Here is a 115,343-nt window from a genome sequence, read left to right on the forward strand (position 1 = left end):
TCGTCGAGGAGATGGTGTCGGTCCGAATGGATCGCTCCCACATCTTCAAGCGCGCGACGACGCCCGCGTACTGGGTCATCCTGCACGAGGCTGCCCTCCGCATCCCGGTCGGCGGGCCGGACACCATGGCGGATCAGCTGGACCACGTGGCGCGCTTCGCGCACGAGCGGCGGATCGTGGTGCAGGTGATCCCGTACGCGGCCGGGCCGCCTGCGGCCGTGCGGCCGCTGCGGCTCATGGAGTTCGAGGACGCGCCGCCAACTGCCTATACGGAAGGCCAGTTTTCGGGTGAACTGCTGGACGATCCGGCCACGGTCACACGCTCGCGGGAGGTCTACGATCACCTCAGGGCCCTGGCTCTGTCGCCGGACGCGTCCCTGCACCTGATCGATACGGCAGCGGAGGGCTGGAGACAATGCGCGCACAGGACCTGAGTACCGTGGAATGGCGCAAGAGCAGTTACAGCGGTGGCGTCGGCGACAACTGCGTCGAGATAGCCGACCTCGTTCGCATGCGAGCTGTCCGGGACAGCAAGAATCCCGACGGTCCGGCGATCGTCTTCACCGCCGATGCCTGGACGGCGTTCCTCGCGACCCTCAAGCCGTAAGCCTCAGGACGGCGTACGCGCCGCGGCGAGCAGCCGCTCCGTGTCGGCCTCGTCCAGGAACAGCGCCGTGCCGACCGTCGTCAGGACCTCGCGTTCCGGGGCCGTGTAGGGGCCGTCCGCGAGGGCGATGCGCGCACCCTGCAGCAGCAGGGATTCCCGCCCCGCGGGGGCAAGGTGCGGGGCGAGCGGCTCCAGCGCTTCGTGGAGCTCTATGGCCAGCGCGGTCCCGCAGGGGTCGAGCCCGTCGCGGCCGTCGTGGTACGTGCCGGGGAGCCGGCCCGTGTCCGCGGCCAGCGCGGCCAGCAGAGAGAGCAGCTGGTCCTCCGTGCACTCGGTGAAGCCGGAGGCGCGTACCACCGAGACCGCCTGCTCGCGGACCGGGCGGGCGGCCGTGCCGCCGGCTGCCAGGACCGCGAGCGCCACCGTGTGCACGGCGTCGCGGAGCATCGCGGAGAAGCGGGTGGTGGTCGGGTGGTCGAGGGCGTCGAGGCCGAAGTGGCCGCCGCAGGAGGAGCATTCCAGTACGGGACCGGCCTCGCCGCGCGGGAGGACGGGGAGTCCGAGCAGGGTCAGCCGGCGTTTGCCCGTGCGGCGGCGGTAGTTGCGATCACCACCGCACTCGGTACAGAAGAACTCGCCGTCGGCGATCGTGCGCCAAGACGTGCGCACGCCCACCAGACCCAGCTTGTGCATCACGTCGAACCTCCGTAACGCCCCCGTAGCCCATGGCGGGCACAGGCGGTGCCCACACGGCAACGCTGCCGCGCTGACGTGATGTTAGCCACATGAAGTCCGCCGCGTCAGCATGTCGTACGGGGAGATGCGGACGGCCCCGCCCCTCGTCCATTCGAGGGGCGGGGCCTTCCGTGGGGCCTCACTGAGGGCCGGAAATCCGGCCCGGCGGTACGGTCCGGGACCCGGCCAGCGGGTTTGCCGGACCCACCCGTACGGGCGTCAGCGGCTCGCGCGGTTGACGGCGGAGACGACGGCCTTGATCGAGGCGCGGACGATGTTCGCGTCGATGCCGACGCCCCACAGGACCTTGTCGCCGATCGCGCACTCGATGTACGCGGCGGCCTGGGCGCCGGCGCCCTCGCTCATCGTGTGCTCGACGTAGTCCAGCAGCCGGACGTCGACGTCGATGGCGTGCAGCGCGTCGAAGAACGCGGCCAGCGGGCCGTTGCCGGTACCGGTCAGCACCGTGTCCTGGCCGTCGACGACCGCCTCGACGGTCAGCGCGTCGGTGCCCTCGGTGGTCGTGGAGGTCTGCGCGGAGCGCAGCGAGATGCGGCCCCAGGCGTTGTCCGGGGTGGGCAGGTACTCGTCCTGGAAGGTGGTCCAGATGGCCGCCGGGGTGACCTCGCCGCCCTCGGAGTCGGTCTTCTCCTGGATGGTCCGGGAGAACTCGATCTGCATGCGGCGGGGCAGGTCCAGCTTGTGGTCGTTCTTCAGGACGTAGGAGATGCCGCCCTTGCCGGACTGGGAGTTGACGCGGATGACGGCCTCGTAGGAGCGGCCGACGTCCATGGGGTCGATGGGCAGGTACGGGACCGCCCACTCGAACTCGTCCACGCTCTTGCCCGCGGCGGCCGCCTCGGCCTCCCGCGCGTCGAAGCCCTTCTTGATGGCGTCCTGGTGGGAGCCGGAGAAGGCGGTGTAGACCAGATCGCCCGCGTAGGGGTGGCGCGGGTGGATCTCCATCTGATTGCAGTACTCGCTCGTGCGACGGATCTCGTCGATCTGCGAGAAGTCGATCATCGGGTCGACGCCCTGCGAGAACAGGTTCATGCCCAGGGTGACCAGGTCGACGTTGCCGGTGCGCTCGCCCTGGCCGAACAGGCAGCCCTCGACGCGGTCGGCGCCGGCCATCACGGCCAGCTCGGCGGCGGCGACGGCGGTGCCGCGGTCGTTGTGCGGGTGGGTCGACAGGCAGACGTACTCACGGCGGGACAGCTTGCGGGACATCCACTCGAAGCGGTCCGCGTGGGTGGAGGGCGTGGAGCGCTCGACCGTGGCGGGCAGGTTCAGGATGATCTCGCGGCCCTCCTCGGGCTGCCAGACGTCCATGACCGCCTCGCAGACCTCCAGGGCGAAGTCCAGCTCGGTGTCGGTGAAGATCTCGGGGCTGTACTGGTAGCCGAAGATCGTCTCGTCGCCCAGGATCTTCTCGGCGTACTCCATGACCAGCCGCGTGCCGTCCACGGCGATCTGCTTGACCTCTTCCTTGGAGCCGCGGAAGACGACCCGGCGGAAGGTGGGCGCCGTGGCGTTGTACAGGTGCACCGTCGCGCGGTGGGCGCCGCGCAGCGACTCGACGGTCTTCTCGATCAGCTCTTCGCGGGCCTGCGTCAGGACGGAGATCGTCACGTCCTCGGGGATCGCGCCCTCTTCGATGATGGAGCGAACGAAATTGAAGTCGGTCTCGCCGGAGGAGGGGAAGCCGACCTCGATCTCCTTGTAGCCCATCTTGACCAGCAGGTCGAACATCTCGCGCTTGCGGGCGGGCGACATGGGGTCGATCAGCGCCTGGTTGCCGTCGCGCAGGTCGGTCGACAGCCAGCGCGGAGCCTTGGTGATGCGCTGGTCCGGCCACGTACGGTCAGGAATCTCCACCGCTTCGTAGCGGCCGTACTTGTGCACCGGCATGCCGGACGGCTTCTGCTGGATGGCAGCGGCGGTGATGGGGGTCGGGCGACCGATGGCGTTCTCGGGCTTCGACATGATGCGTAGGGCTCCTCTAAGTCCGCTTGGGACGGCCGACGGGCTGGCAAACCGCAACACCGAACTCCGCGGGGAGGGGGTCGGCCTACGACTACAGGCCCTCGCCGCGGCAGCTAAGGAGAAGCAGCCCGAAACGCATGATGCTCAGCACCTTAGCCGAGACCCAAGGCGAATGGACGTCCCGTATCAGTATGCGGGACTGAAGATCCGTTGTGGCCGTTTGGCGACCAAGCACACATTCCAGGGAATCTCGGCAATGGGGAGTGACACAGCTCACACGGAGTGTCACGCTCACCGCATGGACGCCACTTCCTCGAACACCAGCCATCCGTTCTGCGGGATCGTCCCCCCGCACCTCCTCGATCACCTCTCCCGCCTGGAGAACTCCACGATCGCCGGCCGCGCCCGCCGGACCCTGGAGCACGACGCCCTGCAGCGCACCCGCCGCCGCCTCACCACCGTCCGCGGCATGGCGGCGCCGGCCGAGGCCCGGGCCGGCAGCGACAAGCCGCAGCGCACGATCTACGACGCGGAAGGCCGGGAGACGCTGCCCGGCAAGAAAGTGCGCGGCGAGTCCGACGAGGCCGGTTCCGACTCCTCGGTGAACCGCGCCTTCGCCGGCCTCGGCGCCACGTTCGAGCTGTTCTTCAAGGGGTACGAGCGGCACTCCATCGACGGCGCCGGACTGCCGCTGGACGCCACGGTCCATTACGGCAAGGAGTACAACAACGCCTTCTGGGACGGCGAGCGGATGGTCTTCGGGGACGGCGACGGCGAGCTGTTCCTGGACTTCACCACCGCCGTGGACGTGATCGGCCACGAGCTGACCCACGGCGTCACGCAGTACACCGCCAACCTGGAGTACCTCGGCCAGTCCGGCGCGCTGAACGAGTCGGTCTCGGACGTCTTCGGCTCGCTGATCAAGCAGTACTCCCTCGAGCAGACCGCCGAACAGGCGGACTGGCTCATCGGCGACGGACTGCTCGGCCCGGAGGTCGACAAGGGGAAGGCGCTGCGCTCGATGAAGGCGCCGGGTACCGCGTACGACGACGACGTCCTCGGCAAGGACCCGCAGCCCGCCACGATGGACGGGTACGTGGAGACCTCGCAGGACAACGGCGGGGTGCACATCAACTCCGGCATCCCCAACCACGCCTTCTACCTCACGGCGATGTCGCTCGGCGGCAACGCCTGGGAGCGCGCGGGCCGGATCTGGTATGACGTGCTGACCGGCGGCGAGCTCTCGAAGGACGCCCAGTTCACGGATTTCGCCAAGTTGACGATCGACGCGGCCAAGGCGCGCTACGGCGACCAGGGTGCGGAGCACGAAGCGCTGGTCAAGGCCTGGTCGCAGGTGGGCGTCACCAACAGCCGGGGTCATTGACCCGGGGCGTCCTGAGGAGAAGGCTGCCGTCATGCGGATTCGTGTGAGGCGCACCGGCGGCTTCGCCGGCATCGAGAAGCACGCCCAGATCAACACCGCCGGCCGGGCCGACGCAGAGCAGTGGGCCGACCTGGCCGAGCGGGCCCTTGCCGAGGGCCGCAGTGAGCCGCCGGTGGGAGTGCCGGACGGCTTCGCGTACCAGATCACGGTCGACGACCGGACGGTGTACTGCGCCGATCCCCGGCTGACCGATCCCCAGCGCAAGCTGATCACCCGGGTGCTGAAGGAAGGCGCGTGACGACGCGTGCCAGGGGTGCGGGCCGGCGGCTCCGCCCGCGCCCTTGACACGTTACTGAAGGGTCAAGAAGATCCCGCCCATGACGCCGCCGCCCCCGCACCACCCGTCGCCCGGCCCCCTCCCCTCCCTCCCCCGCTTCCCCGCGGACTTCCTGTGGGGCGTGTCCACCTCGGCGCAGCAGATCGAGGGCGCGGTGGACGAGGACGGGCGCGGCCGGTCGTCCTGGGACGCGTTCACGGCCGTGCCCGGCCGGGTGAAGGACGGCTCCGACTCCGCCGTCGCCACCGGTCACTACCACCGCTACCGCGAGGACGTCGGCCTGCTCGCGGACCTCGGCGCCGGCGCGTACCGCTTCTCGGTCTCCTGGCCCCGCGTCCTCCCCGGCGGCACGGGCCCGGTCAACGCGGCGGGCCTGGACTTCTACGACCGGCTGGTCGACGAGCTGCTGACCGCCGGGGTGCAGCCGCTCCCCACCCTCTACCACTGGGACACCCCGCAGCCGCTGGAGGAGGCGGGCGGCTGGCTCGCACGGGACACGGCGCACGCCTTCGCCGCGTACGCGGACGTGGTCGCGGCCCGCCTCGGGGACCGGGTACCGCAATGGATCACCCTGAACGAGCCGGCCGAGGTCACCCTGCTGGGCTACGGCCTGGGCGTGCACGCGCCGGGCAGGAAGCTGCTCTTCGACGCGCTGCCCGCCGCCCACCACCAGCTCCTCGGGCACGGCCTCGCGCTCCAGGCGCTCCGGGCCCGCGGCGCCGACAGCGTCGGCATCGCCAACTCCCACGGCCCGACCTGGCCGGCCTCGGAGGCACAGGCCGACCGGGACGCGGCAGACCTCTACGACCTCCTCCTCAACCGCCTCTTCGCCGACCCGCTGCTGCTCGGCCGCTACCCCGACGAGGAGCTGGCCGCGCTGCTCCCGGGCCCGGTGGCGGAGGACCTGAAGGTCATCTCCCAGCCGTTGGACTGGTACGGCATCAACTACTACCAGCCGACGCGCGTGGGAGCGCCCGACCCGGCGGCCCCGACCACCGACCTCGGCGGCATCCCGCTGCCGCCCGAGCTGCCCTTCGCGCCCCGCGAGATCACGGACCGCCCCCGTACCGCCTTCGGCTGGCCGGTCGTCCCCGAGGCGCTGACCGAGCTGCTCACCACCTTCCACGACCGCTACGCCGCCGCCCTGCCGCCCGTCGTCATCACCGAGAACGGCTGCTCGTACGACGGCATCGAGGACCACGAGCGGATCGCCTTCCTCGACGGCCACCTGCGGGCGCTGCACGAGGCGATGACCGCCGGGGTGGATGTCCGGGGCTACTTCGTCTGGTCACTCCTCGACAACTTCGAATGGGCCGAGGGCTACGCGCAGCGCTTCGGCCTGGTCCACGTCGACTACGCCACCCTGGCCCGCACCCCGAAGGCGTCCTTCCACTGGCTGCGGGACGCGCTGCGGGCCCAGCGGTGAGACCGGCGGCGGGCCCGGCGGCGACTGCGGACGCCCTGGCCGAGCCCGCCGAACGGGTCGGCGGCGGCTGGACGGGCGCCCTCTCCCTCGCCAACGGGGCGCTGTGGGTCGGCTGGTTCGGCCCTCTGCAGATCCTCCTGGCACTCCAGGCCGCCGAGCTGGCGCCGCCGGGCACCGCCAAGGAATCCGTACTGGCCTGGGTGACGGGCGCGGGCGCCGCCGTCGCGCTGGCCGCCACGCCCGTCTTCGGCGCGGTCTCGGACCGTACGGCGTCCCGCTTCGGCCGCCGGCGGCCCTGGATCGTGGGCGGCGTCGCCGGGGGCGCGGGCGGACTGGTACTGCTGTCGGCGGCCGGCACCTGGCCCGTCATGCTGCTGGGCTGGTGCCTGGTGCAGCTCGCGCTGAGCGCCGCGTTCGCCGCCCTCACCGCCGCGGTGCCGGACCGGGTGCCGCGCCGGCAGCGCGGCGCGGTCGGCGGCTGGCTGGGCGTCGCCCAGATCCTCGGCATCCTCGCCGGTACCGGACTCGCCACCGCGGCCGGCGGCATCTCCGCCGGCTACCTCGCCTGCGCCGCCTTCACGCTGCTCGCGCCGCTCCCGTACGTCCTGCTCCACCGCGACCCGGTACTGCCGGCCGACCACCGCCCGCCCTTCGTATGGCGCGCCTTCCTGCACGGCTTCCGGCTCAGCCCGCGCCGCCACCCGGACCTGGCCTGGGCCTGGCTGACCCGCTTCCTGATCAACCTCGGCAACTCACTGGTGCTGCTCTACCTGCTGTACTACCTGCGCGACGCGCTCCACCACCCGGACCCGGAGAGCGGCGTCCTGCTCCTGACCGCCGTCAACGGCGCCCTGCTGCTGGCCACGGTCGTGGTGGCCGGTCACTGGTCGGACCGCGTGGGCCGCCGCAAGCCGTTCGTGCTGTGGGCCGGGGTGCTGATGGCCGTGGCCACCGTGCTGCTCGCGAGCTGGCAGACCTGGCCCGGCGCGCTGGTCGCCGCCGCGACGCTGGGCATCGGCTTCGGCGTGTTCACCTCGGTCGACTTCGCCCTCATGACGGACGTCCTGCCGGCCGCCGCCGACCGCGGCAAGGACCTGGGCATCATCAACATCGCCAATTCACTGCCCCAGGTGATCGCCCCGGCGCTGGCGGCCCCGGTGGTCCGCCACCTGGGCGGCTACCCCGCGCTGTACCTGACGGCCGCGGTCGTCGGCCTGGCCGGCGCACTTTTCGTACGCCGCATCCGGGGCGTGGCGTGACGCGCCTCAGCGGCCTGACTCAGTGGCCTGCCTCAGTGGCCTGCCTCAATGGCCTGGCGCGCCTCAGAAGCCGAGCTTGCGCAGCTGCTTCGGGTCCCGCTGCCAGTCCTTGGCGACCTTCACGTGCAGATCCAGATAGACCGGGGTACCGAGCAGCGCCTCGATGTGCTTCCGCGACTTCATCCCGACCTCCTTCAGGCGCTTGCCCTTGGGGCCGATGATGATGCCCTTCTGGCTGGGCCGCTCGATGTAGACGAAGGCGTGAATGTCCAGCAGCGGCTTGTCCGCGGGCCGGTCCTCGCGCGGCAGCATCTCCTCGACGACGACCGCGATGGAGTGCGGCAGCTCGTCCCGTACGCCCTCGAGCGCGGCCTCGCGGATCAGCTCCGCGACCATGACCTGCTCGGGCTCGTCGGTGAGGTCGCCCTCCGGGTACAGCGGCGGGCTCTCGGGCAGCATCGGCACCAGCAGATCGGCCAGCAGCCCCACCTGGCTGTCGCCCACCGCCGACACCGGAATGATCTCGGCCCACTCGATCCCGAGCTCCTGCCCGAGCCTGTCGATGGCGAGCAGCTGCTCGGCGAGCGTCTTGGAGTCCACGAGGTCGCTCTTGGTCACGATGGCGACCTTCGGCGTCTTCCTGACCTCCGCCAGCTCACCGGCGATGTACCGGTCACCAGGACCGATCTTCTGGTCGGCGGGCAGACAGAACCCGATCACGTCGACCTCGGCCCAGGTGGTCCGCACGACGTCGTTCAGCCGCTCGCCCAGCAGCGTGCGCGGCTTGTGCAGCCCCGGGGTGTCGACGAGGACGAGCTGCGCGTCCGGGCGGTGCACGATGCCGCGGACGGTGTGCCGGGTGGTCTGCGGCCGGTTGGAGGTGATGGCCACCTTCGTACCGACGAGAGCGTTCGTCAGCGTCGACTTGCCCGCGTTCGGGCGGCCGACGAAGCACGCGAAGCCGGCGCGGTACGGGGCGGAGGAGTCTGTACGAACGCTCATGGCGCCCATTCTCCCCGATCGCGGGCATGACACCGACCACCGGGCCGGTCGGACCGGTCCGGTGGTCACCACGGGCGGCGGGTCGGCCGGGCCGGTGGTCCGAGCGGGCTGCGGTGGTCAGCCCGCCTTGACGGTCTCGCGCACCGCGCCGTCGGGGCCCGCGACCAGCACGGGCGTCTCCGCGCCGCCCAGGTCCCGGACGGCGGCCCGGTCCGCGTCGGCGACGGTCGCCGCCTCGGTGACCACGGCGGCGGCCTCCAGGGACTGCGCACCGCTGGCGACGGCCATCGCGACGGCCGTCTGCAGGGCGGACAGCTTCAGGGAGTCCAGGGCCACGGTGCCCGCGACGTACGTACGTCCGGTCTCGTCCCGCACGGCCGCACCCTCGGCGACACCGTTCCTGGCACGGGCCGAACGGGCGAGGGTGACGATCTTGCGGTCTTCGCTTTCGCTCATGTGGCCGACCTTATCGCTGCGCGGGGCGACTGTGATTTGCCGGGTGCGGCGCGGTTCGCCTGCGGCGGGGGGCCTGAACACTGCCGGGTGCGGCGCCGTTGCGCCTGCGGCGGGCGTTGCCGCTGCGCGGGGCTTGGCGTTACGGGGGTGGGTGGTGGAAAGACGGGGTGCGTGCGTCAGCCGGCTACCGAGTACATTCCCCCGCGGCGTCCCGCTGGGGAGAGGAGGCGGAGGAGCTTCGCCTCTGTCTCGTCGTCGGGCTGGGCGTTGTGCATCACCACGGTCAGGTCTTGCCGGGACGGCACTCGCAGTTGTGTGGACTCGAAGCGGAGGGTGCCCACCAGGGGGTGTTCCATTTCCTTCGGGAGTTGGCCGCCGACCGTGACGTCCTGTTGGGCCCATAGGCGGGCGAAGTCCTCGCTGGCCGCCGACGCCTCCCGCACGACCTCCGCGAAGCCCTCGTCGCCGGGGCGTTCCGAGCAGGCCGCGCGGTACTGGGCGACTACCTGGGGCGCGATGCGCTCCCAGCTCTTCGCGCGGGAGCGGTAGACCGGATCGGTGAAGTAGGCGATCACGCAGTTCGGCGAGACGCCCGGCTGTCCGTGGCCCATCACCAGCCGCGACGCCTCGTTGTACGCGACGGTGTTCCAGTACGGGTCCATGATGTGCGCCGGGAACGGCAGCCACGCGTCGATCATCCGCTGGAGGCCCTCGCAGATCGGATCGCCGTCGTACTCGGAGCGCGGCAGCGGCGGGTTGAGCCCGGCCAGTACGTAGAGATGGCGCCGCTCGGCGTCGCGCAGCTTCAGCACCCGCGCCACCGCGTCCAGTACCTGCGGCGAGACGCTGATGTCGCGGCCCTGCTCCAGCCACTGGTACCAGGAGGCGCCGACCCCGGCGAGTACCGCGACCTCCTCGCGGCGCAGCCCCGGCGTGCGGCGGCGGCCACCGTCGGGCAGCCCCGCCTCGGCCGGGCTGACCCTTGCCCTGCGCGCCCGCAGGAAGTCGCGCAGTTCCTCGCGCCGCCGCGGTTTGTCCTCCCGCATGGCACGCACACTCGTACCGGGCTCCGACACGCCGTTCCCCCTGGTCCCTGGCTGGTGGTGCGAACACCACGATAAGTCGCCGCTCCCCACGGGCTATTCCGTACGGCGAGGCTCGGTCCATGCCAACCGAGACCATCGCCCCGCCGTCCCCCGCGGCCGTGTCCGCTCCCGCCGCCGGCATGTCCGGCCGGGACCGGCTCACCCTCCTCATCCTCTGCGCCGCGCAGTTCATCGTCGCCCTGGACTTCTCGATCCTGAACGTCGCGCTCCCGGTGCTGGGCAGGGACCTCGGCATGGGCCAGGCCGACCTCCAGTGGGCGGTCACCGCCTTCGCCCTGCCGTCCGGCGGCTTCCTCCTGCTCTCCGGCCGGATCGCCGACCTCTACGGCCGCCGCCGGCTCTTCCTCACCGGCCTCGGGCTCTTCGCCGCGGCCTCCGTCCTGGCCACCGTGGCCTGGTCGCCCGCCGTGTTCCTGGCCGGGCGCGCACTGCAGGGCGTCGGTGCTGCCGTCATCGTGCCGACCGGCATGGCCCTGCTCACCACCACCTTTGCCGAGGGCCCGCAGCGCGAACGCGCCCTGGGCATCAGCGGCACCCTGCTCTCCCTGGGCTTCACCGTCGGCATGGTCCTCGGCGGCGTCCTCACCGACTCCCTCGGCTGGCGCTCGACGATGGGCCTGCTGGCCGTGGCCGGCGCGGGCATCCTCGCCCTGGCGCCCACGCTCCTGACCGAGAGCCGCCGCCCGGACCGCCCCCGGATCGACGTACCGGGCGCGGTCACCGTCACCGGCGGCCTCCTCGCCCTGATCTACGCCCTCTCCACAGCCGCAACAAACGGCTTCGCCCACGCGGATGTCCTGCTCACTCTCGTAGCGGGCTTCGCGCTCCTCATCGCCTTCGTCCTCATCGAGGCCCGCTCCCCCGAACCGCTGGTCTCCCTGCCCATGCTCCGCCGCCCGACGGTGGCCTTCGGCAACCTCGCAGGCCTCACGACGGTCTCGATGATGAGCACCGTCGTCTTCCTCCTGACCCTCTACCTCCAGGAGGTACTGCACCTCTCACCGTTCCGCACCGGCCTGATCTTCGGCGTCCAGGGCATCGTCTCCGCACTCGCCGGCATCATGGCCCCCCGCCTGATAGCCCGCTACGGCGCCCGCCCCACCCTCGTGACCGGCCTACTCGTCCAGGCAGCCCTGACGGCCTCCCTCCTGGGCCTGGGCACGGGCGCGTCCTCGGCATGGCTCGCCATGGCAGGCGTCACCTTCGCCTCCCTGGGCCACCTCTGGGTAATCGTCTCCTACGGAGTAACGGCCACCTCGGGCCTCCGAGACGAGGAACAAGGCCTGGCCACGGGCTTGGTCACCAGCGCCCAGCAGATCGGCATGACGGTAGGGATCCCCCTGCTGAGCGCCCTGGCCTCCGCACGCGTGACTTCGGCGCAGGCGAACGGGGCCGACTTCTCTGCGGCCACCCTCAGCGGCGTCCGACTGGGCCTGGCGGCCGACGCGGCCATCGTGCTGACGGTAGCCGTCCTGGTCACCTTCGGGCTCCGCAGGCGCACCCGCACGGTATGAGCCGGAGGGACGTGCTGTCTTTCCACCACCCACCGGCGGGAGGGGGCGGGTCGTAGCGGTAGGGGGTCCGGACGTAAAGCGAAGCAGTCCGGACCCCCTACCGCGGAGGCCCGACCCCGTAACGCCAAGCCCCGCGCAGCGGCAACGCCCGCCGCAGGCGCAACGGCGCCGCACCCGGCAACGTACGGGCGGGCTACTCCGCGCCCCCCGGCGCGCCAGGCGCCCCCGCGCCGACCGGTTCGACGAGCACCGTAACGATCTTGTTCCGCCGCCCCGCCGGCGACTCCGCCGTGAGCCGAAGCGCCTTGAGCACAGGATCGACGGCATTCTCCGTCAGATCCACCTCCGCCTGCGCGCCGGCGATCGGTACGCGCCCCAGCCGCTTAGCCAGCAGCCCGCCGACCGTTTCCACGTCCTCGTCGTCCAGCTCCAGGCCGTACAGCTCGCCGAGGTCGCCGATGTCCAGCCGGGCGGTGACCCGGTAGCGGCCGTCGCCCAGCTCCTGCACGGGCGGCAGTTCGCGGTCGTACTCGTCGGTGATCTCGCCGACGATCTCTTCGAGGATGTCCTCGATCGTGACGATCCCGGCCGTGCCCCCGTACTCGTCGATGACGACCGCAACGTGGTTGCGGTCGCGCTGCATCTCCCGCAGCAGGTCACCCGCGTTCTTCGTGTCCGGCACGAACACCGCGGGCCGCATCGCCGTCGACACCAGCTCCGTCTCCGCGTCGCGGCTGATGTGCACCTTGCGGGCGAGGTCCTTGACGTAGACGACGCCCACGACGTCGTCCTCGCTCTCGCCCGTCACGGGAATGCGCGAGAAGCCGGAGCGCAGCGCCAGCGTCAGCGCCTGGCGGATCGTCTTGAACCGCTCGACGGACACCAGGTCCGTACGCGGCACCATGACCTCGCGCACGAGCGTGTCGCCGAGCTGGAAGACGGAGTGCACCATGCGGCGCTCGTCGTCCTCGATCAGCGATTCCTGCTCCGCGAGGTCGACCATGGCGCGCAGCTCGGCCTCGGAGGCGAAGGGGCCCTTGCGGAAGCCCTTGCCCGGGGTGAGCGCGTTGCCCAGCAGGATCAGCAGTTGCGGGATCGGCCCCATGATCCGGGCGAGCGGCAGCAGGACGTACGCGGCGGCCGTCGCCGTGTTCAAGGGGTGCTGCCGGCCGATCGTACGCGGCGAGACGCCGACCGCGACGTACGAGACGAGCACCATCACCGCGATGGCGACGGTCACCGCCTCCCATGTCTCGTCGAACCGCCGCACGCACCAGAAGGTGACGACCACGGCGGCGGCCATCTCGCAGCCGACCCGCACCAGCAAGGCGACATTGAGGTAACGCGTCGGATCCGCGGCGACAGCCGCAAGCTTCGTGGCGCCGCGCCGGTTCGACCGTACGGCCTCGTCGGCGCGGAAGCTGGTCGTACGGGCGAGGCCCGCCTCCGCACAGGCGGCGAGCCACGCGACCACGACCAGGAGGACCGCGACGGCGATCAGTTGGGCGGACACCGCGTCACCGGGTGGTGGGCGCCGGGGACGGGCCCTCGATGCCGCGCTCGGCCCGCCAGCCGTCGACGATCGCCGCCTGGAGGCCGAACATCTCGGCCTTCTCGTCCGGCTCCTCGTGGTCGTACCCGAGGAGGTGGAGGACGCCGTGGACGGTGAGCAGCTGCAGCTCCTCGTCCATGGAGTGCCCGGTAGGCGCGTCCTCGCCCTGCTTCTTGGCGACCTCGGGGCAGAGGACGATGTCGCCGAGGAGCCCCTGCGGGGGCTCCTCCTCGTCCTTGGCCGGCGGCCGCAGCTCGTCCATCGGGAAGGACATCACGTCGGTCGGGCCCGGGAGGTCCATCCACTGGATGTGGAGCTGCTCCATGGCCTCGGCGTCGACGACGATCACCGACAGCTCGGACAGCGGGTGGATGCGCATCCGGGCGAGGGCGTAGCGGGCGACGTCCAGGACCGCCTGCTCGTCGATGTCCGTACCGGACTCATTGTTGACGTCGATTGCCATCGTTGCTCTGCTCAGTGCTTTCCGTTGCGGCTGTCGTACTGCTCGTACGCGTCGACAATACGGCCCACGAGCTTGTGCCGGACGACGTCGGTGCTGGTGAGGCGCGAGAAATGGACGTCCTCGACGCCTTCGAGGATCTCCTGCACCTGGCGCAGACCGCTCTTCGTCCCGCCGGGCAGGTCGATCTGCGTCACGTCACCCGTGATCACGATCTTCGAATCGAAGCCGAGCCGGGTGAGGAACATCTTCATCTGCTCGGGGCTGGTGTTCTGCGCCTCGTCGAGGATGATGAACGCGTCGTTCAGCGTCCGGCCGCGCATGTACGCCAGCGGCGCGACCTCGATCGTCCCGGCGGCCATCAGGCGCGGGATGGAGTCGGGGTCGAGCATGTCGTGCAGCGCGTCGTAGAGCGGGCGCAGATACGGGTCGATCTTCTCGTAGAGCGTGCCGGGCAGGAAGCCCAGGCGCTCGCCCGCCTCGACCGCGGGCCGGGTCAGGATGATGCGGTTGACCTGCTTGGACTGCAGGGCCTGCACCGCCTTGGCCATGGCGAGGTAGGTCTTGCCCGTACCGGCGGGACCGATACCGAAGACGACGGTGTGCTTGTCGATGGCGTCGACGTACCGCTTCTGGTTCAGCGTCTTCGGGCGGATCGTACGGCCCCGGTTGGAGAGGATGTTCTGCGTGAGCACCTCTGCCGGGGTCTCGCTCGTCCCGCTCTCGCCGTCCTCCGCCGAACGCAGCATGGCGATCGAGCGTTCCACTGCGTCCTCCGTCATCGGCTGTCCGGTGCGGAGCACCAGCATCATCTCGTCGAACAGGCGCTGGATCAGCGCGACGTCCGCGGGATCTCCGACCGCGCTGACCTCGTTGCCACGGACGTGGATGTCGACCGCCGGAAAGGCGTTCTCGATCACGCGCAGCAACGAGTCCCCCGACCCCAGGACCGTGACCATGGGGTGCTTGGGCGGGACGGTGAACTGGGCGCGCGCCTGCTGATTGGTGGGTGTCTGCGTCATGGGCCGGCTCTGTGGCCTGCTGATCCCCATTTCTACGTAGCGATGCCTGCGGCTCTCCTGAGCACGTCCAGGGTACGACGCGGCACCGACATCGACGGAGAACTTTTGGCGGCGCCCCGATGACGGCCCCGTGGGGAGGGCGCGGGCCGCTCGCTCTCGGGGCGAATCGAACGGACGTCGCCCCCTTGCTCAGGGGTTACCCAGAAGGCCCGGCGGGCATCCGCCGTCGCTGTCGCGGTCCCGTCGCATCCGTCGTCGGTGCCGTCACCTCGTACGGCGAAAGCCGATCGTCGGGAGGGCTCGGGCCAGGGGCCACTGGCGGTAGGCGGCCGGGAGGACGCCCTCCAGGAACGCGTACCGCTCGCGCAGCGGGAGGACGCCGCGGTCGCCGTTCCCCGTGCCCTCCAGCGCGTCCGTGTGGTGATCGCGGACCTGCTGCCACCACGTGGCGATCTCCGACCAGCCGGGCGCCGAGAGGGACCCGCCGAACTCCTGTACCGACAGCGCGGCCGTCAGCCCCGCGAACGCCAGCCGGTCGGCCAGCGGCCACCCCGCGAGCGTGCCCGTCACGAAGCCCGCCACGAAGACGTCGCCGGCGCCTGTCGGGTCCAGCGCCTCCACCGCGATCGCCGGCACCTCGGCGCTCTCCCCTGTCCGCGCGTCCACCGCGCAGGCGCCCCGCGCGCCCATCGTGACCACCGCGACCGGCACCAGGTCGGCGAGCTTACGGGCGGCGGCCTGCGGCGAGTCCGTACGCGTGTACCGCATCGCCTCCTCGGCGTTCGGCAGGAACGCCTCGCAGTGTTCGAGGTCGGCGAGGTCGGCCGGATCCCAGCGTCCGGTGTCGTCCCAGCCCACGTCCGCGAAGATGCGGGCACCGCGCCCCGCCGCGCACCCCAGCCAGCCCTCGCGGCGCCCCGGCACCAGCGAGGCCACGCAGGCGCGGGACGGGGGCGGGCAGCCGGGCGCGTGCTCGCCGTCGAAAGCGGACTCCGGGGGCGGCGCCTCGTGCCCGTGCGAGACCATCGTGCGCTCGCCCTCGTACGCCATCGAGACGGTCACCGGCGAGTGCCACCCGGGCACCTTCCGCGACATCGACAGGTCGATGCCCTCGCCCTGGCGCAGCGCGTCCCAGCAGTACTCGCCGTACATGTCGTCCCCGAAGGCCGCCGCCAGCGAGGTGTGCAGGCCCAGCCGGGCCAGCGCCGTCGCCATGTTGGCGACCCCGCCGGGGCTCGAACCCATGCCGCGCGCCCAGGACTCGGTGCCGCGGACGGGCGCCGAGTCCAGCCCGGTGAAGATGACGTCGAGGAACACCGTGCCCGTGAGGTAGACGTCCGTGGCCGGGTCCTGCGGCCCGCGGACGGCGGCGAGCGGGTCGAGCACCGTCGGCACGGGACTCGTGGGAGCGAACCGTTCTCCGTCTTGAGCGCTCACCTTGCCTGCCCCTTTCGTCCGTGCGCGTCACGCCAGTGTGCCGGATGACGGGGCCGCGCGGCCGCCGGCGGGGCGGGTTCGGGTCCACGTTCGTGCGGTGGGCCGGTCCTGCTCCCGCGTGCGGTACGTTCCGGCCCATGAGGCTCACGATTCTCGGTGGCGGCGGTTTCCGGGTACCGCTGGTCCACCGCGCGCTGCTCGACGATCCCACGCGCGCCGTGACGGAGGTGACGCTGTACGACACCGACGCCAACCGGCTGCGGGTGATCGCGGCCGTCCTGGAGCAGCAGGCGGCGGGGCGCGAGAAGCCGGTGAAGGTACGGCTCGCCACGGACCTCGACGACGCCCTGCGCGGCGCGGACTTCGTGTTCTCCGCGATCCGCGTCGGCGGTACGGCGGGCCGCGTCGCCGACGAGCGGATCCCGCTCTCCGAGGGCGTGCTCGGCCAGGAGACGGTGGGCGCGGGCGGCGTGCTCTACGGGCTGCGCACCATCCCCGTGGCGCTGCGGATCGCCGAGCGCGCCGCGGCGCTGGCGCCGGACGCCTGGGTCATCAACTTCACCAACCCTGCGGGCATGGTCACCGAGGCGATGGCGGAGGTGCTGGGCGACCGGGTCATCGGCATCTGCGACTCGCCGGTCGGCCTGGTGCGGCGCGCCGCACGCGCGGCGGGCGCCGACCCGGACGCGGTGCGGTACGACTACGTGGGGCTCAACCATCTCGGCTGGCTCCGCTCGTTGACCGCCGGCGACGGCCGCGATCTGCTTCCGGGGCTGCTCGCCGACCCCGAAGCGCTCGGATCGTTCGAGGAGGGGCGGCTCTTCGGGGCGGAGTGGCTGCACGCCCTCGGGGCGCTGCCCAACGAGTACCTGCATTACTACTACTTCCGCCGCGAGACGCTCGCCTCCGTGGCGGAGAGCGACGAGCCCCGCGGTGCCTTCCTCGACCGGCAGCAGGGCGGCTTCTTCGAGGCGGCGGCGCAGCGCCCGGAGGACGCGTACGGGCTGTGGGAGCGCACGCGCCTGGAGCGCGAGGAGACGTACATGGCCGAGAGCCGGGAGGCCAGCGGCGGCTGGCAGCGCGACAGCTGCGACCTGGAGGGCGGCGGGTACGACCGGGTGGCGCTGGCCCTGATGCACGCGATCGCCGACGACCGGCGGACCCGGCTGATCCTGAACGTGCGCAACGGTACGACCGTTCCGGCGCTCGCCCCCGAGGCGATCATCGAGACCGTGTGCGAGGTGGGGTCGGACGGCGCCACCCCGCTGCCGTGCGCGCCGCTCCGCGAGGACCAGCTGGGGCTGATGCTCCAGCTGAAGGCGGTGGAGCGGGCGGCCGTGGAGGCGGCCGTCTTCAAGGACCGTGAGGCGGCGCTACGGGCCCTCGCGCTGCACCCGCTGGTCGACTCCCCCGCCGTGGCCGCCCGCATCCTGGAGCGGGCCACGGGCTGAGCGACCGACGGGCCGAGCGGCTGGGCGGGCGCTAGCGGTGGACGGTCTCGGTCAGCTGGGCGAGGCGGCGCTGCACGTCGTCGAGGGCGCCGCTCTTGCCCGGCACCCGGCCGCGCAGGTTCGCCAGTTCCACGCCCAGGTCCCGGATGCCGTCCCGGTCGCTGACCTGGTGCCAGCAGTGGTGGGCGCGGTCCACGGCCGCCGTGACCTCGGGGTCCGTGGCGTTCTGCCCGCCGGCCAGCCGGACGTGCGCGGACCGCATCCACAGCCCGCTCGCCCGCGCCGGCTCCTCGGCCTGGCGCGCCAGCTCGGCCTGTACCTCGATCCAGTGCACCGCCTCGGGCGACACCGGCCCGTGACTACGAAGCGCCGCCTGCTCCCAGGCCGCGGCCATCGCGGCGGCCTCGCCGTGCCGCCCGGCGGCGGCCGCGGCGAACACCGCATGGTGCGGCTCCTCGACGGGCGCCGCGCCCGGCACCGGGGGTATCGCCGCCACCACGGGAATCGGCGGCCGCGCGGGCATGGGCGGCAGGGGCACGGGGGTGGCGGCGGGAGCGGTGCCCTCCGGGGACTCGGAACGCTGTGCCTCGGGGGCCTCGTGAGGCGCCGCCTCGGGGGCCTTGGAGAGCTGCACCTCGGGGGTCTCGGAGGACGCCGCCTCGGGCAGCTCGGACGCCTCGGGAGGCGTCGCCCCCGGGGAGGCCGGTGGGGCCGCGGGGGCCAGCTCATAGTCGTCCGGCTCCGACGCGGACGCCGGCTCCGGCGCGGCGGCCGTGGTCTCCGCCGCCTCGTGAGCCACGTCAGCGGCCACGTCGGCCTCGTACACGGCCTCCGGCGTCGGCTCCGGCTCAGCCGCAGCGCCAGCCGCAGGTCCCGGCTCGGGCGCGGCCGCGCCGTACGCCAGCACCGGCGCGCTGTACTCCAGCCCAGGTGCGTCGTACTCCGGCACCGGCCCGCCGTACTCGGCCCGAGGCGCCCCGTGCTGTGCCCCGTACTCGGCAACGGGCGCGTCGTACTGGGCAGCCGACGGCGCCCCGTACCCGGCAACAGGCGCGTCGTACCGGGCAGCCGCCGGCCACCCGCCCGGCGCCCCGTCGGCGGCCGGCACCCCGCCCAGCCAGAGCGTCGCCGCCCCGTCCAGTGCGGCGGTGCGCGCCACGTGGGCGTGCAGTTCCTCCGTGCCGGGCCGCTGGTGTGCCGCGCGCAGGGCCTGCGCGAGGGCCTGGGTGTACGCCGGCTGCGGCCGGCTCCGCTTGTCGGTCCGCTGCACCGTGCCGTACAGCAGGAACGGTCCGCCCAGCGACAGCTGCCCCGCGCCCAGTTGCTGCCAGACCTCCGGCGCCGCCGCCAGGTCGGCCACGACCGTGGTGCTGCCCGGCGCCCGGTGCTGGAGCTCCGCGGCGAGCCAGTGCCACGGCAGCGCCGTGTACCGGACCGTGCGCGGCGCCGTACGGGCCAGCGCCAGGTGCGGTCTGCTCTGCCGCGCGTCCACCTGGAGGTGCCCCGCCAGATAGATGAACAGCGGGCCCTCGACGCCGGCCGCGGTGCGGATGTGGGTCAGCACCGTGTTCGGGTCGTCGGGGTTGGCCAACTGCACGGCACTGGCGTACGCGGCACCCACGAGGTGCGCCGGCGGAACGGCGGCCAGCTGCGGCAACACGGTGGTCGCCGGCAGTGCCCGCCGTACCGGCGGATCGGCGGCAATCAGCAATGCGTATCCGTGCGCGGTCGATGCTGTGCTGGTTGCCATACCGAGCACGGTAACCGGCCCGCCTGACAGAGTGCAGGGGATAGCGGCGCAAAGGTTCGAAAACCGGCAGCAAGTGACACCGCTACGGCCCCGTCTCAGTGGCCCCGCGCGATCCACTCCTCCACGTGCGGCGCCTCGTCCCCGATGGTGGTGCTGTCGCCGTGACCGGTCAGCACCTTGGTCCCGGGCGGCAGGGTCAGCAGCCGTTCGCGGATGGACTCGACGATGGTCGGGAAGTCCGAGAACGATCGCCCGGTCGCGCCCGGCCCGCCCTGGAAGAGCGTGTCACCGCTGAACACGACCCCCAGGTCGGGCGCGTGGAAGCAGACCGCGCCCGGCGCGTGTCCCGGCGTGTGCAGCACCGTGAGGTCCGTACCGGCGATGGTCAGCACCTGTCCGTGCGCCAGCTCCCGGTCCGGCGCCCCGCTCGGATAGGTCTGCTTCCACAGCGGCAGGTCGTCGGGGTGCAGATGGATCGTCGCGCCGGTACGGGCCGCCAGCGCCGGCGCGGCGTCGATGTGGTCGTCGTGCGCGTGCGTGCAGAGGATCGCCCGCAGCCGCCGTCCGCCGAGCGCGGCGAGGATCGCGTCGGCGTCGTGCGCCGCGTCGATGACGACCGCTTCCTCGTCGTCGCCGACGATCCAGACGTTGTTGTCGACGTCCCAGGTCCCGCCGTCCAGCGAGAACGTCCCCGACGTCACCAGGTGTTCGATACGCGCCGCCATCACAGCACCACCACCGAGCGGAGAACGTCACCCTCATGCATCCGCGCGAACGCCTTCTCCACGTCCTCGATACCGATCGTCTCCGTCACGAACGCCCCCAGATCCAGGCGACCCTGCTGATGCAGATCCACCAGCATCGGGAAATCCCGGGAGGGCAGACAGTCCCCGTACCAGGACGACTTCAGCGCCCCACCCCGCCCGAAAACGTCCAGCAGCGGCAGCTCCAACGTCATCTCCGGCGTCGGCACACCCACCAAAACCACCGTCCCGGCCAGATCACGGGCATAGAACGCCTGCTTGTACGTCTCCGGGCGGCCTACCGCCTCGATGACGACATCCGCGCCGAAGCCACCGGTCAGCTCCCGGATCGCCTCCACCGGATCCGCGGCCTTGGAGTTGACCGTGTGGGTGGCGCCGATCGACTCCGCCTTCGCCAACTTCCGATCATCAATATCCACCGCAATGATCTTCGCCGCACCCGCCAGACGCGCCCCGGCGATCGCCGCGTCGCCGACGCCACCACAGCCGATCACGGCCACCGAATCGCCCCGGCCGACGTTGCCGGTGTTGATGGCCGCACCAATACCCGCCATCACCCCACACCCCAGCAGCCCCGCCACCGCCGGCGACACCGCCGGATCCACCTTCGTGCACTGCCCCGCCGCCACCAGCGTCTTCTCCGCAAACGCGCCGATACCCAGCGCGGGCGACAACTCCGTACCGTCCCGGAGCGTCATCTTCTGCTCCGCGTTGTGCGTCGCAAAGCAGTACTGCGGACGCCCCCGCAGACACGCACGGCACTGACCACACACCGCACGCCAATTCAACACCACGAAATCCCCGGGCCCGACCTCGGTGACACCCTCGCCCACCGACTCCACCACGCCCGCCGCCTCATGCCCCAGCAGGAACGGAAACTCGTCATTGATCCCGCCCTGCTTGTAATGCAGGTCCGTATGACACACCCCGCACGCCTGCACCCGCACCACGGCCTCACCCGGACCCGGATCCGGCACCACGATCGTCTCCACCCGCACCGGCACACCCTTCCCCGGTGCGATGACTCCGCGTACTTCCTGCGCCATGGGAGCAGCCCCTTTCGATGATCACGTGCGGGACCCATACCGTACGCGCCCGGCGCATTCCCGCCCAGAGGCCTCGCCCCTGGACGAGCATGCATACCCGGCCGAAAACGGTTCCTCCCGCTCCGGCACCCGCCGGGAGCGGCCGATGAGGCCGCCGCGAGTGGCCCCGATCCGGGCGTCCGGACAGCTCTGCGGGATGGTCCGGAAGACGGGGGAAGACGTCTTGAAACCCATGGCGGCCAGGCAGAGCGCGACGAGCAGCCCCACCTCGAGCTCCGGCAGACCGCCGACAGCAGGGGCATTACCAGCGGGGCACGGCCGGTGTCGTCCACTCCGGGTCGGCGGTCCGCATGGCGGCCGCGTCGTCCCGGTCGCGCTGGCTGCCGTCGTCGTCCAGCCAGCGCCGGTGCAGCGCGGCGAGCCGGTCGCGGTCCAGCTCGACGCCCAGTCCCGGGGTGTCGGTGACCGCGACGGCGCCGCCCTCGAAGGTGAGGCGCTCGGTGAGTACGTCCTCGGTCTGCCAGGGGTAGTGGCTGTCGCAGGCGTGGTGGAGGTTGGGCACGGTGGCCGCGACGTGCGTCATGGCGGCGAGGCTGATGCCGAGGTGGGTGTTGGAGTGCATGGAGACGCCGACGCCGAAGGTGCGGCAGATCGCGGCCAGTTCGCGGGTGTTGCGCAGGCCGCCCCAGTAGTGGTGGTCGGAGAGGACGACCTGGACGGCGCCCCGGGTGAACGCCTCGGCGATCTCGTCGAAGGTCGTCACGCACATATTGGTGGCGAGCGGGACCTCCGTACGGGCCGCGACCTGCGCCATGCGGTCGGTGGTGCTGGTGGGGTCCTCCAGGTACTCCAGGACGTCCTTCAGCTCCTCGGCGACCATCAGGGACGTCTCCACCGACCAGGCGCCGTTCGGGTCCAGCCGCAGCGGCTTGCCGGGGAACTCCTCGGCGAGCGCCCGGATGGCGGCGATCTCCTCCTTCGGCTCGAAGACCCCGCCCTTGAGCTTGAACGAGCCGAAGCCGTAGGTGTCGGCGAGCCTCCGTGCCTGGGCGACGACGCCCGCCGGGTCGACGGCGGCGTCCCAGTCGTCGGCCTCGCCGCGGCCGCCGGGGTGCTCGGCCCAGCGGTAGAAGAGGTAGGCGCTGTAGTCGACGCGGTCACGGACCTTGCCGCCGAGCAGGGCGTGCACCGGGAGCCCGGCGGCCTTGCCCCACGCGTCCAGGCAGGCGACCTCGAAGCCGGACAGGACGGAGAGGCGCAGCTTGTCGGCGGTCTGGACGCCGCGCAGGCCGCCGACGTCCACCGCGCCGGCGGCGGTCGCGTCCGGTGAGTCGCCGCAGACCTCGGCGGCCAGCGCCGGCAGCGCGTTCAGGTCCGTGACCGAGCGCCCGGTGAGGGCCCCGGCCAGCGGACGGGCGAGGTCGAGGTACTTGGTGTCGCCGTAGGTCTCGCCGAGGCCGGTGACACCGTCCGCGGTGACCACCTCGATGATCAGCCGTGGTGTGTAGGGCTGGTGCACACCCTGGGTGTTGAGCAGCGGCGGGTCGGCGACCAGGATCGGGGTGAGCCGTACCTCGGCGACGGCCAGGTCCGCGGCGGGCTGCGGGTGCGTCGTCGGGCTGCCGGTCATCGGGTGGCCCCTACCAGATCGAGGCCGCGCTCCAGGAGCGCGGCGAGGTCGGTGAGATCGGTGGACGAGGGGTCGGTGAGCGGGGCGCGTACCGGGCCGACGGGCAGGCCGCGCAGCCGGGCCGCCGCCTTGACGAGCGACACGGCGTACCCGGGCACCCGGTCCCGCAGCTCTACAAAGGGGATGTAGAAACCGGTCAGCAGCTTCTCGACGGTGGCGTCGTCCCGCTCGCCGAGCGCCGTGAAGAAGGTGCGGGAGATCTCGGGCGCGAAGGCGTGCACGGCGGAGGAGTACGCGATGACGCCCAGGCTCGCGTACTGGCGGGCCTGGAGTTCGGCGGTGGCCGCGCCGTTGAAGAACAGGAAGCCGTCGGGCGCGGCGAGCTTGAGGCGCTGGAGCCGGTCCAGGTCGCTGTGGCCGTCCTTGAGGCCGATGACGCCGGGGATCTCCGCGATCCGGCGGACGGCGGCGGCGGAGAAGGCGACGTGGTCACGCTGGTACGCGATCAGCGGCAGCCGGCTGCGGGAGGCGACCTCGCGCACCTGCGCGACCAGGCCGTCCTGCGGGGCCTTCACGAGGTAGTGCGGCATCAGCAGCGCGGCGTCGGCCCCGGCCTCCTCGGCGATCCGGGCGAACCGGACGGCCTGCGGCCACCCGTAGCCGACGCCCGCGACGACGGGGAGCCGTCCGTCCGCCGCCTCGACCGCGGCGCTGATCACCTGGCCGTACTCGGTCTCGTCCAGGGAGAAGAACTCGCCGGTGCCGCAGGCCGGGAAGAGCGCTCCGGGCCCGGCCGCGATCCGGCTCGCGAGGTAGTCGCGGTAGGCGGGCAGGTCCAGCGCGCCGTCGTCGGTGAAGGAGGTGAGCGGGAAGGACAGCACGCCGCGGGCCATGCCCGTGCGCAGCCGTTCGGTGACCGTCGGGTCCGACATGAGGACTGTCTCCATATGTAGATGGCGTCCATGGATGAGAATGGAGGCTAGAGATGCGCACGATCGGCGTCAATAGGCCCCGCAGCCGTACGGGGCTGCCGCCGCCGGAAGGCATCGCACCCGTACGGGGCTGCCGCCGCCGAAGGGTCCCGCACCCGTACAAAGCTGCCGCCGCCCGCCGCGGCTACCATCGGCCCATGTCGGAGAGGGGCGGCGGGGTCCGCGAAGTGAAGTCGGCGGCCCGCACCGTCGAGCTGCTGGAGGTGCTCGCGGCCCGCGGCGACCGCCCGGCCCGGCTCCGTGAGCTGGCCGAGGAGCTGGGCGTACCGCGCAGCAGCATGTACGCGCTGCTCCAGACCCTCATCGACCGCGGCTGGGTGCGCACCGACACCACCGGTTCGCTGTACGGCATCGGCATCCACGCCCTGCTCGCGGGCACCAGCTACCTCGACACCGACCCCCGGGTGCGGGCCGCGCGCCCGTACCTCGACGAGGCGTCCGAGGCGCTGGGCGAGACCGTGCACCTGGCCCGGCTGGACGGCCCGGACGTGGTCTACCTCGCCACCCGCGAATCGCACGCGTACCTCCGGACGATCAGCCGGGTCGGGCGGCGGCTGCCGGCCCACGCGAGCGCGCTCGGCAAGTCGCTGCTCGCCGAGCGCCCGGATGACGAACTGCCGCTTCCGGACGGCCCGTTGGAGGCGCTGACGGAGCGGACGCTCACCGACCGGGCGGCCCTGGTCGCCGATCTGGCCCGGATCCGCGCACGCGGTTACGCGATCGAGCGCGAGGAGGGCGTGGCGGGCATCGCGGGCTTCGGCTTCGCGCTGCGGTACGACCGGTACGAGCGGTACGACTCCCCCGCGACCGACGCGATCAGCGCCTCCGTCCCGGTCGTCCGGCTCGGCGAGGAGCACGAGCGGCGGATCGTCGCCGTCATGACCGAGGCGCGCGCGAAGATCGAGGCCGCCGTGCCGCGCGCACCGGGCGCGGGCGCGCCCGAGTGGCGCTGACCGCTCCCCGACTCCCCTCACGCCCCCTTGCCATGCTTTGCCAAGCATTTAATCTCCGCGCGTAGATACGCAGAAGCAACGCCTGCTAGATCTACCGGGGTCCCCCTTTCCGCCCCACCCCGCAGGAGAAGTACATGCGTTTCCGCGCGCGCCTGGGCGCCCTCGCCGCCGCCACGGCCGTCGCCGCCACCACGGCGTTCGGCGTCGGCCAGGCCACCGCCGAGCACTCCGTCCCGCACTCGGACAAGGAAATACCGAACCTCACCCAGGTGCAGGACCGGATCAAGGCGTACTACGGCGACACCGTGACCGCCGACGGGGAGCACTACGCCTCCCCCAAGAGCAACTACGCCCGCCAGGTCCGCGGCATCGAGGCGAAGGCGCAGCGGTACCTGGACTCGGCCGCGCGCCACCACAGCGGCTCCGGCAAGCCCGCCATCGTGCTCGACATGGACGACACCACCCTGCTGACCTACAACTTCGAGCTGGAGATCGGCTTCGCCTTCGACGAGAAGGCCCAGGACGCGTACCTGAAGAGCCACGACATGGAGCCGGTCTTCGGGATGGACGCGCTGGTGAACCGTGCCCGCGCCAAGGGGTACGAGGTCTTCTTCGTCACCGGCCGCAAGGAGGCCCAGCGCGACTGGAGCGTCCGCAACCTCAAGAACGTCGGCTACGACGTCCCGCTGGACCGCGGCCACGTCTACCTCAAGGACAAGAAGAACCCGCCGGCCTACCTGCCCTGCGGGAGCACCTGCTCGACGATCGAGTACAAGGCGGGCACCCGCAAGCACATCGAGTCGCAGGGCTACGACATCGTGGCCAACTTCGGCGACCAGCACTCGGACCTGAAGGGCGGCTACGCGAACCGCACCTTCAAGCTGCCGAACCCGATGTACTACCTGCCCTGACCGGGGCCCGCGCCCGGGGCGCTGCCGGTGTCCGAGGCTTGGCCGGTGTCCGAGGCTCTGCCGGTGCCCGCGCCCGGGGCCGGGCGGCGCTTGGGCAGCGGCACCCGCATCAGGTCCCGGGCGACGGTCAGTTCGCCGTCGTAACCGGCCGCGCGGGCCTCGCGCTCGAATTCCGCGGGGTCCGCGTAGCGCTGTGAGAAGTGCGTGAGCACCAGGTGCCGGACGCCGGCGTTGCGCGCGACCTTGGCCGCCTGGCCCGCCGTCAGGTGGCCGTGCTCCTCGGCCAGCTGCCGGTCGCCGTCCAGGAACGTGGACTCGATGACGAGCATGTCGCAGCCCGCCGCCAGCTCGTGCGCGCCGGCGCACAGCCGGGTGTCCATCACGAACGCGAACGACTGGCCCGGCCGTACCTCGCTGACCTCCTCCAGGGTGACCGTACGGCCGTCCTCGCGGACGACCGAGCCCTCCCGGTTCAGCCGGCCGACCTGCGGTCCCGCGATGCCGTGCGCGGCCAGCCGCTCGGGCAGCATCCGCCGCCCGTCCGGCTCCTGGAGGCGGTAGCCGTAGGACTCGACGGGGTGCGAGAGGCGGCGCGCGGTGAGCGTGAAGGCCGGCGTCTCGGCGAGCGTGCCGCCGTCACCGGACACCGGCTCCTGGTGCAGCCGCACGGTCTCCCGGTACGCCGTCGAATAGCGCAGCCGCTCGAAGAAGTGCGCCCCGCTCGCGGGGTAGTGCGCGGTGACCGGATGCGGCACGCGGTCGAGGTTGATGCGCTGGATCACCCCGGCCAGGCCGAGGCTGTGGTCACCGTGGAAGTGCGTGACGCACAGCCGGTTCAGGTCGTGCGCGGCGACCCCGGCCCGCAGCATCTGGCGCTGCGTGCCCTCACCGGGGTCGAAGAGCAGCCCGGCACCGTCCCAGCGCAGCAGGTAGCCGTTGTGGTTGCGGTGCCGGGTGGGCACCTGGCTGGCGGTGCCGAGGACGACCAGTTCGCGTACGGACAAGGTGCTGATCCTGCTCCGAGGGGCGGGGGCGGGGGGCGAGGGGCTGCCGAGCAGTAACGGTTCGGCATGTGGCCCCCCTTACGACCGGGGATTTTATGCGGCCGGGAGGGGCGCCCCGGAGTTGTCCACAGGGCCGATTTGTCCTCAGGGCAGCCCCCAGTGGTTAGCCGGGGGGCCAGTTGAGGCCGCGTCCGCCGAGTACGTGGGCGTGCGCGTGGAAGACGGTCTGGCCGGCGCCGGAGCCGGTGTTGAAGACGATGCGGAAGCCGGTGCCGTCGATCTTCTCCTCGGCCGCGACCTCGCCCGCCTCGCGCAGCACGTCGGCGGCGATCTGCGGCTCGGCGGCGGCCAGCGACGCGGCGTCCGGGTGGTGGACCTTGGGGATCACCAGGACGTGGGTCGGCGCCTGGGGGTTGATGTCGCGGAAGGCGACGGTCGTCTCGGTCTCTCGGACGATCGTGGCGGGCACGTCGCCCGCCACGATCTTGCAGAACAGGCAGTCGGCCTGCGGTTCTCCCGCCACCGGAGCGCTCCTCACGGGTCGTCGGCTCGTACGACCCGCATCGTACCGACCGGGGGCCGGGAGACCGTCACTACCGTGCCACCCACGTGCCGGAACGGTCCTTCGCGCCGTCGCCCCCGTCGTCCTTGCCGTCCTTGCCCTCGTCCCACTCGCCGTCGTCTTCCTTGCCGTCACCGTTCTTGCCGTCGTCCCACTTGCCGTCACCGTTCTTACCGTCGTCCCACTTGCCCTCGTCGTGGTCGCCCTGGTCGTCGTGGTGTCCGTTGTCGTGGTCGCCGTCGGGGCAGTCCTCGTGACCGTCACCGTGGTCGCCGTTGCCGTCGCCGTTGCCGTCGTCGTGGCCGTCGCCGTTCCAGCCGTCGTCGTTCTGGCCGCCCCCGCCGTTGTCGTTCCCGTTGCCGTTGTCGTCCCCGTTGTCGCCGCCACCACCGCTGTTGCCGCCGCTGTTGCCGCCGCTGTTGCCGGGCTCGCTGCCGCCACCGCCGCCGGTGTTGCCGTCCTCGCCGCCGCCCCCGCTGTCGTCGTCGCGTGCGGGACGGGAGGTGGACCCCTCGTTCGGCCGGTCCGTGCTGCCGGAGGCCGGGGCGTTGCAGTTGCCGATGGTGTTCGTACGGAAGATCACCCGGTCATCGACCCTGGCGACCAGGCCGCTGCCCTCCACGCACCGGCCGCTGACCTCCCGGGTCACATTGCCGGTGAGGGTGATCCGCTCCCCGCTGACGGTCTGGCCCTGGCAGCTGACCCGGGCGCGGCCCGTCGTGACGGGGGCGGAGCCGTCGGTCGCCCTGGGCGCCGGTTCGCCGCCGTTGGGCGCCGACGCCGTACAGCTCAGCCAGCTCACATTGACGCTCTCCCACTCCAGCGCCCGGGTCCCCTGACGGTCCGTCGTCACCGCTATCGCCGATGTGTTGGAGTAGCCGTTGGGCTCGCACGCCGCTGTTCCTGCGGCCACCGCACCCGCGGCCCCCGCCGCTGCCAACGCCCGTAACCAACGGCCCCGCACGCGTCCCTTCATGCCCCGCAGCGTGCCATCGGGGCCGCGCGGCCCGACAGGCCCGCTCCGGCCAACTCCGCGCGGCGCTGCCCGGGCCACGCCGATCATCACTAACCTGGGGCGCGAAGAGTCAAGTTCCGCCACCTACGGGAGCGACCCACCATGGCAACGACGCGCACGGCCAAGACCCACTGGGAAGGCAACCTGATGGAGGGCAAGGGCCAGGTGGCCCTGGACTCCTCCAAGGTCGGTACGTACGACGTGAGCTGGCCGGCCCGCGCCGAGGAGCCGGGCGGGAAGACCAGCCCCGAGGAGCTGATCGCGGCGGCCCACTCGTCCTGCTACTCCATGGCGTTCTCGCACGGCCTGGCGGGCAAGGGGTACACCGTCGAATCGGTCGACACCCAGGCGGATGTCACCTTCCAGCCGGGCGAGGGCATCACCGCCATCGCGCTGACCGTGCAGGCCAAGGTGCCCGGCCTGTCCCAGGACGACTTCCAGGCCGCGGCCGAGGACGCCAAGAAGAACTGCCCGGTCAGCCAGGCGCTGGCGGGCGTCAAGAACATCACGCTCAACGCCACGCTGATCTGAGGCCGCGGGGCCGTACGGGCCCCGCTGCGCTCAGTCCCAGCGGCCCGTACGGCCCAGCAGCAGCGCCGTGGCGGCCGTGCCGGCGGTGGAGGTGCGCAGCACGCTCGCGCCGAGCCGGTACGGCTTCGCCCCGGCCGCCGCGAACAGCTCCAACTCCTCGGGGGACACCCCGCCCTCGGGCCCGACGACCAGCACGATGGAGCCGTCGGCGGGGAGTTCGGCGCGGGCCAGCGGCTCGCTGCCCTCCTCGTGGAGCACGGCGGCGAAGGCGGCGCCGCTCAGCAGCTCCGCCACGTCCTTCGTCGAGGCCGCCGCCGCGACCTCCGGGAACGTCAGCCTGCGGGCCTGCTTTCCGGCTTCCCTCGCCGTATTGCGCCACTTCGTCAGCGACTTGGTGCCCCGCTCGCCCTTCCACTGCGTCACACAACGGGACGCCTGCCACGGCACGATCGCGTCCACGCCGGTCTCGGTCATGGTCTCCACGGCCAGTTCGCCGCGGTCGCCCTTGGGCAGCGCCTGCACGACCGTGATGCGGGGCAGCGGCGCCTCCTCGGTCCGTACGTCCGTCACCGCGACGTCGAGGCGGTCCTTGCCCTCGACCGCGGCGACCGTCCCGTACGCGCCGCGTCCCGAGCCGTCCGTCAGCACGATCTCCTCGCCTACGCGCAGCCGCCGTACGGACACCGCATGGCGTCCCTCGGGGCCGTCCAGGGTGAGGGCCGCGCCCGGCGCGGCGCCGGCCAGCGAGTCGACGAGGAAGACCGGGGCGGTCACGAGGCACTCCCAAGAGGTCCGGATCCGGCGGGGCCGGCGGGGTTCGATACGGCGCGCGCCGCGGCCAGTTCGGCCGCCAGCACCTCCATCAGCTCGGCGGCGGGCAGCCGCCGGGCCAGCCGGTGGCCCTGGCCCGCCCACAGGCTCATGGCCTGCGGATCGCCGGCCTTGGCCGCGGCCTTGCGTACCGGGGAGGTGAGGAGGTGGACGGCCGGATAGGCGGCCGGCGCGTACGGGCCGTGCTCGCGCAGGAAACGGTTGGCCAGCCCGCGGGCCGGGCGCCCGGAGAACGCTCGGGTCAGCTCGGTGCGCGTGTACAGGGGGTCGGTCAGCGCCTGCTTGTGCAGCGGGTGGGCGCCGGACTCGGGGCAGGCCAGGAAGGCCGTACCGAGCTGCGCGGACGCCGCGCCGGCCGCCAGTACGGCGGCGATCTGCGCGCCGCGCATCAGGCCGCCCGCCGCGATGAGCGGCAGTCGCACCGCCTCGCGGACCTCGGCGATCAGCGCCAGCAGGCCGACGCCCGCGCCGGTGCCGTCGCTCTGCGGGTCGTCGCGGTGGGTGCCCTGGTGGCCGCCCGCTTCTATGCCCTGCACGCACACGGCGTCGGCGCCGGCCGCCTGCGCGGCGCGCGCCTCGGCGGCGGTGGTGACGGTCACGACGGTGTACGTGCCCACCCTGGCCAGGGACTCGACGGTCTCGGCGGTGGGGCAGCCGAAGGTGAACGAGACGACCGGTACCGGGTCCTCGCGGAGGATGGCGAGCTTGGCCTCGTACCCGTCGTCGGCGGCGCCCCGGGGGTCGCCGAGCGCGGTCCGGTACCAGTCGGCCTCGCCCGCGAGCTGGTCGCGGTAGACGTCGACGGCCGCGTCGTCGGCGAGCTCCGGGTGCGGCATGAAGAGGTTCACGCCGAAGGGCCGGCCGGTCAATCCGCGCAGCCGCTCGATCTCCTGGTACATGCCGTCGGCCGTCTTGTAGCCCGCGGCGAGGAAGCCCAGGCCGCCGGCCCCGCTGACGGCCGCGGCCAGCTCGGGGCACGAGGCGCCGCCGGCCATGGGAGCCTGCACGATCGGGTGAGCGCTCAGCTCGGTCAGCGCGGTGGGCATGCCCATATCGTGTCACGCGTCACGGCCGCCCCCGAATCGGGGGCGGCCGTGATCCGTACACACCAACGGCTTCTACCGGCCGTTGAAGGCGTCCTTCAGCCGCGAGAACAGCCCCTGCTGACCAGGCTGACTGTGCCTGCCCGGGGGACGCCCCCCGGACCCCCGGCCCGGCGCCTACCGTCCGTTGAAGGCATCCTTGAGCCGCGAGAACAGCCCCTGCTGTCCCGGCTGGAACTGCCCGGTCGGGCGCTCTTCGCCGCGGAGCTTGGCGAGCCGGGTCAGCAGCTCCTCCTGCTCGGCGTCGAGCTTGCCGGGGGTCTGCACCTCGACGTGGACGACCAGGTCACCGCGGCCGCCGCCGCGCAGGTGCGTGATGCCGCAGCCGTGCAGCGGGATGGACTGGCCGGACTGGGTGCCGGGCCGGATGTCGACGTCGCGTACCCCGTCCAGCGTCTCCAGTGGACACTTCGTGCCCAGCGCCGCCGCGGTCATCGGGATCGTGACCGTGCAGTGCAGGTCGTCGCCGCGCCGCTGGAAGACCGGGTGCGCGACCTCGTGGATCTCGACGTACAGGTCACCGGCCGGACCGCCGCCGGGGCCGACCTCGCCCTCGCCCGCGAGCTGGATGCGGGTGCCGTTGTCGACACCGGCCGGGATCTTGACCGTGAGCGTCCGGCGGGACCGGATGCGGCCGTCGCCCGCGCACTCGGGGCACGGGGTCGGTACGACCGTGCCGAACCCCTGGCACTGTGGGCAGGGCCGCGAGGTCATGACCTGGCCCAGGAAGGACCGGGTGACCTGCGAGACCTCGCCGCGGCCGCGGCACATGTCACAGGTCTGCGCGGAGGTGCCGGGCGCGGCGCCCTCGCCGGAGCAGGTCGTGCACACCACGGCGGTGTCGACCTGGATGTCCTTGGTCGTGCCGAACGCGGCCTCGTGCAGCTCCACGTCCAGCCGGATCATGGCGTCCTGGCCGCGGCGGGTGCGCGAGCGCGGCCCGCGCTGCGACGCCGTGCCGAAGAACGCGTCCATGATGTCGGAGAAGTTGCCGAAGCCCGCGCCGAAGCCGCCGGCACCGGCGCCGCCGCCCTGGGAGTTCGGGTCCCCGCCGAGGTCGTAGACCTGCTTCTTCTGCGGGTCCGACAGCACCTCGTAAGCGGCGTTGATCTCCTTGAACCGCTCCTGGGTCTTGGGATCCGGGTTCACATCCGGGTGCAGCTCGCGCGCCAGCCGCCGGAAAGCCTTCTTGATCTGGTCCTGCGAGGCGTCGCGACTGACACCGAGGACCGTGTAGTAGTCCGTGGCCACTTACGACTCCGCGAGGATCTGTCCGACGTAACGTGCCACTGCGCGTACCGCTCCCATCGTTCCGGGGTAGTCCATGCGGGTCGGTCCGACCACGCCGAGTTTGGCGACTGCCTCGTCGCCCGAACCGTAGCCGACGGCGACGACCGATGTGGAAGTGAGGCCCTCGTGAGCGTTCTCGTGCCCGATGCGCACGGTCATGCTCGAGTCCTTGGCCTCTCCCAGCAGCTTGAGGAGCACGACCTGCTCCTCCAGCGCCTCCAGCACCGGCCGGATCGTCAGCGGGAAATCATGACCGAAGCGCGTGAGATTGGCGGTACCGCCGATCATCAGTCGCTCCTCGGTCTCCTCCACCAGAGTCTCCAGCAACACCGACAGCACTGTCGAGACCGTGCCCCGGTCCTCCGTCTCGAAGGACTCGGGCAGGTCCTGCACCAGTTGCGGCACGTCCGTGAACCGGCGTCCCACGACACGGCTGTTGAGCCGCGCCCGCAGGTCCGCCAGGGACGTTTCGCCGAACGGCGCGGGGCAGTCGATCATGCGCTGCTCGACCCGCCCGGTATCGGTGATCAGGACGAGCATGAGCCGCGCGGGCGCCAGCGACAGCAGTTCCACGTGCCGGACGGTGGACCGGGTCAGCGAGGGGTACTGCACCACCGCGACCTGCCGGGTCAGCTGCGCGAGCAGCCGGACCGTACGGGCCACGACGTCGTCGAGGTCCACCGCGCTGTCGAGGAAGCTGTGGATCGCCTTGCGCTCGGGACCCGACAGCGGCTTGACGGCCGCCAGCTTGTCGACGAACAGGCGGTAGCCCTTGTCGGTGGGGATTCGGCCGGCGCTCGTGTGAGGCTGGGCGATGAAGCCCTCGTCCTCCAGCGCGGCCATGTCGTTGCGGACGGTGGCGGGCGAGACGCCGAGCTGGTGGCGCTCCGTGAGCGCCTTGGAGCCGACGGGCTCCTCGGTGCCGACGTAGTCCTGGACGATGGCACGCAGCACTTCGAGTCTGCGTTCGCTGAGCATCGCGCACACCTCCAGTCCCGCGCTCTCGCCAGGCCGCTCGCGGCCGTCCCGTCCGGGGCGGCCCGGCCGGCCGTCCCTGGCACTCGACCTGTCCGAGTGCCAAACCCCGTCCAGTGTACGGCCGGGTAGCACGGCCGGGGCAAGGCCGGGCGACACGGCTCGCGGCCCGGCGGGCCACCGTATCGCGCCGAGGCCGGTCCATGTCCCCGGGATCGGCCCAGGTCAGCCGGGCGGCCGCGCGCGATTTCCCGGTATACGGGCTAGCGTCGCGGTATGCGCACGACTTGGGAAGAGGCCGGCTGGGAGCGGCTCGCGGACGGCGTCGCGCGGCGCCGGCTGCCGACCTGGGACGCCACCGTCGGGGTCGTGGCCGGCACCACCGGCGTTCTGCTGATCGACACCGGGTCCGGGCTGCGCGAGGGCGCCGAGCTGCGCCGCCAGGTGCGCGACGTCCTGGGTCGTGAGGTGACGCACATCGTCCTCACCCATCCGCACTTCGATCATGTGCTGGGCACCGCGGCGTTCGCGGGAGTGACGGTTTTCGGGCCGACCGGGCTGGGCGAGCTGCTGCGCCGCGAGCCGGAGGCGCTGGCCGGCGACGCGGTACGGAACGGGGCCGACCCGGAGGCGACGGCGGTGGCCGTGGACACCCTCGTCGTCCCCGATCACCCGATCTGCGGGGAGCGCACCCTCGACCTGGGCGACCGCCGCGTCCTGCTGGCGAACGTCGGACCCGGGCACACCGCCCACGACCTGGCGGTCTGCGTGCGGTGCGGGCCGGGCGAGCCGGAGATCGTCTTCTGCGGCGACCTCGTCGAGGAGTCGGGGGAACCGCAGGCCGGGCCGGACGCGCTCCCCGCCTGCTGGCCGGGCGCGCTGGACCGGCTGCTCTCCCTCGGCGGCGAGGACGCGCGGTACGTGCCCGGCCACGGAGCCGTCGTGGATGCCCGCTTCGTCCGCGCCCAGCGCAAGGAGCTGGCCCGCCGCTTCGGCGTGTCGCCCGGCTAGCCCACCCGGGGGACGCCCGGCCCGCATATCGTCTGTCGAATGCGCAGCAGAGAATACGGCCCCGACCTGACCCCTCCCTGGAAGAAGCAGCGCCCCGCGCCCGAGGTACCGGCCGGGCCCGACCTCGTCGTGGAGGAGGTCACCACGGGTTTCTGCGGTGCCGTCATCCGCTGCGAGAAGACCGCCGAGGGCCCGACCGTCACCCTGGAGGACCGCTTCGGCAAGCACCGGGTCTTCCCGATGACGCCCCGAGGCTTTCTGCTGGAGGGCAAGGTCGTCACGCTCGTACGCCCCTCCGCCGCGTCCGCGCGCCCCCAGGGGCCGCGGCGCACCGCCTCCGGCTCCCTCGCCGTCCCCGGCGCCCGCGCCCGTGTCGCCCGGGCCGGCCGCATCTACGTCGAGGGCCGCCACGACGCGGAGCTGGTGGAACGCGTCTGGGGCGACGACCTGCGCATCGAGGGCGTCGTCGTGGAGTACCTGGAAGGCGTCGACGACCTTCCCGCGATCGTCGGTTCCTTCTCCCCCGGCCCGGACGCCCGGCTCGGTGTCCTCGTCGACCACCTGGTGCCCGGCTCCAAGGAGTCCCGTATCGCCGCCTCGGTCACGGACGCGAACGTCCTGATCGTCGGCCATCCCTACATCGACATCTGGGAGGCCGTGAAGCCCGCCTCCGTCGGTATCCCCGCCTGGCCGTCGGTCCCCCGCGGCCAGGACTGGAAGACGGGCGTCTGCCGGGCACTCGGCTGGCCGGAGAACACGGGCGCCGCCTGGCAGCGCATCCTCGCCTCGGTCCACTCGTACAAGGACCTGGAGCCGGCGCTGCTGGGGCGGGTCGAGGAGCTGATCGACTTCGTCACGGCGCCGGCGGACTGATCCCGGCCGGGGTCAGTCGACCAGGTCCCGCACCACCGCGTCCGCGAGGAGCCGGCCGCGCAGGGTCAGGACGGCCCGGCCGGCCTCGTACGGGACCGGGTCCAGGAGGCCGTCGGCCAGGGCCTTCTCCGCCGCGGCGAGGCCGTCGGGGCGGAGCAGGGACAGCGGGCACCCGGCCGCCAGCCGGAGTTCCAGGAGGATGCGTTCGACGCGGCGGTCCTCGGCCGACAGGACCTCGCGGCCCGCGCCCGGGGTGCGGCCCTCGGAGAGCGCCTGGGCGTACGCACCGGGGTGCTTCACGTTCCACCAGCGGACGCCGCCGACGTGGCTGTGCGCGCCGGGGCCCGCGCCCCACCAGTCGGCGCCGGTCCAGTACAGCTCGTTGTGGCGGCAGCGGGCCGGGGCCGAGGTGGCCCAGTTGGAGACCTCGTACCAGGTGAAGCCCGCCGCGGTCAGGGCCTCCTCGGCGATGAGGTAGCGGTCGGCGTGCTCGTCGTCGTCCGTCATCGGGACCTCGCCGCGGCGGATGCGGCGGGCGAGCTGCGTCCCCTCCTCGACGATCAGCGCGTACGCGGAGACGTGGTCGGGGCCTGCGCCGACGGCCGCGTCCAGGGTGGCCCGCCAGTCGTCGTCGGACTCGCCGGGCGTGCCGTAGATCAGGTCGAGGTTGACGTGGTCGAAGCCGGCGGCGCGGGCCTCGGCGACGCAGGCCTCGGGGCGGCCGGGGGTGTGCGTGCGGTCGAGGATCCGCAGGACGTGCTGCTTGGCGCTCTGCATGCCGAAGGAGACCCGGTTGAAGCCGCCGGCACGGAGTTCCGCGAGGTAGCGCGGGTCGACGGACTCCGGGTTCGCCTCGGTGGTGATCTCCGCGTCGGGCGTGAAGCCGAATTCGTCGCGGATGGCGGCGAGCATGCGGGAGAGGTCGGCGGCCGGGAGCAGCGTGGGCGTGCCGCCGCCGACAAAGACCGTCTCGACGCGCCGGGGGTCGGCGCCGAGGACCTTGCGGGCCTGCCGGATCTCCTCGATCAGCGTGTCGGCGTAGTTCTCGCGCGAGGCGAGGGCGCCGCCGGAGCCGCGCAGCTCGTTCGCGGTGTAGGTGTTGAAGTCGCAGTATCCGCAGCGGGTCGCGCAGTACGGCACGTGCAGATAGAACCCGAGGGGCCGCTCGCCCGCTCCGGCCAGGGCGGAGGCGGGCAGCGCCCCGTCCTCGGGCAGGGGCTCGCCGTCGGGGAGTGCAGAAGGCATGCCTCCATTGTCCGGTACCCGGCGAGTGCCCTCTCCCCCGTGCCCCTACGGCCGCAGCGCCTGGAGGACCAGCAGTGCCAGGTCGTCGTCGGGCGGGGTCGGCGCGAAGGCGTGCACCCGGCTCCTGAGGTGCTCGGCAACGCCGTCCGCGCCCAGCCCCGCGCACTCCGCGAGGGCACGCACGAGGCCGTCCTCGTCGTCGAAGAGCTGCCCGCCCGAGCGGCGCTCGGTCACGCCGTCGGTGACGCACAGCAGCGTCTCCCCGGCCGCGAGGTCGAAGGTCTCGGTCTCGTACGCCGTGTCCTCCAGGACGCCGAGCAGCATCTGCGGCTCGGCGACCGCCCGTACCGTGCCGTCCGTGCCGAGGACCAGCGGCAGCGGGTGGCCGGCGCTGGCGATCGTGCAGCGGGCACCCCCGGCGCCGCCCTCGTGCGGCACGATCTCGCCGTACAGGAGGGACAGGAAGCGGGCCTGCTCGCTCTCCTCGCGGTAGCCGGGCTGCATGTCCGCCTCGGGGCCGGCCTCGACCACCGCCGCGGCCACCGCGGCGACGGAGTCGGCGGCCTCCATCGCGACCGTACGGTTCAGCCGGTCCAGCACCTCGCCGACGCCGTACCCCTCGCGGGCCAGCAGCCGCAGCACCGGGCGGGCCAGGCCGGTGACGGCCGCCGCCTCCGGGCCGCTGCCGCAGACGTCGCCGAGCATGAAGCACCAGCGGCCGGGGCCCGACTGGAAGAGGTCCCAGAAGTCGCCGCCCGCCCAGGCGCCCTCGCGCGGTTCGTACACCACGGCCGAGGCCACGCCCGGTACGTCGGCGCGCCGCCCCGGCAGCAGCCTGCGCTGCAGCACCCGGCTGATGCGTTCCTGGCGGGTGTAGGCGTCGGCGGTCGCGATGGACCTGGCCACCCGGCCCGACAGGTCCTCGATGAGCGAGACCACCTCGTCGGGGAAGCGCACGATGCCGGCCCGGCCTATCAGCAGCATGCCGTGCCGGCGCACGCCCGAGACCAGCGGGCAGGCCAGGGCCGCGCCGCCGGGGCCGAAGCCGCTGGGCTCGCCGGGCCACGGCCAGGGCCCGGCGCCGATGGTCTGGCCGTCGACGCCCCGGCCGGTCAGCACCGGCGGGTCCTTCACCAGCAGCTCGCGCAGGCCGTCGATGCGGCTCTCCGTGGCGTGCCAGACGCGGGCCAGGCGGGGCGCGCCGAAGTCGCCGCCGTCGTCCAGCCAGACCGCGCACCAGTCGGCCATCCGCGGCACGATCAGCTGCGCGACGAGCGCGGCCACCTGGTCCGCGTCCAGCTGCCCGCTGAGCAGGTCGGAGGCCTCGGCGAGGAAGGACAGCGCGCCGTGGTTGAGCCGCTCGACCTCGCAGCGGCGGAGCGCGGCCCGCTGCGGCCCGGGCGACATCAGGACGGTGGCCTGCCCACCGGGCGCCGCGCCGTCCGGGTCGAAGACCTCCACCGGCGGTTCGTACACCGCCTCCGGCGAGTCCGCCGCCACCCGGAACCACACGGTCTTCAGCGTGCGCCGGTAGGTGATGCCCCAGGCGTCGGCCAGCGCGCCGACCAGTTGCAGTCCGCGGCCTGCGCCCTCGGCGGTCACGGCGTCGTGCCGGCCGCGCACCGGGCGGGCCGGGTGGTGGTCGGAGACCTCGACGACCACGGCGGTGTGCGGGCCGTCCTCGTCCAGTCGGCAGAGCAGCTCGACGGCGGTCCCGGCGTGCACGACGGCGTTCGTGACCAGCTCGCTCGCGAGCAGTTCGGCCTCGTCGGCGGTGCGCTCGGTGAGGTGCTGCGCGCCGGGCAGCCCGCGGGTGATCCAGTCGGCCAGCGTCGTACGGACGAACTGCCGGGCGGCGCGCGCCGCGATGGGCGAGCCGGGCAGCCCGACGGTGCGGGAGGCCTCGCTTCCGTATGCGCCCTCGGCGCGTTGTCGACCACCCCCGCCGGTGTCGTCGGCGGCCTCGGTGTGCTCCTGGACGGGCAGGGCGTCGGGCCGCGCCGCGGTCCGCCTGCGCACCACGTCGGTTTCCGACGGAGTTGTCGTCCCCATTGAGCACTCCCGAGCAGTTCCGCAATAGCGCCGATTGCGCCATCGCCAGGGTGACAGACTGAGCCCACCCATTCGCACCGAGTTACTGAAGTGGGTCATTATGTCGGTGGATTCCGCAGTGCCCCGCGTTCCGCGGGAGGCAGGAACCGGCTGGGTGCGCGCGGCCGACCTCAAGCCGCTGCTCTCCGCACTCCTCTCGATGTCCTCAGGTGATTTCCGTGCCCGGCTCCCCGTGGCGCACGACGGTGTCCTCGGCGACCTGCACGGAGCCTTCAACGACATCGTCATCCGTACGCAGCACCACGCCGACGAGCTGATGCGGCTCCGTTCGGAGCTGATCCGCCAGGGGCGGCTGGACGAGCGGATGACGGCCAGCCCCGGCCAGGGCAGGTGGACCTCCTCCGTGCTCGCGGCCAACGACATCATCGACGCGCTGGTGTTCCCCGCGGCCCAGGCGACGAAAGTGCTGAACGCCGTGGCGGGCGGTGATCTGACGCAGCGCGTCGAGCTGCACGACGGCCATCGCAAGCTGCGCGGCGACCGCTGCCAGCTGGGCCGCGCGGTCAATTCCATGGTCGATCAGCTCTCGCTGTTCACCGGCGAGGTCACGCGGGTGGCCCGGGAGTCGGGCAACGAAGGGCGGCTGGGCGGCCGCGCCAAGGTCGCGGGGCTGTCCGGGAGCTGGCGGGACGTCACGGAGGCGGTCAACACCATGGCCGCCCGGCTGACCGCGCAGGTCCGCGACATCGCGGCGGTGACCACGGCGGTGGCGCGCGGCGACCTGACGCGTCAGGTGACGGTCGAGGCCACCGGCGAGCTGCTGGAACTGAAACTGACGGTCAACACGATGGTCGACCAGCTCTCCGCGTTCGCCGACGAGGTCACGAGGGTGGCCCGCGAGGTCGGTACGGAGGGCCGGCTGGGCGGCCGGGCCCAGGTGCCCGGCGTCTCCGGGGTCTGGAAGGACCTCACGGACAACGTCAACTTCATGGCCTCCAACCTCACCTCCCAGGTACGCAACATCGCGCAGGTCACCACGGCGGTGGCCAACGGCGATCTCAGCCAGAAGATCACGGTCGACGCGCGCGGCGAGATCCTGGAGCTGAAGGAGACCGTCAACACGATGGTCGACCAGCTCTCCGCGTTCGCCGACGAGGTCACCCGGGTGGCCCGCGAGGTCGGTACGGACGGGCGGCTGGGCGGCCGGGCTCAGGTGCGCGGGGTGTCGGGGATGTGGAAGGACCTCACCGACAGCGTCAACTTCATGGCGGACAACCTCACCACTCAGGTGCGCAACATCGCCCTTGTGGCGACGGCGGTGAAGGAGGGCGACCTCGGCAAGAAGATCACGGTGGAGGCCAAGGGCGAGATCCTGGAGCTGAAGACCACGATCAACACGATGGTCGACCAGCTCTCCGCGTTCGCCGACGAGGTCACCCGGGTGGCCCGCGAGGTCGGTACGGAAGGCAATCTCGGCGGTCAGGCGCAGGTCCGCGGCGCGTCCGGGGTCTGGAAGGACCTCACCGACAACGTCAACTTCATGGCCTCCAACCTCACCTCCCAGGTACGCAACATCGCCCAGGTCACCACGGCGGTCGCGGACGGCGATCTGTCGAAGAAGATCTCGGTGGACGCGCGCGGGGAGATCCTGGAGGTGAAGGAGACCGTCAACGGCATGGTCGACCAGTTGCGCGCGTTCGCCGACGAGGTCACCAGGGTGGCCTTCGAGGTCGGTACGGAGGGCAACCTCGGCGGCCGGGCGCAGGTCCGCGGCGCGTCCGGGGTCTGGAAGGACCTCACCGACAACGTCAACTTCATGGCCTCCAACCTCACCACTCAGGTACGCAACATCGCGCTCGTCGCGACCGCCGTCGCGCAGGGCGATCTGTCGCAGAAGATCGACGTGGACGCGCGCGGCGAGATCCTGGAGCTGAAGACCACGCTCAACACCATGGTCGACACGCTGTCCTCGTTCGCCTCCGAGGTGACCCGGGTGGCCCGCGAGGTCGGCAGCGAGGGTCAGCTCGGCGGCCAGGCCCGGGTCGAGGGCGTCTACGGCACGTGGAAGTCCCTCACCACCAGCGTCAACGAGCTGGCGCTGAACCTCACCACGCAGGTCCGGGCGATCTCCGAGGTGACCAGCGCGGTGGCCTCCGGGGACATGACGCGCAACGTCACGGTCGAGGCCCGCGGCGAGGTCGACGAGCTGAAGAACAACATCAACATGATGGTGTCCAACCTCCGCGAGACCACCCGCGCCAAGGACTGGCTGGACGCCAACCTCGCCCGGCTGGCCGGGCTGATGCAGGGCCACCGCGATCTGGTGGAGGTCGCCGATCTGATCCTGCGCGAGCTGACGCCGCTGGTGAACGCGCAGTACGGCGCGTTCTTCCTGGCCAGCTCGGAGACCGACGAGCTGCGCCTGGACTTCATCGCGGGGTACGGCTCGGCGCACGACGCCAGCATCGACACCCCCGGCTCGCACGGCCACGGCCTGGTGCGCCAGGCGGCCATCGAAAAGAAGCGCATCCTGGTGGAGGAGGTGCCCGCCGACTACATCAAGGTCGACTCCGGGCTCGGCGAGGCGGCCCCGACCACCGTCGCGATCATCCCCGTGCTCTTCGAGGACCAGACCCTCGGCGTGATCGAGCTGGCGTCCTTCTCCCGCTTCTCCGACGTCCACCTCGCCTTCTTCGACCAGTTCGTGAACACCATCGGCGTCGCCATCAACACCATCGTCGCCAACTCCCGTACGGAGTCGCTGCTCAGCGAGTCCCAGCGGCTGGCCCGGCAGCTCCAGGAGCGCACGGGCGAGCTGCAGCGCCGTCAGGCCGAGCTGCAGCGCTCCAACGCCGCGCTGGAGGAGAAGGCGGCGCTGCTGGCCAGCTCCTCGCGGTACAAGACCGAGTTCCTGGCGAACATGTCGCACGAGCTGCGCAACCCGCTGAACTCCCTGCTGATCCTCGCCCAGATGCTCATCGACAACGAGCACGGCCATCTCAGCCGGCACGAGGTGGAGAGCGCGGCGATGATCCACCGCTCCGGCTCCGAACTCCTCCAGCTGATCAACGACATCCTCGACCTCTCCAAGATCGAAGCCGGCCGGATGGACGTCTTTCCTGCCCGGGTTCCTTTGATCAAGCTGCTCAACTACGTCCACGACACCTTCCGCCCGCTCACCCTGGACCGCGGTCTGGCCTTCGAGGTCTCGGTGACCGAAGCCGTGCCCAAGGAGCTGTACAGCGACGAGAAGCGGATCAAGCAGGTGCTGCGGAACCTCCTCTCCAACGCCCTGAAGTTCACCCCCAAGGGCAAGATCGACCTGCGCGTGGACGTGGCGGCCGAGGAGACCGTCACCTTCACCGTCACCGACACCGGCATCGGCATCGCGCCCGAGAAGCTGCCGGTCATCTTCGAGGCGTTCCAGCAGGCGGACGGCACGACCAACCGGAAGTACGGCGGTACGGGCCTCGGCCTGTCCATCAGCAGGGAGATCGCGGGCCTGCTGGGCGGCGTCCTGACGGCCGCGAGCGAGCCCGGCGCCGGTTCCGTCTTCGTCTTCCGCATCCCCGTCAGGTGCCGGGGCACCGCGGAAATCGTCGAGCAGCCGGCCGCCCTTGCCCAGGAAGTCACCGAGGAAGCGGCCGCCGACGACGCTCCGGAGCTTCCCCAGCCGCTGCTCCCCCTCCCCGCGCCCAGCGGGTCCCCGGAGGAGAGCTCCTGGCCCGCCGTGTCCAATGTGGAGCAGTGGGCCAAGGGCGCCACCGGCGAGCTGCTGTCGGGCGCGCAGGCGCTGGTCGTCGACGACGACATCCGGAACGCCTTCGCGCTGACGAACGTCCTCAGCCGGGTCGGCATGCGGGTGGTCTACGCCGAGCACGGCCGGGAGGCCATCGAGATGCTCGGCAAGAACCCCGGTATCGACTTCGTCCTGATGGACATCATGATGCCGGAAATGGACGGCTATGAGACAATCCGCGCCATCCGGCGCACGCCCCGGTACGCCGACCTCCCGGTCGTCGTCCTGACGGCCAAGGCAATGCCGGGCGACCGCGAGAAATCCCTGGAGACAGGCGCCAACGACTATCTCCCCAAGCCCCTCGACGTGGACCGGCTGCTGAACGTCGCCGTCGATCTGCTCTCCAAGTACCGCTCGCCCGCACCGTCCTCCGACGGCGGGGCACCCGCGGGCCGCGAAGACGACACGGCTCCGCCACAAGCGGCCGACGGGGGCGACGAACACCAGTGTCCGTAGGAGCACACCAGCCAGAAGGCCAGTCATGACCCACGTCACCAGCATCCGCAGCGACGACCGGGCGGGGATCCTCCTCGTCGACGACATGGAAGAGAACCTCGCCGCCCTGGAAGCCGTGCTGCGCTCACTCGGCGAACCGCTCGTTCGCGCGCGGTCCGGTGAGGAAGCGATGAAAGCACTGCTCAGGCAGGAGTTCGCGGTGGTCCTGCTGGACATCTTGATGCCCGGCATGGACGGCTTCGAGACCGCGAGCAACATCAAGCGGCTCGACCAGGCGAAGCACATCCCGATCATCTTCCTGACCGGAACCGACGCCGACTCCGGCTTCGCCTTCCGCGGCTACTCCACGGGAGCGGCCGACTACCTCACCAAGCCCTTCGACCCGTGGGTACTGCGCGCCAAGGTGAAGGTCTTCCTCGAACTGCACCAGAAGAGCCGCCAGCTGCGCAGGCTGCGGCAGCAGGACCGGGACCGCATCGAGGAACTGGCGGACCGGATCGCCGTCATGGAGGAGGCGCTGGCCGCCGGCGACCAGCTCGAAGCGGGTGAACTGCGCGCGCGGATGGCCGCGCTGGAGGAAACGGTACGGGCACTGCGCCACGGACGCCCGTGACGCCTGCCGTACCCACCGGACGCGCCGGGCCCGCCACCACACGTGGCGGGCCCGGCGCGCGGCGCGGCTCAGGACTCGCGTGCCCCCGCGTACATGTCGTCCAGCAGGTCCTTGAAGGTCCGCTCGACGACCGGGCGCTTGACCTTGAGGCTGGGCGTGACCTCGCCGTGCCCGATGTCCAGGTCGCGCGGCAGGATGCGGAACTTACGGATCTGCTGCCAGCGCTGGAGCCCCTCGTTGACCCGCTCGACGTACCCGTCGATCAGCTCGCGGACCTGCTCGGTGGCGACCACCGCGGCGTAGTCCTTACCGGAAAGGCCGTGCTCCTTGGCCCAGGTCAGGATGGTCGGCTCGTCCAGGGCGATCAGCGCCGTGCAGAAATTCCGGTTGGCGCCGTGCACGAGGACGTTGGAGACGAACGGACAGACCGCCTTGAACTGGCCCTCGACCTCGGCGGGCGCGATGTACTTGCCGCCGGAGGTCTTGATCAGGTCCTTCTTGCGGTCGGTGATCCGCAGGTAGCCGTCGGCCGACAGCTCGCCGATGTCGCCGGTGTGGAACCAGCCGTCGGACTCCAGCACCTCGGCCGTCTTCTCCGGCAGCCCGTGGTAGCCCTGCATGATGCCGGGGCCGCGCAGCAGGATCTCGCCGTCCTCGGCGATACGGACTTCCGTACCGGGCAGCGGCTTGCCGACCGTGCCGGTGCGGTACGCCTCGCCGGGGTTCACGAAGCTGGCGGCGCTGGACTCGGTCAGGCCGTAGCCCTCCAGGATGTGGATGCCGGCGCCGGCGAAGAAGTAGCCGATCTCGGGCGCGAGCGCCGCCGAGCCGGAGACCGCGGCGCGCAGCCGCCCGCCGAACGCCTCGCGCAGCTTGGCGTACACCAGCTTGTCGGCGACCTGGTGCTTGGCGCCGAGCGCGAAGGGCACCGAGGCGGTGCCGGTCCGCCGGAAGTTGTCCTGCGAGACCTTGGCGTACTCGCGGGCGACCCCGGCGGCCCACTGGAAGATCTTGTACTTGGCCCCGCCGCCCTCGCGGGCCTTGGCGGCCACGCCGTTGTAGACCTTCTCGAAGATCCGCGGCACGGCGGCCATGTACGTCGGCCGGACGACCGGCAGATTCTCAATGATCTTGTCGACCCGGCCGTCCACCGCGATGACATGACCCTGGGCGATCTGGCCGGCGGTGAGCACCTTGCCGAAGACGTGCGCCAGCGGCAGCCAGAGGTACTGCACGTCCTCCTCGTTGACCAGCCCGGTCGCCTGAATCGCGCGGGCCATGTACGACCAGCAGTCGTGCGGCAGCCGGACGCCCTTGGGGCGGCCCGTCGTACCGGAGGTGTAGATCAGGGTGGCCAGCTGGTCGGCGCGGAGGGCGGCGACCCGCTCCTTGACGCAGCTGGGGTTCTTCTCCAGGTACGCGGCGCCGCGCTTCTCCAGCTCGGCGAGCGAGAGCACCCAGCCCTCGGGATCGCCCTCGGCCGGTACGGCGGCCGCCTCGTCGATGACGATGACGTGCGCGAGGTCCGGCAGGTCGGCGCGGCACTCACGGGCCTTGGCCAGCTGCGCGGCGTCCTCGGCGATCATGATGCGGCTGCCCGAGTCGGCGAGGATGTACGCCGTCTCGTCCGCGTTGGTGCTGGGGTACACGGTCGTGGTGGCCGCGCCCGAACAGAGCACGCCGAGGTCGGCCAGTATCCACTCCACCCGCGTACTGGAGGCCAGCGCGACCCGCTCCTCGGGGGCCACGCCGAGCTCGATGAGGCCGGCCGCGGCGGCGTACACGCGCTGTGCGGCCTGGGCCCAGGTGAGCGACTTCCAGTCGTCCGGCCCCTGGCCCGAGGCCGGGGGCACCGGATAGCGGTAGGCCTCGCCCTCCGGGGTGGCCGCAACCCGCTCCAGGAAGAGCGTCGCCACGGAAGGTGGCCGGTTCTCGATCAACGACTGGCTGTCCGTCACGTGTTCCTCCGGGGCCCGCTTCATTGCTGGTGACTCGCGAGTAACCTTCGAGCAGGATCAGACTAGAGTGCGTGGCGCCCCCATGTAAGGGCCTGCCTCACACTCGTTCACCTTGTGACCGATCGGTGTGCGCCGACCTGCGCCGCACCCCCGCACGGCGGTCCTCAGAGCCGTCTTCCCCCGCCCGGCGGCGTCCGAACCGGCCCGCGGCCACCCGAGGGTGAACGCGCGGACACTCACCGTAGGTGACCGGCTGCATCCTTTTCGACACTTCTCCCGAATCGGACCGGAGAGATCTTCCGGCGGCCCGGGGCGCACCGCGTGACCGGCGGCGGGACCGGAAAGCGAAGGGCGCCCGCCCCGACCGGGAACGGACGCCCTGCACCGCTCAGCGGTGTCCCGCCGGCATGCGGCGGTCACCCTGCGGCGTTACTTCTTGCCCTTGGAGTCACCGTCGGAGTCCGAGGACAGGACCGAGATGAAGGCTTCCTGCGGAACCTCCACACTTCCCACCATCTTCATCCGCTTCTTGCCCTCCTTCTGCTTCTCCAGCAGCTTCCGCTTACGGGAGATGTCACCGCCGTAGCACTTGGCGAGGACGTCCTTGCGGATGGCGCGGATGGTCTCGCGGGCGATCACCCGGCTGCCGATGGCGGCCTGGACCGGCACCTCGAAGGCCTGCCGCGGGATCAGCTCGCGCAGCTTGGAGACCAGCCGGACGCCGTACGCGTACGCCTTGTCCTTGTGGCAGATCGCGGAGAAGGCGTCGACCTGGTCGCCCATCAGCAGGATGTCGACCTTGACCAGGTCGGCGACCTGATCGCCGGTGGGCTCGTAATCCAGCGACGCGTAACCCCGGGTCTTGGACTTGAGCTGGTCGAAGAAGTCGAAGACGACCTCGGCGAGCGGCAGGGTGTAGCGGATCTCGACCCGGTCCTCGGAGAGGTAGTCCATGCCCAGCAGGTTGCCGCGGCGGTTCTGGCACAGCTCCATGACCGCACCGATGAAGTCGCTCGGGGTCAGGATCGTGGCCCGGACGACCGGCTCCTGCACCTCGGCGATCTTGCCGGTGGGGAACTCGCTGGGGTTGGTCACCTCGTGCTCGGTGCCGTCCTCCATGGTCACGCCGTAGACCACGTTCGGCGCGGTCGCGATGAGCTCCAGCCCGAACTCGCGCTCCAGCCGCTCCCGGATGACCTCCAGGTGCAGCAGGCCGAGGAAGCCCACGCGGAAACCGAAGCCCAGCGCGGCCGAGGTCTCCGGCTCGTACACCAGCGCCGCGTCGTTCAGCTGGAGCTTGTCCAGCGCCTCGCGCAGCTCCGGGTAGTCCGAGCCGTCCAGCGGGTAGAGGCCCGAGAAGACCATCGGCTTGGGGTCCTTGTAGCCGCCGAGCGGCTCCGTGGCCCCCCTGCTGAGCTGGGTGATCGTGTCACCCACCTTCGACTGCCGGACGTCCTTCACACCGGTGATCAGGTAACCGACCTCACCGACCGACAGCCCGTCCGCGGCCTTCATCTCCGGCGAGTTCGTCCCGATCTCCAGCAGCTCGTGCGTGGCGCCGGTGGACATCATCCGGATGCGCTCGCGCTTGCTGAGCGTGCCGTCGACGACCTTCACGTAGGTGACGACACCGCGGTACGCGTCGTACACCGAGTCGAAGATCATCGCGCGGGCCGGCGCGTCCTTCACGCCCACCGGCGCGGGCACGTCCCGCACCACCTTGTCCAGCAGCTCGTCCACGCCCACGCCGGTCTTCGCGGAGACCTTCAGGACGTCCTCGGGCTCGCAGCCGACCAGGTTCGCCAGCTCGGCGGCGAACTTCTCGGGCTGCGCGGCCGGCAGGTCGATCTTGTTGAGCACCGGAATGATCTGGAGATCGTGCTCCATCGCCAGGTACAGGTTGGCGAGGGTCTGCGCCTCGATCCCCTGGGCGGCGTCGACGAGCAGGATGCACCCCTCGCAGGCCGCGAGCGACCGCGAGACCTCATACGTGAAGTCGACGTGCCCCGGGGTGTCGATCATGTTGAGGATGTGGGTCTGCCCGTTCTCCTCATCCGTACGGGCCCAGGGCAGCCGGACCGCCTGGGACTTGATCGTGATGCCCCGCTCACGCTCGATGTCCATGCGGTCGAGGTACTGCGCGCGCATCTGCCTCTGCTCCACGACTCCCGTCAGCTGGAGCATCCGGTCGGCAAGCGTCGACTTGCCGTGGTCGATGTGCGCGATGATGCAAAAGTTACGGATGAGAGCCGGGTCGGTACGGCTCGGCTCCGGCACGTTCGTAGGGGTCGCGGGCACGCAGAGGTCCATTCAGAGAACGCGGGTCAGAAAACGCGGTAGGCGGGACTCGGGTATTTCGTCCTCCCTATCGTCCCATGAGCTGCGGCCCCAAACTGATCGGGAGGCGCGGGGCACCGGGCGGCCTCGGCTGCGCGGCTCCCGGGGCGGGCGTGGAGACGCGGGCGTGCGGGCGGCCGGAGCAGGCACGGAGTCGCAGGCGCGCAGGCTCTTGGAGCAGGCGCGGAACGGCCCTCTTCGCGCGGGCGCGGGGCGGCCCCCGGTCCGGTTTGGGCGGCCGTTACCCCTGCTGGTAGCCTGGTCCACCGTGTTTCGTGCCCTCTCATGTACGCGACACGCAGAAAGCCCGGAGCCGGACGAGCTGCCGCTCGGCCGCCCGGAATCCAACGAACCTGAAAAGGCTCTTTCGTGGCGAACATCAAGTCCCAGATGAAGCGGATCAAGACCAACGAGAAGGCTCGTCAGCGCAACAAGGCTGTCAAGTCGACTCTGAAGACCGCGATCCGTCGCACCCGTGAGGCCGTGGAGGCCGGTGACCTGCAGAAGGCCACCGCCGCCCAGGCTGAGGCCGGCAAGAAGCTCGACAAGGCCGTCAGCAAGGGCGTCATCCACAAGAACGCCGCCGCCAACAAGAAGTCGGCGCTCGCGAAGAAGGTCGCCTCCATCAAGGCCTGACCTTCCGGTGCTTCAGTGAGGCCTTCCAGGTCTTGCGGCCGCCGTCCCGGGTCCTGACCGTACGGTCCTGACTCTTACGGCAGCCACCCTGCTTCACCGCATTACCGCTTCACCGCCGGTGAGGGCCCAGCGGCCCCTCTCTCCGCTCCTCCCCGGCACCCCGCGCCGCACACGGCCTGCGTTCGCCACGCGGGTGCGGCGCACGAGAGTCATCCCGAGAACCCCGTCCGGCCCTTCCCCAGGGCTGGGCGGGGTTTTTGGCGTTGGGGAAGCGGGCGGGGCGGGAGCGGGGAGCGTGGCGTTGCGGGGGCGGGCAGCCGGGGTGGGATTTCGGTGTTGTGGGGTGGCGCCGGGGCGAAAGGTCCAGGCCGTGGGCGGGGCAGCGGTGGCCGATTCCTGTCGGCTACCCTGCCGCTCATGTCCAACTCGGGGGAACAGCCCAATCCGTACGCCCAGCAGCCGCCACAGCCTCCCCAGGGGCCGGCGCCTCAGGGACCACCGCCTCCGCCCTCCCGGATACCGCAGCAGCCCCAGGGCCCGCAGCCGCCCCAGTCGGCGAACCCTTACGGCCAGCCGCCGCAGCCGAACCCGTACGGCCGGCCGCCGGCCGGCTACGGCTACCCGGCCCCGCACGGCGCGCCGACCATGCCCGGGGGCTACGGCAGCGCCCCGGCGGGCGCCCCCACCGGCGGCGGCAAGGGAGTACCCGCCTGGCTCTGGGCCATCGGCGGAGCCGTGGTCGCCTCGGCCGTCTGGGCCGGCGTGGTCTTCTCGACCGGCGGCCTCGGCGGAGAGCCCAGCCCCGACCTGCGCGGCTACACCTACAAGGCGGACCTCTGCGGCTCGACCTCCTGGGCGCCGTTCGAGGACGCGCGCTACAAGATGGAGGACAGCAGCACCTCGACCAGCGCGGGCGAGAACCCAGCGGCCAGCGGCCACCAGGACCCGGCCCTGGACTCGATGTGGTGCAACGCCGACCTGGTCCCGGAGGACGCGGGCAGCGACGACTACTCCACCAACTTCGTCTACACCAAGGCGTTCCTGCACAAGAAGACCGACCCGGGCCCCGAGTTCGAGGCGCAGTACCGGTCGTACGAGCAGCAGGAGTCGTCCACCGACTACAAGGTCACGCCCGTCCAGGGCATCGGCGACGAGGCGTACCTGGTGAGCCGCGAGGGGTCCACCGACAGCAAGAGCACGTACGTCGTGCTCGGCGTCCGGGACGGCTGGCTGACGTACGAGACGGCCTGGTCCAGCTACTCCAGCAGCGACAGCGCCGACAGCCCCAGCTCCGACGAGGTCGCCGACATGCTCCGCACGAGCGCCACGGAAACCCTCCGGAAGCTGAAGAACTGAGGCTCTGCGGCCGGACGGGCGCGCGGGAGGGGTGCAGCGCACCGGCGCGCGCCCGGGTGGGGCGGGATGCCGCGCGCCCGGAGTGTCCCGTTCGCCGACCAGCGGAGGCGGCTGCCCGGCGTGGCCGTCGCCCGAGGGGCAGGGCAGCCCGGTACGGACAGGGCGGCTGTCCGGAACCCGGGCGGCTGTCGGGAGCCCCGGCCCCCGTCGCTGTCGGCGATCCCGGCCCGTCAGGGCCCGGACTCAGCGGCGGGAGCGGGCCGCTCGGGCGACCGTGACGACCGCCTTCTCCAGCGCGTACTCCGGATCGTCGCCGCCGCCCTTGACGCCCGCGTCGGCCTCGGCGACCGCACGCAGCGCCACCGCCACGCCGTCCGCCGACCAGCCGCGCATCTGCTGCCGCACCCGGTCGATCTTCCACGGCGGCATGCCCAGCTCCCGCGCGAGATCCCCGGGCCGGGCACCGCGCGGCGCGGAGGCCAGCTTGCCGATGGCCCGGACGCCCTGCGCCAGCGCGCTGGTGATCATGACGGGCGCGACGCCGGTCGAGACCGCCCAGCGCAACGCCTCCAGCGCCTCGGCCGCGCGCCCCTCGACCGCCCGGTCGGCCACCGTGAAGCTGGAGGCCTCCGCCCGGCCGGTGTAGTACCGCGCGACCACCGCGTCGTCGATCGTGCCCTCGACATCCGCCGCGAGCTGCGCACACGCCGAGGCCAGTTCCCGCAGGTCACTGCCGATGGCATCCACCAGCGCCTGGCACGCCTCCGGCGTCGCCGACCGCCCCGCCGTACGGAACTCCCCGCGCACGAACGCCAGCCGGTCGGCGGGCTTGGTCATCTTCGGACAGGCGACCTCACGCGCCCCGACCTTGCGGGCGGCGTCCAGCAGCCCCTTGCCCTTAGCCGCGCCCGCGTGCAGCAGCACCAGCGTGATCTCCTCGGCCGGCGAACCGAGGTACGCCTTGACGTCCTTGATCGTGTCGGCGGAGAGATCCTGGGCCTGGCGCACGACCACGACCTTGCGCTCGGCGAAGAGCGACGGGCTGGTCAGCTCGGCCAGCGTGCCCGGCTGCAGCTGGTCGGGGGTGAGGTCGCGCACGTCGGTGTCCGCGTCTGCGGCCCGCGCGGCCGCCACCACCTGCTGCACCGCACGGTCGAGCAGCAGGTCTTCCTGCCCCACGGCGATCGTGACGGGCGCGAGGGGGTCGTCGTTTGCTGTCTTCCTGGCCATCGCCGACCAGCATCCCACGCGCCACTGACACTCCGACCCGTGACCGCCCCACCACCTCGGCGGTCACGCTCACCCACCACCTCTCCGGAGACACTCACCCCACCCCGCCGGGGACGCTCGCCGCTGTCGGAGAATGGCGGGGTGAGCGATGTTCGACATGTACTGGTGCTGCCCGACCGGGACGCGGCCGAGGAAGTGGCCGAGGTGCTGACCGAGGAGTACGGCGTGGCCCAGGAGCCGCAGCTCGTACGGGACGCCCTGGCCGGCGAGGACGACGCCGAGGACGCGCAGTGGCTGGTCGTCCTGGAGGACCCCGGCTCCGCCTGCGACCCGGCCACCCTGGACACCCTGGCCTCCGAATACGAAGGCTGGCTGGAACCAGAACGCTCCTAGCCGCCCCGTCGCGCCAAGGCCAGGGTCGGGTGCTGAGGCCAGGGCCGGGGCCGGACTGGGGCCGGGGCCGGACTGGGGCCGGGCCGGTGGCTGCGGCCGGGGCCGGAGCCGGGCCTACCGCGGTGTCGGCGGGACCGGTGCGACCGGCGCCCGGTCGAGGGTTATGCCGAAGTGGGTGCGGTAGGCGGCGAGCAGCTCGTCCTCGGGGATCTCGCGCTCCGTCCGGCTGCCGTCGGGCGCCGTGCTCACGAACGTACGGCCCGACAGCGTGATCCGCCCGCCGTCGTCGGTGAGCCGCGAGCAGACCAGCGACTGCGTGAAGTGCGACTTCGGCGAGGTGGTCTGCCACCAGCAGCCCGCCTCGAAGTCGCCGAGCGCCCGCGGCCGCATTTCGAGCCGGTACTGCGGCGCCCCGTCCCGCAGTACGTCAAGATCCCCCGTACCCGTCACCGCGCACTCGCCCGACGCCACGCCCCCGTCCGCCGTCGCAAGCTCGTCCCCCGCCGCGAACTCGTCCGCCGCCACGAATCGGAAGGCTCCGCCCGGCTCGGCCTGCTCCTCGGCCGTGTCCAGCCGCAGCGGGTAATGGCTGTGCCGCCCGAATCCGACGTCGGCCAGCAGGGGCCCGTCCGCCGTACGGACGCGCACGGCCGCGTGATCGTACGGGATCCCCAGCCGCCCGTCCGGGCCGTACACCCGCCCTGACAGCAGCTCGGCGTCGTACCCCAGCGCGGTCAGCAGCATCGCGAACGCGCCGTTGAGTTCGTAGCAGAAGCCACCGCGGCGGTCTCGAACGATCTTGTCCAGCAGCGCCCGCTCGGTGAGCACGATCTCCTCACCGAGATGCACGGAGAGGTTCTCGAACGGGACCGTGCGCAGATGCTGGACATGCAGCCGCCGCAACGCCTCGACATCGGGCACAGCGGGCCGCTCCACCCCGATCCGCCGCAGGTAGGCGTCGACCTCCTCAGCACGGAGCGCGCCCTCGGCATGGAGAGTGCCCTCAGCACGGGCGGGGTCGGCCGGAACGGCCCCCACGTCCGTCGTCGCGTCCGTCGTCCCGTTCCGCCCCGCGTTCGCCTCCGTACCCATCAGCTGCCCGTCCTCTCCAGGGCGAACCAGCGGCGCGCCCGGTCCGCCGCCGCGGCCGGGGCCGCGGCGAGGATGTCGGCGAGGGTCTGCGCCGCCAGCTCCCGGCGCCAGGCCAGCTCGGCCCGGCGCATGGCCGTGGCGATGCCGCACGGCTGCCGGAAGTCGCGCCCCGACAGCTCGGCCCCCGCCCCCTGCTGCCGAATCTCCATGCACCGGAACGCCTCGTCCGGCCCCTCGACCGCCGCCACCACGTCCATGAGCGTGATCGCCTCCGGCGGCCGGGCGAGCCGGAAGCCGCCCCGCGCGCCCGGCGTCGAGCTGAGGATCCCGGCCCGTACGAGCGCCTGGAGGCGCTTGTTCAGGTACGCGGCCGGCAGATCGAAGAAGGCGGCCAGCCTCGCCGTGGACACGGGCCGGTCGTCACCGAGCCAGGCCAGCGTCACGCAGCAGTGCAGCCCCCACTCGACGCCCTCACTCATCCTCATATTCTGGAGTTTACAGATCCGGGTTCTCTTCCGGATCCCGGTCCGGGCGCCCCCGGCCCCGACGGCCGGCGCCTGAACCTCTGGTGAAGGCTTGCCGAAGCGCGCACTGTCTCGACGGCACCTCCCTACATTGCGGGCAACACCCCAGACGTCACTCCGGACGCCACTCCAGTCGTCGCTCCCGCCTTGACCCCTGTTGTCACCCCAGACGTCGCCCTTCTCTCGTGTGAGGTTGCCATGCCCATGCCGGACACCGAGACCATCCTGGCGCTGGCCGGACTCGTGGCGACCGCCCTGATCTGGGCCGTCGAGCGCTTCCTGCCCGGACGCAAGCGCATCGGCTACCGCGTTCAGATGGACACCCCCATCGGCATGAACCCCCAGGACGCCCACAGCCTGGTGCAGTTGAGACTCCTGAGACAGGAACAGGAGATCACCGACGCCACGCTGGCCCTGCTGCGCATCGAGAACGACGGCAGCAAGGACATCGTCCGGCAGGACTACCAGGAGCCCCTGACCGTGGAGTTCACGGGCCGCACGGTCCTCGGCGTCGAGGTACCGGACGCCAATCCGGCCGATCTCATCGGCATGCTCACCCGGTCCGGCGCCGGCCTGCGGTACAGCGGCAACCGGCTGCACATACCGAAGGTCCCGCTCAACACCCGTAACCACTTCAAACTGCTCGTACTGCTCTCCGGCACGGGCGAGGGCACCCCTGCGCGCGGCCGGACGCGGACCGGCGACGACGTGGTCGTCGGCGGCTTCCTCAGCGGCGGCCGGATCCGCCGGAACACCCAGCGCTGGGGCCCCCGCAAGCCGAGCCTCGCCCTCGGCGGCCTCTTCATCGTCCTGGTCGGGCTGCTGGGCGGGCTGCTGCTCAGCACGCCTGCCGTACCCGCCCGCGCCGAGTGCGCCACCGGGCGGCTGACCGTCGACGGCTCCACCGCCTTCGCGCCCCCGATGCAGGAGATCGCCCGGCAGTACCAGGCACGCTGCCCCGGTGCCAGGATCGAGGTCGCCAGAAGCGGCAGTCTCTCCGGCCTGGCCAACCTGAACCGGGCCGGGCGCGCCGCACGCTCCGGCAGCCCCTCCTTCCTCGCCATGTCCGACGTGCCCGCCCCCTCGGTCTACAGCCGTCTGCAGGGCGAGCGCGTGGGCGTCATCCTGCTCAGCATGGTCGTCAACGAACGCACCGGCATCGACAACCTCACCCTCGACCAGGTCCGGAAGATCTACGACGGCACCCACACCAACTGGAAGGACGTGGGCGGCAACGACCTCCCCATCCACGTCGTCGGCCGGAACGCGGACTCCGGGACCCGGCGGGCCTTCGAGACGACCGTGCTGCACCATTCGGAGCCGGGCGTGGTGTCGTCGTACGACTGCACCGACAAGGACCGGGACGAGCGGGCCCGCGTGACGCGCTGCGAGGTGAACAGCACGACGGGGCTGCTCGACACGGTGGACCGGGTGGCGGGCGCGATCGGTTACGCCGAGACCTACGCGGCGGCCAAGCGGCCGCACCTCATCGCCATCCGGCTGGACGGGCACGAGCCCGACATCGAGTGGGGACAGCAGCATGAATACCCCTTCTGGACCGTGGAGTTCCTCTACACCTACGGGCATCCGGCGGACGGCTCGCTCGCCGCGAAGTTCCTGACCTACCTGAACTCCGACACGGCCAAGAACGTCATGCGGATGTACAAACACGTGCCCTGCGCCGACGGCCGGAGCCTGTCGGCCTCCGTATGCCGTCCCTGACGCCTGTCGGGCCGCGCATCGGGCGCGGCGGCACCGGACGTCGGCGTACCGGGTACCGGCGTCTGCCGTTGTTGGTCACGCCGGCGAGGCCGGTGGCGGCGCTGCCCGTCACGGCGATCGCGCCGTCGGTGTCCGTACGCAGCACCCTGGCGCCCTGTGAGCGGAGCGCGGCGAGCGTACTGGGGGCGGGATGCCCGTACGTGTTCCCGGCGCCCGCACTGATCACGGCGAGCCGGGGCGCCAACGCCCCCATGAGCGCGGGGTCCTGGTAGGCGGAACCGTGGTGGGCGACCTTGAGCACGTCGACCGCCCGGAGGTCGGGGTGCGCCGCCAGCAGGGCCTGCTGTGCCGGTGGTTCGAGGTCACCGAGCAGGAGAACGGTCAGCCCTGCAGTACGCACGAGGAGTGTGACGCTGGCGTTGTTGGGCCCCTCGGGCATGAAGCCGGTGGGCGGCGGGAGGAGTGGGCCGTCGGCCTGCTCAGCCGGGGTCGAGGTCGGGTCAGGGACCGGGGAGGCATCCGGAGCCGGGGAGATGTCCGGGGTCGGGGGCGGGGGCGGGGGCCAGAGGACTTGCCAGGTCACGGGGCCCGTCCGGCGCCGCTCCCCCGGCACGGCCGGGATCATCGGTACGCCATGGGCGGCTGCCGTCTTCCTTACGAACGCCGCCTGGTCCGGCGGGTCCTCCCGGGTGGTGGTCTCCAGCGCCCCCACGCTGCGTCCGCGGAGCGCCCCGGTGAGGCCGTCGACGTGGTCGGCGTGGAAGTGGGTGAGGACGAGCAGCGGGATCCGGCGTACGTCCAGCTTCTGGAGGCAGCGGTCCATGGCGCGGGGGTCGGGGCCGGTGTCCACGACCAGCGCGCTGCCGGGTCCCGTGGCGAGCACGAGTCCGTCCCCCTGGCCGACGTCGCACACGGCCAGCCGCCAGCCGGGCGGCGGCCAGCCCGTGACGATCCGGCTCAGCGGTGCGGGCCGGACGACGAGGACGACCAACAGCAGGGCACAGGCGACGCACAGCCCGCGGCGCCGCAGCAGAGTCCGGGCAACCGGTACCAGGACGACGATGGCGGCGGCCAGCAGGAAGCCGCCGGTCCAGCCGCCCGGCCAGCCGAATTCGGCGCCGGGCAGCGCGGCTCCCGTACGGGCGATGACCGCGATCCACTCGGCGGGCCACCCCGCGCACCAGGCGAGCGCGGTGGCGAGCGGCGGCAGGACGGGCGCGACGGCCAGTGCCGCGAACCCGAGCACGGTCGCGGGCGCCACGGCCACCTCGGCGAGCAGGTTGCAGGGCACGGCCACCAGCCCGACACGGGCGGCGAGCACGGCGATGACCGGCGCGCACACGGCCTGCGCAGCGGCGGCCGCGGCGATCACCTCGGCGAGGCGGGGCGGAACGCGCCGCCGTTGGAGGGCGGCGCTCCAGCGGGGCGCGAGGGTGAGCAGGGCGCCGGTGGCCAGTACGGAGAGCAGGAAGCCGTAACTCCTGGCCAGCCAGGGGTCGTAGAGGACGAGCAGCAGGACGGCGGCGGCGAGCGCGGGGAGCAGCGTCCGGCGGCGGCCGGAGCCGATGGCGAGCAGGGTGATCAGGCCGCACGCGGCGGCGCGCAGCACGCTGGGGTCCGGCCGGCACACGACGACGAAGGCGAGCGCGACCGCGCCGCCGATCACCGCCGTGGTGCGCAGCGAGAGGCCCAGCCGGGGCGCGATACCGCGGCGTTCGGCGCGTACGGCGAGGTGCGGCGGGCCGATGAGCAGGGCCAGCACGATGGTGAGGTTGCTGCCGGAGACGGCGAGCAGATGCGTCAGGTCGGTGGCCCGGAAGGCGTCGTCCAGCTCCGGCGTCACACGGGAGGTGTCCCCCACGACGAGCCCCGGGAGCAGCGCGCGGGCATCGGGACGCAGGCCCTCGGAGGCGTCGCGCAGTCCTGCCCGAAGGGAACCGGCGAACCGCTGCAGGGGCGTGGGGCCGCCGATGCGCCGCGGCGTTGGTGCGTCGGCGGCCACCCGCAGCACGGCGGCCGTACGGTCACTGGGCGGCAGCGGCGGCGCGAACCGGGCCTCGACCCGGATACGCGTGGAGGGCAACAGCGCTCGCCAGGCACCGGAGCCGGCCGCCGTACCCCGGCCGCCCTCTTGGCCCTGCCCTTCCTGCCGGCCATCCTCGCCCTGCCGGTCCTGCTGCTGCGGGACGACGACCAGGACAGGGGTGCGGGCGATGGTCACCGCGCCGTCCGGTGCGGTGACGCGCCTTACCTCAGCGGCGAACACGACGGCGGGCGGCATACGTTGAGCCCCGCGCACCCGCTGCCGGGCGAGGTGCGGGTCCTCGGTCACCTCCAGCTCGACCGTGGCTTGCGCGTACTCATGGGCGAGCCGGGGCACCGGGCCGCGTCGCAGATCGGCCCCCTGGAGTGCTGCCGAGGCCGCGCCGGCCACCGCGCAGAGCAGTACCGCGGCCACCGCGACCAGCGTCCCCGCACGACGACGTACGGCCCGCGAGAGCACGAGACCGGCCAGGACCAGGGCGCCGGCGCCCGTCAGGACAAGCAGGTGGACAGGCGCATCCAGGGCCAGCGCCGCGGCTCCCCAGGCGGCGAGCGCCGGCGCAACCAGCCGCAGGTCCGCGGGCCCTTCGCCCCGCGACACCACTGACCGCTGCACCTCAGACCCGGCCGGCTCGCCCGGCTCGCCCAACTCGGCCACTGACGCATCGGCCCGATCTGTCATGGCTGCACCAGCGGACGCAGGTCGGCGAAGCGGCGGTCGCCGATGCCATTGACCTCCTGCAGTTGGTCGATGGAGGTGAAGCCGCCGTGCCGGGTGCGGAAATCGATGATGTGCTGGGCGAGTACGGGGCCGACGCCGGGGAGGGTGTCGAGTTGCTCGGCGGTCGCGGAGTTCAGGCTGACCGGTCCGGCCGGAGCTGCGCCCACACCGACAGAGCCGCCCGGCGCACTTGCCCCACCCGAAGCGCCCGAAGCCGCCGGAGCGCCCGCGGAGCCGGCGGCACCGGCAGCGGGCTGCCCGCCCGGTCCCGTCGGGGCGGCGGCCCGCGCCCCGACAATGATCTGTTCGCCGTCCACCAGGAGGCGGGCGCGGTTCAGCGTGCGGGTGCTCGTCCCGGAGAGCACACCGCCCGCGGCACGCAGCGCGTCGGCGACCCGGGCGCCCTGCGGAAGGCGGTGGATGCCGGGGCGGCGCACCTTGCCGGCGATGTCCACGACGATGCGGCGGACCGGGGCGGCGGTCGGTACGCCGGCCGCACTCACGGCGCTGCTCGGTACGGGTACGGAGGCGTGCTGGGCGACCGGCGCCCGTACGGCCTGGGGTCGGGCGGTCCAGAAGTGGTGGACGGCGAAGGCCACGGCGATCAGGAGCACGACGGCGAGCGCGCCGAGCGCCTTCGGGTCCGTACCGCAGCGCAGTTGCACCCATAACGGCAGGCGCTCCTGCAGCGCGATCCGCCAGCGGGACGGCACCGATGTCCCACACACCGCCGAAGTCGGCGGGACGAAACCGGGTGAAGAAGCAAAGGGCGCGGATGGCGAGGAGGAGGGACCGGATGGCGGTGGTGGGTCCGGCGGCCGGTCCGGTGGACGGTCCCCCGCGCTGTTCGAGGAACGGCCCGATGGACGCTGCGGGAGCCCGGAGTCGGGAGCGGGAGCACGGGCCGAGGAAGGAGATCGCGAAGTCATGACGACGACGCTAGAGACATTCCGCCGATCGCGTCGATCATCGTCGAATTCCGTGGATAACCCGGGAGTTGTGGATAACTCGGACCCTCGATCGAGGGAATCGGGCCGACCGCGACGGCCGACCATCAGAGCTGACCGCCAGAGCTGACCCCCGGGGCCGGCCACCGGGACCGGCCACCAGCGCCGTCTACCGCGGCGAGAGCACGACCCCGAGCAGCCCCGGTCCGGTGTGTGCGCCGATCACCGCGCCGACCTCGCTGACGTGCAGGTCGGCCAGGCCCGGTACGCGGGCGCGGAGGCGGTCGGCCAGGGCGTCGGCGCGCTCGGTCGCCGCGAGGTGGTGCACCGCCACATCGACCGGATCCGTACCCGCCCTTTCCGCCACGATCTCCTCCAGGCGTGCGATGGCCTTGGAGGCGGTGCGGACCTTCTCCAGCAGTTCGATGCGCCCGTCGGTCAGCTGGAGCAGGGGTTTGACGGCGAGCGCGGAGCCCAGCAGGGCCTGGGCCGCGCCGATGCGGCCGCCGCGGCGCAGGTACTCCAGGGTGTCGACGTAGAAGTACGCGGAGGTGCCTTCGGCGCGCTTCTCGGCCGCGGCGACCGCCTCGTCGATGTCTCCGCCGGCCTGGGCGACCTCCGCGGCCGCCAGGGCACAGAAGCCCAGTGCCATGGCGACCATGCCGGTGTCCACGACGCGTACCGGGACCGGCGCCTCCCTGGCGGCCAGTACCGCCGCGTCGTACGTGCCGGAGAACTCCGAGGAGAGGTGGAGGGAGACGATGCCGCTCGCGCCGGCCGCCGCGACCTCGCGGTAGGTCTCGGCGAACGATTCGGGCGCGGGGCGGGAGGTGGTGACGTATTTTCGCTTCTGCAGCGCGTGCGCGACCGACTTGGCCGAGATCTCCGTTCCCTCTTCCAGAGCCTCGTCGCCGAGGACGACGGTCAGCGGCACTGCCGTGATGCCGTGGCGCTCCAGCGCCGCCCGCGGCAGGTAGGCCGTTGAATCGGTGACGATCGCGACATGGCGGGACATGACTGGGAGGTTATCCGGGGATCCCGGAGCCCGACAGTGCGGGCCCTCTTTCAAGATCCTCTCCCATTCCCGAGCGATGCGCCACAGCCAATCTTCACGGTGCCACCGTCAGTCAGTGCTCTCAGTCCGTGCCCTACAGTGCCGCGTCAGTCCGCGCTCTACGGTGCCGCGTCAGCCCGTGTTCTCCGGGCGGGCCGTCTTCTGCCAGGGGTACGGCGCCTGTATGCGCGGATCGGGGGCGTTGAGGGCCCGCGGGCTCTCCTCGGCCCGGCCCTCGGACGTGCCGGGCTGCTCGGGCGGCGGCCACGCGGCGAGCGGATCCTGCGCTGCGCCCGCGCTCCGGTCGTCCGTGGTCTCGCCGGCTCCGGACGCGGGCGTCCAGTGCCGCAGGGCGCCGGCCTCCATGTCGATCTGCCCGGTCAGCGCGCTCAGGTCGTCGTCGGCGAACTTGCGGGCCCGGTCCTGGGCCGCCCAGCGCAGCGAATCCGCGGCGTGCGTGCAGCGCTCCACGCGGTCGCGCAGCTCGGGGAGGCATTCGGCGATGCGCGCCCGGTCCGGCTCGCGCTCCAGGCGCTTCAGTTCGTCGTCCAGCTCATGGCCGTGCGCGCTGAGCCGCCCGAAGAGGTTCAGCGCTTCCTGCAGCGACTGGTCCTCGGCGGACGCCGTACGCAGCGCCTCCTGGGTGGCGCGCATCGACGTGCGCAGGGAGTGCCGCAGCTCCGCCAGCTGGCCGGCGGGGCCGGTCTGGGTGTACCGGCGGGCGCGCAGCGTGGTGTCCTCGACGGTGCGGCGGGCCTGCGCGACCGTACGGTCCACCCCGCGCTTGGCCGCCGAGACGGCCTTGACCGTCACGAAGACCCCTGCCGCGACGAACAGCACGAAGAGCAGGGCGAGGATCACGAGCGCGGTGGTCATGGGCTTCCCTCACGTGGGCTCGGCCGCCGGGCGGACGGCTTCCTTCTCCCACCGTAAACGGGCCCGGCAGGTCAAGGGTTCCCCAAGAACCCCCAACCTGCCCCTAGTGGTCTTCCCCGGGGCGCGCCCGCCGGACGGGCACGCCCCGGACCGGATCATGCCGGAACGATGTTGACCAGCTTCGGCGCCCGGACGATCACCTTGCGGATGCCGGCGCCGCCCAGCGCCGTCACGACCGCGGGCTCGGCCAGCGCCGCCGCCTCCAGGTCCGCGTCCGAGATGGCCGGCGACACCTCCAGGCGAGCCTTGACCTTGCCCTTGATCTGCACGACGCAGGTCACGGTCTCGTCCACGACGTACGCCGGGTCGGCGACCGGGAAGTCCGCGTGCACCACGGAGTCGGTGTGGCCCAGCTTGCGCCACAGCTCCTCACCGATGTGCGGGGCCAGCGGCGCGACCAGCAGGACCAGCTGCTCGGCGACGCTGCGCGGGACGCTGCCGCCGGCCTTCGTCAGGTGGTTGTTCAGCTCCGTGATCTTGGCGATCGCGGTGTTGAAGCGCAGGCCGGCCATGTCCTGGCTGACGCCGTCGATGGCCTTGTGCAGGGCACGCAGGGTGTCCTCGTCCGGCTCGGTGTCCGTGACGGTGACCTCGCCGGTGGCCTCCTCGACGATGTTGCGCCACAGGCGCTGCAGCAGGCGGTACTGGCCGACGACGGCGCGGGTGTCCCACGGGCGCGAGACGTCCAGCGGGCCCATCGCCATCTCGTACAGCCGCAGCGTGTCCGCGCCGTACTCCTGGCAGATCTCGTCCGGAGTGACGGCGTTCTTCAGGGACTTGCCCATCTTGCCCAGGACGCGGCTGACCTTCTCGCCCTGGTAGTAGTACGCGCCGTCGCGCTCCTCGACCTCGGCCGCCGGGACGGCGATGCCGCGCTTGTCCCGGTACACGAAGGCCTGGATCATGCCCTGGTTGTACAGCTTGTGGAACGGCTCGGCCGAGGAGATGTGCCCCAGGTCGAACAGCACCTTGGACCAGAAACGCGCGTACAGCAGGTGCAGCACGGCGTGCTCGGCGCCGCCCACGTACAGGTCGACGCCGCCGTGCGGCTGCCCCTCGCGCGGGCCCATCCAGTACTGCTCGATGGCCGGGTCGACCAGCTTCTGGTCGTTGTTCGGGTCCAGGTAGCGCAGCTCGTACCAGCAGGAGCCGGCCCAGTTGGGCATGGTGTTGGTCTCGCGGCGGTAGCGCCGCACGCCCCGGCCGTCGCCCAGGTCCAGGTCGACGTTGACCCACTCCTCGTTCCGGGACAGCGGGGTCTCCGGGGAGGTGTTGGCGTCGTCGGGGTCGAAGGTGCGCGGGGAGTAGTCCTCGACCTCGGGCAGCTCCAGCGGCAGCATCGACTCGGGCAGCGCGTGCGCCACGCCGTCCTCGTCGTACACGATCGGGAAGGGCTCGCCCCAGTAGCGCTGCCGGCTGAACAGCCAGTCGCGCAGCCGGAAGTTCACGGTGCCCTCGCCGATGCCCTGCCCGGCCAGCCACTCGGTGATCTTCGCCTTGGCCTCGGTGACCGACAGGCCGTCCAGGGAGACAGCTTCGGACGCGGAGTTGACGATCTTCGCGTCGTACGAGGAGAACGCGTCGTCCCAGGTCGACGGGTCGGTGCCGCGGTCGTCCGAGGGCTCGACCACGCAGCGCATGGGCAGCTCGAAGGCGCGCGCGAAGGCGAAGTCGCGGCTGTCGTGCGCCGGAACCGCCATGATCGCGCCGGTGCCGTAGCCCATCAGGACGTAGTCGGCGATGAAGACCGGGACCCGCTCGCCGCTGACCGGGTTGGTCGCGTACGCACCGGTGAAGACGCCGGTCTTGTCCTTGGCCTCGGCCTGGCGCTCGACGTCGGACTTCGAGGCGGCCTGCTTGCGGTAGGCCGCGACGGCCTCGGCCGGGGTGGCGTAGCCACCGGTCCACACGTCGTGCGTGCCCTCGGGCCAGGCGTCCGGGACGATCGAGTCCTCTCCGGAGACCAGCTCGTGCTCCGGGGCCAGCACCATGTAGGTCGCGCCGAACAGCGTGTCCTGGCGCGTGGTGAAGACGGTGATGCGCCGGCCGCCCACGGGGAAGTCGACCCGCGCGCCCTCGGAGCGGCCGATCCAGTTGCGCTGCTGCAGCTTGATCGCGTCGGGCCAGTCCAGCCCGTCCAGGTCGTCCAGCAGGCGGTCCGCGTAGGCCGTGATGCGCATGTTCCACTGGCGCAGCTTGGCCTTGAAGACGGGGAAGTTCCCGCGCTCGGAGCGGCCGTCGGCGGTGACCTCCTCGTTGGCCAGCACGGTGCCCAGACCGGGGCACCAGTTGACCGGCGCGTCGGAGGCGTACGCCAGGCGGTACTCGCCCAGGATGTTGGCGCGCTCGATGGCCGCCAGGTCGGCCCACGCGCGGCCGTCCGGGGTCTCCCGCTCCCCCGCCTCGAACTGGGCGACCAGCTCGTCGATCGGGCGCGCCTTCCCGGCCTCGGCGTCGTACCAGGAGTTGAAGATCTGCAGGAAGATCCACTGGGTCCACTTGTAGTACGCCGGGTCGATCGTCTCGACCGAACGACGCTGGTCGTGGCCCAGGCCCAGGCGGCGCAGCTGCGCCTTCATGTTGACGATGTTGGCCTCGGTGGAGACCCGCGGGTGGGTGCCCGTCTGGACGGCGTACTGCTCGGCGGGCAGGCCGAAGGCGTCGAAGCCCAGGGTGTGCAGGACGTTGTGGCCCGTCATGCGCTGGTGGCGGGCGTAGACGTCGGTGGCGATGTAGCCCAGCGGGTGGCCGACGTGCAGGCCCGCACCCGAGGGGTACGGGAACATGTCCATGATGAACTTCTTCGGCCTGGCCGCCAGCTCCGGGTCGCCGGCCAGGTCACCGCTGGGGTTCGGCGCCTCGTAGGTGCCGTTCTCGTCCCAGAAGTCCTGCCAGCGTGCCTCGATGTCCGCGGCCAGCGCGGCCGTATAGCGGTGCGGGGCCGCCGCCTCAGCGGCCGTGGTCGTCTCGCTCATCGTCCTCAAAGCTCCATCGATCGTCTCTGCCTGCGGAAACGCACCCCTTGCGGGCACCTTCTTGCCGGTCGGCGCCGGAAACAAAAAGGCCCCTCGCACAGGAGGGGACGCCGCGCCGATTCCGACTCGGACCTCGCAGTCTCCGGTCCGGTCGGTACTGATCAGCGCGGCCCGCTAAGCAGAAGGCGTACGGCACGCATGGCGTCAGGGTACCGCAGGGCGCCAGGGGCCCGCGCCGAGGATTCCCTCGCGCGGGCCCCCGTCCCACATGCCGGACCGGACAGCGGCCCGGCACACGGGGCCTCAGGGCCGGTAGGAGGCCACGTAGCTCCTGCCCGGCGTGCCGACGCCCGTGACGTCGTCGTAGCCGACGACGGCGCGCAGCGAGCTGTCCTTGCCCAGGCTGCGCAGCGAGGTGGTCGTGCCCTCACTGGCGTCGATCCCGTTCACGTAGTCCACCCGGACCACCGCGAGGTCCCGCCCGGCGCCCAGCGGGTGGTCGGTGACGTCGTGGTACGCGGAGGTGCCGTACCGCTGGTAGATGGTGGGGTTCGCGAAGCCGATCGGGACGCCGTGCCGGGCCTGCTGCGCCAGCGCCTGCACACCCGCGATCACCGGCGCCGCCAATGAGGTGCCGCCGATGCGGTACTCGTCATAGGCGAGCGAGCCGTTCGGGAGCGACTGGGTCTGGCCCACGAGGAAGCCGGTGTTCGGGTCGGCCACCGCTGAGATGTCGGGAACGGTGCGCATCGGGGTGCCGTCATTCACCTTCGAAAGCTTGTTCGGTACGACGCCGCGCTGATAGAAGGGCTGCGCGACGGTCCTACTGGTGCCGCCGCCGGCCCCGGAGGTGAAGGCGCCGGGGAAGTCCTGCCAGCTGCCGCCGTCGGCCGCCAGATCGGCCTTCCGCGTGCCCCAGCCGGTTTCCCAGAGGTACTTGTCGCCCTTGCCGACGGCGAGGGCGGTACCGCCCACGGCGGTCACCCACGCGGAATTCGCGGGGGTGTCGACCTGCTTGGTGCCGGTGTTGGCGACCTCGTCGCCGTTGTCGCCGGAGGAGAAGTAGAAGCCGATGCCCTCGACGGCGCCCAGCTGGAAGATCTGGTCGTACGCCGCGGCCACGTCCGGGGTCTCGTTGGCCTCGATGTCGCCCCAGCTGTTCGAGACGATGTCGGCGAGCCGGCCGTCGACGATCTTCCCCAGGGAGTCCAGGAGGTCGTCGTCCATGCAGGACGCGCCGCCCACGTAGACGATGTCGGCCTCGGGGGCGACCGCGTGCACCGCCTCTACGTCGAGGGTCTCCTCCCCGTACCAGCCGGCCGCGTCGCACTCCTCGATGTGCGAGTACTTCTTGGGCAGCACCTGGGAGAGCCGGCCCTTCGTGTATCCCGCGTCCCCGTTGCGGTCGGCGTACTTGCGGGCGTCGGCGGCGATGGTCGGCGAGGCGTAGGCGTCGGTGACGGCCACCGTGACACCCTTGCCGGTGCGCTTGCCCGCCCCGTAGGCGGCGCGCAGCTGCTTGCCCGTGTAGCCCTTCACCGCGTACGGCTGCTTCGCCCCGTATGCGGAGGGCAGGCTCTTGTCCGTCCTGGAGCCGTAGTAGCTGGAGAACGGCCCGGAGTTGCGGAAGACCCCGCTGGGCGGCGGCAGCTGGGCGTGGTGCCGCGCCATGTGCGGGGCGCTGTCCAGGCCGGTGACCGTGAGGACCGCGCCGTGCAGCGACTCCGGGGCGGAGGCCGTGCGGGAGGGGGCGTGGTACGTGTGCGCGCCCTTGCGGTAGTCGTGCAGAGCCGTGGCGAAGGCCTGCTCCGCCGCCGCGGTGGTGCCGGTCACGGATATGGAGCGGCGGTCCTTCCCGGTGACCTTCAGGCCGGCCCCCGTGAGCCAGTGGGTGACCGCCGACACCTGCTCCTCGGTGGCGCCGAAACGTGCCTGCGCGCGGTCGGCATCAAGGTACTTCCCGTACGAGGCCGAGGACGGGTCCGAGACGGCCCTGGCGTAGGCCGCGAGACCCTTCGCGTCCCGTCCGGCCAGGAACACCCGGGCGGTGACCCGGTCGGTCCCCCTGGTGCTGCCACGGTCGGCCTGCTGCGTGGCCCACTGCGGCTTCGTACCGTGCAGCGCGTCCCGGCCGTCGTGCCCGGCGGCACCGGCGGCGGGCGTGCCCAGCGCCAGCGCGCCGGCGGCCAGCGGCAGCGTCACCGCCACGGCCAGTCCGGCGCGTCTGCGGCGCGCTCCGGAGCGTCTTGATCTCATGAAACCCCCTGCGATGCGACGCGTCGCGTGCGGTGCACGCGGTCTCCGCGATGGCGCACGGTGCACGCCATGGCGGCCACTCGCGCGCGCTGCGTCACTCTTTCGATGATCTGTTCACGTCAGGGGCATGGGATGGCCAAGAAGCGTCCAAGGACGGACAAGAAATGACCACGGAGCGCCTACCAACTGTCCTGCATTGACAGTGGTGTTCACGTGGGACAAGGAACGGCCGAGCGGGTGTGCGGGGCGCGAACGGACCGACGTTAGCAGCGGGTCGCGCCGTACGGGCGGGATACGGCAAGCCGCCGTTACGCCCGCGAGACGGCCCCTAGCTTGCCGGGCATGCCACTCTTATCGGGCCGGACGGCGCGCCGAGCGGCCCGCCCCCGCCGTCCCCGCCTCCCCCGCGCACACCTCCCCCAGCGCCTCCGGAAGCCGCGCCCCGCGCTCACCTTCGGGGCCGGCACCCTGCTGGCCCTCCCGCTCCTCGCCGCCGCACCCGCCTTCCGCGCGTTCTTCGACCAGACCGCCGGGGTGCTCACGCTCGTCTCGCTGACCTCCGCCGTGGTCTGGGGCCTGCTCTCGACCGGCCGCACGGTCCTGGCACCGCGCACCAGACTCCTCGCGCAGGGCATCCACCGGGCGCTCGCCACTGCCTCGCTCGGCTTCCTGGTGCTGCACATCGCCGTCAAGGTGGCCGAGGCGCACGCCCGCTTCCTGGACGCGTTCCTGCCCTTCGCCTCCGTGGTGCTCGCCGGGCCCGTCGCACCGGGCACGGCACCGCTCATCGGGTTCGGCACGCTGGCCGGGCTGCTCATGGTGCTGGCCGCCGCGACCGGCGCGCTGCGCAGCGCGTTCGCCGGGCGCGGGCGGACCTCCGGGCGCTGGCGGGCCCTGCACACCAGCGCGTACGCCGCGTGGTGCCTGGCCCTCGTGCACGGGCTCAAGTCCGGCCGCGCGCCCGCCGGCTGGGTCACGACGGGGTACGTGCTGTGTCTCACCGCGGTCCTGGGCGCGCTGCTGGCCCGCCTGCTGTTCACGCCGTGCGCGCGGTTCCCGTACCTCACGTTGCGGCGGGACCTGCCCTTCTCCTTGCCGCTGCCCTCCCGGAAGCCGGGCAGGCGACGGACCGGACGCAGAGCGGCGGGACGTACGCAGACGCACTCCGCCCCCGAGGCGCACACGGCCTCCCAGGAGGCGGCCCCGGCGGGCTTCGAGCACGACGCGGGCTTCGAGCACGACGCGAGCGCCGTCCCCGTAGGCGCGGCGCAAGCGGCCCCCTCGTGGGCCCTGGCCGACGCCCCCACACAGAGGCTGCCGTACGTCTCCGCACCGTACGCGCCGTACGACGACGGCCTCCCGGACACCGACTTCGCCGCGGGCGAGGTGCACACTGAGCGCCTCCCGTACGCCGGCCTCGGGGCCGCGCCCCACGGCTCCGAGTGGGCCGGACCGCCCACCCTCGTGCAGCCCGTGGTCCCCGAGGGCGCTGCCGTCCCGCACGCTCCGAACGGCCGGACCCCGTGACCGTCGCCACGCTGGTCCCGTATGCGGCCGGCGGGCCGCTGCCCGATGTGCCCGGCGTACAGGTGCTCGGACTGCCACGACTGTGCGCCGGGTTCGACGACGCGGAGCGGCTGAACCGCAAGCAGCACCTGCTCCTCCACGGCTCGCCGCCCGTACTGACCTGGAACCAGCTGGCCGCCGTCGCCGACGCCGTGGCGCTGCGCGGCCGGGGCGGCGCCGGGTTCCCGCTCGCGCGGAAGCTGACGGCGGTCGCCGAGGCGGCGGCCCGCCGCGGGGTGCGCCCCGTCGTCGTGGTCAACGGCTGCGAGGGCGAGCCCGCCTGCCGCAAGGACACCGTGCTGCTGTGCCGCGCGCCGCACCTCGTCCTGGACGGTGCGCTGCTGGCCGCTACCGCGCTCGGCGCCCGCCTGGTCGTCGTCGGCGTGACGAAGGCGACCGCCGAGAACTCCGTACGGGAAGCCCTCGCGGAACGCGGACTGGCGCGCAAACGGCGCGGGCGTGCGCTGCGCGCGCAGGTCGTGCGCTCGCCCGAGCGCCTGGTGTCCGGGGAGGCGTCCGCGCTGATCAGGGCCGCCGAGGGCGGGCCGCCGGTGCCCCCGGGCCGCCGGGCGCGGGCCGCCGAGTCCGGGCTCGGCGGTGCCCCGACGCTGCTGTCGAACGCCGAGACCTTCGCCCAACTCGCCGTCGCCGCGCGCCTCGGCCCCGACCTCTACGCCGGCACCGGCCTGCCCGGCGAGCCGGGCACGATCCTGCTCACGGTCTCCGGCGCCGTCCCCACGCCCATGGTGGTCGAGGCCCCCAGCGGCGTGCCGCTGCCGTACGTCCTGCAGGCCTGCGGCGCGGAGCCGGCGCCCCCCGGCGTGCTGATCGGCGGGTACCACGGGGCCTGGCTGGACCCCGCCACGGCGTACGGGACGCCGCTCTCCCGGGAGGCGCTCGCGGCGCGCGGCGGCGCGCTGGGCGCGGGCGCGGTACTGCCGCTGTCCGCGCGGACCTGCCCGCTCGGCGAGGCGCTGCGGATCGCGCGGTGGCTGGCGGCGGAGTCGGCGGGGCAGTGCGGGCCGTGCCGGCTGGGCCTGCCCTCACTGGCCGACGTCCTCGCGGAGGCACTGGGCGGCGGCGGGCAGCCGGCCCTGGAGGCGGTACGGGCGGCGGCGCGCGGCGTACGGGGGCGGGGTGCCTGCAAACACCCCGACGGCGCGGCCCGGTTCGTTCTGTCGGCGCTCGCCGCCTTCCCCGACGATCTCGCCGCGCACGTCCTGGGCAACGGCTGCGGCCGGCCCACCGCCGGGCTGCTCCCGCTGCCGCCCGAGGAGGACGCCGGTGCGGCGAACGGCGCGGGAGAGGGGCCCGGGGCCCTGGAGACCGCCGGAGAGCGGCTGGCGGTGGACTGGACGCTGTGCGAGGGGCACGGGCTGTGCGCCGGGCTGCTGCCCGAGGCCGTACGGCTCGACCGGGACGGCTTCCCCGTGCTCTCCGACGACGTGCTCCCGGGAGCGCTGCGGGCCCGCGCCCAGCGCGCCGTACGCCGCTGCCCAGCCCTGGCGCTCCGCCTGGAGAAGCCGTGATCTCCGACAGCGGCGCACCGCGGGTGACGCGCGGCACAGCCGGGCCGGCAGGGAACAGGAGGCGCGGGCAGAGGGCGGGGACTCGCGATCACAGCCGGGCCAGCGCCGGTCGGCGGGCGGGCGGGCCGGCGAGTGTGGGCGAGCGAGCACGGCGTACCGGGCAATCCGCACACACGCCAAAGCGGGCCGTCCTCTTCGGACGGCCCGCTCTGATCACTGTGGAGCTAAGGAGAATTGAACTCCTGACCTCCTGCATGCCATGCAGGCGCTCTACCAACTGAGCTATAGCCCCGTGTTCTGTTGTGGTCTTCGCGGGGTTTCCCTCGCGGCGACATCGACTACATTACACGGCTGCCCCGGGCCTTTGCCAAATCGCTTTCCCGGACCCTTTCCGGCACCGCTCCGCCGGTCCCCCTGAGGGCCGACGCGGGCACCCGGTGAGGCGGTCGGCAGCGGTACTGTCGATCGTCAGTGCTCGAAAGAAACCGGGGGCCTGGAACGTGACCGCGCCGAAGCTCGACCAGTCCGCCGGACTCCGCGGCCCGTCCTCTCCTCCGGGCGCGCGCCGCCGCGTCCTGGTGGCCGCCCTGGCCTGCGCGCTCTCCTTCACGGTCTTCTGGATCGTCCAGCGGCTGGCCGGCGTGACCATGCTGGACCTGATGGTCTACCGCGCCGAGGGCTGGACCGCCCGCACAGGCGGCGACCTCTACGACATGCTCGCCACCTCCGCGCGGCTGCCCAACACCTATCCCCCCTTCGCCGCCCTGCTCTTCATGCCGCTGACCGTCCTCGGCGTACCGGAGATGCGCACGCTCGCCACCCTCGGCAACCTCCTGCTCCTGGTCGCCGTGGTGCACCTCACCCTGCGGCTGACCGGCCTGCCCTCGGCCACCCCCGGGTCCCGCGCCCCGCGCGCCCGGCAGGCCACCCTGACGCTCGCGCTCTCCGCGCTGCTGGTGTGGTGCGAGCCCGTGTGGACCACGCTGCGCTATGGGCAGATCAACCTCCTCCTCGCCGTGCTCGTGCTCTGGGACGTCACCCGCCGGGACACCAGCCGCTGGGCAGGCATCGGCATCGGCATCGCGGCCGGGATCAAGCTCACCCCGGCCCTCTTCGCCGTATGGCTCGCGCTGGCCGGGCTGCTGCGCGCCCGTCAGCTGCGCCGCCCCGGCCAGGGACTGCGCGGCACGTGGAACCCCTGGCTGCGTCAGGCCTGCATCGCCGTCCTGGCCTTCCTCGGCACCGTCCTCCTCTCCGCCCTGGCTCTCCCCCGCGACTCGGCCCGCTTCTGGACCGAGATCGTCTTCGCCTCCGACCGGCCGGGCGATGTGGAGATCACCGCGAACCAGTCGCTGCGCGGCGTCCTCGCCCGGCTGCTGCACACCCCCGACACCGGCCTGTGGTGGCCGGCCGCGGCGGCCGCGGCGGCGATCGCGGGGCTGGCATTCGCCACCACCGCCCTGCTGCGCGGAGAGCGCGCCTGGGCGGCCGTGGTCTGCGCCACCACCGCGCTGCTGGTCAGTCCGGTCTCCTGGTCGCACCACTGGGTGTGGGCCGTACCGATGCTGATCCTGCTCGGCACCGAGGCCGTGCGCCGCGGCGGCCGGGCCACCCGGGCGGGCCGCCGGCTCTGGGCCGCGACCGGGGCACTCGGGCTGCTCTTCGCCTCCTTCGCTCTGTGGTGGGTGCCGCACCGGCCCCACACCCACGCGGAACTGCACCAGAACGGCGGCCAGATGCTGCTCTCGGGCGTCTACCCGATCGCGGGCGTCGCGCTTCTGCTGCTGACCGCCGTCCTCCTGCGCCGGACCGGCGCGTCCCGGGTCAGTGACCCCCGTGGTCGTGCCCCCCACCCGGCTGGTGGTGATGGAACACCAGCACCTCCGGAGGCATCACCACGAACGGACGCATCATCCCCATGTCCTCGTGTTCCAGCAGATGGCAGTGGTACATGAAGCGGCCCTTGGCGCCGTGGAAGCGGCCGATCACATTCACCATCTGGCCCGGCGGCACCTGTATGACGTCCTTCCAGCCCTGATCGCCCGGGGCCACCGGGACCTGGCCCCCGTACTCCAGCGGGCTGCGGGTACCTCCCAGCGCGTTGTCGTACGGGCTGTCCGGCACCGCCGGATACCGGTCGCGGCCGAGCACCTGGAAGTCGATCAGGTGGAGGTGCATCGGGTGCGTACCGGCGCCGCCCAGGTTCAGGAAGCTCCACTGCTCCCAGTCGTCGTACCGGACCATGAACCCGAGGGCGTCGTCGAACATGCGGGCGCCGCGCTGGTACGTACGCGTCGTGCCGTCGGGCCGCTTGATCTGGATGATGCCCTCGGACGGGATGGTCACGTGGCCGGGGTCGACCTCGTGCATCTCCCACATTTCCGGGTGGCCGTTGCCGATCGGGCCCGGCGGGGTGAGGGCTATCAGGCGGTGCTCGTGCTTCGGCGCGTTGTCATGGGTGATCCGCTCGAAGGTCGGCGAGATCACCGCGGGCAGTACGAAGGAATCGGTCACCTTCTTCGAACCGACCCGGAACTGCATCACCTGGGGGTACTTCACGCCCGGCGCGGCGTTGACCAGCCGCAGCCGCCGGCCGCGCAGCCGGCCGAAGTCGATCAGCAGGTCCATCCGCTCGGCGGAGGCCACCGACAGCGTCCCGTCCACGGGCAGCGGGCGCGGCAACAGCCCGCCGTCCGAACCGATCTGGTGCACCGCGCCGGTGACCGGGCGGCCCGTCTCCTCGTCGATCAGCTGGAGGATGTACGTCCGGGCGTTGGAGGCGTTGAGCAGCCGGAAGCGGTACCAGCGTGCGTCGACGTCCAGGTGGGGCCAGACCGTGCCGTTCACGAGCGTGTAGGGGCCCGAGAACGGGATGGTGATGTTCTTTCCCTGGTTGTCCTTGCCGACGATCAGGGTCTTGTGGAGCAGCCTGCCGGTCAGCCGGCCCTCCTCGTCCGTGTCGAGGTTGCGGTCCTGGATGACCAGCGGGATCTCGCGCTCGCCGGACGGGAGGTGCAGCGCGTCCTCCTCGTCGTCCCGCAGGAGGTACATCCCGGCCAGGCCGGAGAAGACGTTCCAGCGGGTGATGTCCATGGCGTGGTCGTGGTACCACCAGGTCGTCGCCCGGTGGTCGTTCGGATACTCGGAGAGCTGGGCGTCGCCGGGCGATACGGCGTTCTCCGACCAGCCGTCGTTGCCGCCGCCGGTCACCGCGCCGTGCAGGTGCGTGACGACCCACGGCGGGAGTTCGGCCACGCCGGGCACCGGGGCGGTCCCACCGCGCCCCGGCTCGTCCAGCGGCGCGGGCACCTCCGGCGTCGCCGCCACCTCCACCGCGGTCACCGGGAAGGCGCCCGTGAGGCGGTTCGTCCAGGACACCCGGAGCCGCCGGCCGCGGCGGATGTCGATGGTCGGGCCCGGGTAATGCCCCTCGTACGCCCACACCTTGGTGGGCGGGAGCTGGGATTGCAGCCGCACCCAGCTGGTCTTCTGCTCGATGGTGATGCCGCGCAGGGCTTCCGCGCGGCCCGGCTTGATGACGGGCGGAACGCGCAATGCGTCGGCGAATGGCGTGAGTCCCGCCGCCGTCGCCCGCCCGTCGTCCCGCTCCGCGATGGTCCCCGTCTGCGGTGCGGCCCCCACAACTGTGTCGGTCACTTGCGACCCCCGTCGCTTCCCCCTTGCCGCCGGACGTTTCGCGGCGGCAGTTCTGATTCCTACAACGCCTCACGGTACGGCCGGAGTTCCACCCTCAACGTGAATTTTCCGGCCAATCGCCCTCAGTAGGCACATAGAGGAGCGGACCGGTCCGGTCCATGGCGTGGGAGCTGAAAATACCTCAGGGCGCTTGTTATGCGCCGAAGTTGTGGAGAAACGGTCATGCAGGGGTGACGGGGGCGCTGCGAGCGCGGTGGTGCGCCGGGAAAGCGGGCTCGGGCGACAGGGCCTCAGGAGCCGAACTCTCGCGTGTGCCTCAGGCGGTGGCGAAGGAGTAGAACCGCTTCAGCGTGCAGTGCTCGTCGAGCAGGCGGCCGTAGATGGGCTCGCCGTCCAGCTCACGGTAGGTCTCGATGGGGTCGCCCTTGATGACCAGTGCCCGGGCGCATTCCTCGCACCAGTACTGGAAGTCGGGGTTCGGCGGCTCCATGTCACGCACGATGGGCGTACCGCTGGCGCACCAGTCGCACTTCCGGCTGTGTGCCCCCATCAGTCAGCTCCAGCTGTGGCCGCAGGCCGTACAGACGAACGAGATCCCACCGTTGTCGCCCAGCATCTGCGCCACGTGCGGCGAGCCGCAGGAAGGGCATTGCAGCGCGGAGGTGGCAACGCCGAGCAGGTCACGGACCTCCTCGATGATGCTCGTGGGCATCGCGTTCTCTCCTCCCCTGCCGGCGCCGTCCGATTCTGCCACGGACCGCCGACCAGGTCAGGCCCGCAGCCTCGCCGGTTCGGACGCGCTTCCCGCTGTCGCCGCGCAGTTACGCACAAGCCATTGCGCGGGCGCTCACCACGGCGCGCACGGCGAGGAACGCGCCCTCGAAGCCCGGAAACAGCAGTGATCCCGCCTCCTGGCGAGGCGGAGAATCGCTCTCCGTCTCCGCCAGAGGGCGGGATCATCCGGGTTGTGGAGCTAAGGAGAATTGAACTCCTGACCTCCTGCATGCCATGCAGGCGCTCTACCAACTGAGCTATAGCCCCGGGTCTTGTTCCGCTCCTCCGGGGTTTTCCCCGGCGGCGCCGCGAACAAGAAGAACTTTAGCCTGCGACCTGCCCAGATGTGAAATCCGGGTCCGGCCGGCCGCCGAACGGCCCCCGGAGAGCCGCCGCCGACCGGTCCGCCGGGCGTCAGTCGTCGTCGCCCAGCACCGGCTCGGGAAGGGTGCCGGCGTTGTGCTCCAGCAGGCGCCAGCCGCGCGCCCCCTCGCCCAGGACGGACCAGCAGCAGTTCGACAGGCCGCCCAGGCCCTCCCAGTGGTGCGGCTCCAGGCCCAGCAGCCGGCCGATCGTCGTACGGATCGTGCCGCCGTGGCTCACCACGACCAGAGTGCCGTCGTCGGGCAGCTTGTCCGCCGCCAGCCGCACGAGCGGCGCCGCGCGGTCCGCGACCTCGGTCTCCAGCTCGCCGCCACCACGGCGCACCGGCTCGCCGCGCTTCCAGGCGGCGTACTGCTCGCCGTACGCGGCCATGATCTCTTCGTGCGTCAGGCCCTGCCAGGCACCCGCGTACGTCTCGCGCAGCGCCTCGTCGTGCGTCACGTCCAGCCGCGTGACCTCCGACAGCTCGGCGGCGGTCCGCCGCGCCCGCTTGAGGTCGGAAGCGATGATCGCGTCCGGCTTCAGCGCGGCGAGCAGCCGAGCGGCGCGGCGCGCCTGCTCGACGCCCGCCTCGGTGAGCTCGATGTCCGTGGTGCCCTGGAAGCGCCGCTCCAGGTTCCATGCCGTCTGGCCGTGCCGCCACAGGACGATCTTGCGGCCACGGCCCCCCTTCGTGCCGTTCAGCGCAGCTCTCCGTCCTGCTCGGCGGCGGTCTCCTCGGCGTGCTCCGCGGCCTTGCCACGGGTCGCCTTGGCGTCCTCCGGAAGCTCCAGCTCGGGGCAGTCCTTCCACAGGCGCTCCAGGGCGTAGAACACACGCTCCTCGCTGTGCTGGACATGGACGACGATGTCGACGTAGTCCAGGAGCACCCAGCGGGCCTCGCGGTCGCCCTCGCGGCGCACCGGCTTGGCGCCCAGGTCCTTGTTCAGCCGCTCCTCGATCTCGTCGACGATCGACTTGACCTGGCGGTCGTTGGGCGCCGAGGCCAGCAGGAAGGCGTCGGTGATCGAGAGGACGTCGCTGACGTCGTACGCGATGATGTCGTGCGCGAGCTTGTCGGCGGCCGCCTGCGCGGCGGCGTTGATGAGCTCGATGGAGCGGTCCGTGGCGGTCACAAGCCAAACTTCCGGGTCGGTGGCGGTGCTGCCCCGGCCCCGTCCGCGGGAAGGCCCGCCGACCGCAGCCGAGTCAGCGGTCAAGTACCCCTCAAGGGTCTCACGGACCGCTGACACCCCGGCGAGCTTGTGGACAAGCGGCAATCGCCGCTGGTCAGGCCGTGAAGGGGAGAAACGCGGCGGAGCGGGGGCCGCTGTCGTGGCCGGCCCCCGCCCCGCGTCGCTCACCCCTTGTAGTCGCTCCCCAGCAGCACCGTGATGTCGGCGTTCGAGGCGACCTTGCCCTTCTTCACCGCGTTCGCCGACAGGCCCAGCGTCTTCGCGACCTCCTCGGCGCGCGGCTTGTACGCCTCGTCCGCGTACGTCACCCGGGACGCCGACAGGGAGCCCGCGGCGGTGCCGCCGTCCACGAAGGAGTACCCGCCGTTGACCAGCGCGGCCTGTGCCTGTCCGACCGCCTTCTGACTGCCCGAGGCGTTCCGGACGCCGACCCTGGCGGTCGCGCTCGGGTCGGTCTTCTTCACCTTGCCGCCCAGGACGTCCTTGACCACGTCGGAGGCGGTCCCCGCGCTGAGCGTGCCGTCCTGCTGCACGGGCAGCACGGTCGTCCGGTACGCACCGGTCTTGGCGAGCTCGGCGCGCTGCGCGAGGGAGCTGCCGAGCTGGCCCACGGTGAGCGGCGGATCCAGGACCTGCATGAGGGCCTTCACGGTGGCGGTCGCACCGTCCGCGTCGCTGGACATCCGCTTCAGGGTGGCCTGCATCACCTGCCCGAAGCGCGCCAGCTGCTTGGTCTGCAGCTCGCCCGGGCCCCGGTAGGTGGCGTACGCGACGGCCGCCTGGCCGTTCATGACGCGCCCCTTCCCCGCCTTGACCAGCGGGTCGTCGCCCTTCTTGGCGCCGGGCACGGTGGCGTCGGCGTCCACGGTGATGCCGCCGACCGTCTCGACGAGGTTCTCCAGGTACGGCGTGTCCAGCCGCCAGCTCGCCTTGATGTCGGCGCCCAGCAGCGTGTTCAGGGAGTCGCGCGTCGGGTCGGTGCCGGCGTCCTGCACGGACTTGCCGAGGGTGGTGGCCTGGCCGTCGTCCCCGGTGATCGCGAGGCTGTTGGGGAGCAGGACGGTCGTGCCCTTGTGCGTGGTCTCGTTCTCGACTAGCAGCGCCGTGGAGCTCTCGTCGCTGCCGGTCTGCCGGAGGTGGACCAGCAGCACGTCACGCTTCTGGCCCGCGGCGGCGGCCGCGTCCCCGGTGGCGGCGCCGCCTAGGCCCGGGAGCTTGCCGGCCCACCACAGGTAGCCGACGCCGCCCGCGGCCAGCAGGACGAGGACGACGGTCAGCGCGATGATGCGGCTGCGGCCGCGGCGCTTGGCCTCCTCGCGCCGCTCGGTGCGGCTCTCGGTGAACTTCAGCCAGTCGATGACGTCTTCGGAGTCCTCGTCCTGCTCCTCGATGAACGAGAACTGCTCGGTGCGGTACTCCTCGCCGGACGGGCGGTCCGTGCCGTCGGTGAAGCTGCCGGCGCCGCCCGGCCGGGCCTGCGCCGCCCCCGAAGGGGCCGTCTCGTGCGCGGGCCGGCCACCGGACGGGGCCTGCGCCTCGTACGGAGACTGCGCCTCGTACGGGGCCTGCGGCTCGTACGAGGGCTGCGCTTCGTGGGGCTGCGGCTGGACGTACTCCTGCTGCCCGTACTGCGGCTGCTGCGGGACCCAGCTCTGCTGCTGGGTCTGCTGGGCCTGCTGTACGGGCTGCTGGTAGCCGCCGTACGGGTCGTAGCCCTGGCCGTGCCCCTGGTCGTAACCGCCCTGTTCGTAGCCGCTCTGGCCGTAGCCCTGGCCCCGGCCGCCGTACGGCTGCTCGTAACCCTGGCCCTGCTGGTGCCCGTACGGCGTGCCGTAGGGGTCGTACTGGTTCGGCGTCTCCTGGTACACCGGCTGCCCATAGGCGTCGTAGGCGTACCCGGGCCCGTTCTGCTGGTCCTGGCCCCCTTCGTAGGGGTCCTGGGCGTACGGGTCCCGTGGCGCGTACGGATCCTGTCGGTCGTTCACCGGTGCCCTCTTTCCGTCGGCCCCGTCGGCGGTCGTCGTCAGCGGTCGTCGTCGCGGTCGTCCCGGTAGAGACGGCGCTTGTCGATGTAGCGCACCACGCCGTCCGGCACCAGGTACCAGACCGGCTCACCCTGGGCGACGCGCGCCCGGCAGTCGGTCGAGGAGATGGCCAGGGCCGGCACCTCGACCAGGGAGACCCCGCCCTCGGGCAGGCCGGGGTCGGCCAGTACGTGGCCGGGCCTGGTCACCCCGATGAAGTGCGCGAGCGAGAACAGCTCCTCCGCGTCCCGCCAGGTCAGGATCTGGCCGAGCGCGTCGGCGCCGGTGATGAAGAAGAGATCCGCGTCCGTGTGCTCGGTGCGCAGATCCCGGAGGGTGTCGATCGTGTACGTCTTGCCGCCGCGGTCGATGTCGATGCGGCTGACGGAGAACTGGGGGTTGGACGCGGTCGCGATGACCGTCATCAAATACCGGTCCTCGGCCGGGGACACCGCCTTGTGGCTCTTCTGCCACGGCTGTCCCGTCGGTACGAAGATGACCTCATCGAGGTGGAACTGGCTGGCCACCTCGCTGGCGGCGACCAGGTGACCATGGTGGATCGGGTCGAAAGTCCCGCCCATCACTCCGAGCCGCCGCTTCACGGGCCCTGTCTGCTCTCCCATGCGTGCAGACCCTACTGGGCGCCGCTCGCCGAGGGATACGGGTCCCTGCCTCAGCGGTCCCGGTTGAAGCGCGTGGTGATCCACAGCAGGAGCAGCAGCGCGACGAGGGCGCCGCCACCGGTGATCAGGGGGTTGAGGCTGTTGTGGTTGCCGCCGTGCTCGCCGCCCTCGGCGAGGGCGACCAGGACGGAGTGTGCGGTGGTGTGCAGGCTCATCGTCGGCAGAACCAATCCGGGCTGATGCGGGCAGGGACTTCGGTCACATCGTAAGCGCGGGCCGGTCCGGGCCTCACGCCGACTCCGCCGGAACGGCCCACGAGGGGACCTTTCCGGTGGTTTCCGCCCTCGTCGGAGCGCCGTACCGCCTCACCATCCGCCCTCGTCGGAGGGCTTTGCCCGGCACCTCGGGCGGCTCGCCCGGCGCCTCGGGCACGCCTCACTCCTGGTCGCCGCCGTAGCCGCGCAGCAGGAACCAGGCCAGGAAGATCGCGCCGAGCACGCCGAAGATGATCACGGAACGCAGGATCCAGCCCGGTCCGTCGGCGTTGGAGGTCTGTGCGGCGAGCAGCACGCTCGGGTCCACCATGAGGGGTCGCGCTCCTTTGTGGGGGTCTGTGCGGGCTCGTGCGCGGCACGGACCCGGGCCGGTCGTCCGGCCGTCCTCCGCCGCGGTGCGCACGCGTGGCGGCCCCCGGGCATCCGCACGCATGGGCCGTCCCTTGCGGGCATCTGCGGCGATTCGTTCCTCCGCCAGCGTACGCCGGGCATCCAAAGCGCTGTCAGTGGCGTCCTCTACTCTGAAATCACGCAGTCGAATTCAGGGGGAGGCCCCAATGACGGATGGCCCGAACGGCAGCGAACGCGTACCGAGCAGGGACCGCAGGAGGTTCCCGGGGATCTCTTCCCGGGCGTACGAGCACCCCGCGGACCGGTCCGCTCTGGTGGCCCTGCGCAAGCTGAGCGGGTTCGACACCGTCTTCAAGGCACTCAGCGGTCTGCTGCCCGAGCGCAGCCTGCGGCTGATGTATCTCTCGGATTCGGTGCGGGTCAGCGACCAGCAGTTCGCGCACCTCAACGACATGCTGCGGGACGCCTGTTACATCCTGGACCTGGAGAAGGTCCCGCCGATGTACGTCAATCAGGACCCGCAGCCCAACGCCATGTGCATCGGCCTGGACGAGCCGGTGATCGTGCTGACCACGGGGCTCGTCGAGCTGCTCGACGAGGAGGAGATGCGCGCGGTCGTCGGCCACGAGGTCGGGCACGCGCTGTCCGGGCACGCGGTGTACCGGACGATACTGCTGTTCCTGACGAACCTGGCTCTGAAGGTCGCGTGGATCCCGCTGGGCAATGTGGCGATCATGGCGATAGTGACCGGGCTGCGCGAGTGGTTCCGCAAGTCCGAGCTCTCGGCGGACCGGGCGGGCCTGCTGGTCGGCCAGGACCTCCAGGCCTCGATGCGCGGCCTGATGAAGCTCGCGGGCGGCAACCACCTCCACGAGATGAACGTCGACTCCTTCCTCGCCCAGGCGGAGGAGTACGAGCGCGGCGGCGACCTGCGCGACTCCGTGCTGAAGATCCTGAACGTGCTGCCGCGCAGCCACCCGTTCACGACCGTGCGCGCCGCCGAGCTCAAGAAGTGGGCCGCGTCGCGGGACCACCAGCGCATCATGGACGGGCACTACCCGCGCCGCGACGAGGACAAGGACACCTCGGTGTCCGACTCCTTCAAGGAGTCCGCGACGCACTACGCCGACTCGGTGCGCAACAGCAAGGACCCGCTGATGGGCCTGGTGCGGGACATCGCGGGCGGCGCGGGCGACCTGGGCGGAAAGCTGCGGGACACGGTGTTCGGCAGCGGCCGGAGCGGGGGCTCGGGCCGGCAGGGGACCGACGGCCCTGACGCCCCGTCCGACGGCAAGTAGGGCCGGGAGCCGGACGGCGGAAGGCCCGGAGCCGGGCGCCTCCGAGCGGCTCACCGGAAGCCTCCGAGCGGCTCGGAGGCGCCCCGGAGCCACCCGACCACCGCCCCGGCCCGGCCCCCTGTCCGGTCCGGTCCGGCTAGTTCAGCGGGCTGGGTTCGGCGGACGGGGCCATGACGCCGCAGAGCGAGGCGTTGGTGCTGCCGTGGGCGTAGGGATCGGTGCCCTGGGGGCGGCCGTTCCCGGCCCGTTCGCCCGCGAGCAGCGGCCGCAGCGCGCTCTCCGGGCCGGAGTTGCAGGACATCGGCCCCGCCTGGAGGTAGCTCGACTGGACCTCCAGGCGGCGGTCGCGCAGGTCGTCGCGGTCGAAGCGGAAGTGCAGCTCGCGGCGGACGGTGAAGAGTGACGCGCCGTCGGCCCGCCGCTGCGCGAGGGCGTGTGCCGCGCCGTCACCGGGCTTCGCGCTCCCCGCGCGCCGTACGTCGGCGGTGCTCCCCGCGGGCCGCGCGTCGGCGGCCGGTGCCGCCCTTCCCGAACCGGACGGCGCCGTCGCCGTGCCCGAGGCGGCCGGTGCGGTGCTCCCCGGCCCTCCGGTGCCGGCCCGGTCGCCGGGTGGCCGTACCGCGTAGACGAAGGTGTAGTCGGCGGTGACCTCCAGGGCGTTGCCGCCCGCCGCCGGTTCGGCCGCGAGGGTGCCCTCGACCCGTACGCGCGGATCGGCGAGCCGGACGCGCGAGGGGTCGAAGCGCACCAGCCAGCCGGTCGCGGCGTGCCGCCCGTCGTCGGACGGCCGCTCCAGACTCCGGTCGAACTGATCGAGCTGCGAGGTGTCCAGCAGCAGCCGCACGCCCCGCGCGGGCCCGCCGGCCAGCGTGTCCGGGTCCAGCGAGGACCGTACGACGTACTCCTTCGCGGTGGTCAGCGCGGTCATGACCTGGTTCTCGGAGAACTCGCCGGTGCGCCGCACCACGGGAAGGTTGACGCCCTCGGCGCCGGTCCGGAAGCCGGCCGCCGGACTGCGGCCGTACAGGTCACCGGGGCGCCCGCCGGGCACCGTGCCCACGGGCGCGAGCGGAATGACGGTGCTGCGCAGCGGCGGTGCGGGGCTGGGGTTCGGCGCGCGGTACGGATGGCGGACGCCCATGTAGATGGCGGTACCGAAGGCCAGCGCTATCAGCAGGACGAGGATCAGCGCCTGCCGGGAGCCGCCGAAACGCGACCAGGCATGGCGGCTGCGCACCGCGTGTGCGTGGTCCACCATCCGCTCCTGGGCGGAGAACTCCTGCAAGCGCGCAGCGCGTACGAACGATTCGTCGAACACGACGGATCGGTACTCGTCCTCCCCTCCGCCCGGGGCTCCCTCTGGGGTCCCTTCGGGAGGGTCACCTGGCCCGGTCATACAACAAGAGTAGGTCGGCGGCGGCCGAGGTAAACGCCCAGGTGCGCGCCAACTTCCCCGTGCAGGTCAGGCAGGGCGCGCGGACGGCGCGAAAGGGAGCGGCCGGTCAGGGCACGCGCGGCACGGCGGACGCCGACGGCGGGCCGGAGTCGGCGGAGGCCGAGGGCAGTACGACGGGCGGGGCCGGGCCGCCGCGTTCGGCGCTGGAGGCGGGCGCCTGTCCGATGTGCGCGGTGGGCGGTCTGCCGTCGACGCCGGTGGTCGCGGGCGGCGGGGCCGGGGTCTGGGTGCGGCCGGACGCGCCGCGGTACACGGCCGTGAAGGCGAGGACGACCATGCCGATGCCCATCAGGACGGCGAGCGCCCAGGCGATGGGGCGGTGCCAGCGGGCCGTACCGCGGTACGGCCGAAGAGCGCCGCCGTACGGGCCGTAGGGGCTGTAGGGGAGGAATTCCCCGCTCCGCCGCCCGTCCGGCGCCCCTGCGGGCCCTCCAGGGCTTTCTCGGCCCTCCTGGCCGCCGGGCGGGTCACCGGCCGGAAGCGGGCGCCCCCGGCCGGCCTCGGTCTCGGCGCGGGCCTGCGCGGCGGCGACCATCCGCTCGACCGCGGTCGGCTCGTGAATGAGGGCGGACCGGACGAACTCCTCGTCGAAGACCACGGCGGCGAACTCGTCACCCTCGTCCCCGCGGGACGAGCGCGCGTCCGCCTCTCCGTGGTTCCCGTGATGGTGCTCGTCGGGCTCGCCGCCGTCCGGGAACGGCCCGGCCCCCACGTCGTCCGGCACCCGTCCAGATTAGCCGCGGACGGTCAATTTGGGCAGGGAGAAAGGGAATTCGCCTCGATCGGGGAGATCGGGGCGGAAACCGGCCGGGAAACGGGCCGGAACGCGGAACTTCGCCCGCGGCTCGCCGACCGCGGGCGTTCCCGAAGGGGCGTCAGCCGCGTACGTGGCCGTCGCCGGTGACGATGTACTTGGTCGAGGTCAGCTCCGGCAGGCCCATCGGGCCGCGGGCGTGCAGCTTCTGCGTGGAGATGCCGATCTCCGCGCCGAACCCGAACTGGCTGCCGTCGGTGAAGCGGGTCGAGGCGTTGACCGCGACCGTCGTGGAGTCCACCAGCTGGGTGAAGCGGCGGGCCGCTGCCTGCGAGGTGGTGACGATCGCCTCCGTGTGGCCGGAGGACCAGCGCCGGATGTGCGCGACGGCGGCGTCCAGGTCGGGCACCACGGCGGCGGCGATGTCGTACGAGAGGTACTCCGTGGCCCAGTCCTCGTCGGTGGCCGGCGCGACCATCCCGGGCCCGGCCTTCTGCCAGGTCTCGTCGCCGTGCACCATCACGCCCGCCTCCGTGAGCGCGGCCAGCGCGCGCGGCAGGAAGGTGTCCGCGATGCCGGCGTGCACGAGGACGGTCTCGGCGGCGTTGCAGACGCTCGGGCGCTGCGCCTTGCTGTTGATGAGGATCTTGAGCGCCGTCTCGATGTCGGCGTCCTTGTCGACGTACACGTGGCAGTTGCCGGTGCCGGTCTCGATGACCGGGACGGTGGACTCCTCCACGACCGTACGGATGAGCGAGGCGCCGCCGCGCGGGATCAGCACGTCCACCAGGCCGCGGGCGCGCATCAGCTCCTTCACCGACTCCCGGCTCTGGCCAGGCACGAGCTGGACGGCGTCGGCAGGCAGCCCGGCCGACTCCACGGCGTCGCGCAGGACGGCCACGAGGGCGGTGTTCGAGGAGTACGCGGAGGACGAGCCGCGCAGCAGGACGGCGTTGCCGGACTTCAGGCAGAGCGCGGCGGCGTCCACCGTGACGTTCGGGCGGGCCTCGTAGATGATGCCGACGACGCCGAGCGGGACGCGGACCTGGCGCAGGTCCAGGCCGTTCGGGAGGGTCGAGCCGCGGACGACCTCGCCGACCGGGTCGGGCAGCGCCACGACGTGACGCACGTCGGCGGCGATGGCGGCGATCCGCTCCGGGGTGAGCGTGAGCCGGTCCACGATGGCGTCGCTGGTGCCGGCGGCCCGCGCCTTGGCGATGTCCTCCTCGTTGGCGGCGACGATCTCCTCGGTCCTGGCCACCAGCGCGTCGGCGACGGCCAGCAGCGCGCCGTCCCGTGCCGTGCGCGGCAGCGGGGCGAGCACGGCGGCCGCCTCCCTGGCGCGGCGGGCGGTGTCGAGAACGGGCGAGGACTGGGCGGCGTCGGATGCGCTGGTCATGGCCCGCAGCCTAACCGGGGCGCGGGCCCCGGCCATGCCGTATTTCACACTGCGGGACGCCCCGGTCAGCACTCCGGGACGCCCTCGCGAGCGGCCCACAGAGGCGCGGCACACGCACCGCCACAGGCACAGCGCACGCACCGCCAGAAGAGGAGCGCGTACGCCGCACGTAGACGCTGCGCACCCGCCCGCCTACGTGCGCGCCCGTGGGTGACCGTTCTCACCCACGGGCGATGCGCTCTGCTTCAGTACGGGTGAACCCCCACTGCTTCAGTACGAGTGCTCTCCCGCCGCCTCCGTGCGGGTGCACTCCCGCCGCTTCAGTACGGGTGCACCCCGTGCCTCAGTACGGATGCACTCCCACCGGCGACGCCGGTGGCGGGCCGTAACCCTCGGCGATGCGTTGGTGATAGGTCTCGCGGTCGATGACCTCCAGCCCGACGATCTCCCAGGGCGGCAGCTTCGCCGAGGAGCGGTGCTCGCCCCACAGCCGCAGGGCCACCGCCGCCGCGTCGTGCAGGTCCCGGGCCTCCTCCCAGTAGCGGATCTCCGCGTGGTCGTTGGCGTACCTGCTGGTCAGCAGAAAGGGATGGTCGTGGGCCAGCTGCTCCAGAGCCCGCCGGACCTCCTTCAGCGGCGCCTCCGCACCGGAGACGCTGAGGGTGACGTGCCAGAGCCGGGAGGCCTCCCGCTCCCGTGGGAGCGGTGCCTCCTTGAGCCTTCCGCCGGGCTGCGCACGTTCGTCACGCTCCGGCCCGATGGTCTCCTCACCGGTCCGGGTGCTGGTCCCCACGCTGGTCAGCGTCCGCTCCGCCGTCCCTCGGGGCAGCGCCCCTGGGCGCCCTCGTCTCACCGGCGGCCTCCTGTTTGCGTGTCGCTCCGCTCGCGCGTGCGGAGCCGATCGGTGCTGTCTCACATCGGCGTAGCGCGCTGGTACTGCGCCGGAAGCGCCGCTCCCCTTCGGCGTCCCCGCAACAAAGTTGACCAGCCCGCGGCCCGTCGCGGGGGCGTTTTCGAGAAGGTCTCCGTTGAAAGGCTGGTCTTTCGGCCGCTCGGGAGGCTCCTTTCCCGTGCTGTTTCCCTCTCGTGACGGCCGTCAGTGGTGCAGTACGACCAAGTCGTCACGGTGCACGACCTCGCGCTCGTACGCGGGGCCCAGCTCGCGTGCGAGGTCGTGGGTGGACCTGCCGATCAGACGGGGGATCTCGCGTGCGTCGAAATTGACGAGCCCGCGTGCGACGGGCTCTCCCGCCGTGTTCCGCAGCTCGACCGGCTCGCCCGCGCTGAAGCTCCCCTCGACCGCCGCGATGCCGGCCGGCAGCAGCGAGGAGTGCCGCTCGACGATCGCCGCCACGGCCCCGTCGTCCAAGGTCAGCGCGCCGCGCGGGGTCGAGGCGTGGGCCAGCCAGAGCAGCCGGTCGGCGGAGCGCCGCCCGGTCCGCAGGAAGTGGGTGCCGGTCGAGCCGCCGGCCAGCGCCTCGGAGGCGTGCACGGCGGAGGTGAGGACGACCGGGATGCCGGCCGCGGCGGCGATCCGGGCCGCCTCGACCTTGGTGACCATGCCGCCGGTGCCGACGCCCGCCTTGCCGGCGCTGCCGATGGAGATGCCCGCCAGGTCCTCGGGCCCGCTGACCTGCGCTATCCGGGACGTACCGGGGGTCGAGGGATCACCGTCGTACAGGCCGTCGACGTCCGAGAGCAGGACCAGCAGGTCGGCCCGGACCAGGTGGGCGACGAGGGCCGCCAACCGGTCGTTGTCGCCGAACCGGATCTCGTCGGTGGCGACCGTGTCGTTCTCGTTGACGATCGGGACGGCGCCCATGGCCAGCAGCTGGTCGAGGGTGCGGTAGGCGTTCCGGTAGTGGGCGCGGCGGCTGGTGTCGTCGGAGGTCAGCAGGACCTGCCCGACGCGGCGGCCGTAGCGCGCGAAGGAGGCCGTGTACCGGGCGACCAGCAGGCCCTGGCCGACGCTGGCGGCGGCCTGCTGCCGGGCCAGGTCGCGGGGCCGCTTCTCCAGGCCCAGCGGGGCGAGGCCGGCCGCGATCGCACCGGAGGAGACCAGCACTATCTCCTTGTCCTGGTGCTTGGCCAGCACGTCGACGAGCGCGTCCACCCGGTCCGCGTCCAGTCCGCCGGCCGCGGTGGTCAGCGACGACGAGCCGACCTTCACCACGATCCGCCGGGCCTCCGTCACGTCCTGCCGTGCGCCTGCCGCCTGCCGTGCGCCTGTCACCATTACCCCTGTCTCGCTGTCCGTCCGTGCCCGCATCCGGGTGCGGTCCCTTACGGCATATGGATGCCGTGCGGTGTACGGACATGAACGCCCGTACGGGCGAAATCTACGGCAGACGGCCCATCGCCCGCCTGCCCATATCGCCTGCCGGACGGCGCGTGAGCAACGCCGCAGAAGCCTGCGATCATGCGTACGGGCAACCTACGCAAGACGGAAAAGGACCCTCCTTGGTTCCGAGCGAATCGTCCTGATTCGCGGTGATGCGAGCCACAGCAGATTGTCACCGGGGCACGCAAAGTCATACGGTCGGTTGTCGACCTGTCCCGTGCGCCGCCCCCACGGCGCCCCATGTCCGGGACTCGGCCGCCCCACCGGCCCCCCACCTGACCGACTTGCCGCCAGGAGCCCCGCCCGTGCCTTCCGCCGGATTCGCCAACCGACGAGCCTCCAAGCTCGTGGCCCTGATCGCGATGCTCATCGCGTTCGTGGCCCAGCTCGTCGGTGCCCTGCTGCCCGTCGTACCGCTGTTCATCGCCGCGTCCGTGGTGAACCTCGGCCTCGACCTCTACCTGCAGCACAAGCAGCCCGGGCTGCTCTCCCTGCTGGGAAAGATCCGGCTGGACATCACGGTCCGCCAGCTCATCCGGGACATGCTGATCCTGGTCGGGCTGCTGCACATCGAGGGCATCAACCCGCTCAAGGAGCAGGCTCCCCTCACCATCGGCCTGCTCGTCTTCTACGTGGCGCACTTCGCGTGCCAGGCGGCCGCCGTCATGGTCCGCCGCACCCGTACGCTGCCGTTCCTCACCCGTAACGTCGACGCCTCCGCGCTGCGCCTGACCAACGCCCCGCCGCGCCTCCTGGCCCGCCAGACCGGCCGCCGCCTGCTGCGCTTCTCCGTGCCCACCACGCTCGGCATGATGGCCACCGCGATCACCCGGGACGCCCTGTGGGGCGGCATCGGCGTGATCGTCTCCCTGGTCCTCGCCATCGGCGGCACGATCTACCTCGCCACCTGGCTGCTCCCGAAGAAGCGCGCCGTGAACGAGCAGCGCGCCCTGGAGTGGCTGGACGACTGGCTCGCCGAGTACCAGCCGACCGTCGGCATGTACTTCTCCGGCGGCACCACCTCCGCGTACCAGGCCAACATGTGGCTGAGCACCCTCGCCGCGCTGGACGGCAAGCCGATCATCGTGCTCCGTGAGCGCTTCATGGTGCAGAAGATCGACGCGACCGACATCCCGATCGTCTGCATCCCCAAGGTCGCCAACCTGATGCGCCTGGAGCACTCGGCCCTGAAGGTGCTGCTGCACCCGGCGAACTCCGGCAAGACCTCGCAGATCCTGCGCATCCCCTCCATCAAGCACGCCTTCATCAACCACGGCGAGAGCGACAAGCTCTCCTCCTGCAACCCCTACGCCAAGGCGTACGACGAGGTGTGGGTGGCCGGTCCCGCCGCGCGCGACCGCTACCAGCTCGCCGACATCGGCGTGGAGGACAAGGACGTCGTCGAGGTCGGCCGCCCGCAGCTGGCGCCGATCAAGGCGTACGAGGGCGCGCCCAAGGGCGAGTACACCACCGTGCTGTACGCCCCCACCTGGGAGGGCTGGGACGGCAATCCCGGCAACACCTCGGTGATCCTGGCCGGCGAGAACATCGTCCGTGAGCTGCTCGCCGACGACAAGGTCCGGCTGGTCTACAAGCCGCACCCGATGACCGGCTCGGTCGACCCGCGCGCCGGCGCCGCCAACGCCCGCATCCAGGCGATGATCGCCGAGGCCAACACCCAGCGCTCGGGCGCCCGGCCCGGCCCGGAGGCCGCCGCCGAGCTGGAGGCCCGCGCCGCCGACCTGTCCGCGCTGACCACCTCCGGCTTCCGCCGTAGTGCGGATGAGCTGGAGCGCATGCTCGTCCAGAGCGCCCCCGAGGAGGGCCGCGCCGCCGCCGTCGCGGCCGCGACCACCGCCTGGGAGGAGGCCTACTGGGCGTCCTTCCCGGAGTGGGAGCACCTGATCATCACCACCTCCCGCCCGGCGATCTTCGCCTGCTTCAACCAGGCCGACGTCCTGATCAGCGACGTCTCCAGCGTGGTCTCCGACTACCTGAGCAGCGAGAAGCCGTACGCGGTCGCCAACACCGCGGGCATGACCGAGGACGAGTTCCGGACGAACTTCCCGACGGTCCGTGCCGCGACGATCCTCACGCCCGAGGCGGACGGCGTCGCCGGCCTGCTGGAGACCGTGCGCAACCCGGAGCGCGACACGCTCGTGCAGGCCCGTACGGAGCTGAAGGAGCACCTGCTCGGCCCGTCGGACCCGCCGTCCCTGGCCCGCTTCAACGGTGCCGCGCTCGACCTGTACGCCGCCGCCGAGGAGCGCCGGATCCGGATGGAGGCCCGGCTCGCCGGCGTCCCCGGCCAGCGCGACGAGGGCACGGAGGCCAACGAGGCGCAGGAGGCCGCCGAGGAGATGGAGCTGGACCCGTCGGAGTCCACCGACCCGGCCCGCCCCGCCACGGAGCCCGCCGAGGCGGCCGAGGCCGCGGACGCGGCGGAGCAGGGCGACCAGCCCACGGACGGCTCGGAGGCCCGGGCCACGGTCTGACGCCGCCGGGAGCATGACACCGGAAAGGCCCCGCGAGGTGATCCTCGCGGGGCCTTTGCGTCAGCCGCAGATCTTCTTCGCGGGCAGCTCCCCCGGCAGGCCGCTGCGTTCCGCCGGTGTGAAGTTCCGCCGGCCCATGGTCCGGCAGAGTTCCTCGCGCCACGCGCCGGGGTCGAGCCGGATCAGGTCGACGCCGTCGGCCGAGCGGTCCGCACGCAGCAGGGCCTTCCCGCCGTCCGCGACGTCGTGAAAGGTCTGCGGCGTCCCGAAGTCGTAGGAGTCCTCGTACCTCCCGCCGCCCGGCTCGTAGATGCGCGCGGAGTCCCCCTCGGCGAGGAAGAACCGCGGGGAGTCACCGAGGAAGTCGATCGTGAAGCCGCTGCCCGCCGGCTCCCCCACCGGACCGACCGGCCCCATCAACCGTTTCGAGGTGCCACCGCCGGGACGCACGGCCCACAGCTCGACCAGCGAGCCGCGGGTAAGCGCGGCCGCGTGGCCGCCGCCCGCGTCCAGGAAGGCCGTCGCGGTGTCCTTGCCCAGCCGGTAGCTCAGCTTCTCGTCCTCCCGGCCGGTCCGCAGGTCGATGACGTGGAACGTGGGCTCGTAGTCGACCTTGACCTGGATGTGGTGCGCCTTCCGGTGGTACGGGTTCGCGCGGAAGGGACTCAGGGGCGGGGACTCCTTGGGGTCGAACGCCGCCACCTTCTTCGTGGTGAGGCCCAGGGTGCGCAGGTCGAGCCGGGACAGCCGGCGCCCCGTCCTGGCGTCCCAGCGTTCCACCACCGCATCGACCTGGGTCACCAGCTCGTCGTCGCCGAGGAAGAAGTAGTTCGGCCCCTCGCGTTCGTCCCAGTTGTTCGCGCGCGGCATGGTGAGGGTGATCGGCGCGACCGGGCGCAGCGAGGGCAGCGCGTGGACAAGGACGGTGTTGTACGTGGCGAGGTCGGCGACCAGCGTTTCCGCGCGGTTGGTCTTCACTGCCGCACCGAAGTAGGCGTCGTCGTCCGGTGCGAGCGGCTCGTCGATGCCCTGCTCGGTGTAGCGGGGGCTGCGCGCCGCGGTCCGCGGTGGCGCGTCCGTGGTGAGCAGCGCGAGCCGGCGCCGGTCGCCGGTGCCCGAGCGCACCAGCATCCGGTCGCCGTCCTCGAGCAGCTCCGGCCTGTTGAGATGTTCCTGCCGGCCGACGCTCAGCCGCCGGCCGGAGACGCCGGCCCCGGTGACGACGGCGACGGGCGCCTCGGGCGTACCGAGCAGGTCCCGGACGATCAGCTCGCCGCCGCCCTGCCCCGTTCCGGTGTCCGCGAGTTTCTTCCCGGTCCTGAGGTCGGCCAGCCGCCATGTCGAGCCGAGGACGACGGCGATGCGTCCGCCCGTACGGTCGAGCGCGGCGTCGCCGCAGAACCCGGAGTCGTCGGTGTAGCCGCCGGTCCGCCGACCGTCCGCGATCCGTACGGCCCGGTACCGCGCGTCGCCCGCCCCCTTGCCCCGGAAGCACAGCACGGCCGTCGTACCGTCGCCCGAGACCGAGGTCCGTGCCACGTTCCTGCCCAGCTCACGGCTCTTGCCCGTACGGGTGTCGACGGCCACCAGCCGGGCCTGTTCGTCGTCGAGCAGCCCGAAGGAGTCCTTGGTCGGGGACTGGACCAGCACCGTGTGCGCGTCGGGCCCGAACCACACCTTGCTCGGCGCACCCGGCAGCTTCCCGGGCAGCCGCCGACGCTCGCCCGCGTCCAGGTCCCAGAGCGTCACCCGGCCCTCGGCGACGGTGACGGCGTGCCGCCCGTCCTGGGAGAGGTCGGCGATCTCCTTGGGGTTGGACAGCGAGCCCTTCGTGTCGCCCCCGTCCTCGTCACCGGCGACCGTGTGCGCCGGGCCGATCGGGTCCTGGCTGTTCCGGCGCACCTCGTGCCAGACCAGCGAGCCGCCGGTGACCGAGTAGGCGATGCGCCGGCCGTCCGGGCTGACCATCGGGAAGACGATGTTCTGCTTGACCGGCAGCTGGCGGCGCCGGGTGGGCTCGCCCTCGCCGCGCAGGAAGAGCGTCGCCCGCCCCAGCTCGGTGGTCACCAGCACCACCCGGCCGTCCCCGCTCACCGCCGTCGCGTCGATCGTCCCCTGGGTGCCCGACAGTTCCCACTCCGCGCCCCGCAGCGCGTCGTAACGGCGCAGCAGTTGATTACGGGCCTCACGGGTCGGAGCGGCGTCGTACGCGGCCATCGCCACCATGGCGGCGAGGCCCGGGTCCTGTTCCACCAGGTCGGCGGAGAGGTCGGCCAGCTCACGGGAGCGGGACTGCCGGTCCGACTCCGCCTTGGCCTGCGACTGCACGGCAAGGAACGTGCCCAGCGTCACGATCAGCAGCAGCACCAGCCCGCCCGCCGTCCACCCGGCCCGTCTTCGTACCCGGCGGGCCCGCCGGTGCCGCAGCCCGCACTCCAGGTAGTCCACCTCGGCCGGGGTGAGGTCGGCACGCCGGGCAGCCAGCCACGGCTGCGCGGCCCGGAGCTCGTCCCCGCCCGGCAGCCGGTCGGAGTGCTTCTCGGCGGCCTCCCAGCGTTCCAGGTCGCGGCGGAGTCCCGTACGCCACAGCAGGAACTCCCGGTCGGTCCGCACCCGGTCCGCCAGCCGCGGCCAGGCACCGATCAGCGCCTCGTGCGCCAGCTCGACGGTCTCCCGCCGCTCGCTGTCGCTGCCGAGCACCAGCAGCCGGCGCCGCGCGAGCGCCCGCGCGATCCGCCACTGCTCCTCGCCCGCCTCCGCCCGCGTCAGGACGTTCCGCAGCGGGCCCTCGCCGCCGGGACGCACCCGTATCAGCCCGGTCAGCAGTCGCAGCGCCGGCTCCGTGTCCGCCGCCGGCACGCACTCGTGCCAGAGGGACTCCGCCTGCTGCCCGAGCGCGCCCCGTACGCCGCCGAGCCCGAGGTACGCGTCGAAGCGCAGCTGTCCGCGCTCCTGCTCGCGCCACAGCCGGTCCAGCACGAAGCCCAGCAGCGGCAGCGCGCCCGGCTCGCCGCCCGCGTCGTCCAGCATCGTCTCCACCAGGCCCGGGTCGTACGCGACGGACGCGATCGCCTCGACCGGCCGGACGATCACCGCCCGCAGCTGCTCGCGGGTCATCGGGGCGAGCGCGTGGACCGTACGGCTCAGGGCCGGACCGGTGGCCGGATGCGCGAGCGCCGCCTCCAGGAAGTCGGCGCGCAGGGTGACCAGGACGCGCAGTTCCTCGGGCGGCTCCGCCGGAAAGAGCACCGCGGCCGCGGCGTCGGCCTCCTGAGCCTCGCCCGCGAACAACTCCTCCCCCTGGTCCACCACGACCAGCAGCCGCCGCGCGCCGGCCTCGGCCAGCGCCAGCCGAACGGTCTCCGCCAGCCCACCGTCCGCGAGCAGCGGCGCCAACTCCCGTGCCTGCGCGAGGCGTTCCGCGCCGCGCAGCTCCGGGCGGAGCAGCACCGCCAGTTCCGAGGCGAGGGTCGTGAGCAGGGAACGGCCGGCGGCGGGGCGCACCACGACGACCGCGAAGCCCGCCGTCCGCAGCCGCGGGACCACGCCGGCCAGCGCCAGCGAGGACTTGCCGCTGCCGGAGGGGCCGACCAGCGTCACGCACGGGTGCGCCCGGACCAGGTGCGCGACCTCCTCGGCCGCCTCCTCCCGCCCGAAGAACACCTCGGAGTCCGCCTCCTGGAACGCCGCCAGCCCCCGGAACGGCGACGCGGGGCGGAGGACGGGGGCGAGTTCGGGGAAGGCGGCCGGCAACGCGCCGGTCGGTATGAGGAAGCTCTGCCGCGGCCCGGAGAGCTGCGACCGCACCACCATGCCGACGACGGCACCCAACTCCTCGTCCCATACGGGCGCGCCGCTGAAGCCCCGTTCTATCGGGGTGCCGTGCGCGTCCCCCTGCGAGAACTGCACCCACCCCTCGGCGGTACCGGCCCGCAGCCGCCCCATGTGCCAGACCCCTCCGGGGGAGGTGGCGGGGAAACCGGCGACGCGTGCGGCGTGCTCCCAGACGCTGGTGGCCTCCGCCATGCGCAGCGGGCGCGCCCCGTCGATCGGGGCGCGCAGCCGCAGTACGGCGATGTCACCGGTCCCGTCGTCGGCGTACGGCAGCCAGTGCGCGACCTCCGCGTCTGCGGCTCCGCCGCCGTTCAGCGGCAGGTCGACACGGACCCGCGCGCCGTCCGGCAGCGCCTGCTGATGCGGGGTGCGCAGCGCGTCCGACACGACGTGCGCGCAGGTCACGGCCAGGTCCGGCGCGATGAGGAAGCCGGCCCCGGCGATCTCGCCACCCTCGCCCGGCTCCCTGACCCGCAACACGGCAGCCCCGAGCATGTCCTCCGGACTCCGCAACCCCGCCATCCCCGCCACCCCCGTGAGTCAACACGGTTGCGATTATGGCCAGTTGGGTGACGGCTGGGTACCCCCGCTCAGCGCAGGTACGAGACGAACTCGGCGAACGCACCGGGCGTCACGGTGAGGACGGGCCCGTCGGGGTCCTTGGAGTCCCGGACGACGACGAGAGCGGTCGACAACTCGGCGACCTCGACGCATTCCCCGCCCTCGTTGGTGCTGTAGCTGGACTTACGCCACCGGACGCGGTCCGGGATCGCGGGCATAGCGCTCCTCCCTCACACGGGCAATCAGCTCTGCCGAGACATGCGGCGCCAGGGCAACGGATTGCAGGTGATCGTAACGGAGCGAGCAATCCTCGGCTGATTCCGGATCGGCGGTCGGATCGGCACCACCGTACCTCTCGGCGTAGACGATATCCGGCCGGTCCCGGTAGGAGAACAGAGAGAACGCACCGACCAGGCCCGCATGCGCACCGGCCGAGTACGGCAAGACCTGGATGTGCACATGCCGGGAGTCGCGGTAACTCAACAGATGCGTCAGTTGGCTTCGCATCACCTCACGGCCGCCGATTTCCTGATGGAGCACGGCCTCGCTCAGTACGACCCACAGCAGCGGCGGCTTCTCGCCCCGAAGGATGCGCTGCCGGGCGAGCCAGGCCTCCACACGGTCGTCGAGGCCTTCCTTGTCGAGGACGCCGAGGACGGCCCGGGCGTACTCGGGTGTCTGCAGCAGCCCGTAGACCACCTGCGGCTGGAAGGCGAGGATGCGCGCGGCGGACGACTGCAGTTCGGCTACGCGCCGGTGCTTGTACGGCAGCTTGCTTCTGCGCACCAGCTCCCAGAGCCGCACCAGCGCGCCGTTGGCGTCCAGCGCGTCGTCGAACCGTGGGATGTGTTCATCCTTGGGCATCTTCGCGGCGGTCTCGATCTGACCGATCATCGAGCCGGTCAAGTAGACCTTCTTGCCCAGCTGTTCAAGCGTCAGGCCGGCTTCCTCGCGCAGCCTCCGCAGCTCGGAACCGAAGTAATCGAGCGGAGACGCGCCCGGGTCGAGCGCCTTGCAATTGACCATGGGAGCCCCTCGCTCAACCGACGCAACCGGACGCCCAGTTGCGTTCAAAGCGTCGCTGAGCGTAATCGAACCCGCACAGACTTGTCCCGTGAATGACACTTCGGACACCCGCATCATCGGCACCCACGGATTCCCGACGCGGGAGTACCGGCTCTCGCTGACCGTCGGTGACCACAGCCCCCGTCACGTACGGCGGGTCGTACGGGCGCTCCTGCGGCTCTGGGGGCTGGCGCGGCTCGAAGACGCCGCCGCGCTGGCCGTGACCGAGCTGCTGGTCAACGTGTACCGGCACGTGCCGGACCGGCGGTGCACCGTGACCGTGCGGCGGTACGAGGGCAGCGGCGCGGGGGTGGTGGTCGGCGTGCACGACGACCACCCCGCACTGCCCGGCGCGCGGGACGCCGCCCCCTGGGAGGAGGCCGGCCGGGGCCTCGCCCTCGTCGCGGCGGTCACCGACAAGTGGGGCGTGGCGCCGGACGACGAAGGCCCGCAGCGCACCGGCGGGAAGACCGTCTGGTGCGAGCTGCGGGCCTGACGTGGCAGGGGCCGCGAAGCGGCCAGGGGCCTCAGCCCAGCGGGTCGAAGCCGTCGTACTCCGTCTCCGCCTCGTCGCGCTCCGCCTGGCGGTCGCGGCGGCGCTGCGCGGCCGGGCGGGGGGCCTCCATGCGGTGGTCCTCGCCGCGGCGGCCCAGCATCTCCGCGCCGGCCATCATCGTCGGCTCCCAGTCGAAGACGACCGCGTTGTCCTCGGGGCCGATCGCCACGCCGTCACCGGCGCGCGCGCCGGCCTTGAGGAGCTGGTCCTCGACGCCGAGGCGGTTGAGGCGGTCGGCGAGGTAGCCCACGGCCTCGTCGTTGTTGAAGTCGGTCTGGCGGACCCAGCGCTCCGGCTTCTCGCCGCGTACGCGGAACAGGCCCTCGCCCTCGGGCGTGACCGTGAAGCCCGCGTCGTTGACGGCCTGGGGGCGGATGACGACACGGGTCGCCTCCTGGACCGGCTTCGCCGCGCGGGCCTGGGCCACGATGTCGGCGAGCGCGTAGCTCAGCTCCTTCAGGCCCGTGCGGGCGACGGCCGAGACCTCGAAGATGCGGTAGCCGCGGGACTCCAGGTCGGGGCGGATCATCTCCGCCAGGTCCTGGCCGTCCGGGATGTCGATCTTGTTGAGGACGACCACCCGGGGCCGGTTCTCCAGGCCGCCGTACTGCCGCAGCTCCTCCTCGATGATGTCGAGGTCGGAGAGCGGGTCGCGGTCCGATTCGAGGGTGGCGGTGTCCAGGACGTGGACGAGCACCTCGCAGCGCTCCACGTGGCGCAGGAACTCCAGGCCGAGGCCCTTGCCCTGGCTGGCGCCGGGGATCAGACCGGGCACGTCCGCGATGGTGTAGACGGTCGAACCAGCCGTCACGACACCCAGGTTGGGCACCAGGGTGGTGAAGGGGTAGTCGGCGATCTTCGGGCGGGCGGCGGAGAGCACCGAGATGAGGGAGGACTTGCCGGCACTCGGGTAGCCGACCAGCGCCACGTCCGCGACGGTCTTGAGCTCCAGGACGATGTCCCGCTCCTCGCCGGGCTCGCCCAGCAGCGCGAAGCCGGGGGCCTTGCGGCGGGCGGAGGCCAGCGCCGCGTTGCCGAGGCCGCCGCGGCCGCCCTGGCCCGCGACGAAGGTGGTGCCCTGGCCGACCAGGTCGGCGAGGACGTTGCCCTTGCCGTCGAGGATGACCGTGCCGTCCGGGACGGGCAGGACGAGGTCCTGGCCGTTCTTGCCGGCACGGTTGTCGCCCGCGCCGGGCTGGCCGTTGGTGGCCTTGCGGTGCGGGTGGTGGTGATAGTCCAGGAGGGTGGTGACGTCCTGGTCCACGACCAGGATCACGTCGCCGCCGCGGCCGCCGTTGCCGCCGTCGGGGCCGCCGAGCGGCTTGAACTTCTCCCGGAAGACGGAGGCACAGCCGTGGCCTCCGTTACCCGCGGCGACGTGCAGCTCGACGCGGTCCACGAAGGTGGTCATGGGGGTGCCTCCAGTAACTACGGGGGTACGTACGCGAGTGCCCTGTCCTGAGCGGCGGCCGCGTACGGGATGTGTCTCTTCGGTTCTTCGGTAACACGCGAAGGGCGGACCCGCTTCCCGTGGAGGAAGTCGAGGTCCGCCCTCGCGAGGAACCGTTCTACGGTGCCAGGAAACCCGTTACGGGATTCAGGCGACCGGAACGATGTTCACGACCTTGCGGCCACGGTGGGTGCCGAACTGCACAGCACCCTCCTGCAGCGCGAACAGCGTGTCGTCGCCGCCACGGCCGACGCCCGTGCCCGGGTGGAAGTGGGTGCCGCGCTGGCGGACGATGATCTCACCGGCGAGGACGGCCTGGCCGCCGAAGCGCTTCACGCCGAGCCGCTGAGCATTGGAATCGCGACCGTTCCGAGTGGACGATGCGCCCTTCTTGTGTGCCATGTCTCCTCAGTCCCTTACTTCGCCGGAGCGTCGATGCCGGTGATCTTCAGCGCGGTGTGCAGCTGACGGTGGCCGATCCGCTTCTTGTAACCGGTCTTGTTCTTGTACTTCTGGATGCGGATCTTGTCGCCCTTGTGGTGGTCCACGACCTCGGCCTGGACCTTCACGCCGGCGAGCACCCACGGGTCGCTCGTGACGGACTCGCCGTCGACGACCAGCAGCGTGGAGAGCTCGACGGAGTCGCCGACCTTGCTGGTGGAAATGCGGTCAACCTCGATGACGTCGCCGACAGCAACCTTCTGCTGACGGCCGCCGGTGCGCACGATCGCGTACACGCGGAACTCTCTCTCGCTAGAAACGGGACCACTGATGCCAGCCGCCCCGGGGCCCTGCGGGCCCGGCTATCCGACGCGCTGCGCCCGCGAGGGGCGCGATCCGCATTGGACGAGCGGCCTCCCCCGGTGGAACCGGGAGGTGTTTGCTCAGATGGTGTGGCGCCATACAGACGCCGACGGTCAAGGTTACGGGGCCTTGACCAGGGGGTCAAACCGGGCCCCGGGCCGTGACATACGGCCCGGGGCGCCGGGTACTGCTCAGTCCTCCGCGGAAGCCGACACCGACGAGGGCGCGGGCTGCTCGGCGGCCGCGGTCTTCTTGGCGGCGGCCTTCTTGGCCGTCGTCTTCTTGGCCGTGGCCTTCTTCGCGGTGGTCTTCTTGGCCGCCGTCTTCTTGGCGGGCTTCTCGGCGGCCTTCTCCTCGGCCTCCGCGGTCTTCTCCGTGGCCTTCTTCGCAGCCGTCTTCTTGGCGGGGGCCTTCTTCGCGGCGGCCTTCTTGGTCGTCGCCTTCTTGGCCGCCGTCTTCTTGGCGGTGCTCTTCTTGGCCGCGGTCTTCTTGGCGGGGGCCGCCTCCTCGGTGGCCGCCTCCTGGACCTCGGGCTCCGGCTCGACGGCGGGCGCCGCCTCGGCCGGGGCCTCCTGCGGTGCCTCCGCGGCCGCCGCGGCGACGGCCTCGGGGGCCGCCTCGGCACCGGCCGGAGCCGACACCGCGCGGGTCACCCGGCGGCGGGCACGGGCCGGACGGGCCGCGGGCTGCGGCTCCGGCTCGGGCTGCGGCTCCGGCTCGGCCACCGGCGCCTCGGCCTGCGCCGGCGCCGCGGGAGCCTCCTGCGTACCGGACACCGCCTGCTCGGCGGCCTCCGGAGCGGCCTCGGCGGCCGGCTGCTCGGCAGGGACCACGATCGCGGCACTGTCGTCGGCGGCCTTCGGGGAGCCCGCCGGCGCGGACGCCTTCCGGCTCGCCCGGCGACGGCCACGGCCACGGCCGCGGTCGGCGGCGGCCTCGGCCTCGGCCGGGCTGGAGAACCACTCGTCGGACTCGGCGACCGCGGGGGTCAGCTCCGCCTCCGTGACGGGCGCGGGCTCCAGCACCTCCGCCGGAGCGGCCGGCTCGGCGGCCTTCTCCTGCTGGTGGTCGTGCTGGTGGTCGGCGTGCTTGTCGCCGTTGCCGCCCTTGCCCTTCTTCTTGCGCTTGCCGCCACCGCCGGAGCCGGTCGCCTGGTCCATGTGGACGATGACGCCGCGGCCGTTGCAGTGCACGCAGGGCTCGGAGAAGGACTCCAGCAGACCCTGGCCGACCCGCTTACGGGTCATCTGGACCAGGCCCAGCGAGGTGACCTCGGCGACCTGGTGCTTCGTACGGTCCCGGCCCAGGCACTCCAGCATCCGCCGCAGCACCAGGTCCCGGTTGGACTCCAGCACCATGTCGATGAAGTCGATGACGACGATGCCGCCGAGGTCCCGCAGCCGCAGCTGGCGGACGATCTCCTCGGCCGCCTCCAGGTTGTTTCTGGTGACCGTCTCTTCCAGGTTGCCGCCCTGGCCGGTGAACTTGCCGGTGTTGACGTCGATCACGACCATGGCTTCGGTCTTGTCGATCACCAGCGAGCCGCCGGACGGCAGCCACACCTTGCGGTCCAGCGCCTTCATCAGTTGCTCGTCGATCCGGTACGTCGCGAAGACGTCGACGTCCGAGGTCCACTTCTGGAGCCGGTCGGAGAGGTCCGGGGCGACGTGCGAGACGTAGCCGGAGATGGTCTCCCAGGCCTCGTCACCGCTGACGATCACCTTGGAGAAGTCCTCGTTGAAGATGTCGCGCACGACGCGGACGGTCATGTCCGGCTCGCCGTACAGCAGGGTCGGAGCGTTGCCGCTCTTCGCCTTCTTCTGGATCTCCTCCCACTGCGCCTGGAGGCGCTCCACGTCGCGGCGCAGCTCGTCCTCGCTGGCGCCCTCCGCGGCCGTACGGACGATGACGCCCGCGTCCTCGGGGACGATCTTCTTGAGGATCTGCTTCAGGCGCGACCGCTCGGTGTCGGGGAGCTTGCGGCTGATACCGGTCATCGAGCCCTCGGGCACGTAGACCAGGTACCGGCCGGGGAGGGAGACCTGGCTGGTCAGCCGGGCGCCCTTGTGGCCGATCGGGTCCTTGGTGACCTGCACGAGCACGGACTGGCCGGACTTCAGCGCGGTCTCGATGCGGCGCGGGCCGTGGCCCATGCCGAGCGCCTCGAAGTTCACCTCACCGGCGTACAGGACGGCGTTGCGGCCCTTGCCGATGTCGACGAAGGCGGCCTCCATCGACGGCAGGACGTTCTGCACCTTGCCCAGGTACACGTTGCCGACGTACGAGGTCGACTGCTCCTTGTTGACGTAGTGCTCGACGAGCACGTCGTCCTCGAGGACGCCGATCTGGGTCCGGTCGCCGTTCTGGCGGACGATCATCTCGCGGTTGACGGCCTCGCGGCGCGCCAGGAACTCCGCCTCGGTGATGATCGGCACCCGGCGACGGCCCTGCTCACGGCCCTCGCGGCGGCGCTGCTTCTTGGCCTCCATACGGGTCGAGCCCTTGATGGACTGGACCTCGTCGAAGCCCGTACCGGGCTCGCGCTCTTCCTTCTTGCGCGGCTCGCGGACCTTCACGACCGTACGCTCCGGGTCGTCGCCGTTCGCGGCGGACTCGGCACCGTCACCGCTGCGACGGCGGCGCCGGCGACGACGGCGGCTGCTGCTGGAACCGCCGCCCGACTGCTCCTCGGCGCCCTCCTTGGCCGCCTCCGGCTCGCCGTCCTCGGCGGACTCCTCGGCAGGCTGCTCCTCGGCGCCCTCGGACGCGTCCTCGGCGGACTCGCCGGACTCCTCCGCACCCTCGGCGTCCGCGGCGTCACCGCGGCGACGGCGGCGGCCACCGCGACGGCGGCGGCGCGAGGGCCGGTCGCCCTGCTCGTCGTCGCCCTGCGCGGCCTCGCCCTCGGGCTCCTCCTCGGCCTCGGCCTCGGCGGTCTCCTCCGCGGCGGGCGCGGGGGCGGCCTGCTGCTGCTCGGCGTCGGCCGCGCCGCCACGGCGACGGCGGCGGCGCGCCGGACGCTCGTCGGCGGCCTCCTCCTCGGGCTCCTCCGCGACGGCGGCCGCGGCAGCGGCGGCGGCCGTCTCCGGGGTCTGGAACATCGGCTCGGTGAAGACCGGGGCCTGGAAGACGGCGCTCGGCGCCTGGGCCGCGCGGCGACGACCGCGGGCGGGGGCGGGGGCCTCCTCGGCCGCGCCCTCGTCGGCGGCACGGTCCTGGCCGGCAGCGGCCTTGTCCTGCGCGGGCTGCGCGAAAGCGGGGGCGGCCGGGCGCTCGGCACGGCGGCGCGAACGCCGGCGCGGCGCCTCACCGGCCGCGTCCTCCGCCTGCTCGGCGGCGGGCTGCTCGGTGGCGGGCTGCTCGGCAGCGGCCTCCGGCGCGGTCTGCGGGCTCTCGGCACGACGGCGGGTGCGGCGGCGCGGGGCCGCGGCGTCCGGGGCCGGCGGGGCCTGCTCGGCGGCGAGCGCGTTCGCCGCGGCGGCCACCGGCTGCTCCTCGACGTGCTCGGCGACGGGCGCCTGGGTGGCGGTGGCGGCCTGCTCGGCGGGCGCGCCCTGGGGGGAGGTCACCGTACGGGTGGCACGGCGGCGGGTACGCGCGGGCTTGGCGGGCTGCGGCTCGGCCTCGGCGCGCGCCTCCTCGGCGGCGGCCTCGGCGGCAGCGGCCTGCTCCTCGTCCTCGTCCTCCGCTGCGACCGGCTCCTCGGCCACGGCCGGGGCCGGAGCGGCCTCGGCGGCCTGCGGCGCACCGGCGGGCGCGGACGCCCGGCGGGTGGCCCGGCGGCGGGTACGGGCGGGGCGCGGCTCCTCGGCTGCGGCCTCGGCGGGCTGCTCGGCCTCGGTCTCCTGCGCCGCCTGCACGGGCTCGGCGGCCTGCGGCTCCTCGGCGGCGGCCGGGCTGCCGGCCGGCGCGCTGACCTTGCGGGTCACGCGGCGGCGCGAACGGGAGGGGCCCGACTCGGCGGCGGCGGTGGCGTGCCGCGCGGCAGCGATCTCGGCGGTCGCGGTCTCGGCAGCGGCGGCGGACTCGGCCTGCGCCTCGTCGTCGGCGCCCACGACAACCGGCTCGGGGTCGACGGCGACGGCCTGCGCGGCCACCGGCGCGGCGGTCTCGTCGGCCTGCGGTGCACCGGCGGGGGCGGAGGCCCGGCGGGTGGCGCGGCGGCGCGGACGCGCGGGGGCCGCCTCCTCACCGGTCACGACGGCGGGGGCCTCGGCGGCAGCGGCCTGCGGGAGGCTCTCGGCGGAGGCGGCGAGCGCGGCGGCGTCCTCGGCCGGCGACTCCGCTGCCTCGGCGGCGGTCGCGGCCGGCGCGCCGGCCGGCGCGGAAGTACGGCGGGTGGCACGGCGGCGGGGGCGCGTGGGCGCGGCCTCGTCACCGGTCACGACGGTGGTGGCGGCCTCCTGCGGGGCCTCGGCCGGCTGTGCGGCGGGCGTCTCGGCACCGGCGGTTTCGGCGACCGGCGGGCCCGCGGGACGCGAGGCGGCGCGGCGCCGGCGGCGCGGCGGCAGGGTGTCGCTCGGTGTGCTGTTCTCGGAGCGGCTGTTCCCGGACTCCGTGGATTCCTTGGGCTCAATGGGTTCGAGCATGCGGGCGGTTCTCCCGTCACGCTCCCGGGCGCCGCGACCGGTTCCGGCCGCGGCCCGCGTGTAAAGCGCGGTGCCGCGGTCCGGGGCGCGGGCGCCACACGGGAGCTTTAGTCTCGCTCGCCGGGCCCTTGTGTCCGGGACCGGCGAAAGTCTCCTGGTCAGTTCGTTCGCCGGACCGGGGTGGCTCCCTGGTTGATCGGCGACGCAACGACGGCGGTCCTACGCTGCGCCGTCCGCCGCTCCACCGCCGGCAGGCGGTGCCTGCGTCGCGGCGGTCAGCCCGGCGGCCGTGGGTGGGGCGGCCGTGGCTGCTGCGTCGCGGTCGGGCGCGAGCGGGTCGGTCACTGCGCCGGTCTCCTCATCGAGCAGCCCCTGCGCCAGCCTGGTCACCGCTGCGGGGACCGGCGGCGCCAGGTCGGCCGTAGCTCGGAGGCCGGACAGGACGTCGTCGGGTCGTACGGCAGGTGTCAGATGCCGAACAACCAGCCGCAGTATCGCACAGGCATCAGCGCCCGGCCTATCGGCCTCGCACGCCGCGGCACGAAGATCCGCGACCGCCGCACGTGTGTCGAAGGTACGGATGCCCTTCTTCGTCTGCCGCTCGACCGGCACTTCACCGGCCGCGAGGAACGCCTCGACGGCGCGCTCGGCGTCCGCGACGGACACGCCGTCCAGACGCAGCTCCCACACCGAGGCCTGGAGCCGGTCGGCGAGGCCGGAGGTGTGCGCCTCGACCGCGTCGATCACGTCGAGACCGTCCGGCAGGGACTCGTCCAGCAGCGCGCGCAGCACCGCCGGGTCCCGCCGCTCGGTGACCGCGATCTCCAGATACTCGGCCTCGCTGCCGGTACCCGTCGGCGCGGCGTTCGCGTACGACACCTTGGGGTGCGGGGTGAAGCCCGCCGAATACGCCATGGGCACCTCGGCACGGCGCAGCGCCCGCTCGAAAGCGCGCTGGAAGTCACGGTGGCTGGTGAACCGGAGGCGGCCGCGCTTGGTGTAGCGCAGTCGGATGCGCTGCACCGCCGGTGCGGGCGGCGGGCCTTCGGGCTGTCGCTTGCCCAGTGTCGTCAGTCCTTCGTGAGTGCGGTCGTACTGCTACCTAGAGTACGTGTCTGCCGGGCCGCCGGTTCCCGCCGGGGTGTGCCCCGTCACCCGAAGAGCGCCTGCCGCACCTCCCGGGCGGCAGTGCGCGCCGCGGACAGCGCGGCCCGTACCGGCGGCCAGAAGACCGCGCGGATCGCATGCCCCACCGGGGTGAGGATCCAGCGGTACACCCAGCGCAGCGGCGCGACGACCAGCCACCGCCACAGGGCGGCGATGCCCCGGCCGACGGCCCGGGAAACGTACCCGGCGATCCGCCAGGCCCACGCGACCGCCGCGCCGACCGCCAGCAGCACGGGCCACAGCAGGTACTCCCACAGCGCCTTGGCGGGGACGACCAGCAGATGGTGCGCCAGCCAGGCCAGCGCGTGCCCGACCGGGGTGAGAACCCACCTGTGGAACCAGCGGACGGGGACCACGAACAGGTAGTACCCGAGCCAGGTCAGCGCGTGCCCGATCGGCGTGAGCACCCACCGGTAGAGCCACACCGCGGGAATCACCAGCAGATACCTGACCAGGAAGACCAGCGGCACCACGAGCAGGTGGTTGATCAGCCAGGCGACCGCACGCCCCACGGGGGCGAGTATCCAGCGGTACACCCAGCGCCCGACCGGCGCCAGCACATGCCGCCCGATCCAGCACAGCGCGTCCCACAGCAGCCGCAGCGGAACGACGACGATCAGCACCGGAATCTTGATCAACTGGGCGAGGCAGCAACCCCCGCCTTCCGGTTCCCACTCCCGTGCCGTGTGCTGCCGGCCGTGGGCATGCTTGTCGAGCTTCTCGAACGCCATGCGCTGCTTCCCCCGGTACTACTGCGTTCCGCCGATCACGTACTACGCCCGCGTCGGCACCCAGTACCGCAGCCTTCCGCCGCGCTCGTCCTCGAAGATCCCGCCGCAGGCCTCGATGACCTTACGTGACGCGGTGTTGGTGGTGTCACACGTGACCAGCGCGGACGCGATCCCGAGCGCGTGCGCCAGCGGCAGTGCCGCGCGCAGCATCGCGGTGGCATGGCCACGGCGGCGGGCCGTCGGACGCACGTCGTAGCCGATGTGGCCGCCGAGCTCCCGCAGGTAGTCGTTCAGCTCGTGCCGCAGACCGAGGCGGCCGAGGTAGGTGTCGCCCTCGACGTACCAGAGGTTGGTGCACGGCACGTAGCCCAGCGGGCGGGCGACCTCCGGGCTGGTCATGGACCGCAGCCAGTCCGTGTACCGGGAAAAGGCCCCCGGGTCCTCCCACTCCCCCGAGAACTGCCGAATCTCCCGCCCGACCGCGGACCCGTCATCGTCATCGCCCCGCCCCTCGGCCCGCAACTCCTTCATCGCCTCCAGAAACGACACCTGGACACGAAGAGTGGGCGCGATCAACTCAGCCATCGCACCAGTGTGCGGGGCATGCATCGGCCCGGCCACCGGTTTACGGTGGCCGGGCCGATGGGGGTGCCGCTCAGGTCACTTCACGACGGACAGCGGGAGCAGCTTCTTGCCCGTGGGGCCGATCTGAATCTCGGTATCGAGTGCAGGACACACCCCGCAGTCGAAGCAAGGGGTCCAGCGGCAGTCCTCTACCTCGGTTTCGTCGAGGGCGTCCTGCCAGTCCTCCCAGAGCCAGTCCTTGTCGAGGCCGGAGTCCAGGTGGTCCCAGGGGAGGACCTCTTCGTAGGTGCGCTCGCGGGTGGTGTACCAGGCGACGTCGACGCCGTAGGCCGGGAGGGTCTTCTCCGCGGCCTGCATCCAGGCGTCGTACGAGAAGTGCTCGCGCCAGCCGTCGAAGCGGCCGCCGTTCTCGTACACGGCCCGGATGACCGCGCCGACGCGGCGGTCGCCGCGGGAGAGCAGGCCCTCGACGATGCCGGGCTTGCCGTCGTGGTAGCGGAAGCCGATGGAGCGGCCGTACTTCTTGTCGCCGCGGATCTTGTCGCGGAGCTTCTCCAGGCGGGCGTCGGTCTCCTCCGCCGAGAGCTGCGGGGCCCACTGGAACGGGGTGTGCGGCTTGGGGACGAAACCGCCGATGGAGACCGTGCAGCGGATGTCGTTCTGGCCGGAGACCTTGCGGCCCTCGGCGATGACGTTGACCGCCATGTCGCCGATCTGCAGCACGTCCTCGTCGGTCTCGGTGGGCAGGCCGCACATGAAGTACAGCTTCACCTGCCGCCAGCCGTTGCCGTACGCCGTGGAGACCGTACGGATCAGGTCCTCCTCCGAGACCATCTTGTTGATGACCTTGCGGATGCGCTCGCTGCCGCCCTCGGGCGCGAACGTCAGACCCGAGCGACGGCCGTTACGGGTCAGCTCGTTGGCCAGGTCGATGTTGAAGGCGTCGACCCGGGTGGAGGGGAGGGACAAGCCGATCTTGTCCTCCTCGTACCGGTCGGCGAGGCCCTTCGCGACGTCGCCGATCTCGGTGTGGTCCGCGGAGGACAGCGACAGCAGGCCGACCTCCTCGAATCCCGTGGCCTTCAGGCCCTTGTCCACCATGTCGCCGATGCCGGTGATGCTTCGCTCCCGTACGGGGCGCGTGATCATGCCGGCCTGGCAGAAACGGCAGCCGCGGGTGCAGCCACGGAAGATCTCGACCGACATCCGTTCGTGGACGGTCTCGGCAAGGGGGACGAGCGGCTGCTTGGGGTAGGGCCACTCGTCGAGGTCCATGACGGTGTGCTTGGACACGCGCCACGGGACACCGGAGCGGTTCGGCACGACGCGGCTGATGCGGCCGTCGGCGAGGTACTCCACGTCGTAGAACTTGGGGACGTAGACGCTGCCGGTCTTCGCGAGGCGGAAGAGCAGCTCGTCACGGCCGCCCGGGCGGTCCTCGGCCTTCCAGGCACGGATGATCTCGGTGATCTCCAGGACGGCCTGCTCGCCGTCGCCGACCACCGCGCAGTCCAGGAAGTCCGCGATCGGCTCGGGGTTGAAGGCGGCGTGGCCGCCCGCGAGGATCAGCGGGTGGTCCTCGGTCCGGTCCTTGGCATACATGGGGATGCCGGCCAGGTCCAGCGCGGTGAGCAGGTTGGTGTAGCCCAGCTCGGTGGAGAAGGAGACGCCGAGCACGTCGAAGGCGCCGACGGGGCGGTGCGCGTCCACCGTGAACTGCGGCACGTCGTGCTTGCGCATCAGCTCTTCGAGGTCCGGCCACACGCTGTACGTGCGCTCCGCGAGCACGCCCTCGCGCTCGTTGAGGACCTCGTAAAGGATCATGACGCCCTGGTTGGGCAGCCCGACCTCGTACGCGTCGGGGTACATCAGCGACCAGCGCACGTCGCACTCGTCCCAGTCCTTGACGGTGGAGTTCAGCTCTCCACCGACGTACTGGATGGGCTTCTGGACATGCGGGAGAAGCGCTTCCAGGCGTGGGAAGACCGTCTCGACAGGCATCGCGGCGTACTCTCTCGGGTCGACACTGTGTGAGCTGGCAAGGGTGACCCTCAAGCCTAACGCGCTCCGGAGGCGGACCTCGACGCGCACCTCACGATCATGGCGGCGCGGGCCCCCGGAGCGCCGGGGGCGGCGGGCCCCCGCGCCCCGCGGGCACGGCCTCACTTCCGGTGCAGTGGCCTGCGGTGTTTCGGGTTCGCGGCCTTGGCCCACAGGGCGGGGAGCTCCCGCTCCCGGTCCGCGGCGCGCGACTCCTCGCGGCCGTACAGAAGACCGAACGTGAAGCTGCTCTCCCCCGCGCCATGGGCCTGGATGCCCAGGTCGCGCAGGGCTCCGCGGGCCACCACGCTGTCCTGGTGATCGCCGAGCAGGTCCTGCACCGCGGTCATCTTCTTGGCGAACTTCTTCGCGGGCTTCCCCAGCTCGGGTTTGGCCGCCTCCGCCGCGTAGCGCGTGCGCTTGGCGGCCTTGCGCGCGGCGTGCAGCGCGGCGTCCCGCTCGGCGCCCTGCGGAGTGGCCAGGGCCGCGCCGATACGGCCCGCGAGCCGCCGGAAGTCCCGCTCGACGACCTTGGGGAGCACCTTGGCGGCGGGGCGGTCGGCCCAGGCCGCCGTGGGCGGGTCGGCGAGCAGGGCGTCCAGGGTGGCGAGCAGCGCCAGGTAGCGCGGGCCGTCCAGTACGGCGATCAGATGCTTGCGGGAGCCTTGGCGGCGCGCGTGGGACCAGATCTTCAGCCGGGCCCGTACGGGGCCGAGCTGCAGCGTCCTGGGCAGGCCGCTGAGCCCTTCGTGGAGGCGCGCGGTCAGCACCTCGCGGTCGCGGTCGATGCCCAGCTCCCCCGCGAGCCACTTCAGCTCGGCGCCGACCGGATCGGTCACGGCCCGGTCCAGCACCTTGGCGTACGAGCGGAAGGCGCTGCGCAGGCGCCGGGTCGCCACGCGCATGCGGTGCACGGAGTCGGGCTGGTCGCGCCGGACGGCGGGGTCCAGCTCGACGATCGCGCGGACCTGCTCGGTGACGTAGGCCAGGACGGCCTCCAGGGCAGTGGGCTGGGCGGGCGGCGCGGCCTTCCCGCCCGTGGCGCCGGACGCCGGCTTCTTCTTGTCCCCGGGCTTGTCCGCAGGCTTCTTCTTCCCGGGCTTGTCCGCGGGCTTGTTCCCGGGCTTGTTCCCGGGCTTGCCCTCGGGCTTGTCCGCGGAGGGCTCCGCCTCGTCCTCGGGGGCCGTCTCGGTCCAGGCGCGGGCCGCCTTGGAGGCCGCGGCGGAGGGGCGGAGGCCGGCACGCCGCAGGCCGGCGTCCACGGCGTCCAGGACCGCCGGGTCGCCGCCGGGCGCCAGTTCGACCTCGATCTCCGTCCACGAGGCCGCCCGGCCGGGGCCCGACGGCCTGGTCGCGCGGACCTCGTCGACGGCGAGCTCGGCGATCTTCGTGCCGCCCTCGTCCATGAGGTGCCGCAGCTCGCGCCGGGTCTCGATCCGCACGACGGGCAGCAGCTCGGCGTCGCGCACCCGGGAGCGCACCAGTCCGCGCAGGGCGCGCGGTATCCCCTCGGCGAGCGGGGCGCGGATCTCGTCGCGTACATGGTCGGCGACGGGGAGCTTCAGGTGCCAGCCCGCGTCGTCGCCGCCGGTGCGGCGGCGCAGGGTGATGCCGTCGCGGGCCAGCCGTCGCTCGGCGGTGTCGTAGTAGGTGGCGTCGAGGTGGACCGCGTCCCGTTCGACAACGGACGCGACCGGGCCCACGCCGGTCAGTTCCGGGAGGCCGGCGGCGAGTGCGCCCCCGCCGTCGGCCTCGTACTTGCGCTCGGTCTCCCGCACGGTGTCCGCCATGGGTAGAACGTAGGGTCCGGTTGTCCCCATGTGTACCCCTCCGCGCAGTCTTGCGGGCCCGGACCGGGGTCCGGGCCCGCAAGGCGGTGCCGTGGTGGCGGCGTGCCGTGGCTACTCCACGACGATGAGCAGGTCGCCGCCCTCGACCTGGGCGATCGGGGAGATGGCGATGCGGCTGACCGTGCCACCGGTGGGCGCGGTGATCGCCGCCTCCATCTTCATGGCCTCGATGCTGCCGACGGTGGCGCCCGCCTCGACCTGCTGGCCCTCCTCGACGGCGAGGGTGACGACGCCGGCGAACGGCGCCGGCAGGTGGCCGGGGTTGTTGCGGTCGGCCTTCTCGGCGGCGGGCACCTCGCTGGCCACGGCGCGGTCGCGGACCTGGATGGGCCGCAGCTGGCCGTTGAGGATGCACATCACGGTGCGCATGCCGCGCTCGTCGGGCTCGGAGATGGCCTCCAGGCCGATGAGCAGCTGGACGCCGGGGGCGAGCCGTACGACGTTCTCCTCGCCGTGGTGCAGCCCGTAGAAGAACAGGTCGCTGGAGAGCGGGGAGGTGTCGCCGTAGCGGTCGCGGTGGGTGGTGAAGTCCTTGGCCGGGCCGGGGAAGAGCAGCTCGTTGAGGACTTCCTGGCGTTCGGCGGAGGTGCCGGAGAGCCGCTTGCTCTCGGTGGCGGACAGCTCGGTGATGCCGGGGGCCTCGACGCGGCCTTCGAGGGCGCGGCTGCGGAGCGGCTCGGGCCAGCCGCCGGCCGGTTCGCCCAGCTCGCCGCGGAGGAAGCCGATGACGGAGCCGGGGATGTCGAAGCGGGCGGGGTCGGTGGCGAACTCGTCCGTCGACACCCCCGCGCCCACCAGTGACAGTGCGAGGTCACCGACGACCTTGGAGCTGGGGGTGACCTTGACCAGGCGGCCGAGGAGCCGGTCGGCGCCCGCGTACGCCTTCTCGATCTCCTCGAAGCGGTCGCCGAGGCCGAGCGCGATGGCCTGCTGACGGAGGTTGGAGAGCTGCCCGCCGGGGATCTCGTGCTCGTACACGCGTCCGGTGGGGGCCGGCAGGCCCGCCTCGAAGGGCGCGTAGACCTTGCGTACGGCCTCCCAGTACGGCTCCAGGGCGCAGACCGCGCCGAGGTCGATGCCGGTGTCCCGGTCGGTGTGCGCGGCGGCGGCCACGATCGCGGACAGCGCGGGCTGGCTGGTGGTGCCGGCCAGCGCGGCGGAGGCGCCGTCCACCGCGTCCGCGCCCGCCTCCCAGCCGGCGAGGTACGTGGCGAGCTGGCCGCCCGGGGTGTCGTGGGTGTGGATGTGGACGGGCAGGTCGAAGTTCTCGCGGAGGGCGGTGACCAGCTTCTTGGCGGCGGGCGCGCGGAGCAGGCCGGCCATGTCCTTGATGGCGAGGACGTGCGCGCCGGCGTCGACGATCTGCTCGGCGAGGCGGAGGTAGTAGTCGAGCGTGTAGAGCTTCTCGCCGGGGTCGGCGAGGTCACCGGTGTAGCTCAGGGCGACCTCGGCGATCGCCGTGCCGGTCTCGCGTACCGCGTCGATGGCCGGGCGCATCTGGTCGACGTTGTTGAGCGCGTCGAAGATCCGGAAGATGTCGATGCCGGTGTCCGCGGCCTCCTGCACGAAGGAGCGGGTGACCTGCTCGGGGTAGGGCGTGTAGCCGACGGTGTTGCGGCCGCGCAGCAGCATCTGCAGACAGATGTTGGGCACCGCCTCGCGCAGCGCCGCCAGCCGCTCCCACGGGTCCTCGTACAGGAAGCGCAGCGCCACGTCGTACGTCGCGCCGCCCCATGCTTCGAGGGACAGCAGTTCGGGGGTGGTGCGGGCGACGTGACCGGCGACCTCCAGCAGGTCCTTCGTACGGACGCGGGTGGCCAGCAGGGACTGGTGGGCGTCGCGGAAGGTGGTGTCGGTGACGCCGAGCGCGGGCCGGGCGCGCAGGTCGGCGGCGAAGCCCTCGGGGCCGAGCCGCAGCAGCCGCTGCCGGGAGCCGTCGGGGATCGGCCCCGAGGTGTCGATCGCGGGCAGCTTCTCGTGCGGCGCGATGCTCAGGGGCCGTTCGCCGTGCGGCTTGTTGACCGTGACGTCGGCGAGGTATTCGAGGATGCGGGTGCCGCGGTCGGCGGAGCCGCGCTGGGTGAGCAGTTCGGGGTGCTGCTCGATGAAGGAGGTGGTGACCCTGCCCTCGCGGAAGGCCGGGGTGTCCAGCACCGCCTGGAGGAACGGGATGTTGGTGGCGACGCCGCGGATGCGGAACTCGGTGACGGCGCGCCGTGCCCGGCCCACCGCGGTCGCGAAGTCCCGGCCCCGGCAGGAGAGCTTGACCAGCATCGAGTCGAAGTGCGCGCCGACCTCGGCGCCCAGGTTGGTGCCGCCGTCCAGGCGGACGCCCGCGCCGCCCGGGGAGCGGTAGGCGGTGATCCGGCCGGTGTCGGGGCGGAAGCCGTTGGCGGGGTCCTCGGTGGTGATGCGGCACTGCAGCGCCGAGCCGCGCAGCACGATCTTGTCCTGGCTGAGCCCGAGGTCGGCCAGCGATTCACCGGCGGCGATGCGCATCTGCGACTGCACGAGGTCGACGTCCGTCACTTCTTCGGTGACGGTGTGCTCGACCTGGATGCGGGGGTTCATCTCGATGAAGACGTGGTTGCCGCGCGCGTCGACGAGGAATTCGACCGTACCGGCGCAGGTGTAGCCGATCTGCTTCGCGAAGGCGACCGCGTCGGCGCAGATGCGTTCGCGCAGCTCGGGGTCGAGGTTCGGGGCCGGGGCCAGCTCGATGACCTTCTGGTGGCGGCGCTGCACACTGCAGTCCCGCTCGTACAGGTGGATCACGTTGCCGTGGGTGTCGGCGAGGATCTGCACCTCGATGTGGCGCGGGTCGACGACGGCCTGCTCCAGGAAGACGGTCGGGTCGCCGAAGGCCGACTCGGCCTCGCGCGCCGCCGCCTCGACGGCCTCGCGCAGCTGGCCGCGCTCGGCGACCCGGCGCATGCCGCGCCCGCCGCCGCCGGCCACGGCCTTCACGAAGACCGGGAACTCCATGGTCTCGGCCGCCGCCATCAGCTCCTCGACGTCCGAGGACGGTGCGGAGGAGGCGAGGACGGGCAGCCCGGCGGCCTTGGCGGCGGCGATGGCGCGCGCCTTGTTGCCGGTCAGCTCCAGTACCTCGGTGGAGGGGCCGACGAAGGTGATGCCCTGCTCCGCGCAGGCGGCGGCCAGGTCGGGGTTCTCGGAGAGGAACCCGTAGCCGGGGTAGACGGCGTCTGCGCCGGCCTGCCGCGCGGCGCGGACGATCTCGTCGACCGAGAGGTAGGCGCGTACCGGATGACCGGCCTCGCCGATCTGATAGGCCTCGTCCGCCTTGAGACGGTGGCCGGAATTGCGATCCTCGTAGGGAAAGACCGCGACGGTCTGCGCGCCCAGTTCATAGGCGGCGCGGAAGGCGCGGATAGCGATTTCGCCACGGTTGGCGACCAGGACCTTCGAGAACATGGGAGCTGACTTCTCCTGACGGGGCGGCATGCGGGCGCCTGCGTGCGGATACGGAACTCTGTCTCGGGATGCGGACTGTCGTCTCGCTGAAGCTGTTCCGCGACAGCATGCCGCCCGGACGGCGTCCCCGCCACGTAAGACCTGTCACAGTCCGTGTCGGCGGGAACTGGGTAGACGCCCCGGAACGTCTGTGGTCCGGCCCCCGTGAGGGGAACCGGACCACGGGCCGTGCTGACGGGAGGTCAGGCGGAGACGGGCCGCTGCACCTTGATCGACTGCAGTAGTCCTATGGCGATCCACACCGCGAACATCGACGTACCGCCGTAGGACACGAAGGGCAGCGGCAGACCGGTGACCGGCATGATCCCCAGCGTCATCCCGATGTTCTCGAAGGCCTGGAAGGCGAACCAGGCGATGACACCGGCCGCGACGATCGTGGAGTACAGCTCGGAGGACTCCCGCGCGATCCGGCAGGCGCGCCAGAGCACCACACCCAGCAGGAAGATGATCAGCCCGGCGCCGAGGAAGCCCAGCTCCTCACCGGCGACCGTGAAGATGAAGTCCGTCTGCTGCTCGGGCACGAACTGGCCGGTGGTCTGGGAGCCCTGGAACAGCCCCGCGCCGAAGAGGCCGCCGGAGCCGATGGCGATCCGGGCCTGATTGGTGTTGTAGCCGACGCCGGCCGGGTCCAGGCTCGGGTTGGCGAAGGCCGCGAACCGCGCGATCTGATAGTCGTCCAGCAGGTGCAGCTGCCAGACGGCCAGACAGCCCACGACGCCCAGCGTGACCAGCCCGATGACCCAGCGGTTGGACGAGCCGGAGGCCAGCAGCACGGCGAGCACGATCGTGCCGAGCACCATGACCGAGCCGAGGTCCGGCATCAGCATGATGACCACGATCGGCAGCAGGGCGATGCCGAGCGCCTGCAGCACGGTGCGGTGCCCCGGATGTTCCCGGTCGCCCGCGTCGACCTTGGCCGCGAGGACCATCGCCATGCCCAGCGTGATGGTGATCTTCGCGAACTCGGCGGGCTGCAGGGAGAGCCCGCCGGGGATGGCCAGCCAGGACCGCGAACCGTTGATGGTCGCGCCGAGCGGGGTCAGCACCAGCGCCGACAGCAGCAGCGAGAGGCCGTACAGGATCGGTACGGCGCCCCGCAGGGTGCGGTGGCCGAGCCACACCGTGCCGGCCGCGAGCGCCACGCCGATACCGGTGTTGAGCAGGTGCTTCAGGACGTACGAGTACTGGTCGCCGTGGTTCAGTTCGATGCGGTTGCGGGTGGCCGAGAAGACCAGCACCGCGCCGATGAGCGAGAGGGCCAGGCAGGAGAAGAGCAGTATCCAGTCCAGCCGCCAGATCACGGAGTCCCGGGCGGTGAGCTTGCTCCAGACACCGCGGTCGGGGGCGTAGCGCCGGATGGCGTAGCTGCTGCTGGTCACTGGACCGCCTCTTCCGGCTTCTTCTCGTTGACGATCGGCTTGGTCAGCTTCCCGGACTCGATGTTGCCGTCCCGGTCGATCCGCGGCAGGTCCGCCTGCGGCCCGGACAGCAGCGCCTTGTCCTTGTGGATGTCGCCCTTGGCGTCCACGCCGTACAGCGCGTCGTAGATCTTGCGCACGGCCGGACCCGAGGCGCCGGAGCCGGTACCACCCTGGGAGATCGTCATGACGATCGTGAAGTCCTTGGTGTACGTGGCGAACCACGACGTCGTCTGCTTGCCGTAGACCTCGGCGGTACCGGTCTTGGCGTGCATCGGGATCTGCTTCTGCGGCCAGTTCTGGAACCGCCAGGCGGCGGTACCGCGGGTGGCCACACCGGCCAGCGCCTTGTCGATCTGCTTCAGCGTCTTCGGCGTGTCCGGCAGCTTCCCGTGCGCCTTCGGCGCGATGTCCCGGACCTTCTTGCCGTCGGCGCTGATGATCGCCTTGCCGATCGTCGGGTCGTGCAGCGTGCCGCCGTTGGCGATGGCCGCGTAGATCGTCGCCATCTGGATCGGCGTCACGAGGGTGTCGCCCTGCCCGATGGAGTAGTTGACCGAGTCACCGGCGCGCATCTTCATGCCTTCGAGACAGCTCTCATAGGCGATGCGCTCGGTGTAGCTGCCGCCCTTCTTGCCGTTCTTGCACCACTGGTCCTTGTTGGCCTTCCAGAAGTCCTTCTTCCACTGGCGGTCCGGCACCCGGCCCTTGACCTCGTTGGGCAGGTCGATGCCGGTCTCCTTGCCGAGACCGAACTGGTGCGCGGTCTTGTAGAACCAGTCGGCGGTGGCCTTCTTGGGCTTGTTGCCGCCGTCCTTGACCCACTGCTTGTACGCCAGGTCGTAGAAGACCGTGTCGCAGGAGACCTCCAGCGCCCGGCCCAGGGTGATCGAGCCGTGGCTCTCGGACTCGAAGTTCTTGAAGACCTGCCCGCCCACGTTGTACGAGCTGGCGCAGTTGTACCGGCCGTTGAACGGGTAGCCGGCGTTGACCGCTGCCGAGGACGAGATGACCTTGAAGATCGAGCCGGGCGCCGCCTGGCCCTGGATCGCGCGGTTCAGCAGCGGATAGTTGGACTTCTTCCCGGTCAGCTTCGCGTAGTCCTTCGCGGAGATGCCGCCGACCCAGGAGTTCGGGTCGTAGTCCGGCTGCGAGGCCATCGAGACGACCCGGCCGGTCTTGTTCTCCATGACGACCACGGCACCGGCGTCCGCCTTGTAGTTCGTACCGGTGTTCCGGTCGTGCTGCTTGCGGGCCTCCACCATCGCCTGGTGGAGCTCCTTCTCCGCGACGGCCTGCACACGGGCGTCTATCGAGGTGACGACGTTGTCCCCGGGCCGCGCCGGATCGCTCTTGGCCTTGCCCATGACACGGCCGAGGTTGTCGACCTGGTACCGGGTGACGCCGGCCTTGCCGCGCAGCGCACTGTCGTACGTACGCTCCAGGCCCGAGCGGCCGACCATGTCCGAGCGCAGGAACGGCGAGTTCGTGTGCTCGGCCTTCTGGATCTCCTCGTCGGTGACCGGCGAGAGGTAGCCGAGCACCTGGGAGGTCTTGCCCTTGGCCGGGGCCGGGTAGCGGCGCACCGCGGTCGGCTCGGCGGAGATGCCGGGGAAGTCCTCGCTGCTCTCACGGATCTTCAGGGCCTGCTGCGTGGTGGCCTCGTCCGTGATCGGGATGGGCTGGAACGGCGAGCCGTTCCAGCACGGCTGCGGCGTCTTGGCGTCGCACAGCCGGACCTTGTTCTTCACGTCCGTGTACGACATGCCCAGCACGTGCGCCAGACGCGTCAGCACGGCCTTGCCCTCGTCGTCCATCTTCATCAGCGCGGTACGGCTGGCGGAGACGACCAGGCGGGTCTCGTTGTCGGCGAGCGGCACACCGCGGGCGTCGAGGATCGAGCCGCGCACGGCGGGGTCGACGACCTGCTGGACGTGGTTGCCGCTGGCCTCGGCGGCGTACTCGTCGCCGTTGCGGATCTGGAGGTACCAGAGCCGGCCGCCGAGCGTGAGCAGCAGCGAGAACACCAGGATCTGGATGGCGACCAGGCGGACGGTGACGCGGGAGGTCCGGCCCGTCTCAGGAATGTTGCTCACTGGCGCCGCCCCCTCGTCCGGGCCTGGAACGGTGTGTGGCTCACAGGCGCTTGACCCCCTTGATGCGTGCCGGCTTCCGGCCGCCGAGCAGACCGCCGCGCTGGCTGCCGATGCGCGGCGTGCGGCCGCCCCGCCCGGAACGGCTCATGCGCAGCCCGCTGCCGGTGGACAGCCAGCCGTACGCGGCCTCGCCCGCCATCGGCCCGGACTGGGTGCCGCCGGAACTCTCGCCCGCCAGCGGTTTCTCCGAGCGGCGGGCCAGCGCCATCACCAGCGGGACACAGAAGGGCGCGAGCACCAGGTCGTACACGGTGGCGGTGAGCAGCAGCATCGGGATGCCGACCGTGTCGCCGGCGTTGTCCCCGGCCAGCGAGCCGACACCGGCGTACAGCAGCGTGGAGCCGATGGCCGCGCACACCACCACGATGAGCGGCATCGAAGCCGAGCGGTGCTGGCTCTTGTCGGGCTTGGTCAGCCCGGCGACGTAACCGATGACGCACAGGACGAGGGCGTACCGGCCGATCGCGTGGTCCGAGGGCGGCGCCAGGTCGGCGAGGAGCCCGGCGCCGAAGCCGATGAACGCCCCGGCGACATGGCCGTAGACCATGGCCAGGCCGAGGACGACCAGCAGGACCAGGTCCGGCACGGCTCCGGGCAGGTGGAGCCGGGCGAGCACACCCACCTGGACGACGAGGGCCACGGCCACGAGGACGGTGGAGAGGAGGATCCGGTTGATGCGCATCGGGCTCAGCTCCTGGGGGCGCCGCTCGAGGAAGGCTTGGGCTTGGCGGTCACGGTGACCGTCGGGGTGGGCTTGGGCTTGGCGGGCTTGGGCGGCAGGACCGTGTCCCGCGGGTTGTCGCGCGGCGGCTGGACCACGACGCCGACCACGTCCAGGCGGGAGAAGCCGGCGAACGGCTTGACCTGGACCGTGCGGGTGAGGTCGCCGTTGGCGCTGCCGACGTGGGTGATGGTGCCGACCGGCACGCCGGGCACGAACGGCTTGCCCTCGCTGGAGCCGAAGGTGACCATCCGGTCGCCCTTCTTCACGTTCGCCTTGCCGTTGAGGAGCTGGACGCGCAGCGGACCGCCGCCCTGGCCGTTGGCGAAGCCGATCTCGTTGGTCTTCTCCATGCGGGTACCGACGGTGAAGTCCGGGTCGATGGCGAGCAGGACCGTGGCGGTGTTGGGGCCGACGGTGGTGACCCGGCCGACCAGCCCGTCGCCGTTCAGCACGGTCATGTCACGGGCGATGCCGTCCTTGGTGCCCGCGTCGACGGTGACGGTCCAGGAGAAGCCCTGCGTGGCTCCTATGGCGATGACCTGGGCGCCCTTGATGGCGTACTGGCCGGCGCCGGCGGTCTTGAGCATCTTGTCCAGCTCCGCTGCGCGCACCCGGTCGCGGTCGGAGGAGCCCAGTTTGGACTTCAGGGCGGCGTTCTGGCGTTCCAGTTCGGCGATGCGGCTGTGCCGGCCGTCGGAGTCGCGTACCGCGTCGACGGCGTTGCCGACCGGGTCCACGACCGAGGCGACACCGGTCTCGACCGGCCCGAAGGCGGAGGCCGCGACCTGCCGGGCACCCTGCAGCGGGGACTGCTCGCCGCCGCGGATGTCCACCGTGATCAGTGCGAACGCGATCGCGACCAGCAGCACCAGCAGGAGCCGGCTCTCTCGTGTGTCC

89 protein-coding genes, 2 tRNA genes and 1 pseudogene (2 of these 92 cut by a window edge) are annotated in these 115,343 nt (G+C 72.2%); 25 read left to right on the forward strand and 67 right to left on the reverse strand.

Annotation, left to right across the window (positions count from 1 at the left end):
• Both ABZ840_RS12215 and ABZ840_RS12220 read left to right on the forward strand, forming a co-directional pair.
• Positions 1–434 carry the 3' portion of a helix-turn-helix transcriptional regulator gene (locus ABZ840_RS12215; RefSeq protein WP_361557427.1) on the forward strand. It extends 394 nt beyond the left edge of the window, so 434 of the gene's 828 nt are visible here — the last part of the coding sequence; its start codon lies beyond the left edge, outside the window; it ends in the stop codon at positions 432–434.
• 5 nt (positions 435–439) lie between these two features.
• A complete protein-coding gene (locus ABZ840_RS12220) occupies positions 440–607 on the forward strand; it encodes a DUF397 domain-containing protein (RefSeq protein WP_361557430.1) in 168 nt (55 codons plus the stop codon).
• Positions 608–610: 3 nt separating this feature from the next.
• On the opposite strand, the gene ABZ840_RS12225 is transcribed toward ABZ840_RS12220, so the two are convergent.
• Both ABZ840_RS12225 and leuA read right to left on the reverse strand, forming a co-directional pair.
• Entirely contained in the window at positions 611–1,300 is a 690-nt protein-coding gene (locus tag ABZ840_RS12225) for a TerB family tellurite resistance protein (RefSeq protein WP_361557760.1), read from the reverse strand.
• 261 nt (positions 1,301–1,561) lie between these two features.
• Complete coding sequence (gene leuA, locus ABZ840_RS12230) at positions 1,562–3,328, reverse strand: 2-isopropylmalate synthase (RefSeq protein ID WP_361557433.1); 1,767 nt, start codon at positions 3,326–3,328, stop codon at positions 1,562–1,564.
• Positions 3,329–3,626: 298 nt separating this feature from the next.
• On the opposite strand from leuA, the gene ABZ840_RS12235 reads away from it, so the two are divergent.
• The 4 genes from ABZ840_RS12235 to ABZ840_RS12250 all read left to right on the forward strand — a co-directional run bounded on the left by ABZ840_RS12235 (position 3,627) and on the right by ABZ840_RS12250 (position 7,734).
• Positions 3,627–4,712: a M4 family metallopeptidase gene (locus tag ABZ840_RS12235; RefSeq protein WP_361557436.1), complete on the forward strand. Its 1,086-nt coding sequence runs from the start codon at positions 3,627–3,629 to the stop codon at positions 4,710–4,712.
• A 31-nt stretch (positions 4,713–4,743) separates the two neighbouring features.
• Entirely contained in the window at positions 4,744–5,010 is a 267-nt protein-coding gene (locus tag ABZ840_RS12240) for a protealysin inhibitor emfourin (RefSeq protein ID WP_361557439.1), read from the forward strand.
• Positions 5,011–5,089: 79 nt separating this feature from the next.
• Entirely contained in the window at positions 5,090–6,475 is a 1,386-nt protein-coding gene (locus ABZ840_RS12245; protein ID WP_361557442.1) for a GH1 family beta-glucosidase, read from the forward strand.
• Positions 6,472–7,734, forward strand: a complete 1,263-nt coding sequence (locus ABZ840_RS12250) for an MFS transporter (protein WP_361557445.1) — start codon at positions 6,472–6,474, stop codon at positions 7,732–7,734. The genes ABZ840_RS12245 and ABZ840_RS12250 overlap by 4 nt, the downstream gene beginning before the upstream one ends.
• Before the next feature lie 63 nt (positions 7,735–7,797).
• Here ABZ840_RS12250 and era read toward each other — a convergent pair whose 3' ends face one another.
• From era to ABZ840_RS12265, 3 genes are all read right to left on the reverse strand, one after another.
• Complete coding sequence (gene era, locus ABZ840_RS12255; protein WP_361557448.1) at positions 7,798–8,736, reverse strand: GTPase Era; 939 nt, start codon at positions 8,734–8,736, stop codon at positions 7,798–7,800.
• Between the two features lie 117 nt (positions 8,737–8,853).
• Complete coding sequence (locus tag ABZ840_RS12260) at positions 8,854–9,192, reverse strand: cytidine deaminase (RefSeq protein WP_361557451.1); 339 nt, start codon at positions 9,190–9,192, stop codon at positions 8,854–8,856.
• Positions 9,193–9,368: 176 nt separating this feature from the next.
• Entirely contained in the window at positions 9,369–10,238 is an 870-nt protein-coding gene (locus ABZ840_RS12265) for a helix-turn-helix transcriptional regulator (RefSeq protein WP_361557454.1), read from the reverse strand.
• Between the two features lie 179 nt (positions 10,239–10,417).
• Here ABZ840_RS12265 and ABZ840_RS12270 point away from each other — a divergent pair, with 179 nt between their 5' ends.
• Positions 10,418–11,812: an MFS transporter gene (locus ABZ840_RS12270; protein WP_361557763.1), complete on the forward strand. Its 1,395-nt coding sequence runs from the start codon at positions 10,418–10,420 to the stop codon at positions 11,810–11,812.
• A 193-nt stretch (positions 11,813–12,005) separates the two neighbouring features.
• Here ABZ840_RS12270 and ABZ840_RS12275 read toward each other — a convergent pair whose 3' ends face one another.
• The 4 genes from ABZ840_RS12275 to ABZ840_RS12290 form a co-directional block, all read right to left on the reverse strand.
• Positions 12,006–13,325 carry a hemolysin family protein gene (locus ABZ840_RS12275; RefSeq protein ID WP_361557457.1) on the reverse strand — a complete coding sequence of 440 codons (1,320 nt, stop codon included), beginning with the start codon at positions 13,323–13,325 and terminating at the stop codon, positions 12,006–12,008.
• A gap of 4 nt (positions 13,326–13,329) precedes the next feature.
• Positions 13,330–13,827, reverse strand: a complete 498-nt coding sequence (gene ybeY / locus ABZ840_RS12280) for an rRNA maturation RNase YbeY (RefSeq protein WP_052869606.1) — start codon at positions 13,825–13,827, stop codon at positions 13,330–13,332.
• An 11-nt stretch (positions 13,828–13,838) separates the two neighbouring features.
• Entirely contained in the window at positions 13,839–14,846 is a 1,008-nt protein-coding gene (locus tag ABZ840_RS12285; protein WP_361557460.1) for a PhoH family protein, read from the reverse strand.
• 264 nt (positions 14,847–15,110) lie between these two features.
• Entirely contained in the window at positions 15,111–16,283 is a 1,173-nt protein-coding gene (locus ABZ840_RS12290) for a PfkB family carbohydrate kinase (RefSeq protein WP_361557463.1), read from the reverse strand.
• A gap of 137 nt (positions 16,284–16,420) precedes the next feature.
• Here ABZ840_RS12290 and ABZ840_RS12295 point away from each other — a divergent pair, with 137 nt between their 5' ends.
• On the forward strand, positions 16,421–17,734 hold the full coding sequence (locus ABZ840_RS12295) for a 6-phospho-beta-glucosidase (protein WP_361557466.1): 1,314 nt from the start codon (positions 16,421–16,423) through the stop codon (positions 17,732–17,734).
• A gap of 31 nt (positions 17,735–17,765) precedes the next feature.
• On the opposite strand, the gene ABZ840_RS12300 is transcribed toward ABZ840_RS12295, so the two are convergent.
• The 5 genes from ABZ840_RS12300 to ABZ840_RS12320 form a co-directional block, all read right to left on the reverse strand.
• Positions 17,766–19,484 (reverse strand): hypothetical protein, encoded by a 1,719-nt coding sequence (locus ABZ840_RS12300; protein ID WP_361557468.1) that lies wholly within the window; start codon positions 19,482–19,484, stop codon positions 17,766–17,768.
• A gap of 95 nt (positions 19,485–19,579) precedes the next feature.
• Positions 19,580–20,209 carry an MBL fold metallo-hydrolase gene (locus ABZ840_RS12305; protein WP_361557471.1) on the reverse strand — a complete coding sequence of 210 codons (630 nt, stop codon included), beginning with the start codon at positions 20,207–20,209 and terminating at the stop codon, positions 19,580–19,582.
• The gene (locus ABZ840_RS12310) at positions 20,209–21,294 is read right to left on the reverse strand and encodes an S-(hydroxymethyl)mycothiol dehydrogenase (RefSeq protein ID WP_361557473.1); all 1,086 of its coding nucleotides are present in this window, start codon (positions 21,292–21,294) and stop codon (positions 20,209–20,211) included. Before ABZ840_RS12310 ends, ABZ840_RS12305 begins: the two co-directional genes overlap by 1 nt.
• Positions 21,295–21,595: 301 nt before the next feature.
• Positions 21,596–22,924 carry a glucarate dehydratase family protein gene (locus ABZ840_RS12315; RefSeq protein WP_361557476.1) on the reverse strand — a complete coding sequence of 443 codons (1,329 nt, stop codon included), beginning with the start codon at positions 22,922–22,924 and terminating at the stop codon, positions 21,596–21,598.
• Complete coding sequence (locus ABZ840_RS12320) at positions 22,921–23,856, reverse strand: 5-dehydro-4-deoxyglucarate dehydratase (RefSeq protein WP_361557479.1); 936 nt, start codon at positions 23,854–23,856, stop codon at positions 22,921–22,923. The genes ABZ840_RS12315 and ABZ840_RS12320 overlap by 4 nt, the downstream gene beginning before the upstream one ends.
• Before the next feature lie 197 nt (positions 23,857–24,053).
• Here ABZ840_RS12320 and ABZ840_RS12325 point away from each other — a divergent pair, with 197 nt between their 5' ends.
• Together ABZ840_RS12325 and ABZ840_RS12330 are read left to right on the forward strand one after the other, a co-directional pair.
• On the forward strand, positions 24,054–24,869 hold the full coding sequence (locus ABZ840_RS12325; RefSeq protein ID WP_361557482.1) for an IclR family transcriptional regulator: 816 nt from the start codon (positions 24,054–24,056) through the stop codon (positions 24,867–24,869).
• A 134-nt stretch (positions 24,870–25,003) separates the two neighbouring features.
• Entirely contained in the window at positions 25,004–25,780 is a 777-nt protein-coding gene (locus ABZ840_RS12330) for an HAD family acid phosphatase (protein WP_361557484.1), read from the forward strand.
• Here the strand turns inward: ABZ840_RS12330 and ABZ840_RS12335 are convergent.
• From ABZ840_RS12335 to ABZ840_RS12345, 3 genes are all read right to left on the reverse strand, one after another.
• Positions 25,768–26,784: a ribonuclease Z gene (locus tag ABZ840_RS12335; RefSeq protein WP_361557487.1), complete on the reverse strand. Its 1,017-nt coding sequence runs from the start codon at positions 26,782–26,784 to the stop codon at positions 25,768–25,770. The genes ABZ840_RS12330 and ABZ840_RS12335 overlap by 13 nt on opposite strands.
• 163 nt (positions 26,785–26,947) lie before the next feature.
• A complete protein-coding gene (locus ABZ840_RS12340) occupies positions 26,948–27,307 on the reverse strand; it encodes a histidine triad nucleotide-binding protein (RefSeq protein WP_361557490.1) in 360 nt (119 codons plus the stop codon).
• Between the two features lie 70 nt (positions 27,308–27,377).
• A complete protein-coding gene (locus ABZ840_RS12345) occupies positions 27,378–28,259 on the reverse strand; it encodes a hypothetical protein (RefSeq protein ID WP_361557493.1) in 882 nt (293 codons plus the stop codon).
• Positions 28,260–28,463: 204 nt separating this feature from the next.
• On the opposite strand from ABZ840_RS12345, the gene ABZ840_RS12350 reads away from it, so the two are divergent.
• Positions 28,464–28,892: an OsmC family protein gene (locus ABZ840_RS12350; protein ID WP_361557496.1), complete on the forward strand. Its 429-nt coding sequence runs from the start codon at positions 28,464–28,466 to the stop codon at positions 28,890–28,892.
• A 30-nt stretch (positions 28,893–28,922) separates the two neighbouring features.
• On the opposite strand, the gene ABZ840_RS12355 is transcribed toward ABZ840_RS12350, so the two are convergent.
• The 4 genes from ABZ840_RS12355 to hrcA all read right to left on the reverse strand — a co-directional run bounded on the left by ABZ840_RS12355 (position 28,923) and on the right by hrcA (position 33,094).
• Complete coding sequence (locus ABZ840_RS12355; RefSeq protein ID WP_361557499.1) at positions 28,923–29,666, reverse strand: 16S rRNA (uracil(1498)-N(3))-methyltransferase; 744 nt, start codon at positions 29,664–29,666, stop codon at positions 28,923–28,925.
• Positions 29,663–30,769 carry a nitronate monooxygenase gene (locus tag ABZ840_RS12360; RefSeq protein WP_361557502.1) on the reverse strand — a complete coding sequence of 369 codons (1,107 nt, stop codon included), beginning with the start codon at positions 30,767–30,769 and terminating at the stop codon, positions 29,663–29,665. Before ABZ840_RS12360 ends, ABZ840_RS12355 begins: the two co-directional genes overlap by 4 nt.
• Before the next feature lie 174 nt (positions 30,770–30,943).
• Positions 30,944–32,077, reverse strand: coding sequence for a molecular chaperone DnaJ (gene dnaJ / locus ABZ840_RS12365; protein WP_361557504.1), 1,134 nt, complete (start codon positions 32,075–32,077; stop codon positions 30,944–30,946).
• Positions 32,078–33,094, reverse strand: a complete 1,017-nt coding sequence (hrcA, locus tag ABZ840_RS12370) for a heat-inducible transcriptional repressor HrcA (protein WP_361557507.1) — start codon at positions 33,092–33,094, stop codon at positions 32,078–32,080. It lies immediately after the preceding gene.
• 273 nt (positions 33,095–33,367) lie between these two features.
• Between hrcA and ABZ840_RS12375 the strand changes: the two genes are divergently transcribed.
• Both ABZ840_RS12375 and ABZ840_RS12380 read left to right on the forward strand, forming a co-directional pair.
• The gene (locus tag ABZ840_RS12375; RefSeq protein WP_361557509.1) at positions 33,368–34,102 is read left to right on the forward strand and encodes an MBL fold metallo-hydrolase; all 735 of its coding nucleotides are present in this window, start codon (positions 33,368–33,370) and stop codon (positions 34,100–34,102) included.
• Positions 34,103–34,141: 39 nt separating this feature from the next.
• A complete protein-coding gene (locus ABZ840_RS12380; protein ID WP_361557512.1) occupies positions 34,142–34,975 on the forward strand; it encodes a DUF3097 domain-containing protein in 834 nt (277 codons plus the stop codon).
• A 12-nt stretch (positions 34,976–34,987) separates the two neighbouring features.
• On the opposite strand, the gene hemW is transcribed toward ABZ840_RS12380, so the two are convergent.
• Entirely contained in the window at positions 34,988–36,220 is a 1,233-nt protein-coding gene (gene hemW, locus ABZ840_RS12385; protein WP_361557515.1) for a radical SAM family heme chaperone HemW, read from the reverse strand.
• A 45-nt stretch (positions 36,221–36,265) separates the two neighbouring features.
• Positions 36,266–38,272, reverse strand: a complete 2,007-nt coding sequence (locus tag ABZ840_RS12390) for a SpoIIE family protein phosphatase (RefSeq protein WP_361557517.1) — start codon at positions 38,270–38,272, stop codon at positions 36,266–36,268.
• 199 nt (positions 38,273–38,471) lie between these two features.
• Here ABZ840_RS12390 and ABZ840_RS12395 point away from each other — a divergent pair, with 199 nt between their 5' ends.
• Both ABZ840_RS12395 and ABZ840_RS12400 read left to right on the forward strand, forming a co-directional pair.
• Complete coding sequence (locus ABZ840_RS12395; RefSeq protein WP_361557766.1) at positions 38,472–42,527, forward strand: HAMP domain-containing protein; 4,056 nt, start codon at positions 38,472–38,474, stop codon at positions 42,525–42,527.
• A gap of 25 nt (positions 42,528–42,552) precedes the next feature.
• Positions 42,553–43,140 carry a response regulator gene (locus ABZ840_RS12400; RefSeq protein ID WP_361557520.1) on the forward strand — a complete coding sequence of 196 codons (588 nt, stop codon included), beginning with the start codon at positions 42,553–42,555 and terminating at the stop codon, positions 43,138–43,140.
• Between the two features lie 68 nt (positions 43,141–43,208).
• On the opposite strand, the gene ABZ840_RS12405 is transcribed toward ABZ840_RS12400, so the two are convergent.
• Both ABZ840_RS12405 and lepA read right to left on the reverse strand, forming a co-directional pair.
• Positions 43,209–45,098, reverse strand: coding sequence for an AMP-binding protein (locus ABZ840_RS12405; RefSeq protein WP_361557523.1), 1,890 nt, complete (start codon positions 45,096–45,098; stop codon positions 43,209–43,211).
• A gap of 429 nt (positions 45,099–45,527) precedes the next feature.
• The gene (gene lepA / locus ABZ840_RS12410; protein WP_361557526.1) at positions 45,528–47,396 is read right to left on the reverse strand and encodes a translation elongation factor 4; all 1,869 of its coding nucleotides are present in this window, start codon (positions 47,394–47,396) and stop codon (positions 45,528–45,530) included.
• Between the two features lie 408 nt (positions 47,397–47,804).
• On the opposite strand from lepA, the gene rpsT reads away from it, so the two are divergent.
• Together rpsT and ABZ840_RS12420 are read left to right on the forward strand one after the other, a co-directional pair.
• Positions 47,805–48,071 (forward strand): 30S ribosomal protein S20, encoded by a 267-nt coding sequence (gene rpsT, locus ABZ840_RS12415; RefSeq protein ID WP_361557529.1) that lies wholly within the window; start codon positions 47,805–47,807, stop codon positions 48,069–48,071.
• Positions 48,072–48,488: 417 nt separating this feature from the next.
• Positions 48,489–49,427 (forward strand): hypothetical protein, encoded by a 939-nt coding sequence (locus ABZ840_RS12420; RefSeq protein WP_361557532.1) that lies wholly within the window; start codon positions 48,489–48,491, stop codon positions 49,425–49,427.
• Between the two features lie 243 nt (positions 49,428–49,670).
• On the opposite strand, the gene holA is transcribed toward ABZ840_RS12420, so the two are convergent.
• Positions 49,671–50,657 carry a DNA polymerase III subunit delta gene (gene holA / locus ABZ840_RS12425; protein WP_361557535.1) on the reverse strand — a complete coding sequence of 329 codons (987 nt, stop codon included), beginning with the start codon at positions 50,655–50,657 and terminating at the stop codon, positions 49,671–49,673.
• Between the two features lie 141 nt (positions 50,658–50,798).
• Between holA and ABZ840_RS12430 the strand changes: the two genes are divergently transcribed.
• Positions 50,799–51,050 (forward strand): hypothetical protein, encoded by a 252-nt coding sequence (locus tag ABZ840_RS12430; RefSeq protein ID WP_361557538.1) that lies wholly within the window; start codon positions 50,799–50,801, stop codon positions 51,048–51,050.
• Between the two features lie 114 nt (positions 51,051–51,164).
• Here the strand turns inward: ABZ840_RS12430 and ABZ840_RS12435 are convergent, their stop codons facing one another.
• Together ABZ840_RS12435 and ABZ840_RS12440 are read right to left on the reverse strand one after the other, a co-directional pair.
• A complete protein-coding gene (locus ABZ840_RS12435) occupies positions 51,165–52,142 on the reverse strand; it encodes an arylamine N-acetyltransferase (RefSeq protein WP_361557541.1) in 978 nt (325 codons plus the stop codon).
• Positions 52,142–52,627, reverse strand: a complete 486-nt coding sequence (locus ABZ840_RS12440) for an Rrf2 family transcriptional regulator (protein WP_361557544.1) — start codon at positions 52,625–52,627, stop codon at positions 52,142–52,144. Before ABZ840_RS12440 ends, ABZ840_RS12435 begins: the two co-directional genes overlap by 1 nt.
• 243 nt (positions 52,628–52,870) lie before the next feature.
• On the opposite strand from ABZ840_RS12440, the gene ABZ840_RS12445 reads away from it, so the two are divergent.
• Positions 52,871–54,388, forward strand: coding sequence for a substrate-binding domain-containing protein (locus tag ABZ840_RS12445; RefSeq protein ID WP_361557546.1), 1,518 nt, complete (start codon positions 52,871–52,873; stop codon positions 54,386–54,388).
• Here ABZ840_RS12445 and ABZ840_RS12450 read toward each other — a convergent pair.
• From ABZ840_RS12450 to ABZ840_RS12475, 6 genes are all read right to left on the reverse strand, one after another.
• Positions 54,318–57,113, reverse strand: coding sequence for a ComEC/Rec2 family competence protein (locus ABZ840_RS12450; protein WP_361557549.1), 2,796 nt, complete (start codon positions 57,111–57,113; stop codon positions 54,318–54,320). The two genes, ABZ840_RS12445 and ABZ840_RS12450, sit on opposite strands and share 71 nt — an antisense overlap.
• Positions 57,110–57,880, reverse strand: a complete 771-nt coding sequence (locus tag ABZ840_RS12455) for a ComEA family DNA-binding protein (protein ID WP_361557551.1) — start codon at positions 57,878–57,880, stop codon at positions 57,110–57,112. The genes ABZ840_RS12450 and ABZ840_RS12455 overlap by 4 nt, the downstream gene beginning before the upstream one ends.
• A gap of 388 nt (positions 57,881–58,268) precedes the next feature.
• On the reverse strand, positions 58,269–59,114 hold the full coding sequence (locus tag ABZ840_RS12460) for a DegV family protein (RefSeq protein ID WP_361557554.1): 846 nt from the start codon (positions 59,112–59,114) through the stop codon (positions 58,269–58,271).
• 171 nt (positions 59,115–59,285) lie between these two features.
• Positions 59,286–60,029 carry a hypothetical protein gene (locus ABZ840_RS12465; protein WP_361557557.1) on the reverse strand — a complete coding sequence of 248 codons (744 nt, stop codon included), beginning with the start codon at positions 60,027–60,029 and terminating at the stop codon, positions 59,286–59,288.
• Between the two features lie 155 nt (positions 60,030–60,184).
• A complete protein-coding gene (leuS, locus tag ABZ840_RS12470) occupies positions 60,185–63,064 on the reverse strand; it encodes a leucine--tRNA ligase (RefSeq protein ID WP_361557560.1) in 2,880 nt (959 codons plus the stop codon).
• A gap of 303 nt (positions 63,065–63,367) precedes the next feature.
• Entirely contained in the window at positions 63,368–65,320 is a 1,953-nt protein-coding gene (locus tag ABZ840_RS12475; protein WP_361557563.1) for a S53 family peptidase, read from the reverse strand.
• Between the two features lie 342 nt (positions 65,321–65,662).
• On the opposite strand from ABZ840_RS12475, the gene ABZ840_RS12480 reads away from it, so the two are divergent.
• Both ABZ840_RS12480 and ABZ840_RS12485 read left to right on the forward strand, forming a co-directional pair.
• Positions 65,663–66,847, forward strand: coding sequence for a hypothetical protein (locus tag ABZ840_RS12480; RefSeq protein ID WP_361557566.1), 1,185 nt, complete (start codon positions 65,663–65,665; stop codon positions 66,845–66,847).
• Positions 66,844–68,415 carry an NADH-ubiquinone oxidoreductase-F iron-sulfur binding region domain-containing protein gene (locus tag ABZ840_RS12485; protein ID WP_361557569.1) on the forward strand — a complete coding sequence of 524 codons (1,572 nt, stop codon included), beginning with the start codon at positions 66,844–66,846 and terminating at the stop codon, positions 68,413–68,415. Before ABZ840_RS12480 ends, ABZ840_RS12485 begins: the two co-directional genes overlap by 4 nt.
• Positions 68,416–68,634: 219 nt before the next feature.
• Here ABZ840_RS12485 and ABZ840_RS12490 read toward each other — a convergent pair.
• Positions 68,635–68,707, reverse strand: a tRNA-Ala gene (locus ABZ840_RS12490).
• Positions 68,708–68,993: 286 nt separating this feature from the next.
• Between ABZ840_RS12490 and ABZ840_RS12495 the strand changes: the two genes are divergently transcribed.
• Entirely contained in the window at positions 68,994–70,370 is a 1,377-nt protein-coding gene (locus ABZ840_RS12495; RefSeq protein WP_361557769.1) for a glycosyltransferase 87 family protein, read from the forward strand.
• Here ABZ840_RS12495 and phsA read toward each other — a convergent pair.
• The 10 genes and pseudogenes from phsA to ABZ840_RS12545 all read right to left on the reverse strand — a co-directional run.
• A pseudogene (phsA, locus tag ABZ840_RS12500) lies at positions 70,336–72,072 on the reverse strand (O-aminophenol oxidase PhsA); the annotation flags it as partial. The gene ABZ840_RS12495 and the pseudogene phsA sit on opposite strands and share 35 nt — an antisense overlap.
• A gap of 316 nt (positions 72,073–72,388) precedes the next feature.
• On the reverse strand, positions 72,389–72,622 hold the full coding sequence (locus ABZ840_RS12505; RefSeq protein WP_361557572.1) for a hypothetical protein: 234 nt from the start codon (positions 72,620–72,622) through the stop codon (positions 72,389–72,391).
• Between the two features lie 3 nt (positions 72,623–72,625).
• Positions 72,626–72,784 (reverse strand): hypothetical protein, encoded by a 159-nt coding sequence (locus ABZ840_RS12510; RefSeq protein WP_103834116.1) that lies wholly within the window; start codon positions 72,782–72,784, stop codon positions 72,626–72,628.
• A 256-nt stretch (positions 72,785–73,040) separates the two neighbouring features.
• Positions 73,041–73,113 (reverse strand) — tRNA-Ala (locus tag ABZ840_RS12515).
• 147 nt (positions 73,114–73,260) lie between these two features.
• Positions 73,261–73,914 carry a histidine phosphatase family protein gene (locus ABZ840_RS12520; protein WP_361557772.1) on the reverse strand — a complete coding sequence of 218 codons (654 nt, stop codon included), beginning with the start codon at positions 73,912–73,914 and terminating at the stop codon, positions 73,261–73,263.
• Positions 73,911–74,345: a ribosome silencing factor gene (rsfS, locus tag ABZ840_RS12525; RefSeq protein WP_361557576.1), complete on the reverse strand. Its 435-nt coding sequence runs from the start codon at positions 74,343–74,345 to the stop codon at positions 73,911–73,913. The genes ABZ840_RS12520 and rsfS overlap by 4 nt, the downstream gene beginning before the upstream one ends.
• Positions 74,346–74,569: 224 nt before the next feature.
• Positions 74,570–76,390 carry a LytR C-terminal domain-containing protein gene (locus tag ABZ840_RS12530; protein WP_361557579.1) on the reverse strand — a complete coding sequence of 607 codons (1,821 nt, stop codon included), beginning with the start codon at positions 76,388–76,390 and terminating at the stop codon, positions 74,570–74,572.
• 38 nt (positions 76,391–76,428) lie between these two features.
• On the reverse strand, positions 76,429–77,052 hold the full coding sequence (gene nadD, locus ABZ840_RS12535; protein ID WP_361557582.1) for a nicotinate-nucleotide adenylyltransferase: 624 nt from the start codon (positions 77,050–77,052) through the stop codon (positions 76,429–76,431).
• A gap of 50 nt (positions 77,053–77,102) precedes the next feature.
• Entirely contained in the window at positions 77,103–77,267 is a 165-nt protein-coding gene (locus ABZ840_RS12540; protein WP_361557585.1) for a hypothetical protein, read from the reverse strand.
• Positions 77,268–77,487: 220 nt separating this feature from the next.
• On the reverse strand, positions 77,488–77,637 hold the full coding sequence (locus tag ABZ840_RS12545) for a hypothetical protein (protein ID WP_361557588.1): 150 nt from the start codon (positions 77,635–77,637) through the stop codon (positions 77,488–77,490).
• A gap of 247 nt (positions 77,638–77,884) precedes the next feature.
• On the opposite strand from ABZ840_RS12545, the gene ABZ840_RS12550 reads away from it, so the two are divergent.
• A complete protein-coding gene (locus tag ABZ840_RS12550; RefSeq protein WP_361557591.1) occupies positions 77,885–78,976 on the forward strand; it encodes a M48 family metallopeptidase in 1,092 nt (363 codons plus the stop codon).
• 136 nt (positions 78,977–79,112) lie between these two features.
• Here ABZ840_RS12550 and ABZ840_RS12555 read toward each other — a convergent pair whose 3' ends face one another.
• The 5 genes from ABZ840_RS12555 to proB all read right to left on the reverse strand — a co-directional run bounded on the left by ABZ840_RS12555 (position 79,113) and on the right by proB (position 84,779).
• The gene (locus ABZ840_RS12555; protein WP_361557594.1) at positions 79,113–80,372 is read right to left on the reverse strand and encodes a hypothetical protein; all 1,260 of its coding nucleotides are present in this window, start codon (positions 80,370–80,372) and stop codon (positions 79,113–79,115) included.
• 106 nt (positions 80,373–80,478) lie between these two features.
• On the reverse strand, positions 80,479–81,156 hold the full coding sequence (locus tag ABZ840_RS12560; RefSeq protein ID WP_361557597.1) for a hypothetical protein: 678 nt from the start codon (positions 81,154–81,156) through the stop codon (positions 80,479–80,481).
• Between the two features lie 151 nt (positions 81,157–81,307).
• Complete coding sequence (locus ABZ840_RS12565; RefSeq protein ID WP_361557599.1) at positions 81,308–82,585, reverse strand: glutamate-5-semialdehyde dehydrogenase; 1,278 nt, start codon at positions 82,583–82,585, stop codon at positions 81,308–81,310.
• 343 nt (positions 82,586–82,928) lie between these two features.
• A complete protein-coding gene (locus ABZ840_RS12570) occupies positions 82,929–83,438 on the reverse strand; it encodes a hypothetical protein (RefSeq protein ID WP_361557602.1) in 510 nt (169 codons plus the stop codon).
• A 243-nt stretch (positions 83,439–83,681) separates the two neighbouring features.
• The gene (gene proB / locus ABZ840_RS12575; RefSeq protein WP_361557775.1) at positions 83,682–84,779 is read right to left on the reverse strand and encodes a glutamate 5-kinase; all 1,098 of its coding nucleotides are present in this window, start codon (positions 84,777–84,779) and stop codon (positions 83,682–83,684) included.
• A gap of 452 nt (positions 84,780–85,231) precedes the next feature.
• Between proB and ABZ840_RS12580 the strand changes: the two genes are divergently transcribed.
• A complete protein-coding gene (locus ABZ840_RS12580) occupies positions 85,232–87,421 on the forward strand; it encodes a hypothetical protein (RefSeq protein ID WP_361557604.1) in 2,190 nt (729 codons plus the stop codon).
• A 60-nt stretch (positions 87,422–87,481) separates the two neighbouring features.
• Here ABZ840_RS12580 and ABZ840_RS12585 read toward each other — a convergent pair whose 3' ends face one another.
• From ABZ840_RS12585 to ABZ840_RS12595, 3 genes are all read right to left on the reverse strand, one after another.
• Complete coding sequence (locus tag ABZ840_RS12585) at positions 87,482–91,750, reverse strand: trypsin-like peptidase domain-containing protein (protein ID WP_361557606.1); 4,269 nt, start codon at positions 91,748–91,750, stop codon at positions 87,482–87,484.
• 95 nt (positions 91,751–91,845) lie between these two features.
• Positions 91,846–92,034, reverse strand: coding sequence for a DUF397 domain-containing protein (locus tag ABZ840_RS12590; RefSeq protein WP_361557608.1), 189 nt, complete (start codon positions 92,032–92,034; stop codon positions 91,846–91,848).
• A complete protein-coding gene (locus tag ABZ840_RS12595) occupies positions 92,000–92,842 on the reverse strand; it encodes a helix-turn-helix transcriptional regulator (RefSeq protein WP_361557610.1) in 843 nt (280 codons plus the stop codon). Before ABZ840_RS12595 ends, ABZ840_RS12590 begins: the two co-directional genes overlap by 35 nt.
• An 88-nt stretch (positions 92,843–92,930) precedes the next feature.
• Between ABZ840_RS12595 and ABZ840_RS12600 the strand changes: the two genes are divergently transcribed.
• Positions 92,931–93,377, forward strand: a complete 447-nt coding sequence (locus ABZ840_RS12600; protein WP_361557612.1) for an ATP-binding protein — start codon at positions 92,931–92,933, stop codon at positions 93,375–93,377.
• 31 nt (positions 93,378–93,408) lie between these two features.
• On the opposite strand, the gene obgE is transcribed toward ABZ840_RS12600, so the two are convergent.
• From obgE to mreC, 14 genes are all read right to left on the reverse strand, one after another.
• Positions 93,409–94,848, reverse strand: coding sequence for a GTPase ObgE (obgE, locus tag ABZ840_RS12605; protein WP_361557614.1), 1,440 nt, complete (start codon positions 94,846–94,848; stop codon positions 93,409–93,411).
• A gap of 186 nt (positions 94,849–95,034) precedes the next feature.
• Entirely contained in the window at positions 95,035–95,289 is a 255-nt protein-coding gene (gene rpmA, locus ABZ840_RS12610; RefSeq protein ID WP_052866878.1) for a 50S ribosomal protein L27, read from the reverse strand.
• A gap of 14 nt (positions 95,290–95,303) precedes the next feature.
• A complete protein-coding gene (gene rplU / locus ABZ840_RS12615) occupies positions 95,304–95,624 on the reverse strand; it encodes a 50S ribosomal protein L21 (RefSeq protein ID WP_030249628.1) in 321 nt (106 codons plus the stop codon).
• A gap of 258 nt (positions 95,625–95,882) precedes the next feature.
• Positions 95,883–100,280 carry an Rne/Rng family ribonuclease gene (locus ABZ840_RS12620; RefSeq protein ID WP_361557618.1) on the reverse strand — a complete coding sequence of 1,466 codons (4,398 nt, stop codon included), beginning with the start codon at positions 100,278–100,280 and terminating at the stop codon, positions 95,883–95,885.
• Between the two features lie 219 nt (positions 100,281–100,499).
• On the reverse strand, positions 100,500–101,303 hold the full coding sequence (locus ABZ840_RS12625) for a TIGR03936 family radical SAM-associated protein (protein ID WP_361557621.1): 804 nt from the start codon (positions 101,301–101,303) through the stop codon (positions 100,500–100,502).
• Positions 101,304–101,431: 128 nt separating this feature from the next.
• The gene (locus ABZ840_RS12630) at positions 101,432–102,178 is read right to left on the reverse strand and encodes a hypothetical protein (RefSeq protein WP_361557624.1); all 747 of its coding nucleotides are present in this window, start codon (positions 102,176–102,178) and stop codon (positions 101,432–101,434) included.
• Between the two features lie 42 nt (positions 102,179–102,220).
• Entirely contained in the window at positions 102,221–102,763 is a 543-nt protein-coding gene (locus ABZ840_RS12635; RefSeq protein ID WP_361557627.1) for a GNAT family N-acetyltransferase, read from the reverse strand.
• Positions 102,764–102,838: 75 nt separating this feature from the next.
• Positions 102,839–104,764 (reverse strand): TIGR03960 family B12-binding radical SAM protein, encoded by a 1,926-nt coding sequence (locus ABZ840_RS12640; protein ID WP_361557630.1) that lies wholly within the window; start codon positions 104,762–104,764, stop codon positions 102,839–102,841.
• Positions 104,765–104,925: 161 nt separating this feature from the next.
• A complete protein-coding gene (locus ABZ840_RS12645) occupies positions 104,926–106,593 on the reverse strand; it encodes a CHAD domain-containing protein (protein ID WP_361557633.1) in 1,668 nt (555 codons plus the stop codon).
• Between the two features lie 111 nt (positions 106,594–106,704).
• Positions 106,705–110,088 (reverse strand): pyruvate carboxylase, encoded by a 3,384-nt coding sequence (locus ABZ840_RS12650; protein ID WP_361557636.1) that lies wholly within the window; start codon positions 110,086–110,088, stop codon positions 106,705–106,707.
• A 242-nt stretch (positions 110,089–110,330) separates the two neighbouring features.
• Positions 110,331–111,527 (reverse strand): rod shape-determining protein RodA, encoded by a 1,197-nt coding sequence (gene rodA, locus ABZ840_RS12655; protein ID WP_361557639.1) that lies wholly within the window; start codon positions 111,525–111,527, stop codon positions 110,331–110,333.
• Entirely contained in the window at positions 111,524–113,662 is a 2,139-nt protein-coding gene (gene mrdA / locus ABZ840_RS12660; RefSeq protein WP_361557641.1) for a penicillin-binding protein 2, read from the reverse strand. The genes rodA and mrdA overlap by 4 nt, the downstream gene beginning before the upstream one ends.
• 40 nt (positions 113,663–113,702) lie before the next feature.
• Positions 113,703–114,404 (reverse strand): rod shape-determining protein MreD, encoded by a 702-nt coding sequence (gene mreD, locus ABZ840_RS12665; protein ID WP_361557644.1) that lies wholly within the window; start codon positions 114,402–114,404, stop codon positions 113,703–113,705.
• A gap of 5 nt (positions 114,405–114,409) precedes the next feature.
• Positions 114,410–115,343: the 3' portion of a rod shape-determining protein MreC gene (mreC, locus tag ABZ840_RS12670; protein ID WP_361557647.1), read on the reverse strand. Its footprint extends 5 nt past the window's final position; 934 of the gene's 939 nt are visible here — the last part of the coding sequence; its start codon lies beyond the right edge, outside the window — the gene reads right to left on this strand; its stop codon occupies positions 114,410–114,412.

This window comes from Streptomyces sp. NPDC047117, assembly GCF_040643545.1.
Taxonomy (GTDB): domain Bacteria; phylum Actinomycetota; class Actinomycetes; order Streptomycetales; family Streptomycetaceae; genus Streptomyces.

Bases quoted from the DNA above. Each gene is read 5' to 3' on its own strand.
- ABZ840_RS12445 (WP_361557546.1), top strand. From the start codon at position 52,871: ATGCCGGACACCGAGACCATCCTGGCGCTGGCCGGACTCGTGGCGACC.
- ABZ840_RS12510 (WP_103834116.1), bottom strand. From the start codon at position 72,784: ATGCCCACGAGCATCATCGAGGAGGTCCGTGACCTGCTCGGCGTTGCC.
- ABZ840_RS12435 (WP_361557541.1), bottom strand. From the start codon at position 52,142: ATGGGTACGGAGGCGAACGCGGGGCGGAACGGGACGACGGACGCGACG.
- ABZ840_RS12440 (WP_361557544.1), bottom strand. From the start codon at position 52,627: ATGAGGATGAGTGAGGGCGTCGAGTGGGGGCTGCACTGCTGCGTGACG.
- ABZ840_RS12260 (WP_361557451.1), bottom strand. From the start codon at position 9,192: ATGAGCGAAAGCGAAGACCGCAAGATCGTCACCCTCGCCCGTTCGGCC.
- mreD (WP_361557644.1), bottom strand. From the start codon at position 114,404: ATGCGCATCAACCGGATCCTCCTCTCCACCGTCCTCGTGGCCGTGGCC.
- ABZ840_RS12645 (WP_361557633.1), bottom strand. From the start codon at position 106,593: ATGGCGGACACCGTGCGGGAGACCGAGCGCAAGTACGAGGCCGACGGC.
- ABZ840_RS12245 (WP_361557442.1), top strand. From the start codon at position 5,090: ATGACGCCGCCGCCCCCGCACCACCCGTCGCCCGGCCCCCTCCCCTCC.
- ABZ840_RS12635 (WP_361557627.1), bottom strand. From the start codon at position 102,763: ATGGCTGAGTTGATCGCGCCCACTCTTCGTGTCCAGGTGTCGTTTCTG.
- hemW (WP_361557515.1), bottom strand. From the start codon at position 36,220: ATGCCTTCTGCACTCCCCGACGGCGAGCCCCTGCCCGAGGACGGGGCG.
- ABZ840_RS12545 (WP_361557588.1), bottom strand. From the start codon at position 77,637: ATGGTGGACCCGAGCGTGCTGCTCGCCGCACAGACCTCCAACGCCGAC.
- ABZ840_RS12620 (WP_361557618.1), bottom strand. From the start codon at position 100,280: ATGCTCGAACCCATTGAGCCCAAGGAATCCACGGAGTCCGGGAACAGC.
- ABZ840_RS12330 (WP_361557484.1), top strand. From the start codon at position 25,004: ATGCGTTTCCGCGCGCGCCTGGGCGCCCTCGCCGCCGCCACGGCCGTC.
- ABZ840_RS12585 (WP_361557606.1), bottom strand. From the start codon at position 91,750: ATGCTCGGGGCTGCCGTGTTGCGGGTCAGGGAGCCGGGCGAGGGTGGC.
- ABZ840_RS12350 (WP_361557496.1), top strand. From the start codon at position 28,464: ATGGCAACGACGCGCACGGCCAAGACCCACTGGGAAGGCAACCTGATG.
- ABZ840_RS12225 (WP_361557760.1), bottom strand. From the start codon at position 1,300: ATGCACAAGCTGGGTCTGGTGGGCGTGCGCACGTCTTGGCGCACGATC.
- ABZ840_RS12390 (WP_361557517.1), bottom strand. From the start codon at position 38,272: ATGGGGACGACAACTCCGTCGGAAACCGACGTGGTGCGCAGGCGGACC.
- ABZ840_RS12395 (WP_361557766.1), top strand. From the start codon at position 38,472: ATGTCCTCAGGTGATTTCCGTGCCCGGCTCCCCGTGGCGCACGACGGT.
- ABZ840_RS12460 (WP_361557554.1), bottom strand. From the start codon at position 59,114: ATGTCCCGCCATGTCGCGATCGTCACCGATTCAACGGCCTACCTGCCG.
- nadD (WP_361557582.1), bottom strand. From the start codon at position 77,052: ATGGGAGAGCAGACAGGGCCCGTGAAGCGGCGGCTCGGAGTGATGGGC.
- hrcA (WP_361557507.1), bottom strand. From the start codon at position 33,094: ATGCTCAGCGAACGCAGACTCGAAGTGCTGCGTGCCATCGTCCAGGAC.
- ABZ840_RS12555 (WP_361557594.1), bottom strand. From the start codon at position 80,372: ATGACCGGGCCAGGTGACCCTCCCGAAGGGACCCCAGAGGGAGCCCCG.
- ABZ840_RS12540 (WP_361557585.1), bottom strand. From the start codon at position 77,267: ATGAGCCTGCACACCACCGCACACTCCGTCCTGGTCGCCCTCGCCGAG.
- ABZ840_RS12475 (WP_361557563.1), bottom strand. From the start codon at position 65,320: ATGAGATCAAGACGCTCCGGAGCGCGCCGCAGACGCGCCGGACTGGCC.
- ABZ840_RS12300 (WP_361557468.1), bottom strand. From the start codon at position 19,484: ATGGCAACCAGCACAGCATCGACCGCGCACGGATACGCATTGCTGATT.
- leuS (WP_361557560.1), bottom strand. From the start codon at position 63,064: ATGAGCGAGACGACCACGGCCGCTGAGGCGGCGGCCCCGCACCGCTAT.
- rpmA (WP_052866878.1), bottom strand. From the start codon at position 95,289: ATGGCACACAAGAAGGGCGCATCGTCCACTCGGAACGGTCGCGATTCC.
- ABZ840_RS12640 (WP_361557630.1), bottom strand. From the start codon at position 104,764: ATGCCTGTCGAGACGGTCTTCCCACGCCTGGAAGCGCTTCTCCCGCAT.
- ABZ840_RS12630 (WP_361557624.1), bottom strand. From the start codon at position 102,178: ATGGCGTTCGAGAAGCTCGACAAGCATGCCCACGGCCGGCAGCACACG.
- ABZ840_RS12360 (WP_361557502.1), bottom strand. From the start codon at position 30,769: ATGCCCACCGCGCTGACCGAGCTGAGCGCTCACCCGATCGTGCAGGCT.
- ABZ840_RS12450 (WP_361557549.1), bottom strand. From the start codon at position 57,113: ATGACAGATCGGGCCGATGCGTCAGTGGCCGAGTTGGGCGAGCCGGGC.
- ABZ840_RS12305 (WP_361557471.1), bottom strand. From the start codon at position 20,209: ATGGCGGCGCGTATCGAACACCTGGTGACGTCGGGGACGTTCTCGCTG.
- ABZ840_RS12400 (WP_361557520.1), top strand. From the start codon at position 42,553: ATGACCCACGTCACCAGCATCCGCAGCGACGACCGGGCGGGGATCCTC.
- ybeY (WP_052869606.1), bottom strand. From the start codon at position 13,827: ATGGCAATCGACGTCAACAATGAGTCCGGTACGGACATCGACGAGCAG.
- ABZ840_RS12505 (WP_361557572.1), bottom strand. From the start codon at position 72,622: ATGGGGGCACACAGCCGGAAGTGCGACTGGTGCGCCAGCGGTACGCCC.
- obgE (WP_361557614.1), bottom strand. From the start codon at position 94,848: ATGACCACCTTCGTGGACCGCGTCGAGCTGCACGTCGCCGCGGGTAAC.
- ABZ840_RS12595 (WP_361557610.1), bottom strand. From the start codon at position 92,842: ATGGTCAATTGCAAGGCGCTCGACCCGGGCGCGTCTCCGCTCGATTAC.
- ABZ840_RS12285 (WP_361557460.1), bottom strand. From the start codon at position 14,846: ATGACGCAGACACCCACCAATCAGCAGGCGCGCGCCCAGTTCACCGTC.
- ABZ840_RS12265 (WP_361557454.1), bottom strand. From the start codon at position 10,238: ATGCGGGAGGACAAACCGCGGCGGCGCGAGGAACTGCGCGACTTCCTG.
- ABZ840_RS12465 (WP_361557557.1), bottom strand. From the start codon at position 60,029: ATGACCACCGCGCTCGTGATCCTCGCCCTGCTCTTCGTGCTGTTCGTC.
- leuA (WP_361557433.1), bottom strand. From the start codon at position 3,328: ATGTCGAAGCCCGAGAACGCCATCGGTCGCCCGACCCCCATCACCGCC.
- ABZ840_RS12565 (WP_361557599.1), bottom strand. From the start codon at position 82,585: ATGACCAGCGCATCCGACGCCGCCCAGTCCTCGCCCGTTCTCGACACC.
- ABZ840_RS12375 (WP_361557509.1), top strand. From the start codon at position 33,368: ATGCGCACGACTTGGGAAGAGGCCGGCTGGGAGCGGCTCGCGGACGGC.
- ABZ840_RS12240 (WP_361557439.1), top strand. From the start codon at position 4,744: ATGCGGATTCGTGTGAGGCGCACCGGCGGCTTCGCCGGCATCGAGAAG.
- ABZ840_RS12650 (WP_361557636.1), bottom strand. From the start codon at position 110,088: ATGTTCTCGAAGGTCCTGGTCGCCAACCGTGGCGAAATCGCTATCCGC.
- ABZ840_RS12315 (WP_361557476.1), bottom strand. From the start codon at position 22,924: ATGACCGGCAGCCCGACGACGCACCCGCAGCCCGCCGCGGACCTGGCC.
- ABZ840_RS12480 (WP_361557566.1), top strand. From the start codon at position 65,663: ATGCCACTCTTATCGGGCCGGACGGCGCGCCGAGCGGCCCGCCCCCGC.
- holA (WP_361557535.1), bottom strand. From the start codon at position 50,657: ATGGCCAGGAAGACAGCAAACGACGACCCCCTCGCGCCCGTCACGATC.
- ABZ840_RS12320 (WP_361557479.1), bottom strand. From the start codon at position 23,856: ATGTCGGACCCGACGGTCACCGAACGGCTGCGCACGGGCATGGCCCGC.
- ABZ840_RS12235 (WP_361557436.1), top strand. From the start codon at position 3,627: ATGGACGCCACTTCCTCGAACACCAGCCATCCGTTCTGCGGGATCGTC.
- ABZ840_RS12380 (WP_361557512.1), top strand. From the start codon at position 34,142: ATGCGCAGCAGAGAATACGGCCCCGACCTGACCCCTCCCTGGAAGAAG.
- ABZ840_RS12550 (WP_361557591.1), top strand. From the start codon at position 77,885: ATGACGGATGGCCCGAACGGCAGCGAACGCGTACCGAGCAGGGACCGC.
- ABZ840_RS12420 (WP_361557532.1), top strand. From the start codon at position 48,489: ATGTCCAACTCGGGGGAACAGCCCAATCCGTACGCCCAGCAGCCGCCA.
- ABZ840_RS12310 (WP_361557473.1), bottom strand. From the start codon at position 21,294: ATGGCGCAGGAAGTACGCGGAGTCATCGCACCGGGGAAGGGTGTGCCG.
- ABZ840_RS12590 (WP_361557608.1), bottom strand. From the start codon at position 92,034: ATGCCCGCGATCCCGGACCGCGTCCGGTGGCGTAAGTCCAGCTACAGC.
- era (WP_361557448.1), bottom strand. From the start codon at position 8,736: ATGAGCGTTCGTACAGACTCCTCCGCCCCGTACCGCGCCGGCTTCGCG.
- ABZ840_RS12295 (WP_361557466.1), top strand. From the start codon at position 16,421: ATGAGGCTCACGATTCTCGGTGGCGGCGGTTTCCGGGTACCGCTGGTC.
- ABZ840_RS12325 (WP_361557482.1), top strand. From the start codon at position 24,054: ATGTCGGAGAGGGGCGGCGGGGTCCGCGAAGTGAAGTCGGCGGCCCGC.
- ABZ840_RS12270 (WP_361557763.1), top strand. From the start codon at position 10,418: ATGTCCGGCCGGGACCGGCTCACCCTCCTCATCCTCTGCGCCGCGCAG.